The organism is Pseudomonas sp. KnCO4 (assembly GCF_045344305.1).
In the GTDB taxonomy this organism is placed as follows: Bacteria; Pseudomonadota; Gammaproteobacteria; order Pseudomonadales; family Pseudomonadaceae; genus Aquipseudomonas; species Aquipseudomonas anuradhapurensis.
In genome coordinates this window covers 395,003-502,500 of record NZ_CP174199.1, presented here as the reverse complement: position 1 = coordinate 502,500, position 107,498 = coordinate 395,003, and the positions used below count along the sequence as shown (strand labels likewise).

The window sequence follows — 107,498 nt, the reverse complement described above, 5'->3', positions numbered from 1 at the left end:
CCCCACTCAGCAGGTCCCGAGCCTGCGCCGAGTTCTTCACCAGGCCAGCCCGGTTCAGCACCGCAGCAATCGGCAGGCTTTCCGCCGCAGCTACTTCGACCTCCGGCAGGTCTTCTGGCAACTCGCCATCCTTCATGCGGTTACCTGCTGCACGGTGGGCATTGGCCGCAGCCTCTTCGCCATGGAAGCGCGCCACGATCTCTTCCGCCAGCTTGATCTTGATGTCGCGCGGGTTGGCACCATTGGCGACGTCGGCACGGAACTGCTCGATCTCCTCCATCGAGCGGAAGCTCAGCAGCTCGAAGTAACGCCACATCAAGGTATCCGGGATCGATACCAGCTTGCTGTACATCACCCCCGGTGCTTCCTGGATACCTACGTAGTTGCCCAGCGACTTGGACATCTTCTTCACACCGTCGAGCCCTTCGAGCAACGGCATGGTCACGATGTTCTGCGCTTCCTGGCCATAGGCACGCTGCAACTCGCGCCCCATCAGCAGGTTGAATTTCTGGTCGGTACCACCCAGCTCGACATCGGCCTTCAGCGCCACCGAGTCGTAGCCTTGCACCAGCGGGTACAGGAACTCGTGGATGGCGATCGGCTGGCTGGTGGTGTAGCGCTTGTGGAAGTCGTCACGCTCGAGCATGCGCGCCACGGTGTACTGCGAAGCCAGGCGAATGAAGTCAGCCGGGGTCAGCTTGTCCATCCAGGTGGAGTTGAACGCGACCTCGGTCTTGGCCGGGTCGAGGATCTTGAACACCTGCTGCTTGTAGGTCTCGGCGTTCTCCAGCACCTGCTCGCGCGTCAGCGGCGGGCGGGTGGCACTCTTGCCGCTCGGGTCGCCGATCATGCCGGTGAAGTCACCGATCAGGAAGATGACCTGGTGCCCGAGGTCCTGGAACTGACGCAGCTTGTTGATCAGCACCGTGTGCCCAAGGTGCAGGTCCGGCGCGGTCGGGTCGAAGCCGGCCTTGATGCGCAGAGGCTGGCCGCGCTTGAGCTTCTCCACCAGTTCCGACTCGACCAGTACTTCTTCCGCACCGCGCTTGATAAGCGCCAGCTGCTCTTCAACCGACTTCATAGACAAACCCGCAAGGCTCAGATTCAGGGGGAGCCAACCATACAAGATCGGCCGTCAATTACAAGTTTCGCAAAGGAATGTGACCCGGGCACAGGCTTGCGGCGTCTACGCGCCCTTGCGTGAAAATGGTTTTGGTTATATTTTATACAGTTATTTCATCTTCATCATGTCATTCATCTTTTCCATTTCACCTTTTTCAAAGTCACCGTGCCCATGACCAACGAACCGCCTAAAGCGCCCCCGCTTTATCCGAAAAGCCATCTGTTGGCCGCCAGCGGCATCGCCGCCCTGCTCAGCCTGGCCCTGCTGGTGTTTCCCTCCAGCGAAGTGGAAGCCAAGAAAACCACCCTCAACCTCGAGCTGGAGAGCCCTGCCGAGCAGTTGAAGGACGAATCCCGCGCTGCGCCCCTGGTACAGGCAGAAGGTGAGCAAGGCTCGCCATTCGCCCAGATCGAGGACGCCGCCCCCGAAACCCAGAACGCCAAGCAGGAAGACGCCCCTGCCGCAGAACCGGTCGCCGAAACTGCCAAGGAGCCCGGCCACCGCGAAGTCACTGTGGCCCGCGGCGACACGCTGTCCACCCTGTTCGCCAAGGTCGGCCTGCCGAGCAATGCAGTGCACGACCTGTTGGCCAGCAACAAGCAGGCCAAGCAGTTCAGCCAGCTCAAGCACGGCCAGGTGCTGCAGTTCGAACTCGACAAGGACGGCCAGCTGGCCAGCCTGCACAGCAAGGTCAGCAATCTTGAAACCATTCGCCTGACCAAGACCGACAAGGGCTATACCTTCAATCGCGAGATCAGCAAGCCGGTCGTGCGGACCGCCTATGCCCATGGCGTGATCAAAAGCTCACTGTCGGCTTCGGCACAGCGCGCCGGCCTGTCCCACAGCATGACCATGGACATGGCTCGGGTGCTCGGCTATGACATCGATTTCGCCCAGGACATTCGCCCGGGCGACGAATTCGACGTGGTCTACGAGCAGAAGGTGATGGACGGCAAAGTCGTCGGCACCGGCAATATCCTCTCTGCGCGGTTCACCAACCGCGGCAAGACCTACACCGCCGTGCGCTACACCAACAAGCAGGGCAACACCAGCTACTACACCGCCGACGGCAACAGCCTGCGCAAGGCGTTCATCCGTACCCCGGTGGACTTCGCCCGCATCAGCTCGCGTTTCTCCGCAGGCCGCAAGCACCCGATCCTGAACAAGATCCGCGCGCACAAGGGTGTCGACTACGCCGCCCCTCGCGGTACCCCGATCAAGGCAGCCGGTGATGGCCGCATCGAGCTGGCCGGGCGCCGTGGCGGTTACGGCAACACCGTGATCATCCAGCACGGCAACCGCTACAAGACGCTGTATGGCCACATGCAGGGCTTCGCCAAGGGCATCAAGACCGGCAGCATGGTCAAGCAAGGCCAGATCATCGGCTATATCGGTACCACCGGCCTGTCCACCGGCCCGCACCTGCACTACGAGTTCCAGGTCAACGGTGTGCACGTCGACCCGCTGAGCCAGAAAGTGCCAATGGCCGACCCGATCGCCCGCAACGAGCGCCAGCGCTTCCTGCAGCAGAGCCAGCCCCTGATTGCCCGCATGGATCAGGAAAAGGCCACCCTGCTCGCCGCGAACAAGCGCTGAGCCATGGCGCTCTACCTGGGGGTGATGTCCGGTACCAGCCTCGATGGCCTGGACATTGCCCTGATCGCACAAGGCGAGCAGCCTGAGCTGCTCGCCACCCACTACCTGCCCATGCCCGGCGACCTGCGCCAGGAGCTGCTTGCCTTGTGCAGCAGCGGCGCGGACGAGATCGCGCGCGCCGCCCTGGCGGAAAACCGCTGGGCCACGCTTGCCGGCGAAGGCATCCGCCAGCTGCTGGCCAACCAGGGGCTGCAGGCCGACGCCATCCGCGCCATTGGCAGCCATGGCCAGACCATCCGCCACGAGCCCGCGCGCGGCTTTACCGTACAGATCGGCAACCCGGCGCTGCTGGCCGAGCTTACCGGCATCAGTGTGGTCGCTGATTTCCGCCGCCGCGATGTGGCAGCCGGTGGCCAAGGTGCACCGCTGGTCCCGGCCTTCCACGAGACCCTGTTCAGCCATCTCGGGCAGCGCCTGGCCGTGCTCAACGTCGGCGGTTTCAGCAACCTCAGCCTGATCGAACATGACAAGCCGGTGCATGGCTTCGATTGTGGCCCAGGTAACGTATTGCTGGATGCCTGGATCGAGCGCAAGCGCGGCCAGGCCTATGATGCCGATGGTGCCTGGGCAGCTACCGGCAGGGTACAGGCGGACTTGCTCGACACCCTGCTGGCCGACCCGTTCTTCGCAGGCAGCGGCCCGAAGAGTACAGGCCGCGAAGTGTTCAACCTGGCCTGGCTGGATGGCCACCTCGCTCGCCTCCCCGCTTATCGCGACGAGGATGTGCAGGCGACGCTGCTGGAGCTGACCGCACGCAGCATCATCGACTCGCTGAGCAATGCCCAGCAAGGCACCGAAGCGCTGCTGGTGTGCGGTGGCGGCGCGCGCAACGGCGCCCTGATGACGCGCCTCGGCCAACTGCTACCCGCAGCCCGGGTCGCCAGTACCGGCATCCATGGTGTTGACCCAGACTGGGTCGAGGCCATGGCGTTCGCCTGGCTGGCCCATTGCTGCCTGGAAGGTATCGCCGCCAATCGCCCTAGCGTGACAGCGGCCAAGGGCCTGCGTGTACTGGGTGCGATCTACCCGGCCTGAACACTACGCCACAACGTAAAACGCCGCGCAATTGCGCGGCGTTTTCGTATGAGCAGGGCTCAGATCGAGAAGGACGAGCCGCAACCACAGGTGGTGGTGGCATTCGGGTTCTTGATCACGAAGCGCGAGCCTTCCAGGCCTTCCTGATAGTCCACTTCGGCGCCGACCAGGTACTGGAAGCTCATCGGGTCGACCACCAGGGACACCCCTTCGCGCTCGACGATGGTGTCATCTTCGGCCACGTCTTCATCGAAGGTGAAGCCATACTGGAAGCCCGAGCAACCGCCACCGGTGACGAACACGCGCAGCTTCAGACGATCGTTGCCTTCTTCGGACACCAGGTTCTTCACCTTCTGCGCAGCGCCGTGGGTGAATTCCAAAGCCGTGGGGGTGAAGGTTTCGACGCTCATGTTGATTCTCCCGGCGCGGTAGCCGCCATAAAACTCGATGACGCGCATTATCCGCTTTCCCGAGAAAATCGGTCAAGAATTGTGCGGCTTTAGTCGCGACAAACAAAAAGGCCCGCACGACGCGGGCCTTTCCACCGATGGCGGCTTACGGCAACAGGCCAGCATGGGACAGGCCCATGCGCTCGTCCAGGCCAAACAGGATGTTGAGGTTCTGCACCGCCTGGCCGGATGCGCCCTTGACCAGGTTGTCGATCACCGAAAGCACCACCACCAGGTCGCCGCCCTGTGGACGATGAACGGCAATGCGGCAGACGTTGGCGCCGCGCACACTGCGGGTTTCCGGGTGGCTGCCAGCCGGCATCACGTCGACGAACGGCTCGTCGGCATAGCGTTTCTCGAACAGCGCCTGCAAGTCGACCGAAGTGTCGGCAACGGTTGCGTACAGGGTAGCGTGGATGCCACGGATCATCGGCGTCAGGTGCGGCACGAAGGTCAGGCCGATGTCTTTGCCAGCCGCCAGGCGCAGGCCTTGGCTGATTTCCGGGAGGTGGCGATGGCCCTTGACCGCATAGGCCTTCATGCTCTCGCCGGCTTCGCAGAACAGCGAGCCCACCGCCGCACCACGGCCAGCACCGCTGACCCCGGACTTGCAGTCGGCGATCAGGCGCGACGGGTCGGCCAGGCCGGCCTCCAGCAGTGGCAGGAAGCCCAGCTGGGTGGCAGTCGGGTAGCAACCCGGCACGGCGATCAGGCGCGCCTGGCGGATCTTCTCACGGTTGACTTCAGGCAGGCCGTAAACCGCGTCCTTGAGCAGCTCCGGTGCGCCGTGCGGCTGGCCGTACCACTTGCCCCACTCGGCGGCGTCCTGCAAACGGAAGTCGGCCGACAGGTCGATCACCTTGGTACCGGCCGCCAGCAGTTCACCGGCCAGGGCATGGGCGACGCCGTGCGGTGTGGCGAAGAACACCACGTCACAGGCCGCCAGGGTCTTGCTGTCCGGCACGCTGAACGCCAGCCCGTCATAATGGCCGCGCAGGTTCGGGTACATGTCCGCCACCGCCACGCCCGCCTCGGAGCGCGAAGTGATGACCGCCACTTCGGCCTGTGGATGCTGTGCCAGCAGACGCAACAGTTCGACGCCGGTGTAACCCGTGCCGCCGACGATACCGACCTTGATCATAACGCTTGCCCCTTATCAACGAGCCGTCTGGAAAGCGCACGATAATAGGGGCGCAAGGCGCCTGTAACAACTCTTCGGATGACCCTTCGGGCGCTTGACCACTACTATCTGACGACCGTGAATACCTGAAGGAACTCCCCCATGCTTTACCTATGGATCAAAGCGCTGCACATCGTCAGCGTGGTCTGCTGGTTCGCCGGCCTGTTCTACCTGCCGCGGCTGTTCGTCTACCATGCCCAGAGCCAGGACAGCATCAGCCAGGAGCGCTTCGTGACCATGGAACGCAAGCTGTTCCGCGGCATCATGAACCCGGCGATGATCGCCACCTACGTGTTCGGCGGATGGATGCTGTACCTCACCCCGGGCTGGCTCAGCCAGGGCTGGCTGCATGCCAAGCTGACCCTGGTCATCCTGCTGACCGTCTACCATCACATGTGCGGCGCCCAGCGCAAACGCTTCGCCAGCGGCAGCAATACCCGCAGCCACGTCTACTATCGCTGGTTCAACGAAGTGCCCGTGCTGTTCCTGCTGGGCATCGTGATCCTGGTGGTGGTCAAGCCGTTCTGACACCGCCCGCCGCTCAAGGAGCTTCGCCATGGCGCTACCCGCCTCGCTCGAACAACGCCTGCGCCTGCCAGTGGTTGCCGCACCGATGTTCCTCATCTCCAACCCCAGGCTGGTGCTGGCGTGCTGCGCCGCTGGCATAGTCGGCAGCTTCCCGGCCCTGAACCAGCGCGACAGCGCCGGTTTCAAGGCCTGGCTGGAGGAGATCGAGAACGGCCTGGGGCAACTGCCGGCGCCAGCCCCGTATGCCGTGAACCTGATCGTTCATTCGACCAACCCGCGCTTGCAGGCCGACCTGGCGTTGTGCGTGAAACACCGCGTGCCGATCGTCATTACCAGCCTGGGCGCGGTGAAGGAAGTGGTCGATGCCGTGCACGGCTACGGCGGCCTGGTATTCCACGATGTCACCACCCGCCGCCATGCCGAAAAGGCCGCCGAGGCCGGAGTCGATGGGCTGATCGCGGTGGCCGCAGGCGCAGGCGGCCATGCCGGCACCTGGAGCCCGTTCGCCCTGGTCGCGGAAATTCGCCAGTTCTTCGACAAGACCTTGCTGCTGGCCGGCTGCCTCAACCATGGCCACGAGATCCTGGCGGCACAGATGCTCGGCGCTGACCTGGCCTACATGGGCACCCGCTTCATCGCCACGGCCGAAAGCCAGGCCCAGGATGCCTACAAGCAGATGCTGCTCGATGCCCATGCCGCCGACATCATCCACACTCCGGCAGTGTCCGGCGTGCCTGCCAGCTTTCTGCGCGCGAGCCTGGAGCAGGCTGGCTACGACCTGGACGCACTCAAGCGCGGCCACGAACACGGCAAGCTCAAGCCGCTACACGACGAAGCCAAGGCCTGGAAGACCGTGTGGTCGGCGGGCCAGGGTGTCGGCGGTATCGACGACCTGCCGGATGCCGGTGCACTGGTCGAACGGCTCTACAACGAATACCGGGATGCCGTGCAGCGCTGTCAGGCCCTGGGCCATCGCGGCTCGTAGCAAAAGGCAACACCTGGCCCGGCCAAGCTGTACACTAGGCGCCTCTTCAGCCCCCAGGAGCCTTGCATGACCCGTTACGCCATGATCACTGGTGCTTCCAGCGGCCTGGGCCTGGCCCTGGCGGAAGCGCTGGCACGGCGCGGGCGCAACCTGATCCTGGTGGCACGCCAGCGTGAAACGCTGGAACCAGTGGCCATCGAGCTTACCCAGCGCTTTGGCGTGGAAGTGCTGTTCCGCGCCTGCGACCTCAGCCAGCCTCTGCGCCTGTCGGGCTTTGTGCTGGAACTGGAAGAAGGCGAGCGACGTATCGACCTGCTGGTCAATTGTGCCGGCCTGCGAACCTACGGCCCATTCCTGGCTCATGAATGGGCCGACGAGCAGGACCTGCTGGAAGTCAACGTGTTGGCGCTGAGCCGCCTGTGCCACGCCATCGGCAACCTGATGGCGGTACAGGGCGGCGGGCAGATCCTCAACGTCGCCGGCCTGGCCGGCGTGGCGCCGGGCCCGTGGATGGCCGCCTATGCCGCCAGCAAGGCCTATGTATTGAGCTTCTCGCAGGCCCTGCGCGAAGAACTCAAGCGTACCGGTATCAAGGTGTCGGTGCTGTGCCCGGGCCCGGTGCGCTCTGCGCGTCGGCGCATCCCACGGCTCGATGGCAAGCCACGCTGCCTCAGCCCGGAGGAAGTGGCGCTGTACACCGTGCGCGCGCTCGATAAGAACCGCGCGTTGATCATGCCCGGCCGACGCAACCGCTGGCTGGCGTTCGCCCCGCGCCTGCTGCCCCGCTGGCTGGTGCGCAAGCTGGCCGGGGTGATCCATCGCCGCTACTGCCCGCTCGGCATGGAATAGCCACTGGGCGAGTGGCGCCCGGCTGAGTACACTCGGCCCGACCCTCACCATGGAGCAAGTGCTGTGGACGATTTATTCATCAAGATCATCAACCGGGAAATCCCGGCGAAGATCATCTACGAGGACGACCAGGTTCTGGCGTTCCACGATATCGCCCCTCAGGCGCCCGTGCATTTTCTGGTCATCCCGAAAAAGCACATCCGCACCCTCAATGACCTGACCGAAGAGGACAAGGGCCTGGCCGGCCACATCCTGTTCACCGCCCAGCGCCTGGCCAGGGAGCTTGGCTGCGAGGACGGCTTCCGCGTGGTCATGAACTGCAACGAGCAAGGCGGCCAGACCGTCTACCACATCCACATGCACGTGCTTGGCCAGCGCCAGATGCACTGGCCACCGGGCTGATCCACGGCAAGCCACCCTGCCACTATTGCGGTAAACTGTCGGGCACATTCTTGCGGAGGTGCCCGATGGCTACCGAACGTCACTACTCGCCGCTCGACCGCTTGTTGCTGCAGGCCGATACCGCCATGCGCACCTTGCTGCCCTTCAGCGGCCAACCCGCCCGCCCCTCGCCGGCTATCGTGCAGCCGGACATCGACCTGGACGAGCAGCAGGCCCGCCACGTTGCCGGGCTGATGCGCATCAACCACACCGGTGAAGTCTGTGCCCAGGCGCTGTATCAGGGCCAAGCCCTGACCGCCAAGCTGCCCGAAGTGCGCAAGGCCATGGAGCACGCCGCCGAGGAAGAAGTGGACCACCTGGCCTGGTGCGAACAGCGTATCCGCCAGCTGAACAGCCACCCCAGCGTGCTCAACCCACTGTTCTACGGCATGTCGTTCGGTATCGGCGCACTCGCCGGGCTGGTCAGCGACAAGGTCAGCCTGGGCTTCGTCGCTGCCACCGAGCACCAGGTGTGCAAGCACCTCGACGAACACCTGGAACAGCTCCCGCAGGAAGACGAAAAGTCCCGGGCCATCCTCGAACAGATGCGTATCGATGAGGAACAGCACGCCGACTCCGCACTGGCCGCCGGTGGCTATCGCTTCCCCGCCCCGGTCCGCTTTGGCATGAGCCTGTTGGCCAAGGTCATGACCAAGAGCACCTACCGTATCTGAAGGCATTACCATGACGGATCGTTTCGACGCCAAGGACCTGGCGCGCGCCGTGCACGCCGGCATTCTCCAGCCTGGCCAGGACCAGGCCCTCGTGGCCTTCCTGCGCCAGCAGTCGGCACCACGCGGCAGTTTCCAGCTGGCTCACGTCGCCTTCTACTTCGGCGCCATGCTGATCATGGCGGCCATGGGCTGGCTGCTCACCGAAGCCTGGATGAGCATTGGCGACTGGGCACTGCTGGCCATCGCCAGCCTTTATATCCTGTTGCTCACGTTGTTCGCCGTTAACCTGCAACATCGCGCCCAAGCGGTCGCTGCCGGGGTGCTGGCGGCGGTCGCGGTCAGCATCGTGCCGCTGGCGGTCTTCGCCGTCGAACGCCTGGCCGGCTGGTGGCCACTGGATGATGTGCAGGCCGACTATCACCAGTACTACACCTATGTGCAGGGCGGCTGGCTGGCAATGGAAGCGGCAACGGTAGTCGCCGGGCTGCTGATGCTGAGGCTGATCCCCTACCCGTTCATCGTCATGCCGGTTGCCGTGGCCCTGTGGTTCATGTCGATGGACCTGAGCGAATGGTTCTTCGGCTCGCCGTTCAGCTGGGAGCAACGCCGCGAAGTGTCGTTGTGGTTCGGGCTGGGCTTGCTGGCTGTATTCATCGTGGTCGACGGTCGCACACGCGAGGACTACGCGCATTGGGGCTATCTGGCCGGGCTGGCGGCGTTCTGGGGCGGGATGACGCTGATGGACAGCGGCAGCGAGCTGGGCAAGGCCATGTACTGCCTGGTCAATATCGCGCTCATGGGCATGGCGGTACTGCTGCGCCGGCCGGTGTTCATGGTATTTGGCGCATTAGGGGTAGCGGCTTACCTCGGCTACCTGTCGTATGAGGTGTTTGCCGAGTCACTCCTGTTCCCGGTGGTGGTCACCTTGATCGGGCTCGGGGTGATCGGGCTGGGCCTGGCTTACCAGAAACGGCGGGAGCAACTGAGCCAGGTGATGCGGGGTTGGCTGCCTGAATGGGTGCGGGCTGCATTGCCTGCGCTTCGCAGCTGATAGTGTTGGCGCCGCTTGGCGCCCCATCGCCGGCAAGCCAGCTCCCGCAGGTGCTGCGCGGGCCTTGAGCCTGCCGTATTTTTGCGAGCAGGCCTGTCGGCGATGGGCTGCGCAGCAGCCCCAGGAACCGTGGCTTCAACCCAGCTCTACGATTTCATAGCCGTGGCTGATCTCGACCCCGGCACGCTCCAGCATGATCGAAGCCGAGCAGTACTTCTCTGCCGACAGCTCCACCGCACGCTTGACCTGCGCCTCTTTCAGCCCGCGCCCTTTCACTACGAAGTTCATATGAATCTTGGTGAACACCTTCGGGTCTTCGCCTGCACGCTCGGCCTCGAGGAACGCCTCGCAGCTTTCCACCGCCTGCCGCGACTTTTTCAGAATGCTCACCACGTCGAAGCTGCTGCAGCCACCCAGGCCCAGCAACAGCATCTCCATCGGTCGCACACCCAGGTTGCGGCCGCCGGCCTCGGGCGGGCCGTCCATCACGACGACGTGGCCGCTCCCCGATTCGCCGAGGAACATTGCCTCACCGGCCCACTGGATACGTGCCTTCATCTACCCGGACTCCTGATTTTGGGAAAAGGGTGTCAGCTTAGACCTTGTATGGCTGTGGGAAAAGTACGTGTCCTGTCGGTTTATTACCGAAACATTCTGTAGTGTCTGATAAGCTGGCGCCAATTGACTGGCGCCTGTCGCCAGCTGCCCTTTGAAAAAGCCAATGCGTCGCATCGAACAGGATTTCGTGATGGTTGCCTCTGCCTTACCCGCCAAGATAAAGAACATCGACAGACTGCTGGTGCACTGCCAGCGCCGCCGCTATCCCGCCAAGAGCAACATCATCTGCGCCGGCGACCGCGCTGAAACACTGTCATTCATCATCAAAGGCTCGGTGACCATCCTCATCGAGGACGACGAAGGCCATGAAATGATCATCGCCTACCTGAATAGCGGCGATTTCTTTGGCGAACTGGGCCTGTTCGAACCCGCCAATAGCGAGCAGCACCGCAGTGCCTGGGTGCGCGCGAAAAGCGAATGCGAAGTGGCCGAAATCAGTTACGAGAAATTTCGCGAACTGGCACGCCAGGACCCGGAGATTCTCTACGCGCTGGGCAGCCAGATGGCCCAGCGCCTGCGCAACACCACCCGCAAGGTCGGCGACCTGGCGTTCTTCGACGTCACCGGGCGGGTTGCCCGTTGCCTGCTCGACCTGTGCAAGCAACCTGACGCCATGACCCACCCCGACGGCATGCAGATAAAGATCACCCGCCAGGAGATCGGCCGCATCGTCGGCTGCTCGCGGGAAATGGTCGGCCGCGTCCTCAAGGACCTGGAAGAACGCAGCCTGGTGCAGGTCAAAGGCAAGACCATGGTGGTCTACGGCACACGCTAATCGCTGGGCAGGTCCGCCAGCACCTTGGCATAGGCCTGCGACAGGCGCTCGAACCAGGGCGCCTCGGGCGCCACTTCATGCAACGCGATGTGTGCCTCGGCACGGCAGCGCTGATCCAGTTCGCAGCACTCGTTGAAGCGGTTCACCGCTGCCACCATCGACTCGCGCTCGTTGTCCAGCAGCAGCGCACCATGCACCAGCACCACCGGGCGCTTGCCGCCCAGGCCCTGGCGCCAGCGTTGTGCGGTGCCCACCAGTTTGCGGCCATTGAGGTTGACGTTGTAGCGGCCGTCGCAGAAGGCCCCGTCGATCTCCCCCACCGAGGCCACGCCGCCCCACTCGCGCAGCACGTCGCATAGCGGCAGGCACAGGCGCTCGTATGCGTTTTCGATACGGCCATGGTCACCTTCGCTGCGTGGGGCGACATAGACCAGTGCAACGTTTACCGTCGCATGCGACTGCGGCACGGGCTCGCCGCCGGTTTCGCGCAGCAGCACCGGCCAGCCGGCAATCGCCAGCTCCGCACAGGCGGCTTCGAAATTGTCCAGGCGGCTCATGCGCCGCGGCATGACCAGGGCGTGGTCGGTAGGGCGCCAGAACAGTACGCCACTGTCGCGCTCGCCGCGGCACACGGCGGCCAACAGCTCCTGTTCGGCGTGCAGGCCTTGTTCGACGGTCAGGGCCAGGGGTTGATCGGTCATTGATCCACCTTTGATGTTGTTTTCCAGGGCCTCTTCGGGGCGGCTCGACACGCCCGCGAAGAGCCCATTGCAGGCATACAAAAAAGCCGGCATTGACGCCGGCTTGGTTTCGATCAGTCCAGTTGCTGAACAGTCTTCTTCACTTGTTCCGGGAAGAACAACCGCTGCAGCTCCAGCCCAGGCTGTTCGGCACGCATGAACGCCTCACCGACCAGGAACGAATAGACCTCGTTGATTTCCATCAGCTCCACATCGGCGCGGTTCAGGATACCGCTCTCGGTAACAGCCAGGCGATCACGCGGAATGCGCGGCAGCAGGTCAAGGGTGGTTTCCAGGCTGACCTCAAAGGTGTGCAGGTTGCGGTTGTTGACCCCCACCAGCGGTGTATCCAGGGTTTTCAGCGCACGCTCCAGCTCATCGCCGTCGTGCACTTCCACCAACACATCAAGGCCGACATCTTTCGCCGTGGCCGCCAGCTCGGCCATCTTCACGTCATCCAGTGCCGCCACGATCAGCAGCACGCAGTCTGCGCCCAAGGCCCGGGCTTCGACGATCTGGTACGGGTCGACCATGAAATCCTTGCGGATCACCGGCAGCGAAACTGCCGCGCGGGCCTGCTGCAGATATTCATCGGCACCCTGGAAAAAATCCACATCGGTCAGCACCGACAGGCAGGTCGCCCCGCCTTTCTCGTAGCTGATGGCGATTTCCGCCGGCACGAAATGCTCGCGGATCACACCCTTGCTCGGCGAGGCCTTCTTGATTTCGGCAATCACAGCCGGCTGCTTGCGCCCGGCCTGCTCGATCAAGGCCTTGGCAAAGCCACGCGGGGCGTCGGCAACCTTGGCCAGCGCTTCCAGTTCGGCCAGACCGACGCGCGCACTGCGCTCGGCCACTTCCTGGAACTTGCGGGCAATGATCTTTTCCAGCACCGTCGGCACACTCATGCTTCGTTCTCCACCTTGAATACTGCAGTAAAGGCACCCAGTTCCTGCAGCTTCTCCCAGGCCAGCCCGGTGTGCAGTACGTCGTGGGCCAGTTCCACACCGGCTTTCAGGCTCATGGCATGGTCAGCGGCATACAGCGCTGCGCCAGCATTGAGCACGATCATCTCGGCGGCCTTCTGGCCGTTCTCGGTCTTGCGCCGCCCCAGCGCGTCACGGATCAACTCCAGCGACGCCTGCGGGTTCTCGACCGCCAGGCCATGCAGGCTCTGGCTCTTCATGCCAAGGTCTTCCGGCTCGACCCAGTACTCAGTGATCTCGCCATTTTTCAGTTCGGCAACGAAGGTGGGCGCGGCCAGGCTGAACTCGTCCAGGCCGTCCTTGGAGTGCACGACCAATACATGCTTGCTGCCCAGGCGCTGCAGCACCTCGGCCAATGGCCGGCACAGGGCCTGGGTGAACACCCCCACGACCTGGTGCTTCACTCCGGCCGGATTCGTAAGCGGGCCGAGCATGTTGAACAGGGTACGCAGCCCCAGGTCGCGACGCGGGCCAGCGGCATGCTTCATGGCACTGTGGTGGCTTTGTGCAAACATGAAGCCGATGCCCAGGCTGTCGATGCAGCGAGCCACCTGGATGGGTGTGAGGTTCAGATAGATGCCTGCCGCTTCCAGCAGGTCGGCACTGCCGCTCTTGCCCGATACCGCGCGGTTGCCATGCTTGGCCACGGTGCAACCCGCCGCCGCCAGAACGAACGACGAGGCAGTGGAGACGTTGAAGATGTTGGCGCCATCGCCGCCGGTGCCGACGATATCGACCACGCCATCGAGGCTTTGCAGCTCGACCTTGTCGGCCAGTTCACGCATCACCGATACCGCACCGACGATTTCGTCGATGCTTTCGCTTTTCATGCGCATGCCCATCAGGAAGGCACCGATCTGCGCTTCGCTGCACTGGCCAGTCATGATCTGGCGCATGACGTCGCGCATTTCTTCGGTGGAAAGGTCCAGGTGGCCGACGATACGGCTTAACGCGCTCTTGATATCCATGGTCGATCCTTAGCGGCGGCCGCCGGTCTGCTTGAGGAAGTTGGCGAACAGCTCGTGGCCCTGTTCGGTAAGGATCGATTCAGGGTGGAACTGCACCCCTTCGATATTCAAGGTCTTGTGGCGCAGGCCCATGATTTCGTCGACCGAACCATCAGCGTGGGCGGTCCAGGCCGTCACTTCGAGGCACTCGGGCAGGGTTTCGCGCTTGACCACCAGGGAGTGGTAGCGGGTCACGGTCAGCGGGTTGTTGAGGCCGGCGAACACGCCAAGGTCACGGTGGTGGACCGGGCTGGTCTTGCCATGCATCACCTGGCGCGCACGCACCACGTCACCGCCAAACGCCTGGCCGATCGACTGGTGGCCCAGGCATACCCCGAGAATCGGCAGCTTGCCGGCAAAGTGCAGGATGGCCTCGATCGACACACCCGCCTCGCTCGGCGTGCATGGCCCAGGGGAAACGACAATGCGTTCGGGGTTCAGGGCTTCGATCTGGGCGATGGTCATTTCGTCGTTGCGAATGACCTTGACCTCGGCACCCAGCTCGCCAAGGTATTGAACAACGTTGTAAGTGAATGAGTCGTAATTGTCGATCATCAGTAACATCGGGTTAAACCTCTTGAATCTACTGACTTCAGAATTCGAACCTTCCTGCGCCAGCCAACAGGCGCAGCTTTGCCACAAGGGGCGGTAGACGGGAAGGCAAACGGGGACGGGCCGGGCGGGCCGGCAGGAGATAAAGTCAGGCGCGCCAACGCCAACGGGCGTGGGCCTTGATTACGCGCATCAAGAGTTTGCTGACGATCAACACAGGATAGGTCTCGCTCATACGTCACGGCACAGTAGCCTACCGGGGCGACGGGCGCAATATGCCCGTAAACACGGGGAAACGAATGGACTTGGGAGGGATGCCCTGCGATTTGCTAAGGTCGATCGGGTTGTCCAGATAAAAACAAAGAAAAGGATGTTCTCTGATGCGAAAAGCTGCGTTCGTACGTTTTACCGTCGCCTCACTGGCATTGGCCTGCAGCCAGGCTTTCGCTGCACCTTCGCCCTACTCGTCCATGCTCGTGTTTGGCGACAGCCTGAGTGATTCCGGGCAGTTCGGTGGCATACGCTTCACCAACCGCGATGCCAACGGCAACTATGCGCCCGTTTCCCCCATGATCCTGGGTGGGCGCCTGGGCGTTAACCCGGCAGAGCTTGGCCCCTCCACTTCGCCGGTCAACCTGGTCTTCGGGCTGCCTGACGGCAACAACTGGGCGGTAGGCGGCTACACCACCCAACAGATCCTGGATTCGATCACCACCACGTCTGAGGTCATCATCCCGCCCGGGCGCCCCGGTGCCGGGCTGGTGCTGCGTGACAAACCGGGCTACCTGGCCAATGGCCTGCGCGCCGACCCCAACGCGCTGTACTACCTGACCGGCGGCGGCAATGACTTCCTGCAAGGGTTGATCAGCAGCCCCGCCGACGCGGTGGCCGCCGGTGCCCGCCTGGCCGCCAGCGCCCAGGCCCTGCAACAAGGTGGCGCCCGCTACATCATGGTCTGGCTGCTACCCGACCTCGGCCAGACCCCCAACTTCAGCGGTACGCCCGAGCAAAACCAGCTATCGCTGCTGTCTGGCGCGTTCAACCAGGCGTTGCTCGGCCAGCTGGGGCAGATCGATGCCGAAATCATTCCGCTCAACATTCCCGTGCTGCTGAGCGAAGCATTGGCTGATCCCAGCCAGTATGGCCTGGCCAGTGGCCAGGACCTGGTCGGCACCTGCTACAGCGGCGAAGGCTGCGTGGAGAACCCGGTGTATGGCATCAATGGCAGCGCGCCAGACCCTACCAAGCTGCTGTTCAACGACTCGGTGCACCCGACCATCGCCGGTCAGCAACTGATTGCCGACTACGCCTATTCGATCCTCGCAGCCCCCTGGGAGCTGACCCTGCTACCGGAAATGGCCCACGCCAGCCTGCGCGCCCACCAGGACGAACTGCGCAACCAGTGGCAGACGCCCTGGCAGGCGGTTGGCCAATGGCAGGCCTTCGTCTCCACCGGCGCCCAGGACCTGGACTTCGATGAGCAACGCAGCGCGGCCAGCGGTGACGGCCGCGGCTACAACCTGACCCTGGGCGGCAGCTATCGGCTGAACGACGCCTGGCGCCTGGGCCTGGCCGGCGGCGTGTATCGGCAGAAGCTGGAAGCCGGCGAACAGGACTCGGACTACCGGCTGGACAGCTACCTGGCCAGCGCCTTCGCCCAATACCGCCAGGACCGCTGGTGGGCCGATGCTGCGCTGACTGCCGGGCACCTGGACTACAGCGATCTGAAGCGTACCTTCGCCCTTGGCGTGAACGACCGCAGCGAAAAGGGTGATACCGACGGCGAGGCGTGGGCGATGTCGGCGCGGCTTGGCTATAACCTGGCGGCCGAAAGCAGTGGCTGGCAACTGGCGCCGTTCGTCAGCGCCGACTATGCGCGGGTAAAGGTGGATGGCTATGACGAGAAGAGCGGGCGCTCGACGGCGCTGGGCTTCGATGATCAGGAGCGCACGTCACGTCGGCTGGGCGTGGGGTTGCTGGGCAGCGTGCAGGTTGCATCAGGCACCCGGCTGTTCGCCGAGGTGGCACAGGAGCATGAGTTTGAAGATGACCAGCAGGATGTGACGATGCACCTGGCCAGTCTGCCGGCGAATGACTTCACCCTGACTGGGTATACGCCGCACAGCGACCTGACCCGGGCGAGCCTGGGGGTCAACCATGAAGTGGTGGCGGGGGTGCATTTGCGCGGTAACTACAACTGGCGCAAGAGTGATGAGCTGACGCAGCAGGGAGTGAGTTTGGGCGTCAGCGTCGACTTTTGAATTGATGGGGCCGCTTTGCGGCCCTTCGCGGGCTCGCCCGCTCCCACAGGTACTGCACAGGCCTTGCAGCATGTGATCACCCTGTGGGAGCGGGCATGCCCGCGAAGGGCTGCAAAGCAGCCCCGATCAACATTTATTTGGCCGAAGTCTGCTCAGCCAGCGCCACCGCGCGGAACATCGCCCGGCGCTTGTTGATGGTTTCTTCCCACTCCAGCGCCGGCACCGAGTCGGCAACGATGCCGCCACCAGCCTGCACATGCAGCTCGCCATCCTTGATCACAGCGGTACGGATGGCAATCGCGGTATCCATGTTGCCATTCCAGGCAAAGTAGCCGACCGCCCCACCGTACACCCCGCGCTTGACCGGCTCCAGTTCGTCGATGATCTCCATCGCGCGAATCTTCGGCGCCCCGGAAAGCGTACCGGCCGGCAGGATCGCCCGCAGTGCGTCCATCGCCGTCAGCCCTTCACGCAGCTGGCCGGTGACGTTGGACACGATGTGCATCACATTGGAATAGCGCTCGATCACCATCTTCTCGGTCAGGCGCACGCTACCGGTGGAAGACACCCGGCCGACATCGTTGCGGCCCAGGTCGATCAGCATCAGGTGCTCGGCGATCTCCTTGTCATCCGACAGCAGATCGTCTTCCAACGCGCGGTCGGCCTCTTCGGTGGCACCACGCGGGCGGGTACCGGCAATCGGGCGAACGGTGACCAGGTTGTCCTCTACCCGCACCAGCACTTCAGGCGAACTGCCGACCACGTGGAAGTCGCCAAAGTTGAAGAAGTACATATACGGCGTGGGGTTGAAGCAACGCAGTGCGCGATAGAGGTCGATGGGCGCAGCCTTGAAGTCGATCGACATGCGCTGCGATGGCACCACCTGCATGCAGTCGCCGGCCAGGATGTATTCCTTGATACGGCCAACGGCGTTCTCGTAGTCCTCGCGGGTATAGCTGGAGCGGAATGCCGGCTCGGCGGCCTGCGGGCCGCTCAGGTCCAGGCCACGGCGTGGCGTGATCGGCTGGCGCAGGGTTTCCAGCAGCCCTTGCAGCCGCGCCTGGCCGCGTTCGAATGCCTGCTCTTCAGCCGGGTCGACCAGCACGATGGCGTGCATCTTGCCCGCCAGGTTGTCGAACACCACCACCGCGTCCGACACCATCAACAGGATATCCGGCACACCCAACGGGTCTGGGTTGGGGCTGGCTCCCAGGCGTTTTTCCACATAGCGCACGCAGTCATAGCCGAAGTAACCGACCAGGCCGCCGTTGAAGCGCGGCAGGCCAGGGATGTCGGCGACCTTGTAACGGTCCTTGAAGGTTTCGACGAAGGCCAGCGGGTCTTCGACGTCGTGGCTTTCTACCTCCACGCCATCTTGCAGGATGCTGACGTGGTAACCGTGTACACGCAGCACCGTGCGCGACGGCAGGCCGATCATCGAGTAGCGGCCCCACTTCTCGCCGCCCTGCACCGATTCGAGCAGGTACGAGTTGGGCTGGTCGGCCAGTTTCAGGTAGATCGACAGCGGTGTGTCGAAGTCGGCCAGGGTTTCGCAGGCCAGGGGAATGCGGTTATAGCCGGCAGCGGCCAGGCGCAGGAATTCTTCGCGGGTCATGGGTAGCCTCGTGGCAAGCAGCAATAAGTCAGGCAAACGGACGGGCCGGCACGCGCCGGCAGGCAGAAGTCAGGCGCGCCAACGCCAACGGGCCAGAGCCTTGATGACTTTCATCCAGAACTTGCCAGTAACCGCCACGGTGGACTCTCTGTCTTGTGAGGCTTGAAGGTCCGCCAACGTTATCCCAGTGGCCAGGTCTGCGCAACCAGGCAGCAGTGCACGCAGGTCATCGATCACCAGGCTGGGGCATTCGTCGTGGATCGGCCGGCCATGGTTGTAGCCGTAGCTCAGGCCCACGCATTGCACACCAGCTGCCTTGGCGGCCAGCACATCACTGCGCGAGTCGCCGACGAACAGCGACTGCTGCGGGGTGACGCCGGCCATCTGCATGACGAACAGCAGCGCCGCCGGGTCCGGTTTTTTTTGTGGCAGGGTGTCGCCGCCGATGATCCAGCGGAAGTACTTGCCGATCTTCATCTGGTCCAGCAGCGGGCCGACGAAGCGCTCGGGCTTGTTGGTGATCAGGGCCATCTCCACGCCCCGCTTGTGCAGCCAGCGCAGGGTGTCCTGCACGCCGGGGTAGACCACGGTCAGTTCGTGGCTTTCGGCATAGGCGTCCATGAACAGCGCCAGCGCCTTTTCGGCCAACGCGTCGTCCACGGCGGCGTGTTCGATGTCGCCAGCCAGCGCCCGGCGCACCAGCACCTGGGCGCCGTTACCCACCCAGTGGCGCACCGCCGCAAGGCCAGCGGGCGGGCGCCCCAGTTCGAGCAGCATGCGGTCCACGGCGGCAGCCAGGTCTGGCACGGAGTCGATCAGGGTACCGTCCAGATCGAACATCACCAGCCTGGGCAGCGTCCCCGGGAACAGCTGCTCGAAGCCGCTCATGGGCGCGCCTGAGCCAGTTCGGCGCGCATCCTGGCGATGACTTCCTGGTAGTCCGGGGCGTTGAAGATCGCCGAACCGGCCACGAAGGTGTCGGCGCCAGCGGCAGCGATCTCGCGGATGTTGTTGACGTTGACGCCACCGTCGATTTCCAGGCGGATATCACGGCCACTGGCATCGATCAGCGCACGCGCCTCACGCAGCTTGTCGAGGGTGCCGGGGATGAACTTCTGCCCGCCAAAGCCCGGGTTGACGCTCATCAGCAGCACCATGTCGATCTTGTCCATCACGTACTTCAGGGCATCCAGGCTGGTGGCCGGGTTGAACACCAGGCCGGCCTTGCAGCCGCCGTCCTTGATCAGTTGCAAGGAGCGGTCGATGTGTTGCGAGGCTTCCGGATGGAAGGTGATGTAGGTGGCGCCAGCTTCGATGAAGTCGCCGATGATGCGGTCGACCGGGCTGACCATCAGGTGCACGTCGATCGGGGCGGTGACGCCATACTTGCGCAGGGCGCTGCAGACCATCGGACCAATGGTCAGGTTGGGGACGTAATGGTTGTCCATGACATCGAAATGGACGATGTCGGCACCCGCCGCCAATACCTTGTCGACGTCCTCGCCCAGGCGGGCGAAATCGGCGGAGAGAATGGAGGGGGCAATAGCGTAGGGCTGCATGGCGCACCTGTTGGCAGAATCACGGTGGCGCGCATTGTAACCCAGGCAAGCGGATGAGGGCTGATTAGCATCAACCTGTACCGGCCTCTTCGCGGCTAAAGCCGCTCCCACAGGGACCGCGCAGGCATCGAAAGCTGCACAAATCCTGTGGGAGCGGCTTTAGCCGCGAAGAGGCCAGCACAGGCAACATAACTTCAACCAGGCTGCTGGGTTCTCAGCTTCTCGCTACGCCCACGCAACCACTCAAGTGTCAGCAGCAACACTACCGAGAAGGCAATCAGCAAGGTCGCCGCGGCGGCAATGGTCGGGCTCAGGTTTTCGCGGATGCCGCTGAACATCTGCCGAGGCAGGGTCGCCTGTTCCGGGCCGGCGAGGAACAGCGTTACCACCACCTCGTCGAACGACGTGGCAAAGGCGAACAACGCCCCCGAGATGACCCCGGGCGCGATCAGCGGCAGGGTCACCCGGCGGAAGGTCAGCAGCGGCGAGGCGCCCAGGCTGGCCGCCGCGCGCACCAGGTTGTAATTGAAGCCTTGCAGGGTCGCCGACACGGTAATGATGACGAACGGTACACCCAGCACCGCGTGCACCAGGATCAGCGAAGTGAAGCTGTTGCCCATGCCAAGCGGGGCGAAGAACAGGTAGCTGGCCACACCGATGATCACCACCGGCACCACCATCGGCGAAATCACCAGCGCCATCACCAGCGACTTGCCCGGGAAATCGCCACGGGTGAGGCCGATCGCCGCCAAGGTACCGAACACCATGGCCAGCACCGTGGCCGCCGGGGCGACGATGATGCTGTTCTTCAAGGCGCGCATCCATTCGGCCGAGCCGAAGAAGTCCTGGTACCAGTGCAGCGAGAAGCCCTGCAACGGGTACACCAGGAAGCTGCCACTGTTGAACGACAGCGGCACGATCACCAGCACCGGCAGAATGAGGAACAGCAGGACCAGACCGCAAAGAATACGCAGGCTGTAGAACCACACCCGCTCCACGGGCGACATGTAAGGGCTCAGCATGACAAGGCTCCTCAGCTCAGGCGCAGGCGGCTGGCGCCGACCAGCCAGCTATAGATCAGGTACAACAGCACGGTCGCCAGCAGCAACAGCCCGCCCAGCGCAGTGGCCATGCCCCAGTTGATGCTGGTGTTGGTGTAGAAGGCGACGAAGTAGCTGACCATCTGGTCGTTCGGGCTGCCCAGCAAGGCCGGGGTGATGTAGTAGCCGATGGCCAGAATGAACACCAGCAGGCAACCCGCGCCTACACCGGCGTAGGTCTGCGGGAAGTACACCCGCCAGAAGCTGGCGAACGGGTGGCAGCCCAGCGAGATCGCCGCGCGCATGTAGCTGGGCGAAATGCCCTTCATCACGCTGTACAGCGGCAGGATCATGAACGGCAGTAGGATGTGCACCATCGAGATGTACACGCCGGTGCGGTTGAACACCAGTTCCAGTGGCTGGTCGATGATGCCCATGGCCATCAGCGCGCTGTTGATCAGGCCGCCTGATTGCAGCAGCACGATCCACGCGGCCACTCGCACCAGGATCGAAGTCCAGAACGGCAGCAGCACCAGGATCATCAGCAGGTTGCTCTGCCGGGTCGGCAGGTTGGCCAGCAGGTAGGCCAACGGGTAGGCCAGCACCAGGCAGATGGCAGTAATCACCAACCCCATCCACAGGGTGCGGGCGAAGATATCCAGGTAGATGGCCTGGTCAGGGGTCGCCTTGGCCAGTTCGCCAAGGTCGTCGATACGGTGGTCGAGCGAAGCCAGCAGGTAGAACGAGGTCACCGTGCTGGTGTTGCGGCGGATCGCCTGCCAGTAGGCCGGGTCACCCCAACGCTCGTCGAGCGCCTGCAAGGCATCTTTATAGGAAGCGGGTTCGCTCTTGAATGGCAGCGCCCGCGCGGTCTTGGCCAACAGGCTGCGATAGCCGGCCAGCTCCATGTTCAGGCGCTTGGACAGGTCGCCCAGGGTCTGGTTCTTGCGCGATTCGGCCAGGTCCTGGCTCAGCGCCTTGTACACGTCCTCGCCCGGCAGGCTCTTGCCGTCCCACTGGGTGATGACATCCACCGTACGCGGCAGGCCGCCAACCACTTCCGGGTTGCCGACGCTCTTGTACAGCAGTGCCGCGATCGGCACCAGGAACACCAGCAAGAGAAACAGCGCCAGCGGCGCGATCAACGCCTGCGCCTTCCAGCGGTTAACCCGCTCGGCGTGCTTGAGGCGCTGCTTGAGACTTGGACCTGCGCCTTCGTTGAGGGGCACTGCAATGGCCATGGCGAACTCCGCAATACAGGCTGAAATAGGGGCCGCCATGCGGCCCCACACACCGGGCTGTTACTTCTTCGCCGCCCAGGCGTTGAAGCGTTGCTCCAGTTGCTCGCTGTTGTCGGCCCAGAAGGCCACGTCGATCTGCACCTGGTTGGCAATGTTCTCAGGCGTGGTCGGCATGTCTTTCTTCACCTCGTCCGACAGCAGGCTCACGGCTTTCGAGTTGGCCGGGCCGTAGGCGATGTTCTCGGAATAGGTCTTCTGCTGCTCGGGCTGCACGCTGAAGGCGATGAATTTCTTCGCCTCGTCGGCATCCTTGGCGCCTTTCGGGATGGCCCAGGCGTCGAAGTCGTAGATGCCGCCGTTCCACACCACCTTGAGGTTGCTCTCTTTCTGTACTGCGGCGATGCGGCCGTTGTAGGCCGAGCTCATGACCACGTCACCCGAAGCCAGGTACTGCGGCGGCTGGGCACCGGCTTCCCACCACTGGATGCTTGGCTTGAGTTCGTCGAGCTTCTTGAACGCGCGGTCCACGCCCTCTTTGGTGCCCAGCACCTGGTACACGTCCTTCGGCGCCACACCGTCGGCCATCAGGGCGAATTCCAGGGTGTACTTGGCACCCTTGCGCAGGCCGCGCTTGCCCGGGAATTTCTTGGTGTCCCAGAAATCCGCCCAGCTGGTAGGTGCGGTCTTGAGCTTGTCGGCGTTGTAGGCCAGCACCGTCGACCACACGAAGAAGCCTACGCCGCAAGGCTGGATGGCACCTGGCACATAGTCGGCCTGGTTGCCGAACAGCGCCGGGTCGAGTTCTTCGAACATACCCTCGTCACAGCCACGGGCCAGCTCTGGCGACTCCACCTCCACCAGGTTCCACGACACGCTCTTGGTGTCGACCATGGCTTTGACCTTGGCCATTTCGCCGTTGTACTCGCCAGCGACGATCTTGCCCTTGCCGGCCTTCTCCCATGGCTCATAGAACGCCTTGACCTGGGCCGCCTTGTTGGCACCACCGAACGACACCACGGTCAGGTCTGCGGCCATGGCCTGGCCAGCGGCGAACAGCCCCAGGGCCAGGGCGGTCAGTTTCAACTGCTTGCGCATTATTATTCTCTCCACAGTACAGGGTTGGTGAAGCAATCCATCAATGGGCTTCGGCAATCGGATCGAGCGCGCGGGCGTGCTCCACCTCCCAGCCCAGGGGTACTACATCGCCCACGGCCAGGGCCGGGTCGAGCTCGGCAATGGGCTGCTTCACGAAGAAGTCGCCCTTGCCGCAAACTTCCAGGCGCACCCGGACGTGGTCGCCCAGGTAGATGAACTCGGCCACCCGCCCCGAGAAGCGGTTTACGCAGCGCTCGCTGTGGCCGTTGAGGCGCACACGCTCCGGGCGGATCGACAGGGTCACTGGCTCGCCGGCCTGGCCGACATTCACCGCCAGCGCCTCGACCCGCTCGCCACGCGCCAGCTGCACCTGGCAGCGTTTGCCATCGCTGGCCAGCAAGGTGCCGTTGATGCGGTTGTTCTCACCGATGAAGTTGGCGACGAAGGTGTTGCAGGGCTCTTCGTACAAGGTACGCGGGTCGGCAATCTGCTGGATCTCGCCCTGGTGGAACACCGCCACACGGTCAGACATGGTCAGCGCTTCGCCCTGGTCGTGGGTCACGTAGACCACGGTCACGCCCAGGCGCTGGTGGATGTGCTTGATCTCCATCTGCATGTGCTCACGCAACTGCTTGTCGAGGGCACCCAGCGGTTCGTCCATCAGCACCAGCTGGGGCTCGAACACCAGGGCCCGGGCCAGGGCTACGCGCTGCTGTTGGCCGCCGGACAGCTGGCCGGGGTAGCGCTTGGCGAAGGCGTCGAGCTGGACCATGTTCAGCACGCGCTTGACCCGCTCGCTGATGTCGGTCTTGCTCAGGTTGCGCACGGTCAGCGGGAACGCCAGGTTCTCGGCCACGGTCATGTGCGGGAACAGCGCGTAGTTCTGGAACACCATGCCGATGTCGCGCTTGTGCGGTGGCACGTTGTTGATCGAACGCCCGGCCAGCTGGATTTCACCGGCGGTTGGGGTCTCGAAGCCGGCCAGCATCATCAGGCTGGTGGTCTTGCCCGAGCCGGACGGGCCGAGCAGGGTGAGGAATTCGCCCTTGCGGATATCGAGGTTGAGGTCCTTGACGATCAGCGACTCGCCGTCGTAGCTCTTCTGCACACCACGGAAGCTGACCAGCGTTTCGCTGGTTGCAGCGTTCGACTTCGCCTCGCTCATGCCTGCACCTTCTTGTTGGATGACTGCGTAGGCAAAAGATTAGACAAGGCGCATGCGCCCGGAAATCGGGGGTGCTGAGAGAATGCCATCATCCGGTTGGAAGATTTGTTGTAGGGATTCCCCTACAAGGATGGCGGGTTTGGAATGCTCATCCGAGCCACCCGCCAAACCTGTGGGAGCGGGCAAGCCCGCGAAAGGGCAGGTTCAGCCATAGAGATCCGCAGGTCAGGCCCTTTCGCGGGCACGCCCGCTCCCACAGGGGCCTCGGCAAGTTCCGAGAACAGGCATGTCGCAATCAGACCAGCTTGTGCTCCATGGCGTACTTCACCAACTCTGCCAGCGAGTTCACCTTCAGCTTCTGCATCAAGCGCGCCTTGTGCGTGCTGATGGTCTTGCTCGACAGCGCCAGCTGCTGGGCGATGTCATTGACGTTGGCGCCCTGGGCCAGGCGCTCGAACACCGAAAACTCGCGCTCCGACAACAGTGTGTGCAACGGCCGTGACTCGGTCAGGCCCACTTCGAATACCATGCGGTCGGCCAGCGCCGGGTCGATATAGCGCCCGCCTGCAGCCACCCGGCGAATGGCGGTCAGCAACAACGCCGGGTCGCTGTCCTTGGTCGCATAGCCCGCCGCCCCGGCCTTCAGCGCGCGCGCCGCCATCTGCGCCTCATCGTGCATCGACAACATCAGGATCGCCGGCGCGTCATGCAGGGCACGGATCCGCGGGATCGCCTCCAGGCCATTCACGCCGGGCATCGAGATGTCCAGCAACACGACCTCGCACGGCGTATGGCGCAGGGTTTCCAGCAGTTGCTCGCCGTTAGCTGCCTCGCCCGCCACCTGCATGTCCTTGGCCAGGCCAATCAACTGCTTGATGCCTTCACGGACAATGGTGTGGTCTTCGGCCACCAGCACTCGAATCACGATCGCTCTCCTACTCCAACGGAATGGCCACGCTCAGGCTGGTGCCTTCGCCCGGTTCACTGTCCAGCGCCATGCTGCCGCCCAGCATCAGCACCCGTTCACGCACGCCTACCAGGCCAAACGACGCAGGCCGGGGCTGGTCGCGGCAAAACCCTTGCCCATCATCGCTGACGGTCATGCGCAATTGCCCGTGCTCATGCACCAGTTCGATCTCCACGCTGTGCGCCTGGGCGTGGCGCATCACGTTGGTCAGCGCCTCCTGCAGGATACGGAACAGCCCAGTGGCCTTGGCATCGCTCAATGCTGGCAGATTATCCGGTACTTGTACCAGGCAGGGGATTTGCGTGCGCGCCTCGAAGCGCCGCGCTTGCCACTCGATGGCCGAGGCAATGCCGGCATCGAGGATCGGTGGGCGCAAGGCGGTGGCCACGTCGCGCACCAGCTGGAACAGCTGGGCGATCAGGCGCTTCATGCTGTCCAGGCGCTCGTGCAGGCCCGGGTCCAGTTCGGCGAAGGCCAGTTCGCACATCGACACTTCCAGCTTGAGCACGGTCAGCATCTGCCCCAGCTCATCGTGCACTTCGCGGGCGATGCGGGCCTTTTCTTCCTCGCGCACGCTCTCCAGGTGGGCCGACAATTCGCGCAGTTGCTCCTGGGACTTGGCTAGCGCCAACTCGGCCCGCTTGCCCTGGGTGATGTCCCACACCACGCCATCCCAAACCACCCGGCCATCGGCCAGGCGCCGGGTACTGGCCTTGATGTCGGCCCAGCGCTGTTCGCCCTGACGGGTGAGGATACGCCCCTGCCAGGACCAGTCCTGGTCGCTGGCCAAGGCCAGGTCCTGCACCCGGTGGTAATCGGCACGGTCGTCGGGGTGCACCAGGTTGCGCAGGCCCATCTGCGGGTGCTGGATCTCGCTGGGCGCATAGCCCACCAGCGCCTCGCTGCCCTCGCTGATGTAGGGGAACTCCAGGTCACCCTCGGCCGGGTCGCGTTCGAGGCGGAACACCAGCCCCGGCACGTTGCCGGCAATCCCCTTGAGCCGCGCCTCGCTTTCGCGCAGCGCCGCCAGGGCGCGGTGGCGCTCGGTGACATCGGCGAGGTAGACCACCAGGTATTCGGAATCACGAAAGCGCAGGAAGCTCAGCGACAACTCCACCGGCAGCAGGCTCCGGTCGGCCCGCCGGCACTGCGTTTCAAACTGGCCGACACCCACCTCCCCGGCGCGCGCGCCCTTCCACAGCTCGAGCCAGCGATCCATGGTCAGGTTGGGCTCGAAGGTGCTCAGCGGCCGTTCCAGCAGCTCGCCTTCGCCATAGCCGAGCATGCGTTCGGCGGCATGGTTGGCATAGCGTACATGGCTGTCCCAGTTGACCCAGAGGATGCCCACGGTGCTCTGGTCAATGGCGAACTGGCTCAGGCGCAGCGCTTCTTCGCGGACTTGTCGCTCTGCCAGGGTTTCCCGCGTGGCCAGCAGGCTGCGCTCCAGCTGGCGCTGCTGTCGGCGCTGCCATACCAGGGTGGCCAGCGCGCACAGCAACAGCATGGCGGACAGCAAGGCCAGGTTCTGCCAGAAGCCGGTCGACTCGCTCAGGCGTGGGTACTTCGGTTGCAACCAACGCTGGTGCAGTTGCTCCAGCTCCTTGGCCGGCAGCGCCTGCAGGCCTCGCTCGAGCACATCGGCCAGCAGTGGCCAGTCGCGCCGCGAACCGATGCGCAGCAACTGCGGCAAACCGATGTCGCCAACCACTGCCAGCTCGCCGAACTCGCTCTCGCGGGACAGGCGGCTGAGCTGGGCTTCATCCAGCACCGCGAAACTGGCCTGGCCGCCCACCACCAGCTGCAACGCCTCGCGCTCGTTGGGCACCCCTTGCAGGTTGAGGTTGTTGTAGTTGGCGCGCAGGTAATCCGCCAGCTGGCTGGGCATGCGTACCGCCACACGCTGCTCGGCTTCGAGTTTTTCCAGCTCCACGGCCATCGCCCCGGTGCGTGGCCCGACCACCAGTTGCGGCACACGCATGTACGGGTCGCTGAACAGCCACAGGCGCAAGCTGGCCGGGGTCTGGGTCAGGCCCGGGGCAAAGTCGATCTCCCCCGCCTGCAGGGCGTGTTCAAGGCTGGCCTGGTCAGCGAAATTGCGCCAGGTCAGGTCCAGCTGCAGCGCTTGCGCCAGGCTGCTGACCAACTCGACATTGGCCCCATACAGTTGCTGCAGACGCCGGTCGAACTGCGCGTACGGTGCCTGCAGCACCAAGCCCACGCGCAGGCTGCGATGCGTGTCCAGCCATTGCTGCTGGGCAGGCTCCAGCACTACCGAGGGCAGCGCCTCAGGCCTGGCCAATGCAATCAAGGGCAGCCATAAACAGCCGATAACCAACAGGCGACGCACTCGCTTCATCTACACGCTCGTCTTGGCAAAGGCGGCCATGCAGCATGGCCGTCACGGGCAAATACTATTAGGCTGCCGGTATCATTCTGGCCTTGGGTTGACTCATGTCCACACTTTATCGCACGACGCTGGCAATGTGCTGCCTGGCCTCGCTCCTTCCACTCGGCGCCTTGGCCGCCGATGCCGAACAACCACCTGTCACCAACGAGGCCCCGGCTGCTCCAGCCCCGCGCCCGCCGTTGCTGGAGCGTAGCCAGGAGGACGCCCAGGCGCTCGAACGGCTGGTGCCCAAGGCCGAGCAACAGACGCTGCAAGGCGGTGCCGACAGCTTCCTGGCACTGTGGAAACCGGCCAACGACAGCGACCCGCAAGGGGCCGTGATCATCGTGCCCGGCGCCGGTGAAACAGCCGATTGGCCAAACGCGGTCGGTCCGCTGCGGCGCAAGTTCCCCGATGTCGGCTGGCACAGCCTGAGCATCAGCCTGCCCGACCTGCTGGCCGACAGCCCGCAGGCGCGGGTCGAAGCCAAGCCGGCGGCCCAGCCAGCGCCAGAACAGGGCGAAAGCGCCCCGGCCAAGGACTTGCCAGCCGATGCCAACGCCAATGTCGCCCAAGCCACTGCGGCCGATGCCGACACTGCAGAAAGCACTGATGCCGCACAGGCCAGCGAGCAAACCGACCCGGCCGATGCCGCGCGCATCTTCGCCCGCCTGGATGCTGCAGTGGCCTTTGCCCAGCAGCATAACGCCCGCAGCATCGTGTTGATTGGCCATGGCAGCGGCGCGTATTGGGCGGCCCGCTACCTGAGCGAACAGCAGCCACCGCAGGTGCAAAAGCTGGTGCTGGTGGCTGCGCAGACACCGGCGCGGGTGGAGCATGGCCTGGAAAGCCTGGTTCCCACCTTGAGAGTGCCCACTGCCGACATCTACTACGCCACCCGCAGCGCCGACCGCAGCGCGGCCGCGCAGCGCCTGCAGGCCAGCAAGCGGCAGAAGGACAGCCAATACCGGCAGTTGTCGCTGATTGCCATGCCGGGGAACAAGGCAGCGGAACAAGAGCAACTGTTCCGCCGGGTGCGGGGGTGGATGAGTCTGTAGGAGCGGCCTCGTGTCGCGAAAGGGCCGCAAAGCGGCCCCCCAGCGGTAGCTGTTGCGAAGCTGACCACTTGGGGCCGCTACGCGCCCCATCGCGACACAAGGCCGCTCCTACAAGTGCCGCGCAGGCTTTTACAGGCCGCGCCGCTTGCGGATCATGGCATAGGCCTGGTGCAACTCCCGCGTACGCTCGGTCGCCTCACGCAGCTGTGCCTCGCTCGCCCCCGTGCCCGCCAGCTTGTCCGGATGGTGGCGGCTGACCAGCCGCCGATAGGCCTGCTTGATCTTGTCGCCTTCGGTGTCCGCCTCGACCGCCAGCAGCCTCAGGGCAGCCGCGTAGGTCATGGGTACCTCGCGGGCACCAGCAGCCCTGCGCGGCTCGTATTCCAGCGACATGGCCTGGACCTGGCGCCGGCTCAGGCCCAGCTTGTGCCCCCATTCCAGCAGCAGTTCGCGCTCCTTGTTACCCATCTTGCCGTCGGCCCAGACCATGCGCCAACAGGCCCGCAGGGTGCCTTCCGCCGCATGTGGCTGCTGGCGGATACGCCGCAAGTGCCCACCCAGCCGGTCCTTGCCCGCCTTGCCGCGATTGAATGCGGCAATCGCACGCAGCCGGGCTTCTTCGGCCAGGTCCAGGCGCACCATTTCCTGACGCGCCTGCTGGATATGCTGCTCGGCCACCCGGCCATCGCACTTGGCCAGGCGACCGAGCATCACGAACAGCAATTCGTCATCCTGCAAGGCCGGGCGCCCGCCCAGGCGTTCGCGCAGGTCTTCCCAGCCCCGCAAACGCAGGCGGCGGTCAATCAACTGACCGAGCAATGCGCCGAGCAGGGCACCGGGGATGCTGGCAACGGCAAAGCCGGCACCGGCGCCAATCACCGTGCTTGGCCACCACATGTCAGGCACGCTCGCCGATCAGGCGCTCGGCTTCGGCCAGGCGCTCGAGGGTACCGACATCCACCCAGTGCCCGCGGTAGTGTTCGCCACTCACCTGCTCTGCTGCCATGGCCTGGCGCAGCAGCGGCGCGAGCTTGAAGGCCCCCGCTTGGCAACCCGCGAACAGCGCCGGGTGCAACACCGAGAGGCCGCTGAACGTCAGCGTGCCAGGGGCGTCATCACCATCCACCACCTGGCCGCCCACCAGGCGGAAATCGCCACGGCCATGGTGGCCCGGGTTGTCGACCAGCACCAGGTGAGCCAGGCCTTGCACGGGAGCCTGCAGGTGCTTGAAGTCATAGTCGGTCCAGACATCGCCGTTGACCAGCAGGAACGGCGCGTCGCCCAGCAGTGGCAAGGCCTTGAAGATGCCACCGCCGGTTTCCAGCGGCTCGCCCTCCGGCGAATAGCGGATGCGCAGGCCGAAGCGACTGCCATCACCGAGGTGGTCTTCGATCTGCTGGCCAAGCCAGGCATGGTTGATCACCACCTCGTTGACGCCCGCCGCCGCCAGGGCGCGCAAGTGATACTCGATCAGGGGCTGACCGGCGACCGGGACCAACGGTTTGGGGGTATGCAGGGTCAGCGGGCGCATGCGCTCGCCTTTCCCTGCCGCCAGGATCATTGCCTTCATGCACGCGCTCCGGCCTGCAACTCGGCAATCAGTTCGCCCAGCTCCGCCAATTCGGGCCGGCGACCGATTACTTCTTCTATATAGGCGAAGAAACGCGGCACGTCGCCCAGGTAGCGGGGTTTGCCGTCGCGGTGGCAGATACGGGCAAAGATGCCGATCACCTTCAGGTGGCGCTGCACACCCATCAGGTCGCTGGCGCGCTGGAATGCCTCGAAGTCAGCCTGCACTGGAATGCCGACAGCCCGTGCCTGCTGCCAGTAATCACGCAGCCAGCCCTCGACCCGCGCCTGCGGCCAGCTGATGAAGGCGTCCTTGAACAGGCAGGTGATGTCGTAGGTGACCGGGCCATACACCGCGTCCTGGAAGTCCAGCACGCCGGGGTTGGGCGTGCTCTGCATCAGGTTGCGCGGCATGTAGTCGCGGTGCACCAGCACCTTGGGCTGGGCCAGGGCACTGTCGATCAGCAGCTGGCTGACCCGCTGCCAGGTGGCTTGCTGGGCATCATTGAAGGCCAGGCCAAGCTCACGCCCCACGTACCATTCGGGGAACAGCTCCACTTCGCGGCGCAGCAAGGCGTCGTCGTAGCTGGGCAGCGGCGCGTCCATCGGCAGGCGCTGGAAGGCCAGCAAGGCGTCGATGGCGTCGGCGAACAGGCTGTCGGCGTTGTCGGCATCGATGATGTCGAGGTAGGTCTGGTGGCCCAGGTCGCCCAGCAGCAGGAAGCCGCGCTCCAGGTCCTGGGCGTGAATCAGCGGCACGTGCACGTCGGCGCTGGCCAGCAGGTGGTCAATGGCGACGAACGGTCGGCAATTCTCCTGCGGCGGGGGCGCATCCATGATCACGAAGCTGTGCCCAGCGCCCTGCCAGCGGAAATACCGACGGAAGCTGGCGTCGCTGCTGGCCGCGGTCAGGCTGCCTGCGGGCACTTCGCCCCAGGCGTTTCTGTGGAAAAGATCATTGAGCTGCTCAGCGAGCCAGACCGTCAGTTGTTGCAGGCGTACATCGTGTTCAGGCATTACAAGGGTCTCCGACGGCCCTAGCCGTCAAGCGGGTCATGCTTTATTATCCAGCATCTTTTTCAGACCATCGAGAGGCGTGCGGCCCCACACGCGGGCAGATGGCACGCAGGAAGCCCGGACTAATAAGATGGCATTGAAATCCCCCGCGTTTCGTAGAAAGTTTCCGTTGCTGGTAACCGGCGGTCTGCTGGCCCTGCAACCTCTGGCCACGTCGTACGTGGTGGCAGCCGAACAGTTCGACTGCCAAGTGTCCGCCTCCGGTGGTTGGGACTGCAAGCCCAAGACCCCAGTCAACAACCTGCCGCCGCGCCCGGTGCATGAGGGTGCTGCCGTCAGCGCCGGCACCGAAGCCGCGAACGAAGGCGAAACTGCGGACCGGCCGATGCTGGTCACCGAGGCCAAGGGCCGCGCCCTGAAGTCGCGCAGCGAAGACTACAGCCACCTGGACTGGGTACCGCGAGAAAAGCTCACTGCCGCGCAGCTGGCCGAAACCGGCCCGTACTGTGGTGGCGCGTACATCGAGCCAACCCGCCCGGGCATGGCCGACACCACGCCGAAGGACGAGTCGCCGACCTACATCAACGCCAAGGTATCCAAGTACCAGCAGGAGCAGCAGATCGCTACCCTCGCCGGTGACGTGGTGATGCGCCAGGGCAGCATGCAGGCCGAGGCCGACGAGGCCAACCTCTATCAGACCGAAAACCGTGGCGAGCTCAAGGGCAACGTCAAGATCCGTGACAACGGTTCGCTGGTAGTCGGTGACGAGGCGCAGATCCAGCTCGACACTGGCGAAGCCCAGGTCGACAACGCCGAATACGTGATGCACAAGTCGCACATCCGCGGCAGCGCCCTGTACGCCAAGCGTGGCGAAAACGCCATCATCCGCCTCAAGGACGGTACGTACACCACTTGCGAACCGGGCAGCAACGCCTGGCAGCTGAAGGGCAACAACATCACCCTTAACCCGGCCACCGGCTTCGGTACCGCGACCAACGTCACGCTGCGGGTCAAGGATTTCCCGGTGTTCTACACACCGTACATCTACTTCCCGATCGACGACCGTCGCCAGTCCGGCTTCCTGCCGCCATCGTTCAGCAGCACCAGCGACACCGGCTTCATGCTGGTCACGCCGTACTACTTCAACCTGGCGCCAAACTACGACGCCACGTTGTACCCGCGTTACATGACCAAGCGCGGCCTGCTGATGGAAGGCGAGTTCCGCTACCTGACGCCTTCCAGCGAAGGCCAGTTCGGTGGTGCGTACCTCAACGACAAGAACGATGACCGTAAAGACCAGACTGACTACAAAGAACAGCGCTGGATGGTCAACTGGCAGCACAAGGGCGGGCTGGACGAGCGCCTGATGACCGAGGTGGACTACACCGACATCAGCGATCCGTTCTACTTCCAGGACCTGGAGTCCGACCAGATTGGCGTAGAGTCCAAGGACCTGCTCAATCAGCGCGGTGCACTGACCTACCGTGGCGATAATTACCAGGCGCGCCTGAACGTGCACGCCTACGAAATGGCTACCATTTCGAAGATCACGCCGTACGATCGCCTGCCGCAGATAACTCTTAACGGCATGTTGCCGTATCACCCGGGCGGTTTCGATTTCAGCTACAAGACCGAAGCCGTGCGCTTCGATCGCGATCTGAAGACCGGCCCTGTGTTCAACGAAGACGGGCAGCTGGACACCACGGCCGGCGCCGACGGGCGACGTCTTGATGAAAACATCTTCGGCCTCGCCAGGGCCAACGGCACTCGCCTGAACCTCGCGCCGTCGATCAGCCTGCCGTTGGACGCCAGCTACGGCTACATCAAGCCGAAGCTGACCTACATGTACACCAAGTACGACCTGGATCTGGACAGCGAAGGTAAAGCCGACCTGGCTGGCGCCTCGCAAACCACCCGTGACCTTCGTGGTGACTTCTCGAGCACCCAGAACCGTGACATCCCGATCTTCAGCGTTGACAGCGGCTTGTACTTTGACCGCGACACCTCGCTGTTCGGCACCAACTATCGCAATACCCTTGAACCGCGCCTGTTCTACCTCTACGTCCCGTACAAGGACCAGGTGGACATCCCGCTGTTCGACAGCGGTGAATCGCTGTTCAGCTACGAGTCGCTGTTCCGTGAAAACCGCTTCAGCGGTACCGACCGCATCGGTGACGAGAACAAGCTGTCGCTGGGCGTGACCACCCGCTGGATCGAAGAGAACGGTTTCGAGCGCCAGAACTTCAGCATCGGCCAGGCGTATTATTTCAAGGATCGCAAAGTCCAGCTGCCGGGTATCGACTACCGCACCCGCGCCGACTCGCAGTCCGACGTGTCGCCTTACGCGCTGCTGTATAACTACTACTTCAACCGCGACTGGCGCTTCAATTCGACCTACAACTGGGACCCGGACACCCGCAGCCCACGCTCGGGTAGCGCGATGTTCCACTACCAGCCTGAAGACAACCCGAACAAGGTGGTCAACCTCGGTTATCGCTACCGTAACGACACCATCGCCTACGACTCCACGACCGGTACCTGGAAAGTGGGTGGTGGCGACTATGGCACCCCGGGCAGTGCTAACTACGTGAAGGACTACTACAAGATCCAGCAGCATGACTTCTCGGTCATCTGGCCGATCGTTCCGCAGTGGAGCGTCATCGCACGCTGGCAGCATGACTACAACCGCAACCGCACCCTGGAAGCCATGGGTGGTTTCGAGTACGACAACTGCTGCTGGAAGCTGCGCCTGATCAACCGTTACTGGATCGACTACGACGACTTCAGCCAGGCGCTTCCGCAGAACGAGAAAGGCGACCACGGCATCTTCCTTCAGATCGTCCTGAAGGGCCTCGGTGGTGTAGTCGGCAACAAGGTCGAGTCTTTCCTCGACGAAGGCATTCAAGGTTACCGTGAACGTGAAGACCAAGCTTATTGATCGACTGCGCCCAGCGTTGCTGGGCGTCGCATTGCTGAGTGGCGCGGTGCATGCCGCGGTACAACCTCTTGATCGCGTGGTGGCCATCGTCGACAACGACGTGGTCATGCAAAGCCAGCTCGACCAGCGCGTCCGCGAAGTTCAGCAAACCATCGCCAAGCGCGGTGGCGGCATGCCGCCTGCCGGCGCGCTGGACCAGCAGGTACTGGAGCGCCTGATCGTCGAGAACCTGCAATTGCAGATCGGCGAACGCTCCGGCATCCGCATCACCGACGAAGAGCTGAACCAGGCGATCGGCACCATTGCCCAGCGCAATGGCATGTCGCTGGACCAGTTCCGTGCCGCCCTGGCCCGCGACGGCCTGTCGTTCGACGACGCCCGCGAGCAGGTCAAGCGCGAGATGATCATCAGCCGCGTGCGCCAGCGTCGTGTGGCCGAACGCATCCAGGTGTCCGAGCAGGAAGTGAAGAACTTCCTCAACTCCGACCTGGGCAAGATGCAGATGTCGGAAGAGTACCGCCTGGCCAACATCCTGATCCCAACGCCGGAAGCGGCCAGCTCGGACGATATCCAGAAGGCTGCACGCAAGGTCGGTGACCTGTACCAGCAACTGCGCCAGGGCGCCGATTTCGGCCAGATGGCGATTGCCCACTCGGCCAGCGAAAACGCCCTGGAAGGCGGTGAGATGGGTTGGCGCAAAGCTGGCCAGCTGCCACCGGACTTCGCCAAGATGCTCAGCAGCATGCCGGTTGGTGAAATCACCCAGCCGATCCGCATCCCCAACGGCTTCATCATCCTCAAGCTCGAGGAGAAGCGCGGCGGCAGCGAGAACGTGCTGCGTGACGAAGTGCACGTACGCCATATCCTGATCAAGCCGAGCGAAATCCGCAGCGAAGCGGCCACCGAACAACTGGCCGAGCGCCTGTACGAGCGCATCAAGAACGGCGAGGACTTCGGCGAGCTGGCGAAGAGCTTCTCGGAAGACCCGGGTTCCGCGCTCAACGGTGGCGACCTCAACTGGGTCGACCCGAACAGCCTGGTACCGGAGTTCCGCGAGCAGATGGCCAACGCCACCCAAGGCGAAGTCACCCGTCCGTTCAAGACCCAGTACGGCTGGCATGTCCTCGAAGTGCTGGGCCGCCGCGCCACCGACAGCACCGAGCAGGCGCGGGAGCAGCAAGCCATGAACGTGCTGCGCAACCGCAAGTACGACGAAGAGCTGCAAACCTGGCTGCGCCAGATTCGCGACGAAGCCTACGTCGAAATCAAGCTGCCTGGCGCTGACCAGGCCGCCCCGTGAAGCCCCTGCGCTTCGCCGTCACCCCCGGCGAGCCAGCCGGCATAGGCCCCGACCTGTGCCTGCTGCTCGCTGCAGACGCCCAGCCCCACCCCCTGATCGCCATTACCAGCCGTGACCTGCTCGCCGAGCGGGCCACGCAGCTGGGGCTGGCCGTCAAGCTGTTGCCGGTAGCGCCGGGCCAATGGCCCGAGCAGCCGGCACCGGCGGGTAGCCTGTACGTATGGGACACGCCCCTGGCGGCCCCGGTAATCCCGGGCCAGCTCGACAAGGCCAATGCCGCGTTCGTGCTGCAAACCCTGACCCGCGCCGGGCAAGGCTGCCTGGACGGGCACTTCGCCGGGATGATCACCGCCCCGGTGCACAAGGGTGTCATCAACGAAAGCGGCATCGCCTTTTCCGGGCATACCGAGTTCCTCGCCGAACTGACCCAAACCGCACAAGTGGTGATGATGCTGGCCACCCACGGCCTGCGCGTCGCCCTGGTGACCACGCACCTGCCGCTGCGCGACATTGCCGACGCCATCACTGCCGAACGCGTCGAACGCGTGACCCGCATCCTGCATGCAGACATGCGTGACAAGTTCGGCATTGCCAACCCGCGCATCCTGGTGTGCGGCCTCAACCCGCATGCGGGTGAAGGTGGCCACCTGGGCCGCGAGGAAATCGACATCATCGAGCCGACCCTGGCCCGCCTGCGCACCGAGGGCATGGACCTGCGCGGGCCGCTGCCGGCCGATACTTTGTTTACCCCCAAATATCTGGAGCACTGCGACGCGGTGCTGGCGATGTATCACGACCAGGGCCTGCCGGTACTCAAGTACAAAGGCTTTGGCGCAGCCGTGAACGTTACCCTGGGCCTGCCGATCATCCGCACGTCGGTTGACCACGGCACCGCCCTGGACCTTGCCGGCACTGGCAAGGTCGACACCGGCAGCCTGCGCGTCGCGCTGGACACCGCCTACCAGATGGCCGAGAACCGACCATGAACGAGCAATACCAACACCGGGCGCGCAAGCGCTTCGGCCAGAACTTCCTGCACGACGCCGGCATCATCGACCGCATCCTGCGTGCCATCAACGCCAAGGCCGGTGAACACCTGCTGGAAATCGGCCCTGGCCAGGGCGCCCTGACCGAAGGCCTGCTGGGCAGCGGCGCCCAGCTGGACGTGGTGGAGCTGGACAAGGACCTGGTGCCGATCCTGCAACACAAGTTCGCCAACCGCAGCAACTTCCGCCTGCACCAGGGCGACGCCCTGAAGTTCGACTTCAACCAGCTGGGCGTGCCAGCGCGCAGCCTGAAGGTAGTAGGCAACCTGCCCTACAACATTTCCACCCCGCTGATCTTCCACCTGCTCAGCCACGCCGGGCTGATCCGCGACATGCATTTCATGTTGCAGAAGGAAGTGGTCGAGCGCATGGCCGCCGGCCCTGGCGGTGGCGACTGGGGGCGTTTGTCGATCATGGTGCAGTACCACTGCCGCGTCGAACACCTGTTCAACGTTGGCCCGGGCGCCTTCAACCCACCGCCGAAAGTGGACTCGGCCATCGTTCGCCTGGTGCCGCACGAGGTGTTGCCACATCCGGCCAAGGATGCACAACTGCTGGAGCGCGTGGTACGCGAGGCGTTCAACCAGCGCCGCAAGACCCTGCGCAATACCATGAAAGGCCTGCTCGACAGCGCAGCCATCGAGGCTGCGGGCGTGGACGGCAGCCTGCGCCCTGAACAGCTGGACCTGGCGGCCTTCGTGCGCCTGGCTGACCAACTGGCCGACCAGCAGGCCTGACAGCCTGGATCAGCCTTTTCGCGGGCATGCCCGCGAAGAGGCCGGTACCGACTATGGATATCCCCAAGCCGCCACACCGCTGGCCCTCCCCCCGCTCAATGGCCTAGACTGCATTACTGCGTCAGTTTTCCCAAGGCCCTTGCATGTCCGACCCCCGCTATCAGATCGACGTCAGCGTCGTGACCCGCTACCTCAAAGAACAATCCGACCCCGAAAACAGTCGTTTCGCTTTCGCCTACACCATCACCGTGCAGAACAACGGCTCGCTCAATGCCAAGCTGCTGTCGCGCCACTGGCTTATCACCAACGGTGACGGCGAGGTCGAGGAAGTACGCGGTGCCGGCGTTATCGGCCAGCAGCCCAACATCGCCCCCGGCCAGAGCCACACCTACAGCAGCGGCGCCGTCATCAGCACCCGCGTAGGCACCATGCAGGGCAGCTACCAGATGTTCGCCGAAGACGGCAAGCGCTTCGATGCCCAGATCGCCCCCTTCCGCCTGGCGGTGCCCGGGGCGCTGCACTGATGGCTACCTACGCTGTCGGAGATCTGCAGGGCTGCCTGCAGCCACTCAAGTGCCTGCTCGAACGCGTCAGTTTCGACCCCGCCGTCGACCGCCTGTGGCTGGTCGGCGACCTGGTCAACCGTGGCCCCGAGTCGCTGGAAACCCTGCGTTTCCTGTATTCGATCCGCCAGTCGCTGGTCTGCGTGCTGGGCAACCATGACCTGCACCTGTTGGCCGTCTGGCATAACGTCGAGCGCCTGAAGAAAAGCGACACCCTGCGCGAAATCATCGAAGCGCCCGACGCCGACCAGCTGTTCGACTGGCTGCGCCAGCAAAAGCTGCTGCACTACGACGAGCCCCGCGGTATTGCCCTGGTCCACGCCGGTATTCCACCGCAATGGACCTTGGGCAAGGCCTTGGCCTTGGCCGGCGAAGTCGAAGAGGTGCTGCGCGACGACAGCCGCCTGAAGCAGTACCTGGACGGCATGTACGGCAACGAGCCGAACAAGTGGAGCAAGAACCTCTGCGGCGTCGAACGCCTGCGGGTGATCACCAACTACCTCACGCGCATGCGCTTCTGCACTGCCGAGGGCAAGCTCGACCTCAAGAGCAAGGAAGGCCTGGACACCGCCCCCAAAGGCTACAAGCCCTGGTTTGCCCACAAGGAGCGCCGTTCACGCCATGTGAAGATCATCTTCGGCCACTGGGCGGCCCTGCTGGGCCAGGTTGACGAACCCGGCATCATTGCCCTGGACACCGGCTGCGTATGGGGTGGCGCCATGACCCTGTACAACGTCGACAGCGGCGAATACCACCGCTGTGACTGTGCCGACGACGGCACCCTGCGCCAACCGGCAACACCCACTACACTCAACGACCACACCTGAAGGAAGCAGTACCCATGAGCGAATTCAAGCGCATCCCCCCCGAGCAGGCCTTGGAGCTTCGCAAGCAACCAGGTGCGGTGGTGGTCGACATTCGCGACCCCCAGGCTTTTGCCGCCGGCCACATTACCGGTGCCAAGCATCTGGATAACCATTCGGTCGCCGAGTTCATTCGCAACGCCGACCTCGATGCCCCGACCCTGGTGGTGTGCTACCACGGCAACTCCAGCCAGAGCGCCGCAGCCTACCTGGTCAACCAAGGGTTTTCCGACGTTTACAGCGTCGATGGCGGCTTCGAACTGTGGCGCGCCACCTACCCGGCCGAGACCGCCCAAGGCGCTGCCGAATAATTTTTTCATCTACACTGCAGCCCGCGCCCTGTGCGGGCTCGCGCCTTATCTGACGAACGGTCGTTCGCAACTTCTCCATCCCTCGCCCTTGACCTTGCGGATAACCAACTATTCTTAAGCGCAGGCCATCCAGAAAAAGGGGAGAGCCGGTACACCGGCGTGCGGGTCATCGGTAGCGTTACAGGGTGTTTGGGGGGTATACAGCAATCGGCAACCCCGGTTGCGTGCCAGCATCAGCTGACTGATCCGGCGTCGTCTCAACGTATCGAGCGAGGTGACGTCATGAGTATTTTTAGCCACTTCCAACAACGTTTCGAGTCAACGCGTCAGGAAGAATTAACGCTGCAGGAGTACCTCGAGCTGTGCAAAGAGGATCGCAGTGCCTACGCATCGGCGGCCGAACGGCTGTTGCTGGCCATCGGTGAGCCAGAGCTGATCGACACCTCTACCAACTCCAGGCTGTCGCGTATCTTCTCCAACAAGGTCATCCGCCGCTATCCGGCGTTTGCCGACTTCCATGGCATGGAAGAGTGCATCGACCAGATCGTGTCGTACTTCCGCCATGCCGCCCAAGGCCTGGAAGAGAAGAAGCAGATCCTCTACCTGCTGGGCCCGGTGGGCGGCGGTAAATCGTCGCTGGCGGAAAAACTCAAGCAGCTGATGGAAAAGGTACCGTTCTACGCCATCAAGGGCTCGCCGGTGTTCGAGTCGCCCTTGGGGCTGTTCAATGCCAGCGAAGACGGGGCGATTCTCGAGGAGGAATTCGGCATCCCGCGGCGCTACCTGAACACCATCATGTCGCCCTGGGCCACCAAGCGCCTGCAGGAGTTCGGCGGTGACATCAGCAAGTTCAAGGTGGTCAAGCTGTACCCCTCGATCCTCAACCAGATCGCCATTGCCAAGACCGAACCGGGTGACGAGAACAACCAGGACATCTCGGCCCTGGTCGGCAAGGTGGATATCCGCAAGCTCGAGGAATTCCCGCAGAACGACGCCGACGCCTACAGCTATTCGGGCGCGCTGTGCCGGGCCAACCAGGGCCTGATGGAATTCGTGGAAATGTTCAAGGCACCGATCAAGGTCCTGCACCCGTTGCTCACTGCCACGCAGGAAGGCAACTACAACAGTACCGAAGGCCTCGGCGCCATCCCCTATTCCGGGATCCTCCTGGCCCACTCCAACGAATCGGAGTGGCACACCTTCCGCAACAACAAGAACAACGAGGCGTTCATCGACCGGATCTACATCGTCAAGGTGCCGTATTGCCTGCGCGTCAGCGATGAGATCAAGATCTACGACAAGTTGCTGGTCAACAGCTCGCTGGCCAAGGCCCACTGCGCCCCGGACACGCTGAAGATGCTGGCCCAGTTCACCGTGCTGTCGCGCCTGAAGGAACCGGAAAACTCCAACATCTACTCGAAGATGCGGGTGTACGACGGGGAAAACCTCAAGGACACCGATCCAAAGGCCAAGTCGATCCAGGAATACCGCGATGCCGCAGGCGTCGACGAGGGCATGAACGGCCTGTCGACCCGCTTCGCCTTCAAGATCCTGTCCAAGGTGTTCAACTTCGACCCGCATGAAGTGGCCGCCAACCCGGTACACCTGCTGTATGTGCTGGAGCAGCAGATCGAGCAGGAACAGTTCCCTGCCGAAGTGCGCGAACGCTACCTGCGCTACCTCAAGGAGTACCTGGCACCGCGCTACATCGAGTTCATCGGCAAGGAAATCCAGACTGCGTACCTGGAGTCCTACAGCGAATACGGGCAAAACATCTTCGACCGCTACGTGCTGTACGCCGACTTCTGGATCCAGGACCAGGAATACCGCGACCCGGAAACCGGCGAAATCCTCAACCGTATCGCCCTCAACGAAGAGCTGGAGAAGATCGAGAAGCCAGCCGGCATCAGCAACCCGAAAGATTTCCGCAACGAAATCGTCAACTTCGTGCTGCGTGCGCGGGCCAACAACAACGGCAAGAACCCGAGCTGGCTGAGCTATGAGAAGCTGCGGGTGGTGATCGAGAAGAAAATGTTCTCCAACACCGAGGACCTGCTGCCGGTCATCAGCTTCAACGCCAAGGCCAGCAAGGAGGACCAACAGAAACACAACGACTTCGTCACGCGCATGGTGGAGCGTGGCTACACCGACAAACAGGTTCGCCTGCTGTCGGAATGGTACCTGCGGGTCAGGAAATCGCAATAAAGCGGCAAGCTACAAGCCGCAAGCTCCAGGCTGCACGGCGCCGAGCGCAAGCCCGGCGCTGCAGCCTGCAGCAGCGGTGGCTGCTCTTTCCTGCAGCCTGAAGCTTGTGGCTTGCAGCTGCTCCAGCTACCGGAGGGACCATGAGCTACGTTATAGACCGACGCCTGAACGGCAAGAACAAGAGCACGGTCAACCGCCAGCGCTTTTTGCGGCGGTACCGCGAACATATCAAGAAAGCCGTCGAAGAGGCGGTGAGCCGCCGTTCCATCATGGACATGGAACATGGCGAGCAGATCAGCATACCGGGGCGCGACATCGACGAACCGGTGCTGCACCATGGCCGCGGCGGCAAGCAGACCATCGTGCACCCGGGCAACAAGGAATTCACCGCCGGCGAACACATCCCCAGGCCACAAGGAGGCGGGGGTGGTAGCGGGCGTGGCAAGGCCGGCAATTCCGGCGAGGGCATGGACGACTTCGTCTTCCAGATTACCCAGGAAGAGTTCCTCGAATTCATGTTCGAGGACCTCGAATTGCCCAACCTGGTCAAACGCCACCTGACCGGTGCCGACACCTTCAAGACCGTGCGCGCCGGTATCGCCAACGAAGGCAACCCGTCACGCATCAACATCGTGCGCACCCTGCGCTCGGCCCATGCCCGGCGCATCGCCCTGACCGGCAGCAGCCGTGCCCTGCTACGCGAAGCGCAGAAGGAACTGGCCCGCCTGAAGATCGAGGAGCCGGACAACTTCAGCGATATCCAGGAAGTCGAACAGGAAATCGAGCGCCTGAAGGCACGGATCAACCGCCTGCCCTTCCTCGACACCTTCGACCTCAAGTACAACCTGCTGGTCAAGCAGCCCAACCCCAGCTCCAAGGCGGTCATGTTCTGCCTGATGGACGTGTCCGGGTCGATGACCCAGGCCACCAAGGACATTGCCAAACGCTTCTTCATCCTCCTGTACCTGTTCCTCAAGCGCAACTACGACCGCATCGAAGTGGTATTCATCCGCCACCACACCAGCGCCCGTGAAGTCGACGAAGAAGAATTCTTCTATTCGCGGGAAACCGGCGGCACCATCGTTTCCAGCGCGCTCAAGCTGATGCAGGAAATCATGGCCGAGCGCTACCCGGCCAGCGACTGGAACATCTACGCCGCCCAGGCCTCGGACGGCGACAACTGGAACGACGACTCGCCGATCTGCCGCGACATCCTGTCCAAGCAGATCATGCCGCATGTGCAGTACTACACTTACGTCGAAATCACCCCACGTGAGCACCAGGCGCTGTGGTACGAATACGAGCGCATCGGCGAAGCCTTCCCCGACACGTTCGCCCAGCAGCAGTTGGTATCGGCCGGCGACATCTACCCGGTCTTCCGTGAACTCTTCCAGCGCAGGTTAGCCACATGACCGCCAGAGCACAGAGACGCCAACCCATTTCCACCGGGTCCGAGTGGACGTTCGAACTGATCCAGACCTACGACCGGGAAATCAGCCGCCTGGCCGAGCGTTACGCTCTGGACACCTACCCCAACCAGATCGAGGTGATTACTGCCGAGCAGATGATGGACGCCTACGCCTCGGTAGGCATGCCGCTGGGCTATCACCACTGGTCCTATGGCAAACAGTTCCTCAGCACGGAAAAGTCCTACAGCCGGGGCCAGATGGGCCTGGCCTACGAAATCGTGATCAACTCCGACCCGTGCATCGCCTACCTGATGGAAGAGAACACCATGTGCATGCAGGCACTGGTGATCGCCCATGCCTGCTACGGCCATAACAGTTTCTTCAAGGGCAACTACCTGTTCCGCACCTGGACCGACGCCAGCTCGATCATCGACTACCTGGTGTTCGCCAAGCAGTACATCGCCCAGTGCGAGGAACGCCACGGCATTGATGCCGTGGAGGACCTGATCGACTCCTGCCATGCGCTGATGAACTATGGCGTCGACCGCTACAAGCGCCCTTACCCGATTTCCGCCGAAGAGGAACGGCGCCGGCAGAAAGAACGCGAAGAGCACCTGCAACGGCAGATCAACGACCTGTGGCGGACCATCCCGAAAAGCGCTGACAAGGGCAACGAGCGCGATGACGCGCGCTTCCCCGCCGAACCGCAGGAGAACATCCTGTATTTCATCGAGAAGAACGCCCCGCTACTGGAGCCCTGGCAGCGTGAAGTGGTGCGCATCGTGCGCAAGATTGCCCAGTACTTCTACCCGCAGCGCCAGACTCAGGTGATGAACGAAGGCTGGGCGACGTTCTGGCATTACACCTTGATGAACGACCTGTACGACGAGGGCCTGATCACCGAAGGCTTCATGATGGAGTTCCTGCAGTCGCACACCAGCGTGGTGTTCCAGCCTGGCTTCGACAGCCCGTACTACAACGGCATCAACCCGTACGCACTGGGCTTTGCGATGTATACCGACATCCGCCGCATGTGCGAAAACCCGACCGAAGAAGATCGCCGCTGGTTCCCCGACATTGCCGGCAGTGACTGGCTTTCTACCATCAAGTTCGCCATGAGCAGCTTCAAGGACGAGAGCTTCATCCTGCAGTACCTGTCACCCAAGGTGATGCGTGACCTCAAGCTGTTCAGCATTCTCGATGATGACCAGCGCGACGACCTGCTGGTGCCCGCCATTCATGACGAGGCCGGCTACCGAATCATTCGCGAGCAACTGGCGGCGCAGTACAACCTGGGCAACCGCGAACCGAACGTGCAGATCTGGAGCGTCGATCGCCGCGGCGACCGCTCGCTGACCCTGCGCCACCAACAACACAACCGTAAACCGCTGGGCGATTCCACCGATGAAGTGCTCAAGCACCTGCATCGCCTGTGGGGCTTCGACATCCACCTGGAGACCGTGCAGGGCGACCAGGTGATGAAGACCCACCACATGCCACCGCGCGGCGAGCACGGCGAAAACGCCGACTACGGGCGCATGGACCTGGCCGTCATCCACCACCTCTGATGCAACGCCATGGCTGTCGACAGGTTATCCTGTCGGCAGTTATGGAGAGTTGCACATGCACATCTACAAAGTCGGCGGCGCCGTGCGCGACCGCCTGCTCGGCCGCCCGGTCAGCGATATCGACTGGCTGGTGGTCGGCGCCACGGTCGAGGAAATGCACGCCAAGGGCTACCGCCCGGTCGGCGCCGACTTCCCGGTGTTCCTGCACCCGACCACCGGCGAGGAATACGCCCTCGCACGCACCGAGCGCAAGAGCGGGCGTGGCTACGGTGGCTTCACCTTCTACGCCAGCCCCGAAGTGACGCTGGAAGAAGACCTTATACGCCGCGACCTGACCATCAATGCGATGGCCGAGGACGAAGCGGGCGTCTTGTACGACCCTTATCACGGCAAGAACGATCTCGATCAGCGCCTGTTACGTCACGTTTCCCCGGCATTTGCCGAAGATCCTTTGCGCGTGCTGCGCGTCGCGCGCTTCGCTGCCCGTTATGCACCGCTGGGTTTTCGGGTGGCCGAAGAAACCTTGGAGCTGATGCGCCAGATCAGTGCTTCCGGCGAGCTGCAGGCGCTGACGGCCGAACGCAGCTGGAAGGAAATCGAGCGGGCACTGATGGAAGCGCAGCCGCAGGTGTTCTTCCAGGTCCTGCAGGCCTGTGGCGCCCTGGCGGAGCTGCTGCCCGAGCTGGAAGAGCATACCCAGGCATTGAAGGCGCTGGAGCAGGCTGCACTGCATGAGCACCCCCTGCACGTACGCTGGGCCTGCCTGCTGCACAGGCTGGCCCCCGCCTCGATCAAAGCCGTCAACCAGCGCCTCAAGGCGCCACGGGAATGCCAGGAGCTGGCTTTGCTGACCGGGGAGTGCCTGGCGCAAGGCAACCAGGCGCTGGCGTTGCCAGCGACGGCGTTGCTGGAGCTGTTACAGAAGTTCGATGTGTACCGGCGGCCGCAGCGGTTCGAGGACTTCCTGATCGCTTGCCAGATGATCGCACTGGGCGAGAGCAAAGTAGGTTATCCACAGGCCGATTATCTGCGGGGGGCAGCGGCCGCAGCGCGGGCGGTGGATGTGAAACCGCTGGTGCAGGCTGGGCTGACTGGGCAGGCACTGGGCGAAGCGCTCAAAGGTGAGCGGCTGAAAGCGCTTGAGACTTACCAGCTCGGTTGATCTCACCGGCCTCATCGCGGGCACGCCCGCTCCCACAGAACAGTGCTTTACCTGTGGGAGCGGGCGTGCCCGCGATGAGGCCGGTACAGGCTCAAGCCGGCGTCAGCTGCAACCCACGCCATTCAAAGGCAACCGGCGCCAGCACCTGGTCAATCCGCGCTTCCTGCCATAACTGCGCCATGCGCTTGCCCACCCCCGGATGCACCAGGTCGGGCGCCAGCAGCGCCAGCGGCCACAGCACGAAGGCATTCTTCAGGATCTCGGCACGGGGCAGCACCAGCCCATCGAACGTGCCCAGCAAGTCGTCATACATCAGCACATCGATATCCAGCGGCAGCCCCTTGCGGTCCGGTGCATAGCGGCCGTTGTCGGCCTCGATGAACTTCAGCCGGCGGTCCAGCTCGATCAGCGGCAGCGCCGTCTGCCCAGTCACCACGAAGTTGATGAACGGCCCGCTCTTGATACCCACCGCCTGGCTTTCGAACGCCGGCGAACAACGCATGCCGGTCAGGATGCCAGCCAGTGCATCGAGCCCGGCACACAGGTGCGCCTCGCGGTCGATGTTGCTGCCAAGGCCCAGGTACACCGTGCTCAGAGACATCCGCGCTCGATCTCCACGCCAACACCACCACGGGCCGCAGGCACCGCACCCGGCTTGGTGAGCTTCAACCGCACCCATGGGATGTGGAACTCCGCCATCAGCGTTGCCACCAGGCGCTCGGCAAAGGTTTCCACCAGTTCGAAACGGGCCTGCTCGGCAAACGCCTGGATACGCGCCGACACACTGGCGTAATCCAGCGCCAGGCCCAGGTCGTCACCGGCCGCAGCCGGGCGGTTGTCCCAGGCGAAGCTCAGGTCCAGGCGCAAGCACTGGCGAATATCCCGCTCCCAGTCATAGGCACCGATGACGGTATCGACTTCCAGGCCTTCGATGAACACTCTGTCCAAGCACTTCTCTCCACAGCACGACAAGGGCGACTGGCGCCGTTAGAATCAGGGCGTCCTCGCCCGGAATAGTTAGCATGTTTTGGTTACTGGCGCTGCTCGCCTACCTGCTCGGCTCGCTGTCCTTCGCCATCGTCCTAAGCCGCCTTGCGGGCAGCCCGGACCCGCGTTCCAGCGGTTCAGGCAATGCCGGCGCCACCAACATGCTACGCCTGGCAGGCCGCAAGCTGGCGATCCTGACCTTGCTTGGCGACCTGTGCAAGGGCCTGTTGCCGGTATGGCTCGCCCGCCTTGCCGGGCTGGACCTGCACGCGCAGGCCTGGGTTGGCGTGTGCGCGGTGCTGGGCCATCTGTTTCCGCTGTACTTCCGCTTCCGTGGCGGCAAGGGCGTGGCGACTGCCGCCGGCATGCTCATGGCCCTGTACTTCCCGGCCGCACTGCTGGCCATCGGCGCCTGGCTGCTGACCTTCTACCTTACCCGCACCAGTTCGCTGGCGGCGCTGATCGCCACGCCGCTGACCTTGCCCCTGCTCGCCTGGCGCGAACCAGAGGCGCTGCTGCCGATCAGCGTGCTCACGCTGATGATCGTCTGGCGCCACCGCAACAACCTGCGCGACCTGTTCGCCGGGCGGGAACGGCATTTCTAGCCATCAGACCGGCGGCAACTGCTCCATCGGCCAGCGTGCCTGCACGCTGATGGCCAGGTCCTGCTGCTGCCCGGCCAACAACCGCTGGCAGCCAGCGTAGGCGATCATCGCGCCGTTGTCGGTGCAGAACTGCGGGCGCGCGTAGTACACGTTGCCCTTGATGCTGGCGAGCATGTCTTCGAGGGACGCACGCAAGGCCTTGTTGGCGCTGACGCCACCGGCGATGACCAGGCGCTTGAGGCCGGTCTGCTTCAGCGCCCGCTTGCACTTGATGGTCAGAGTCTCCACCACCGCCTGCTGGAACGCCAGGGACAGGTCGCAACGGGTTTGTTCGTTGTCGTCACCAGCATCGCGGCACTGCTGCCAGGTGTTCAGGGCGAAGGTTTTCAGGCCGCTGAAGCTGAACTCCAGGCCCGGGCGGTCGGTCATTGGCCGCGGGAAGACGAAGCGCCCCGGCACACCGCGCTCGGCCAGGCGAGCGATTTCCGGGCCACCGGGGTAGTTCAGGCCGATCAGCTTGGCGGTCTTGTCGAACGCTTCGCCAGCGGCGTCGTCCAGGCTCTCGCCCAACAGCTCGTAGTGGCCGATGCCATCGACGCGCACCAGCTGGGTGTGGCCACCCGAAACCAACAAGGCGACGAACGGAAACTCCGGCGGGTTCTGCTCCAGCATCGGTGCCAGCAGGTGGCCTTCCATATGGTGCACGCCAATCGCCGGGATATCCCAGGCAAAGGCCAGCGCCTGCGCACAGGACGCGCCCACCAGCAAGGCACCGACCAGGCCGGGGCCGGCGGTGTAGGCGATGGCGTCGATCTCGGTGGCGACGCAGCCGGCCTCGTCCAGCACCTGGCGGATGAGCGGCAGCATGCGCTTGACGTGGTCACGCGAGGCAAGCTCTGGCACCACACCGCCAAACACGCGGTGCAGGTCGATCTGGCTGAACAGTGCGTCGGCCAACAAACCACGCTCGCTGTCATATAATGCGACGCCAGTTTCGTCGCAGGATGTTTCCAATCCCAGTACTAGCATGGGCTCGTCCCTTGTGGGGGCTGAATTCGAAGCCGCGCATGATAGTCCTCGTGTCGGATGCCGACCAGCGGTTTTCGATCAGAGGCTTTGCATTCCGGCTTGCTAAGGGTTAACATCCGCAACCCTTGAAAACCGACGTTCTCCAGCACACCTTTGTTTTGCCAGGAGCACGTCTACCCCGGTAATGAATTAAGGTAGCCCTGGATGCCAGCCGTCAAAGTTAAAGAGAACGAACCCTTCGACGTAGCTCTGCGTCGTTTCAAGCGCTCCTGCGAAAAAGCCGGTGTACTGGCTGAAGTTCGTAGCCGCGAGTTTTACGAGAAGCCGACCGCCGAGCGTAAGCGCAAAGCAGCTGCTGCTGTTAAGCGTCACGCCAAGAAAGTTCAGCGCGAACAGCGCCGCGCCGTTCGCCTGTACTAATACAGGCGTTCTACGCAAAGCTTCTGCCCTGCCCGGCTAACCGCCGGGCGATGGCAGTGGTCGCTTCAAACTTGAGCAGCTAGCTCAAGGCCCTGCACAAGCTTCTTGCGAACTGCACATGGGCAACCTGCCTGAAACGTCAGAGCTGGTCCTCCTTGTTGTATGACCAGACGTGCACGTCCGACTGACGGGCCCCACCGGGCTGGCGACGAGCACATTTTCCCTCGTACTTCTCCAAGCGGCACCCGCCCCATTCGGCGTGTGAGCGATTAGACTTGCCAGTTGCCAGATGACGAGACTGCCATGGCCGGGCTGATTCCCCAGAGTTTCATTGACGACCTGATCAACCGCCTCGACATCGTCGACGTGGTGAGTTCGCGCGTCCAGCTGAAAAAGACCGGCAAGAACTACTCCGCCTGCTGCCCGTTTCACAAGGAAAAGACCCCTTCCTTCACGGTCAGCCCCGACAAGCAGTTCTACTACTGCTTCGGCTGCGGTGCCGGTGGCAACGCGCTGGGCTTCGTCATGGACCACGACAACCTGGACTTCCCCCAGGCGGTCGAGGAACTGGCCCGCGCCGCTGGCATGGAAGTACCCCGCGAGCAAGGCCGCCGCGACCACAAACCGCGCCAGCCCACCGATTCGCCGCTGTACCCGTTGCTGGACGCCGCTTCGGAGTTCTACCGCCAGGCCCTGCGCAGCCACCCGACCCGCAAGGCGGCGGTGGATTACCTCAAGGGCCGCGGCCTGTCCGGGGAAATCGCCCGCGACTTCGGCCTGGGCTTCGCCCCGCCAGGCTGGGACAACCTGCTCAAGCACCTGGGTGCCGACAGCCTGCAGCAGAAGGTGATGATCGACGCCGGACTGCTGATCGAGAACGCCGAAAGCGGCAAACGCTACGACCGCTTCCGCGACCGGGTGATGTTCCCGATCCGTGACAGCCGTGGGCGCATCATCGCCTTCGGTGGCCGGGTGCTCGGCGACGACAAGCCAAAGTACCTGAACTCCCCGGAAACCCCGGTGTTTCACAAGGGCCAGGAACTGTACGGCCTGTACGAGGCACGCAAGCACAACCGCAACCTCGACGAGATCATCGTCGTCGAGGGCTACATGGACGTCATCGCCCTGGCCCAGCAGGGCTTGCGCAACGCCGTGGCCACCCTTGGCACCGCCACCAGCGAAGAGCACCTCAAGCGCCTGTTCCGCGTGGTGCCCAGCGTGCTGTTCTGCTTCGACGGCGACCAGGCCGGGCGCAAGGCCGCCTGGCGCGCCCTGGAGTCGACCCTGCCGAACCTGCAGGACGGCCGCCGTGCGCGCTTCCTGTTCCTGCCCGAAGGCGAGGACCCGGACAGCCTGGTGCGCGCCGAAGGCACCGATGCCTTCATGGCCCGCATCAACCAGCACGCCCAGCCGCTGGCCGACTACTTCTTCGAGCAACTGGGCGTGGAAGCCGACCCGCGCTCGCTGGAAGGCAAGGCGCATATGGCGACCCTGGCAGCACCGCTGATCGAAAAGATCCCCGGCGCCAACCTGCGCCAGCTGATGCGCAACCGCCTGCGCGAAATTACCGGCCTCGACCCGCAGCAGGTCGAGCAACTGGCGCAACACGCCCCGGCCCCCGGCAACGTGCCGGACTACGACCCTGGCTACGATTACGACGCCATGGCCAGCTACACCCCCGACTACGGCGACATGCCGCAGCACGACTACGCCCCTGCCCAGCAGGAACAGGCGTGGAAGCCGAACAAGGGCGCCGGCAAGAAGCAATGGGGCGACAAGCCCTGGGACAAGAACCGCAAGGGCGGCAAACCCTGGCAACAACGTGACGAAGCGCCACCGCGCGTGCCGGCCCCGGTCGAGCCGCCAACCCTGGCCGCCCTGCGCACGCTGCTGCACCACCCGCTGCTGGCCGGCAAGGTGGAAGATGCCAGCCATTTTGCCGACGAAGAGCACCTGTACAGCCAGCTGCTGGTGGCCCTGATCGAAGCCGCGCAGAAAAATCCTGGGCTAAGCTCAATGCAGTTGATCGCACGTTGGCACGGCACCGAACAGGGCCGCCTGCTACGGGCGCTGGCGGAAAAGGAATGGCTGATCGTGGCCGACAACCTTGAACAACAGTTTTTCGACACTATAACTAGCTTGTCCGCCCGCCAACGCGAGCGCAGCCTGGAACAACTGCTCAGGAAATCACGTCAAAGCGAATTGACCAGCGAGGAGAAATCCCAGCTCCTCGCCCTGCTGAGCCGGAATGTTCCCGCACAAACGCCGACCTCATCTGGCGCGTGAGGCCCATGCTCGGGTATAATCCTCGGCTTGTTTTTTGCCCGCCAAGACCTTCAGTGGATAGGGTGTTATGTCCGGAAAAGCGCAACAGCAGTCTCGTATCAAAGAGTTGATCACCCGCGGTCGTGAGCAGGGCTACCTGACTTACGCGGAGGTCAACGACCACCTGCCTGAGGATATTTCAGATCCGGAACAGGTGGAAGACATCATCCGCATGATCAACGACATGGGGATCAACGTATTCGAGAGTGCTCCGGATGCGGATGCCCTTCTGTTGGCGGAAGCCGACACCGACGAAGCTGCGGCCGAAGAAGCCGCTGCTGCGTTGGCGGCAGTTGAAACCGATATCGGCCGCACGACCGACCCGGTGCGCATGTACATGCGCGAAATGGGTACCGTCGAGCTGCTGACCCGCGAAGGCGAGATCGAAATCGCCAAGCGTATCGAGGAAGGCATCCGTGAAGTCATGGGCGCCATCGCCCACTTCCCGGGCACTGTCGACTACATTCTCGGCGAATATGACCGGGTCACCAGCGAAGGTGGCCGGCTGTCCGACGTTCTCAGCGGTTACATCGACCCTGACGACAACATCGCTGCACCGACCGAAGAAGTGCCGATCCCGGGCGCCAAGGCCGCGACCGCGAAGGAAGAGTCCGACGACGACGAGGAAGAATCCGAAAGCGGTGACGACGAGGAAGAGGCCGAGAGCGGCCCGGACCCGGAAGTCGCCCGCCAGCGTTTCGGTGCCGTCGCCGATCAGCTGCAGGCCACCAACAAGGTCCTGAAGAAAAACGGTCGCGCCCACAAGGAAAGCATCGAGGCCCTGCAGGCCCTGGCCGACCTGTTCATGCCGATCAAGCTGGTACCCAAGCAGTTCGAGGTACTGGTAGAGCGTGTCCGTGACGCCCTGAACCGTCTGCGCCAGCAAGAACGCGCCATCATGCAGCTGTGCGTACGTGATGCGCGCATGCCGCGCGCCGACTTCCTGCGCATGTTCCCGGGCAACGAAACCGACCAGACCTGGAGCGGTGACCTGGCCAAGCGCAACACCAAGTGGGCTGCCGCCCTGGGTGAAAAGGACGCTGCCATTGTCGCTTGCCAGCAGAAGCTGATCGACCTTGAGAACGAAAGCGGCCTGACCGTTGCCGAGATCAAGGAAATCAACCGTCGCATGTCGATCGGTGAAGCCAAGGCCCGCCGCGCCAAGAAAGAAATGGTCGAGGCGAACCTGCGTCTGGTGATCTCCATCGCCAAGAAGTACACCAACCGTGGCCTGCAGTTCCTCGACCTGATCCAGGAAGGCAACATCGGCTTGATGAAAGCGGTGGACAAGTTCGAATACCGTCGCGGCTACAAGTTCTCGACCTACGCCACCTGGTGGATCCGTCAGGCGATTACCCGTTCGATCGCCGACCAGGCACGCACCATCCGTATTCCGGTGCACATGATCGAGACGATCAACAAGCTCAACCGTATTTCCCGCCAGATGCTGCAGGAAATGGGTCGCGAACCGACCCCGGAAGAACTTGGCGAGCGCATGGAAATGCCTGAGGACAAGATCCGCAAGGTACTGAAGATCGCCAAAGAGCCGATCTCCATGGAAACCCCGATCGGTGACGACGAAGATTCGCACCTGGGCGACTTCATCGAGGACTCGACCATGCAGTCCCCGATCGATGTGGCCACGGTCGAAAGCCTCAAGGAAGCCACCCGCGACGTGCTCTCCGGCCTCACCGCGCGTGAAGCCAAGGTACTGCGCATGCGCTTCGGTATCGACATGAACACCGACCATACCCTTGAAGAGGTAGGCAAGCAGTTCGACGTGACCCGTGAGCGGATCCGTCAGATCGAAGCGAAGGCGTTGCGCAAACTGCGCCACCCGACTCGCAGCGAGCACCTGCGCTCCTTCCTCGACGAGTGATGACAAACCCCGGCCCAGGCCGGGGTTTTTCTTTCCGCCCTGTGCAACCTGCCACTCCCGCATGGATCGGGCAGGCCTGTACGAAAGACTCCACCTTCCACCCAACACCAGCAGCAATGCCCGTCTACACTCGACTTCAGTCCCCCTGAAAGCGAGGCCGCTATGTCTTTGTTGCCGGCCATCCTGTTGATGTTCCTGCTTTTGTGGAACACAGCGGCCGGCGCCCTGACCCTGACAGATGAGGAAAAAGCCTGGTTGGCTGCCCATCCGCAGTTGAGCCTGGGTGTAGACGCCTCTTGGCCACCGTTCGAGTTTCGCGACCAGGAGGGCCGGTACCAGGGATTGGCCGCCGATTACATCGCCACCATCCAGCAACGCCTGGAGGTGACGCTCAAACCGGTCGAACCGCGTAGTTGGACCGAAGTGTTGGCGATGGCGCGGGAAAACCGCATCGACCTGCTGCCCGGCATCATGTCCACCCCCGAACGCCAAGGCTACCTGGCCTTCACCCGCCCGTACCTCGATTTCCCCATCGTCATTCTCGCCCATAAAGGCGCTGCACAGCCGCGCAACCTCGACGAGCTGTACGGCCTGAAGGTTGCCGTGGTGGAGAACTACGCCCCGCACGAATTGCTGCGCACGCACCACCCAGACCTCAACCTGGTGGCCCTGCCCAATGTCAGCTCGACGTTGCAGGCCCTGGCCACCGACCAGGTGGACGCCGTGGTCGGTGACCTTGCCTCGAGTATCTGGAGCCTGCGCCAGCTGAAGCTCGATGGCCTCTACGTCAGTGGCGAAACTCCCTACCGCTACCAGCTGGCCATGGCCGTGCCCCGTGACAAGCAGGTACTGGTCGGCATTCTGGACAAGGTGATCGCCGACATGAGCAGCGGCGAAGTCAGCCAGATCCAGCAACGCTGGGTGGGCAATGTGGTCGACCAACGGATGTTCTGGTCTGACATGCTGATGTATGGCCTGCCGGCAGTTCTGGTATTGATGGCGGTACTGGCGGTGGTCATCCGCATCAACCGCCGCCTGAGCTCGGAAATTTCCCGGCGCATCGCCCTCGAACAGGAGCTGCGCAGCAGCGAATACCGCTACCGCAGCCTGGTCGAGAGCCTGTCCGCCATTGCCTGGGAGGCCGACGCCAACGACTTCATCTACAGCTACGTTTCGCCGCACGCCGAGGACCTGCTGGGCTATCCCCTCAGCGAATGGCTCAAGCCCGGCTTCTGGCGCAGCATCCTGCACCCGGATGACGCCCTCTGGGCGCAGGCCTATTGCGACAGCGAAACGGCGGCTGGGCGTGACCACAGCCTGGATTATCGGGTGATCCGCGCCGATGGCCAGCCGCTGTGGGTGCGCAACATCGTCAGCATGATCGAGCACGGCCACAAACCGGTGATGCGCGGGCTGATGATCGACATCAGCGAGACCAAGCGCACCGAAAACGCCCTGCGCCTGTCGGAACAGAAGTTCGCCTCGGTGTTCCAGCAGTGCCCGGACATCCTGCTGATCGCCCGCCACAGCGACGGCTGCCTGCTGGAGGTGAACGAAGCCTTCGCAGAGCAGATCGGCCTGGCCCCGGACCAGGTCATTGGCCGTACGGCCACCGACCTGAACCTGTGGGGCGTCGAAGGTACCGGCCCGCGCCTGCTCGAACGCCTGCACCAGGGCGGTATCCGCAACCTGGAGATGAGCTTCCGGCGCAGTAATGGCCAACTGTTCACCGGCCTGACCTCGGCGGAAACCTTCGAGCTCGACGGCACCCCGGCGCTGGTGGTGGCGGTGCGCGACATCAGCCAGCTCAAGGAAACCCAGGAGCAGCTGCAAACCTCGGAAGAAAAATTCGCCAAGGCCTTCCACGCCTCCCCCGACGGCCTGCTGCTGTCGCGCCAGACCGACGGTTTGCTGCTGGAAGTGAACGAGGGCTTCTGCCGCCTCACCGGCTACGACCTCCACCCGACCCTCGACCAGACCTCGCTGGACCTGGGCATCTGGGTCGACCTCAACGAACGCAAGCGCCTGGTCGAGCAGCTCAACCGCGACGGTTTCGTGCGTGACTTCACCTGCCACATTCGCCGCAGCGACGGGCAGATCCGCCTTTGCGAACTGTCCGCCCGGCCTCTGCCGATTGCCGGCGTAGACTGCATGCTGACCATCGCCCGCGATATCACCGAGCGCCACCTGATGCAGGAAAAGCTGCAACTGGCTGCCACCGTGTTCGAGAACACTGCCGAAGGGGTGCTGATCACCGACATCGACCAGCGCATCAGTGCGGTCAACCGCGCCTTCACCGAAATCACCGGTTACAGCGAGAGCGAGGCGCTTGGCCAGACCCCGCGCCTGCTCGCCTCCGGCCAGCACGACAGCGCCTTCTATGCCGCCATGTGGCACCAGCTGACCGACGAAGGCCACTGGCAAGGCGAGATTTACAACAAGCGCAAGAACGGCGAGCTGTACCCCGGCTGGCTGACCATCAGCGCCGTGCGCAACAGCGAACACGAGATCACCCACTTCGTCGCGGTGTTCGCCGACATCTCCAGCCTCAAGCACGCCCAGGCCAAGCTGGACTACCAGGCCCACCACGACCCGCTCACCGGGCTGCCAAACCGCACCCTGTTCGAAAGCCGCCTGCAGGCCGTGCTCACCAGTGAACAGGAGTCCAACCGCCAGGGCGCGGTATTGTTCCTCGACCTCGACCGCTTCAAGCACATCAACGACAGCCTCGGTCACCCGGTCGGCGACCTGCTGCTCAAGGGCATCGCCCAACGCCTGAAGGAGCAGGTACGCGACGTCGACACCGTGGCCCGCCTGGGCGGTGACGAATTCATCATCCTGCTGCCGGGCCTGCACAAACCCAGCGACGCCAGCACCATCGCCAACAAGCTGCTGGCCTGCTTCAACGCGCCGTTCCAGGCCGGCGAGCATGAGTTCTTCACCAGCGCCAGCATCGGCATCAGCCTTTATCCACAGGACGGCACCGACGTTTCCACATTGATTCGCAACGCCGACGCGGCGATGTACCGTTCCAAGGCCAAAGGCCGCAACCGCGTCGAAGCCTATACCCTCGACCTTACTGCCCAAGCCAGTGAACGCATTGCCCTGGAGCACGAGCTGCGCCGCGCCATCGAGCGTAACGAAATGAGCCTGTGCTTCCAGCCCAAGCTCAGCCTCAGGACCCAGAGCCTGGTGGGTGCCGAAGCATTGATCCGCTGGAGCCACCCGACCTTTGGTGAAGTGCCGCCGGAACATTTCATCCACCTGGCGGAAGAAAACGGCACCATTCTGCAGCTTGGCGACTGGGTACTGGAGCAGGCCTGCCGCCAGATACAGGCCTGGAAACAGCACTACGAGCCCTTCGGCCCGCTGTCGATCAACCTCGCTGGCGCGCAGCTGCGCCACCCGCACCTGGCCCGGCGTATCGAACAGTTGCTCAGGCAATACCAGCTGCAGGCTGGCGACCTGCAGTTGGAAATCACCGAGAACTTCATCATGAGCCAGGCAGAAGAAGCCCTGGCCGTGCTGTACCAGTTGAAGAAACTGGGCGTGCAACTGGCCATTGACGACTTTGGCACCGGGTATTCCTCACTGAGCTATCTCAAGCGCCTGCCGCTGGACATTCTCAAGATCGACAAGTCGTTCATCCGCGGCCTGCCCGATGACCCGCACGATGCAGCCATAGCCCGGGCAATCATCGCCCTGGGCCGCAGCATGCAGCTGACCATCATTGCCGAAGGCGTGGAAAACCAAGCCCAGCAGCGTTTTCTGGCAGCTGAAGGGTGCGAGCAGATCCAGGGCTACATCGTCAGCCTGCCGCTGCCACCGGAGGAGTTCGCGGCGGGGTTCCTTCGCATAGCACTATCGGATCTTTCAGATGGCACAGGTGTGAAACCCTCGTTATAATCCGGCCACTTACTGAGGGCCTATAGCTCAGTCGGTTAGAGCAGAGGACTCATAATCCTTTGGTCCACGGTTCGAGTCCGTGTGGGCCCACCAACCTTGAAGCCGCGTATTACGCGGCTTTCGGCTTTTTGGGTTTGTGGCAGCCGGATCAGTCCTATGGTCCGAAGGTACAAATTAGGTACAGTGCGGCTTCGCTTGCACGCCTTTGGAGTCCTTCAGATGGCCACAATCGTCAAAACCCCTGCCGGCACCTGGAAGGCCGTTATCCGCAAGACCGGATGGCCGACCAACGCCAAAACCTTCCGCACCAAACGCGACGCCGAGGATTGGTCGCGGCGCACCGAAGATGAAATGGTGCGGGGTGTCTATATCCAGCGCAGCGGGTCCGAGCGACTGACACTCGAAAATGCGCTGCAGCGATATCTGCGCGAAGTCAGCCCTACCAAAAAGCCCACCACGCAGAAGGCCGAGGCGACCAAGGCTCAGCAGTTGATAAAGCACCTGGGCAAATACTCGCTGGCGGCTCTGTCATCCGAGGTTATTGCCAACTATCGCGATACACGCCTGGGCTCCCTGACCAACCGCGGCCAACCCACCAGCAATAACACCGTGCGGCTAGAGCTTGCCCTCCTCAGCCACCTATTCACTGTCGCAATTCAGGAATGGGGCCTCGGACTCACATACAACCCTGTGCTCAACATTCGGAAACCGAGCCCAGGTGAAGGTCGAAATCGTCGGCTTACAGCAGACGAGGAACGTCGCTTGCTGAAAGAGGTAAACAAGCACAGCAACCCTATGCTGGGATGGATCGTCAGGATCGCCTTGGAAACGGGTATGCGGTCGTCTGAAATCACAGGGTTACGTCGGCATCAGGTCGATGTCAAAAAGCGCGTAGTACGCCTTCTGGTAACGAAGAACGACAGCGCCCGGACTGTGCCACTTAGCAAGCTCGCTGCAGCAACATTCCAAGCAGCGCTTCAAAACCCTGTGCGTCCCATCGATTGCGATTTGATCTTTTTTGGTGAACCTGGAAAGGACGGAAAGCGGCGCCCTTATGCCTTCACGAAAATCTGGGGATTGCTCAAATCTAAGCTGGGCATGCCAGATTTCCGCTTCCACGACCTCCGCCATGAGGCAGTCAGCCGATTAGTTGAAGGTGGGCTTTCAGACCAAGAGGTTTCTACCATCAGCGGCCACAAGTCAATGCAGATGTTGAAACGATATACGCATCTTCGCGCGGAGGACCTGGTGGTGAGGCTCGACAGCTTGAAAGCTAAAAAATAATTCTATTAAAGATTCTCCGATAATAGATTTCAGGAAAACCCCTATACACATTAGCCTTTCCACACCTGCCAACTAACCAAAACTATATGTTTTGGCAATCACAGACTAACAAAACCTTTAATCCAAACTAATACGCCTTGGTTGAAAACCGAGGCGTAGCCATTTGACGATTGCGCATCATTACCCAAAGATACGCCTAACTATTAGCAACTATGGTTGATTGACAATGACGACCGAACAATATTTGCTTGAGCGCTTTGGCCCACTAATGAGCATCGTAGACATTGCCGCGATATTAGACCGATCTCCAGAAGGCGTTAGAGTGGCCCTTTACTCAAACACCGAAATTTCTAAAAGACTCAAACCTACGATGCTCAAGATCGGCCGGCGAGTTTATTTCCGCACCCTCCAAGTCAAGGAGGTATTGTCGCTCGACGGAGAGCGTGGAAGTGCAATCCCATGAGCACGGATCAAACCTTCAAAGTCAAAAGGCCGCCCTACTGCATTGTTCCAGCAAGCGTCCTAACCGAGAGCAGGCTGAGCTGGCGCGCGCGCGTGGTCTTGTCCTGGATGCTGGGTCAGAACGAAGGCTGGGAGCTTAGAGTCGGCCACATACGTGGAAAATTTGGCCTCAGCGAGCAGCAATGGAGCGCTACAAGCAAGGAGCTACGGGCGCTAGGCTACTTCAAGCAGGAGCGATTCCAGAATGAATCAGGGAAGATCATCTGGGAGAATTTTGTCACGTATACCCCCAGTGAACCATCCCCCCAAAAACCAGGGGATGGTCGATCATGCCATGGTGACCCACTGCCCGGGAAACCATCCCCTGGCCCCAAGGGGGATATACCAATAAAAAGAGAAAACAATACAAACCATACCAATATAAAAGAAACTAGAACAAAACCTAACACCAGCGAGATTTCACCGAAGCATACGCTCACATGGCCAACACTGGCCGCCACAGAGCGGAGCCTCATTGAGCCATTATTGATAGATGTGGACCAACAAGCCGCTCAGATGCTTCTTGATGAGCTAGCAGGCAACCTGGAAGCAGGTAGAGTTAAGGCACCTAACAGATGGTTTAAAGCAGTTCTCAAACGCTACAGGGAAGGTAAGTTCTCACCCACGATTGCACGCGCCATGGCAAATAAGCAGAGTTCGTCATTGCCGGACCAGCCCCCCAAAACGAAGCGGGTAATTAAGACGAGATCGGTTGCGGATGCAAACATCTCCGGCATGCCAAAGCACATAGCCGCAGTTCTGAATAGAAAATATCAGCAGCCACAAGCGTAGGAGCGGAGCGCTGTGAAACCTCGCCTTCATTCGCCGTTCATCTCCGCGCTTCGCTTGGGCAACCCCTTCGGTTGCATCCCGCGTCCTATCCTTGCCGGACGGGCGGCAGGGGCAGGTCCGGCGGCTTCGCCTTGTTCCTCCCCCTGTCGCTAGGCTTGGTCGCTTACAGCCGCATCAAGGGTACGGCTACGCCCATCATCCTCACCCGTTCGGTGCTCGCCCTCCGGGCTGCGCTCCGCTGCGGCTTGCGGTGATGCCCTTGACCCAGCTTCCAGCTATTCATGGATGCTGGCTGAAACAAATTCGGTCAAGGTGAGCTTCCCGTCCACAAAAGCTTGAGCGCGTCGCTTTTCTTCAGCGCTCAATACAAAGCCCTCGAGCCCGATTGACACGCAAGCATACTCGACAGCCTTCCGACGCCGCTCCCTCTCAGCATTCGTGATGATGCTCTCCGAAGTATTCACGGGCTTTCCCCTCGTGTCGGTGACTAAAACAAGACAATTTCAGCGCTGAACAGATAAACGAGGGTCAAGGGCGTCACCGGAGGCCGCAGCCCGTGAAACGGGACCGGGCGAGGATGACGGCGAAGCGAACCCTTGACGCTGTGCACCTCCAATCCTATATGCGGGGGCTGCTGGATGCCTTTCCCAGCGGCCCCTGCTACCGGCGAGGTCGGGAAGTCCAGAGGGGCAGAGCCCCTTTGGGCAAGCCCGCCAGGGCGCGCAGCAGGGTCCACAATACTGATAACCGGCCGCTAACTACCGACCTTCCCTCCTCTCGCCCTACCCCAGTTCTTGCCTAGGTTCTGCATGACATGCTGCCGGTAGGCTGGGTTCCAAACGCTGTTTCCTGCGATCACATGATTCAAACCTCTTGCAGTGGTCATCATGCCCGACTGCAGGTCTCGGCGCGTTGACATCGGGTTAACGGTGTTGAAGACCGCCTTGGCTGGGTTTAACGCAGCCTGAGTCATCTGCCGCAATGTGATCGCACTGGACGACAGACCACCTGCAAGCTGACCTCCCAATGAGTAAGCCTGATAAACCATGTAGAGCACGATCCCACTCAACGCGAGGATCTCCAGCATGTCGGTCGTTGGACCGTTTCCAGCAGTGGGCTGCACATCAGCCAGCATTGTCGAGAAGAACTTCATCCCCAGCGTAAGCACTGAAGTGATCGCGGCGCACTGAATGATGTAGGTCATCACTTGGGCGAACCATTGATCGAACAATTTGCTGGTCATTTGACCGAACAGCAGTAGTGCGATGAATAGCGGGCCGCACCCCAGCAAAAATGCCAACAGCACCTTGGCTGTGATGATCATCGCTCCAGCGGGTAGCGTAATCAGGAATGTTGCGATGAGCATCGTTCCAGCGATAAGCCAGTCATAAAGAATCATGCCTATCTCGGTCATGCCACGACGTCCTGCGCGAGCAATCAGATCGGAAGCGATATCAAATCCATCGGTCATGGCTCTATCAATCACCTGATACACCGACGTTGCAGCTACACCTTTGCCGTTTGGCGAGAACGCATCTGCCAAGCCAACCTCCAGGCCGCGAATCGCTTCCACGACCCAACCAAGGTACGTATCGGCATTGAGTGCCAAGGCGCCGATGAATACCCATTTCAACATGAGCTTGAAGACATGCGGGAGAGGATGCTCGATGAAGCCACCGACTGACAAAAGGCCCAGGATCATGAAGAAAAGGCCGCCGCCAGCAACGAACAAGCCCGAGGAATTATCAATGACACCATGTGCCATGAGTTGCACGTAGCCGTTTAATACCGAGTCGATTGAGCCACCTACCCATTCGTAAAAATTGGACTGCATGGTCATTGCCCCTCCAGATTCAGCATTTCACGCTTTCGATAGCCGCGCTGATCAAGCTGCTGCTCATTCCTGGCTTGCTTGGCATTAACGCAGTTCGGCGTAAGAGCCAGAGTCCCGGCATGTCGCTCGCACTCCGATATATGGATATCCCTTTCCGAGCTGTGGGCTTTGTACCAATCGACAGAATGGACCGGTTCATCCGCCCCGCAGCCCGTGAGCAGAAACAAAACGACAATTGAGAAACGAGAGGCTGTCATTTCCGGCCCTCCCGATTCTGATCCGCCCCATTCACATCACAAGGCAGCACATGCTCCGCCTCCGAGCGAAATTCCCCAGCAAATTTCAGCGAATAGGCCAGCTCAGCAGCGTTGATAATCTGAAGTGCTGCAAGCGTTCTCAACGCGCTTTCCCTTGTCCCTGCCCAACTACCCGCGATGCGATATTCGGACCTCGAAATCAATAGCGACGAACCCAGTGCACATGCGAACGAGATCAAAACGGCGAGCGCTGGGGAGATTGGCCCAGCTGCTCGGGGTGGCACTACCTGCAGCCAATCGGCAAGCGCCAATACAAAAGGCATGATCGCGGCCGATGCCGCCAGGAGATCGCTCTGGATCAACTCAGGTGCACGTCGTGACACCTCTTTCAAAGCCCCGAACCGGCCAATGCAAATCCAGAATCGCCGTAAGGAAGTGAGGATGAAGAAGCACACGACCAAGGGGAGGATATGAGCGTACGAGATCATTTCAGTTGCTCCCCAGGTTCAGCAATTCGCGATTCTTGTAGCCTCTCTTGTCGAGCACCTGGGCATTCAGTTCCCGTTGCCGCTGCTCCTGAATCTTGCCCTCGGCCTCAGCGACCATTTGGAACATCTGCAATTTGGTCTGCTCGTTCTGGATCATCGCTTGCTCAGCAGCGATGCGACCCTGCAGCTCTGCGATCCCTTTGGGATCTTGCGTTTGATTGATCTGCCCCATGAGTTGGTCAATCTGGCGCAGTCGGGCTTCGGCCTGGTCATAGGCCTCCAGAGCAAACGCTTTATCTTGCGATGGCTTCACCGCCTGTGCCCGGCAAGCATCGCGCTGCTGATCCTGAACCAGGCTTTCGCAGGCATCGAAGACCTTGTTATCCGCATAGATCGAACCAGCACGACCATTCAGGCCTGAATAGCCGCCATGCTTCACTGCGTCATACACCGCCTGCCAGTCTTGAGGCAGATACTCTCGCAGCTGCGGATCATCAAATACTCGACCGAGCCCACGGGCCCCCGTGAGCGCACCGTACTGCTGTTTCATCTGGTCAATCTGGGACGCCATCTGCTGAACCTGTTGGGCCCAGCGAGTCGTGTTAGACGCGAACTCGGCAACAGTCATAGGAGAATCCGTAACTTGAGTAGTAACGGTTACGGGAATTTGCGCGAAACTCTGCTGTGAACACATCAGTGACGCAAATATTGTCGCGAAACCAAATGGTCGGACACCTTTCCATGCTGGACGCATAAACAGATCCATAGTCATCTCTCCATTGAACAATGGTGAACACTGGGCCGTCTGTCCGGCCTGTCGATCTGCTTAGGAATCGCACCCGGCACGGTTATACCGTTCTTGGGGTGACTATGCGCCAGTCTTACCCGGTGTAGGCCCCGTCTTTTAAGGGCCGCGCCGATAATGCGTTAAGCATCAGCGAGGTGGTTACAGTGTTCATCTAACAAACCAAAACACTACATTTTGGCGAAATGCATTATCTCATTTTGACTCCTTATCTAGAAGTGCCATACATCCCATTTCTTCGTCATGACTAAATCCTCATTGCAACGAATGACTACTGCAGGATAGGCTAATCGCCGGTAAAGTGTCATACATTCTGTATGCCACTTGGCCCATCGGACCTAAATAGGATTCGCGTTATGGGTAGTGAGAAGAAGTCACCGATTCTTAGTGTCAGGCTAGGGCCTGACCTTAAAGAGCGTTGGGATACCTATTGCAAAGGCTTAGGGCGTGCCCCCAGCTCGGCCATCAAAGAGGCTATCGAGCAACAGCTGAAAGCCGCCGAGGCCCTCCCGACTCCCAAGACCTACCGTCAAACGGAAACTGCCAAGGAGCCGAAAGCGCGTTTCGAAATCCTTCTAACCGTCTCCGAAAAAGCTGCCGTCAAAGAGCGGGCGCACGTTGAGCGCTGTTCAATGCGCCGCTGGATTGTCGATGCGATCCGAATAGGGCTTACTCATGAACCGCAGTTCGGCATGTCAGAAATCGACGCGTTGGGTGAATCCAACTATCAGTTGCTTGCTTTGGGCAGAAACCTCAATCAAATTGCCCGGCGCTTGAACGAAGGCCATTACGAGCCGATCACCGTAGAGCGAATAGAGGCACTAAGTCGTTTGATCGACAAGCACACGGATGTGGTTTCAGCGGCTATTGGCGCAAGCCTTGAGCGTTGGAGCATCACTCGCTAGACTGAACATCTAACATGAGTAGCAGCGAATACCTACGCTCAGATATGCAGGAGAACAGGCACATACTGTTGGTCAATTTTACTGCCCCAACCACACGCTTGTTAAACTAAACACCATATCGCAGCACCAATCCAAAGCATCAACCTGAGTCAAATACGTGCTTGCACTTATACGTTAATATAGGATTAAAAACGAAGCAATCAGAAGTATTAAGATTTGACCGCTTCAGCTCCCTAGACATAAGCACTACATACTCTCAGCTCAGAGTTGATCTCAGACTAATATACAAGCCAATTAAAGAGTTCCAACCCACATGCCGCACCAGCTCAGCAGCAGGAAAAAGACATCACGCTGGCCTTTGCGCACTAGGAGCTGACCGCAGCGACGATGTAGCCAGGCATAACCATTGTTGATTATAAATTTCCCTATGGCGTCACAAACAGTAATTGCTGGCGAGCCATCATTACGCTACTATTCAGTGGCGTTAATGCTTCATGCATCTTAACTTCGCCGACAACCCGAAATAGGGATATTATGCAAGCTAATTTGAGCATCAAGGGAATTACTGTTCAAAACATATATACGCAGTATGTTTCCGGCTACTATCTAATCAATCGCAGATACCAAAGAAAACTGGTTTGGAGCGTCGACGAGAAAGCAAAATTTATTGACTCTATACTAAACGGCTATCCAATCCCGATGATTCTAGGCGCAAATTACAAAAAGTCTGATGGAAGTAACGCCATAGAAGTTCTGGACGGCATGCAGCGATTGAATGCCATCGTATCCTTTATCGAGGGTGAGTTCCCGGTATCTGAAAAGTACTTTGACCTAGAAGTTATTGCGCTTACAAAGTCGCAAAAAGATTCCGGTAAGCTAGTGCAGAAGACGTCATTAATGGCGACTGAAGAGTGCGCAAAAATACTCGACTACCCAGTTCCATTTTCAATATTTGATGAGAGCGAGGCCTCTAAACTCGACGAAAGCTTTAGACGTATAAATACAGGGGGTCGCACTTTATCCAAACAAGACGTTCGTCAAGCCGGAGCTCTAGGCCTCATACCTGAGACCATTAACTCCGCAGCAATGTATATTCGCAAGGATAGCTCACACTCGAATTTTGTCGATTTGCAAAACATGAGCAATATCAGCCTAAGCAACCGAGGCCTAAACTACGGCATAAATTTGCACGAAGTTTTTTGGGCCAAGCATGGCGTGATAACTTATGAAAATCTTCGAATGTCTCGTGACGAAGAACTAATCGCCCATTTGATTTCGTGCATGGCAAGCCCTGACCTCGCCCAGACCACTGCACACTACCTGGACAAAATATACACTCCAGACACTCCAGAATCGGAGAACCTAGGAGCTCAAATAAACAAATATAATAAAGACACATTGGTAAAACAATTTTGCTTTGTATTTGACGAATTACAACGAACAATTGAATGCAATGGCACAAAATTCAAGGACCTTGTATTCAGAAACAAGCCCAACAAAGTAACACGTGTCTACCAAGTAATCTTCCTAGCAATATACGAAGCGCTAATCCTTAGAAACTTAAAGATTTCAAACTATCAAAACCTGAACAAATCATTAGAAGGAGTCTTTGACGCTCATCTTACTGCTTTGAACTCAGACGAGAAGTGGAGCACTGCGGACCGGCGAGATCTTTCAAGATCGATTTATGGCGTGATCAGCAAAAACTTCACACCTAAAGTTGGTAGCGACCCACATCTCGGAGGGTGGGTCACAAGTCTAGAAAACATATTGAATGAATCTAAAACAGAACAGGTTTGTTATGATTTCAAATTAGGGTTCGCTCAAATATCGGGTGTCGGCGGATCAATTTTGCAACGAATGGTTAGTAAAATTATAAAAACGCTTACTGCCATGACAAACTCGAAGCCTGGTGACTGCTATGTCGTTGTCGGTGTCGCTGATAGTGAATCGGATGCTAAGGCTCACGATGTCCACTACGGTTCACAATGCATCAAATATCGTGACTTCTACATTACAGGTATAGATGAAGAGGCTACCAAATACCACAACTCCGTTGCTGACCTTGAACAGAAAATTGTCCAACAGCTAGAAAAAGAGCCCGTAGAACATGAAATCAAGCAGAAGATAAAGTCTTCTATTGTTTCCTTTAGCTATCACAACAAACAGATAATGCTATTCAAACTCACTCGCAGCGAAAAGCCAGCGCTATACGACGGTTCCTTCTACAAGAGAACCTTGTCGCATATAGAAAAAATCGAACGCCAGGAAGAGTTCACGTTTTTCAAACACTTTGAGCGGGATTCTGAGCTAGCACAAAAGCAGCAGCCCTAAATATCTTACTCAATATATATTCACCATTTGAATTAGCGCCTCTTCGAGAGGCGCTTTTTCAGGTTACGCCCAACAAACCCCTCAGAAAACCCATAACCATTTCAGAAATTTACCACGAAAATTGTACGCCATCAGCCTTGACGCCCGATATCGAAAATTGGCTAATCCAGAGGCTTACTGTAGAACTGCAGCGTAATTGAGACCCGCGATATTAGGAACGCTCACCACGAGCCTTTGAATGCTGAGCGCTTTTAATAATTTAGCAATACTAATGCTGACTACTCGACCGTTGCTGTTGTAGAATCAGCCATCGGCGTATGGCGCTAGTGCTAGCCTCGATCAATTATTTACTTGTGGGAAAAATGAAAGAAATTGATATAAAACGAACTCTGTCCCATTACCTTCTGAAGCAAGGCACTACAGACGTTGTTTTTTTTGAATACCCATTCCACTTCGGCCGTCGCCGTGCAGATATTATTTCATCTGATCACGGGATGATAACCGGGTACGAGATAAAATCTGTTAACGACCGCATCGACAGATTGAGCGAACAATTAGACTCGTACACTTTGCTTTTCGACTATGTATATGTAGTCTGCGACAGCAAGCATCTTTCAGCCATCCGAAAAATTATCCCAAACAGAGTTGGAATTTACTTATGTGCCGACTCAGGTCTCAGCAAAATTCGTAAGGCGAAGCAGATAAAAAATTTTGACAGCGTTGTAACTTTGGATGCCATGCCTATCGAAGCTCTCCGAAAAGAATTCAAATCTACCGGAAAGTCAAAATTGGAAATCTGCAAAAGTATTGCTCAGGGTTATAAGCGAGAACACATCAAGGAAACATACAGGAAATTCATATTCCATAAATACGGAGCCCAGACCGCTCACTTAAAGAATGAAACTAGCGATCTCCTAACCCTGGATGATGTATATTCTTTAAGCTTAGCGCCTAACAGACTAGACTCTTAGCTCCTTTACTCGACGAATCATATAATTACAGGCGCGAACAGAGATCCAGAAGGATGGATTTATTCCGGAAGGTATGCCCGCGGCGGCACTGATAATTTCACCATCGCCCCAGCTACTATTTGATACATAATTCGGATCAGCTAAAACTTTCCCAGCACACCAAACATAAGATCCCGCATCACGTCTTTTTCGGTAGTAATAAAACTTAGCAGACGAACAAAAATCCACCCTAGGGACAAAGGTGCCCCCACGCATTTCAATCTGTTTTACATTAATGGACGCATAATCACCGAACTGTAAGCCAGGGCGATTATGTCTTAAAGACATATAAAGCGAATGTTCATATATGGGGAATTCGCCAACATCATCTTTCCCTTCAGCAGATACGAGATAGGGAAAAGACCCGGATATACAGATCACTCGCTCTAACCAATCGCTAGCATTCGGCAAGGCAGAAATAATATCAAAAGCTTGCTGATAAAGGCCAGTAATTGGAGCCAATCCAGAAACTTTCACCCTATCGCGAATACACCCTTCGTCTAACAATACGTACAACCGCGTATCGTCAAGCTGCGAAGTGATAGCTCCCACTATTTCTTCATACTCTTCACGCTCTAAGTCTGCTGGCAAACGCAAAGCCATTTTCTTGTATTTATGAGTTACGGCAGCTACAAAAGCCTTAGATTCAGAAAGATCCTCATCCAACTCAAAGTTCACGTGAATCATGGGCACAATTTGATGATTACAGTTCAAATCCAACCAATGATTCCAGCACTCGTACCCATTTACAGGTGACAATAAGCTCTCTATCTGAGAGTTCTTCTGCTTCAAGTCAGTAGTGACATCCAAAATATAAGGGAGATCACCTTGGATAGCTTTGATCTGGTTGAGCCGTTTCAGAATATCGCCGAGCGAGTCATTTTTCGTAATTCGAGACTTAGTGATCTCATAAATAGGAAGCATGAATTCTCTGTAAGACACATCAATAGCGGAAATCGCCCTAAGCTCCGCATCTTTGGTTTTGAGAACGGGGAAATAAATAAAGCTAGTCCAATCCATGTCCTTTCATTCCTAAATTCTTTGCACGGACTCGCACCGCCAAAGTTGAAACTTTGAAAAAGCTTGCGATATCCTCAATGCTACCAGAAAGCGCCCTTACTTTATCCCTAAAAATCGACTCCGGCATCAAAAGCTCACTTGCAAACCGGTTAGCTTCTATCTCCATTTGATTACTCTCACCATTCCTAAAAAAGTTAAGATCCTCAAACTTAGCCTGCAAAAACCTATGCCTACAAAAATGTGCTATTTCATGCGCGATTGTGAAACGCTGCCTATTGGGATGGTGTAGCGCATTAACCTTTACAACCCAGTCCTTACCGTTATCCGATAGAGATAGCATCCCGGAAACATCATCTTCCATTGGGATACTTATCAAACTAATACCCAGTACGCCAAGCAAAGCCTTAACATCTAAAGGGGAGGTTTGAACCCCACCTTGCTTTGCAATATCTAGAACCTGGGCAACGTTAAACCGTCCGTCTCCCGAGACAGCTTGGCCCTGCTCGAAACGCTCAGGGATTTTTGGTTTAACGCTTTTCCGGATAAAAGCCATATATGAACCTATTCAGAAATCTTAGCGCCACCTTCAACACAGCTTTCAGTTTTATCAAGTTCTGCAAGGCGGTTACTCACCTGCATTATAGCATCTTCGGACCGCTTTATTCTACCTTCATGATCTGAAACTATATTAGACTGAGCTGAAAGCCCATCAAACATATCTCCATAGGTCGCATCTAATTTCTGTATTTCTTTTTTGGCTTTCCTCTCAATTATTCGAGTGAACTCGCCAGCTTTGGAAAACTCTTCAAAATGAATCTTCGACTCTCTTACCACTTCAGCCTTTGACGAGCTTCTGATAACAACGAAGGCCCCACCAACAATAGCCGCGTTTAGTGCGATAAGCACGCTAATCATGGTCTGATAGAATGAAACCTGCATAGACCACAGCGAGTCCACTGTTATTAGAGATTTCTCTCTAATCATCCGCTCAATTACAATTTGCTCATAGGAGTCTAGCTCCGAGATATTTCGAACAGGTACGTATTTGAAATGGCTGATCAGAATATCGGTAATCGGTGCGAAGTGCAGAAGCGCCAGCACAAACACTAAGGCGATGCAAGTAGAAAGCAGGGTGCAAGCAAGGAGGTCCTTCGTTCGCAATTCCGTTCATCCTGAGTGGATGGTCCTATAAGACCGCAGCGTTGAGCGATGGCATACCAATTCACGAATCTGTGGGCGCCAGATGGCAATTTGATGCTACCTCCGAGCGCAACCACGTGTCCACCGTTCAGGTGGCACGTACCCTGTCATCCGACCTCAGCACAGCGAGCCTGAGGAAGCCACACTCGAGCATACGCCTATAGCCAGAAAAAGGTACAATCTGAGTACACACTTCATATTTTCCAAATTACGCGCAATTACGCTTAACACCACGGTTGATGGGGCCTTCAGCTATGCCAGGTTACGTTCAGTTTCGGACGTCTTCTACAGTCATACCTGCACGCCCAGCAACTCATAATCCTTTGGTCCACGGTTCGAGTCCGTGTGGGCCCACCAGCTACGACGAAGCCGCGCAATTGCGCGGCTTTCGTGTTTCTGGCCCCTGTAAAAGCGCACGGTGACTTTGATGTCGTCCACAACACACCATGACCAAACCACCTACCTCGAAAATAGACAGTGAGCCGAATAGCCGGCATTATCGGCTCATTATGTGAGCCGAATAGGCTCGTTAATCGGCTCAGCGAACCTTATGAACGACCCGCTCTGGATCTGGCAGCAGCCTGATTGGCCACACTTCAGCTGGCAAGCCGAAGCGCTTGCACCGCTGCTGCGCGCTTGCGGTCAGGCCGAGGGACGTTTGTTGGGCATGCTCGGCGCGGTGGGGAAGGACACCGAAGTGCAGAGCAGCCTGGACGCCATGCTGCAGAACATCATCACTTCTTCAGCCATCGAGGGTGAGCAGCTGAATGTCGGTTCGGTACGCTCATCACTGGCACGGCGCTTGGGGCTGAACGAAGAAGGTCGCACCACCTCACGCTCCGAAGGCCTGGCAGAACTCCTGCTCGATGCCACCCGTGCCCACCAACAACCGCTGGACGAACAGCGACTGTTCACCTGGCACCGTTGGCTATTCCCCAGCGCTGAACAACTGCTGGCGCGACCGTTACACATCGGCGCACTGCGTGGCGATGAGCCGATGCAGGTCGTATCAGGCCGGATCGACCGCCCTACCGTACATTTCGAAGCTCCTCCTCGCGAAAGGCTGGAAGCGCAACTGGCAGAATTTCTCGCCTGGTTCGAGCGCAGCCGCAGCGAGGCTAGCCTTGACCCCTTTGTACGCGCCGGCATCGCTCATTTCTGGTTCGTTACCCTGCACCCTTTCGATGACGGCAACGGTCGCCTCACACGCGCCATCACCGACCTGGTATTGGCTCAAGGCGAGCAGCAGGCCATCCGCTTTTACGCCATGTCCGCAAGCATCCTCGATGACCGCACCGGTTACTACCGCATCCTCGAGGCCAGCCAGAAAGGCTCCCTGGACATCACCGCCTGGCTGCAATGGTTCCTCGCGACGTTGTTCAAAAGCCTGGAACAGGCCCTTGCCCGTATCGATCGCGTGCTGGCCAAGGCACGCTTCTGGCAGGCGCATCGCAGCCAGACGCTGTCGGTGGAGCAGGTCAACGTGCTCAATCGCCTGCTGGACGGTGGAGAGCGTGGTTTTGAAGATGTCATCAGCGCTGCTCAGTACCAAGCGGTGGTCAAGGTATCCAAAGCCACCGCGACCCGTCACCTGAGCGATTTGCTGGAAAAGGGTTGTATCGAACGATTGCCCGGTGGCGGGCGCAGCACACGCTATCAAATAGCACGCTGAGCAGATAAATCGCCCTCACCTGTCGCGCTGCTTCATCGTCGTAGGCCAATGGCTACGCCCGCACCAAAAGAACGCGGAGGCGAACTTGACCCTCACGCTACGGGAGGCTTGACCATGCGTATGGTCAACCAAACGTGATGGGATGTAACGGCAATGATGAAACAGCAAGCCCTTCTCGAGGGTATTCCGCGCCGCCGGTCAGCGCTTACCATGGCCTTAGCGCGTGCGGCCCACCATCTTCTCGATGAACCTAGGCTATTGCAGGACAGGCACGCGTTCGACGTACTGGGCGGCAACCTGGCACGGCAAACAGTCATCGACCCCTATGCCTACAATGCGCCAATGCTGCGTACGCTGCGCGCGGCAGTGGTCGCACGCAGCAAACTGGTGGAAGAGCGAGTGGCTCTTGCCATAAGCGCTGGGCTGCGTCAGGTCGTGATCCTCGGAGCAGGCCTGGACACGCTGTCCCTTCGCCTTCCCGAGAGCGTCAGATGCGTTGAGCTGGATCAGGCAGAGACCCAGCAATGGAAACTGGAGCGTTTGCAGGAGAGCGATGTCACGATCCCTTCCAACGTCGCCTTCGTTGCCGCAGACCTTGCGGAAGTTTCTTTGCCAGCAGTGCTCGATAAACATGGAATCGACCCGGAACGCCCGACCTTTTTCAGCTGCCTGGGCGTACTTCCCTACCTGGAAATCCCTGTCGCTTCGGCGGTGCTCCGCCAGGTTTCGCTTTATCCGCCCCAGAGCGAGATTGTGTTCGATGCGCGTGTTGCACGCGGCTTGCTGTCACCGGTCGAGCAGTGGATGGACGATATGGCTGCACGCTCATTCGCAGCCGCAGGCGAGCCTTGGCTAAGCGCGTTTGACCCCGCCGAACTGAAAGCGATGCTCCTTTGCAGCGGGTTCTGCGAGGTGGAATGCCTGGATGCTGAAGCTATCAACGCACGCTATTTCATGCGTCGGCGAGATGGCCTGCAGACTGTAGATGGCGGCTTGCGCCTGTACCGGGCTACCGTAGGTTAACGAGCATTCGATACAGGTTGGGTGAGGAGACATTGTTGTGCGGCTAAAAGTCGGCGAACTTTCCAAGCGGTCAGGGCTTTCGGTACGCACGTTGCACCACTATGACAGCCTCGGGCTACTTAAACCGTCCGTTCGCTCCGATGCTGGCTATCGGCTTTATGGAGCGGCAGATATCCAAAGGCTCAGCAAAATACTGGCGCTTCGCGAGCTGGGCATTGCTCTTGACGAAATCCGCCAGCTCCTCGATGGAGGATTGCTTTCAACCCCAGCTGTTCTGTCTGCCCAGCTGGCCCGTGTCGACGCTGAAATATCACGTCAACAGAAACTTCGTGCCGGCCTGGAACGTCTTCAACGAGCGTTACTTGAAGAAGATCCGTCTGAGGCGGCTTGCCTCAGTACGCTGGAAGCCATGGCGTTCTATCGTCAACATCTCAGAGAGGATGACTTAAGTTTGCCTTTGCTGGGAAGCAACGGAAAGTTTGCGGCTGCTTGGCAGGAGCATGTGGACGGTCTCAGGGCATTGTTTGAAAAGGGAGTGCCACCACGCGCGTCGGCGGCTCGCCATGCGGCACGCGACTGGATAGCACTGTTGGAAAAAGACACGCGATCAAACGCCGGGACGTTCGTACGCGTGGACAATCTGCTTACTTCCCAGGGCCAGAACCTGCCGAATACGGGTTTTACTCCTCAACTTGGCGAGTACATCTTGAAAGCGTTCTGTGAGCACCGCCTGCTGATTTATCGCAGGCATCTCGCCCCCAATGCCTATAAGCACCTGCGACGCACCTACATCGATGTAATGCGGGAGTGGCCGCACCTGCTCGATAGGTTGGACGTCCTGCGCAACGCTCGTTGTCCAGCCAAGAACGCCGAGGTGCAGCGCGTGGCCAAATTGTGGATTGATATGCGACGCAGACTCGCGCTGGATGACGCTGCGCTTCAAGCCATGCGTCACGCCGAGGCGTCCGAAGAGGAACTGCGGGTTGGCAGCTGGCTCCATCCTCGTTTGTTGACGTTTCTAGAGAAAGCCGTCGCCTCGGTCTCTGCAAGTGCGAATAGCCAAGCGCCCGACACATGACTCTTCATGGCGCTGATTTACTTGATGCCATGATCGAAGCAGGCAGTCGCGCTCGGATAAGCCGCTTGCAAGCCACAAAACACCAGCCTTGGTTTATCCCCCACTCGGCCGCATCTCAACCTGTCGCGGATTGTAGAACGTCATTCCGCCCGGAATATCCCGCGTAACCAGCGACATTGCCCCGATGACCACGTCGTCCCCGATGTCGATGTGGTCAGCAACGATACAGCTGTTGGCCCCCATGCTCACGTTGTCGCCAATGCGCAGCGCGTATTCCTGCAAGCCCAGGGTCTTGATGCCGATCGAGCAGTTCTGCCGAATGAAAAAATTCCGCCCGATGCTAACGTGCCGGGTGATGACCACGCCGGGCAGGTGCCCGATGCGCAGGCCGGGGGCGATCTGCGCGCCGATGTCGATGTCCACGGCGTACTTGAGATTGAGCCGTTGCTGCATGCGCCGCGCGTGACGCCGGAACACGCCGCCACGGGCACTGAAATACTGGGCCAGGCGGAAGGCGAAGAGAAACCGTAGTTTGTTGTCCTTGCGTGCGCGACGCAGCACGTTGAACAGTAGACTGATGCGGCGTCCGGCCTTTTTCTTGTTGGAGACTTCCTGTCGCCAGCATTCGAGTAGATGGTCGAGGTTCACAATCAGATTCCTGTTGGGTTTGTGCTGCTTCTCCCGAAGGCACAGCCGCTGGGCCAGCGTGGCCGTGTCGGCACGCTCGCCACGGCCACGCTTGCTCTGCTCGGCACGGGCTGGCTAGGCTAGCGGGCCAACCGTAGAGACTTGCCATGTCGGATTCCCGTTCCATCACGCTGGATGAAATCGATCGCCAGCTGATCGCCCTGCTGCAGATCAACGCCCGCGAAAGCGTCGCCACCCTCGCCCGCCAGCTGGGTATCGCCCGCACTACCGTCAACTCGCGCCTGGAGCGGCTGGAGAAGAACAAGGTCATCTCCGGCTATGGCGTACGCCTGGGCCAGCGGGTCTTGGGCGGCGGCCTGCAAGCGTATGTGGGGATCAAGGTGCAACCGCGCTCGGGCAAGGAGGTGGTGCGGCGCTTGAGTGCCATGGGGCAGGTGCAGCAGTTGTGTGCGGTAAGCGGCGAGTTCGACTATGTGGCCTGGTTGCGTACCGACTCGCCCGAACAGCTGGACCAGTTGCTCGACCAGATCGGCAGTCTCGACGGGGTGGAGAAGACCACCACATCGATCATCCTCAGCAGCAAGGTGGACCGCGGGCAGCCGCTCTGAGCGGGCCGGCACTCAGGCCTCCTGGGCGTCGAGCAGGCTGTCGAGGATCGCCGAAAGGCTTTCGGCGCAATGCTGCATCGCCCAGACCAGGTCGCGGCTGCGCTCGGGCGCATGGTGCTGGCGTAGTCGGTGACGATCTGATCGAGGCCACGGGCCAGAAGGCAGGCGTGCACCAGAGCGTCTGCGGCGTCGATGCCGGGGCGGATGGCGAACAGCGGCGGGTGGCTGGATTCGCAGTTGCAGAAGGTTTTTTCGGCGGTGGGTTGCAGTTTTTCGGGTTGGCCTGAATCAGATTTCTTCACGATGCAATTTCCAAATTGAGCCTTGAGGAAACTGCCGGCCAACTCCTTCTCACGGGATATGGGCGGCAGCCATGCACGGGGTGAGAAACCGGCCAACTTGGAAATCCGGCCAGGCCGAAGCCTGCCCGCGCACAGCTGCCATGACACAAGCCTTGGTGCGAAGTTGGAGGATGGGTTCTCACACCCGCTCGCCCGAACAGCGGCGACCCAGTGAAGTTAACGATGAGGCGTTTCCCACGCAGCCAGACCGAGGCTATAGCTGGCGTAGGGTAATTCTTTGAATCTAAGGATGGGTGTAGGAATTGGCTGATCAGCGCCTTTCAAAACGCGCCACTAGGGGCTGGCCTTGCGATTTGCAGGGCCAGTGCGATCGAGCGCCGCGCGGGCGGCGCTCGATCGCACTGGCACTACAAACCTTAAGACGAAAACCCGTCAAAAAGAACAATCAGATAATCATTTCGACGAAAAAACCTACATTCAGACAACACAATAAGCCTTAATAACGAACACCCCACTCCCTAAAATGACCCCAGGCATCTCCTATACTCAGGCTCCGCTCCCCGCGCAGCCCTCTGGCAAGGTCACTCCATGAACAAGAAAAACCGCCACCCCGCCGACGGCAAAAAGCCCATCACCATTTTCGGCCCGGACTTCCCCTTCGCCTTCGACGACTGGCTGGAACACCCCGCAGGCCTGGGCAGCATCCCGGCCGAGCGCCATGGTGAGGAAGTGGCCATCGTCGGGGCCGGCATCGCCGGGCTGGTGGCGGCCTACGAGCTGATGAAGCTGGGCCTGAAACCGGTGGTGTACGAGGCCTCCAAACTGGGTGGCCGGCTGCGCTCGCAAGCCTTCAACGGTACCGACGGGGTCATCGCCGAACTGGGCGGCATGCGTTTCCCGGTGTCGTCCACCGCCTTCTACCACTATGTGGACAAGCTGGGCCTGGAAACCAAGCCCTTCCCCAACCCGCTGACCCCGGCCTCGGGCAGCACCGTGATCGACCTGGAAGGCCAGACCTACTACGCCGAAAAACCCAGCGACCTGCCCCAGCTGTTCCAGGAAGTGGCCGACGCCTGGGCCGACGCGCTGGAAAGCGGCGCCCAGTTCGCCGACATTCAGCAGGCCATCCGCGACCGTGACGTGCCGCGCCTGAAAGAGCTGTGGAACAAGCTGGTACCGCTGTGGGACGACCGCACCTTCTACGACTTCGTGGCCACCTCACGCTCGTTCGCCAAGCTGAGCTTCCAGCACCGTGAAGTGTTCGGCCAGGTCGGCTTCGGCACCGGCGGCTGGGACTCGGACTTCCCCAACTCGATGCTGGAAATCTTCCGCGTGGTCATGACCAATTGCGACGACCACCAGCATCTGGTGGTCGGCGGGGTGGAGCAGGTGCCGCAAGGCATCTGGCGCCATGTGCCGGAGCGTTGCGTGCACTGGCCCGAAGGCACCAGCCTGAGCACGCTGCATGGCGGCGCGCCACGGACCGGGGTCAAGCGCATCGCCCGCGCTGCCGACGGCCGTCTGGCGGTCACCGACAATTGGGGCGACACGCGGCACTACAGCGCCGTGCTCGCCACCTGCCAGACCTGGCTGCTGACCACCCAGATCGACTGCGAGGAATCGCTGTTCTCGCAAAAGATGTGGATGGCCCTGGACCGCACTCGCTACATGCAATCGTCGAAGACCTTCGTCATGGTCGACCGGCCATTCTGGAAGGACAAGGACCCGGAAACCGGCCGCGACCTGATGAGCATGACCCTCACCGACCGCCTCACCCGCGGCACCTACCTGTTCGACAACGGCGACGACAAGCCGGGGGTGATCTGCCTGTCCTACGCCTGGATGAGCGACGCCCTGAAAATGCTCCCGCACCCGGTGGAAAAACGCGTGCAACTGGCCCTGGACGCGCTGAAGAAGATCTACCCGAAGACCGACATCGCCGGGCATATCATCGGCGACCCGATCACCGTTTCCTGGGAAGCCGACCCGTACTTCCTCGGCGCCTTCAAGGGCGCGCTGCCTGGCCACTACCGCTACAACCAGCGCATGTATGCCCATTTCATGCAGCAAGACATGCCTGCCGAGCAGCGTGGCATCTTCATCGCCGGTGACGACGTGTCCTGGACCCCCGCCTGGGTCGAAGGCGCTGTGCAGACCTCGCTGAATGCGGTGTGGGGTATCATGAACCACTTCGGTGGTCGCACCCACCCGGAAAACCCTGGCCCAGGCGACGTGTTCAACGAAATCGGCCCGATCGCCCTGGCGGACTGAGACAAGGAGGCAGCATGCGCATCGCTCTGTTCCAGGGCGCGCCCAAGCCACTGGACGTGCCCGGCAACCTGCAACGCTTGCGCCACCAGGCGCAACTGGCGGCCGAACGCGGCGCCCGGTTGCTGGTATGCCCGGAAATGTTCCTGACCGGCTACAACATCGGCCTGGCCCAGGTCGAGCGCCTGGCCGAGGCCGACGATGGCCCGGCAGCCATGGCGGTGGTGGAGATCGCCCAGGCGCACCGCATCGCCATCGTCTATGGCTACCCGGAGCGCGGCGATGACGGCGCGATCTACAACAGCGTGCAGTTGATCGATGCGCAGGGTCGCAGCCTGGGCAACTATCGCAAGACCCACCTGTTCGGCGAACTGGACCGCTCGATGTTCAGCGCAGGCCCCGACCACTTCCCCGTGGTGGAGCTGGAGGGCTGGAAGGTCGGCCTGCTGATCTGTTACGACATCGAGTTCCCGGAGAATGCCCGCCGCCTGGCGCTGGACGGTGCCGAGCTGATCCTGGTGCCGACGGCGAACATGGCGCCGTACGACTTTGTCTGCCAGGTGACCGTGCGGGCGCGGGCACAGGAAAACCAGTGCTACCTGGTGTATGCCAACTACTGCGGTGCGGAAGGCGAGATCCAGTATTGCGGGCAGAGCAGCATCATCGGCCCCGATGGCAGCCTGCTGGCGATGGCCGGGCATGACGAGTGCCAGTTGCTGGCCGAACTCGAGCATGAGCGGGTGATGCAGGGACGGGCGGCATTCCCCTACCTGACCGATCTGCGTCAGGAGTTGCACCTGCGTAAAGGCTGATGGCCTTTTCGCGGGTGATCCCGCGAAGAGGCCGAGCCTGCCAGCAAATGGGTTAGCATGGCATGCAACAACCGGAGCCCCCATGCCTGACGCCACCCGCCACCTGAGCCTCGCCAACGGCCTGCAGCTGACCCTGCGCCACGCCCCGCGCCTGAAGCGGTCGGCCGCGGCCCTGCGGGTGCACGCGGGCAGCCACGATGCCCCGGGCAAATGGCCCGGGCTTGCGCACTTTCTGGAACACCTGTTCTTTCTCGGCACCCCACGCTTCCCGCTTGAAGACGGCCTGATGCGCTACGTGCAGGCACTGGGCGGCCAGGTCAACGCCAGCACCCGGGAACGCACCACCGACTTTTTCTTCGAGGTGCCGCCCAGTGCCCTGGCAGGCGGGCTCGAGCGCTTGTGCCAGATGCTCGCCGAACCGGACCTGGGCATCGAGCGCCAACGTCGCGAACGTGAAGTGATCCATGCCGAGTTCATTGCCTGGTCACGCAACCCACAAGCCCAGCAGCAGTTTGCCTTGCTGCAGGCGGTGGCCCCCGAGCATCCACTGGGTGCCTTTCAGGCCGGCAACCGCTACACCCTGGCCTTGCACGACCCGGCCTTCCAGCAAGCGCTGCAGGGCTTTCATCGACGCTTTTACCAGGGCGGCCAGATTACCTTGAGCCTGTGCGGCCCGCAGCCGCTGGATGAACTGGAAAGGCTCGGCCGGCAGCATGCTGCGCAGTTCACAGCGGGGGAACGGGTACTTCAGGCCCTGCCACCGCCGCTGGCCGCGGCGACCATGCCGCGAGTATTCAGCCACACACAACTGCCGGCGGGCGCCGAGCAAGCCCTGGAACTGCTGATCAGCTGCCTGGGCGACAGCCGCCCGGGCACCTGGCTGGCTGCGCTTCGCCAACGCGGCTGGCTGCAAGGTTTCAAGGCCGAGGCGTTGTATGCATACGCCGGGCAATTATTGTGGCATATCGATCTGCAGCTTACCGAGGACGCCTGCCGGGAAGAGGTCGATGCCCTGTTGCAGGGTTGGTTCGGCTTCCTCCGCCAGGCCGCAGCAGAGCCATTGAATGCCGAGTTCGAGTTGCTGCAGCAGAGCCGCGAACGCAGTGCCAGCGCCATTGAGCTGGCCCGTCGGGACAGTGCCGGCCAAGCGTTCGCCGGTTTGCCTGGGCAAGCCCTGCAGGCCTTCCGTGCCCTGCTGGCAGGCCTGCCGAGTCGCGTGCATGGGCACTGGCAGTTACCCGCTGGCGAGCCCTTGCTCCAGGCCGAACTGCCTGCTGCCAGGCCGCAACCGCTGCCAGCGGCACTGCAGGTCAGCGACCAGCTCCCCGGTGCCCGCCAATACGCGGCGCTGTACCTGCGCTGGCAGGTCCCCTCAGCCGCACGCCAACAGTTGTATCCGGTCCTCGAACGCACCTTGCAGCCGCTGCAGGAGCGCTGCGCCCGTGTGGCAGTGCAGCTGCAGTTCAGTGCCGCTGGCGAATACTGGCAACTGCGCTGCGCCGGGTTGCCGGCAGCGGTACTACGCACCGTGCAGCAGGCCTTGACGCTGCTGGTATCGCCACCGGCCGACAGCTGGCAGTCGTCCGCGCCGCCGCCTGCGGCGCTGATCCCGCTCAGGGCCCTGCTCAAGCAACTACCCGACGCGGTGCTGGGGGTGGTGCCGGCGCCGGGTGCGCCCGGCGCGCTGGCACAAGCCCAGCTCGACAGCCTGTGGCAGCAGGCGTGCTGGCATGGCCTGGCGGTCGGCTTCGACAAAACCGCCCTGAATGCGTTGGCGACGGCGCTGCTGCATTGCCCCGGCCAAGGTTCGGCACCGGGTCCACTACCGGCCTGGGCCAACCACCGCTGGCAACAGGTCGACGCCCCCGGCAGTGAACATGCCCTGCTGCTGTTCTGCCCCTTGCCGGCGGCGATGGAAGCCGCTGGCCGCTTGCTCGCCCAAGCGCTGCAGGGGCCGGTCTATCAACGGCTGCGGGTAGAACTGCAGCTCGGCTATGCGGTATTCAGTGCCTTTCGTCAGGTCGAAGGGGTCGGCGGCCTGCTGTTCGGCGTGCAGTCGCCGCATACCAGCCAGGCGCAGATACTCGAACATCTGCTCACCTTGCTACGCCAGGGCGTTACCTTCGATCCGGCCGCTCGCCAGGCACTGGCCGGGCAATTCGCGGAACCTGCCATGGCCAACGAGGAAGTTGCCGAATGGGCATGGCAGACATGCCTGGCCACGCAAGCTGGGGGGCTGGATGCGCTGCGCAGGGCGATTATGGGCACCCAGCAGGCGGATCTGGATGGCCTGCTGGCCTACCTGCTCGGCAGCAACAGCAGGTGGCTGTGCCTGGCCAACGCCGCCGCGCCAGATGGCGCCTGGTTGACCGCGACCGCGTGATTATTACGCCAGCTGCAAGGACACTTTGCTAATAATTAACCTTTCGGTACACGTATTTCTTGTAAGATAGCGCAATCTCGATCCAAGGGAACCTCCAGCCCATGGCGGTACCCTAGTATTAGCTGACAAACCCAACCCTCATCCGGAAGGAGTAATTCCATGTGGACCAAACCTGCTTACACTGATCTTCGCATCGGCTTCGAAGTCACCATGTACTTCGCCAACCGCTAAGCCTGGCTTACGGTTCAACGCCTCGGCCTGCCGGGGCGTTTTCGTTTATTCGCTACGGTTTTCTGCATAGAGAGTGGCCATGTATATCCAGGTTCTCGGTTCCGCCGCCGGTGGCGGGTTCCCTCAGTGGAACTGCAACTGCGTCAATTGCAAGGGCTACCGTGACGGCACCTTGCGGGCCACGGCGCGCACCCAGTCGTCCATTGCCCTGTCGGACGACGGCGTGCACTGGGTACTGTGCAATGCCTCGCCCGATATCCGCGCCCAGCTCCAGGCCTTTGCGCCGATGCAACCGGCCCGCGCCCTGCGTGACACCGGCATCAACGCCATCGTGCTGCTGGACAGCCAGATCGACCATACCACCGGCCTGCTCAGCCTGCGCGAAGGCTGCCCGCACCAGGTATGGTGCACCGACATGGTCCACCAGGACCTGACCACCGGTTTTCCGCTGTTCAACATGCTCAGCCACTGGAACGGCGGCCTGCAATGGAAGCGCATCGAACTGCAAGGCAGCTTCGTGATCGACGCCTGCCCCAACCTGCGCTTCACCCCGTTCCCCCTGCGCAGCGCCGCACCGCCCTACTCGCCACACCGCTTCGACCCGCACCCGGGAGACAACCTTGGCTTGCTGGTCGAGGACACCCGCACCGGCGGCAAGCTGTTCTATGCCCCCGGCCTGGGCCAGGTGGACGACACGCTGCTGAAGATGATGGACGGCGCCGACTGCCTGCTGGTCGACGGCACCCTGTGGGAAGATGACGAAATGCAGCGCCGTGGCGTAGGCACCCGTACCGGGCGTGAAATGGGCCACCTGGCGCAGAATGGCCCTGGCGGCATGCTGGAGGTGCTCGAGGCCTTCCCGCGCCAGCGCAAGGTACTTATCCACATCAACAACACCAACCCGATCCTCGACGAAGACTCGCCCGAGCGTGCCGAAGTGCTGCGCCGGGGTGTGGAAGTGGCCTTCGACGGCATGAGTATCGAGTTGTAAGCACAGCCCTTGAGGTGACACAAACCCTGTGGGAGCGGGCATGCCCGCGAAAAATCCGACACGGTGTATGGCACCGGCTTCGCCGGTGTTCGCGGGCATGCCCGCTCCCACAGGGGGCGAGGTGAGCCGAGACTCAGCTATACAGGAGCCAGCCGAATGAGCGACGCACTGCCAATGTCCCCTGCCGAATTCGAGCAGGCCCTGCGCGCCAAGGGCGCCTACTACCACATCCATCACCCGTACCACGTGGCGATGTACCAGGGCCGCGCCAGCCGCGAACAGATCCAGGGCTGGGTGGCCAACCGCTTCTACTACCAGGTCAACATCCCGATGAAGGACGCCGCGATCCTGGCCAACTGCCCGGACCGCGAAGTACGCCGCGAGTGGATCCAGCGCCTGCTCGACCATGATGGCGCACCCGGCGAAGACGGCGGTATCGAAGCCTGGCTGCGCCTGGGCCAGGCCGTGGGCCTGGACCCGGACCAACTGCGCTCGCAGGAGCTGGTGCTGCCCGGCGTACGTTTTGCCGTGGACGCCTACGTCAACTTTGCCCGGCGAGCCAGCTGGCAGGAAGCGGCCAGCAGCTCGCTGACCGAGCTGTTCGCCCCGCAAATCCACCAGTCGCGCCTGGACAGCTGGCCGCAGCACTACCCGTGGATCGACCCGGCCGGCTACGAATACTTCCGCACCCGCCTGGGCCAGGCGCGGCGTGACGTGGAGCACGGCTTGGCGATTACCCTGCAGCACTACACCACCCGCGCAGGCCAGGAGCGTATGCTGGAGATCCTGCAGTTCAAGCTGGACATCCTCTGGAGCATGCTCGACGCCATGAGCATGGCCTACGAGCTGAACCGCCCGCCCTATCACTCCGTCACCCAGGACCGGGTGTGGCACAAAGGGATCACCCTATGAGTTTCGATCGTAATCAAGTGCCGAACTGGCGCCCCGGCTACCGCTTCCAGTACGAACCGGCGCAAAAGGGCCATGTGTTGCTTTACCCCGAGGGCATGATCAAGCTCAACGACAGCGCAGCCCTGATCGGAGACCTGATCGACGGCCAGCGCGACGTCGCCGCGATCATTGCCGAACTCGAACAACAGTTCCCCGGTGTCCCGCAAGTGGCCGACGACATCGAGCAGTTCATGGAGGTGGCCCGTGCCGAACACTGGATCGTCCTCGCCTGAGTTACCACCCACGCCCGCAGTCGGCCTGCCGCTGTGGCTGTTGGCCGAGCTGACCTACCGCTGCCCGCTGCAATGCCCGTACTGCTCCAACCCGCTGGACTTCGCCGCCCAGGGCCAGGAGCTGAGCACCGCGCAGTGGTTCAAGGTGATGGCCGAAGCGCGGGAAATGGGCGCCGCGCAAATCGGCTTTTCCGGCGGCGAGCCGCTGGTGCGCCAGGACCTCGCCGAGCTGATCGGCGAGGCGCGCCGGCTGGGTTACTACACCAACCTGATCACCTCGGGCATCGGCTTGACCGAGGCGCGCATCGCCGACTTCAAGAAGGCTGGCCTGGACCACATCCAGATCAGCTTCCAGGCCAGTGACGAGCAGGTGAACAACCTGTTGGCCGGCTCGAAGAAAGCCTTTGCGCAGAAGCTGGAAATGGCCCGTGCGGTGAAGGCCCACGGCTACCCGATGGTGCTCAACTTCGTCACCCACCGGCACAATATCGACAAGATCGACCGCATCATCGAGCTGTGCATCGCCCTGGAAGCGGACTTCGTCGAACTCGCCACCTGCCAGTTCTACGGCTGGGCCCACCTCAACCGCCTGGGCCTGCTGCCGACCCGTGCGCAGCTCGAACGGGCCGAACGCATCACCAACGAGTACCGCGACAAGCTCAAGGCCGAAGGCAACCCGTGCAAGCTGATCTTCGTCACCCCGGACTACTACGAAGAACGCCCCAAGGCCTGCATGAACGGCTGGGGTAGCCTGTTCCTTACCATCACCCCGGACGGCACCGCGCTGCCGTGCCACGGCGCGCGCCAGTTGCCGGTGCAGTTCCCCAACGTGCGCGACCACGACCTGCGCCATATCTGGTACGACTCGTTCGGTTTCAACCGCTTCCGTGGCTATGAATGGATGCGCGAACCCTGCCGTTCCTGCGACGAGAAGGAAAAGGACTTCGGCGGCTGCCGCTGCCAGGCCTTCATGCTCACCGGCGATGCCAGCAACGCCGACCCGGTGTGCGCCAAGTCGGCCGACCACGGCGTCATCCTCAAGGCCCGCGAGGAGGCGGAAAGCGCCCAGCTCACGATTGAACAGATGACCTTCCGCAATGAGCGAAACTCCCGTGTCATCGCCCGCGGCTGAATTCAGTGCGGCCCAGGCAGTCGCGGCCGGCACCGACTTCGCCGAACTCAAGGTCAGCGCTGCCGGGCTGTTCTGGAACGAGTTCCGCCCCGCCGATGGCGCGTGCCGCATCTGGCATTGGCAGCACCAGCAGGCCCGCTGCGTGACACCTGATGGTTTCAGCGTGCGCAGCCGGGTCTATGAGTACGGTGGGGGGAGTTTCTGCCTGGGCGGTGACGGGTTGCTGTTCGTCAACGAAAAGGACCAGCAGGTCTACACCCAAGGCCTGGCAGCAGCAGCGCCACGGGCCCTGAGCCACGATGTGAATTGCCGCTACGGCGACCTGCAGTGGCACGCCGGCCTGGTGCTGGCGGTCGAAGAGCGGCATGGCGAACGGGTCGAGCATCGACTGGTTGCCCTGGCAGAACGAAGCCGGCAGGTGCTTGCGGAAGGCGCCGACTTCTACGCCTCGCCCACCGTGAGTGCCGATGGCCAGCGCCTGGCGTGGATCGAATGGGACCGCCCGGCGCAGCCCTGGACGGTCACCCGGCTGATGTGCCGCACGCGTGACAACAGCGGCCACTGGGGGCCCGCGCAGTGTGTGGCCGGTGCCGACGAGTCGCTGCAGCAACCACGCTTCGATGCCCAAGGCCGGCTTTACTGCCTGTCCGACCGTAACGGCTTCTGGCAGCCTTGGGGTGAGCTTGATGGTGGTTGGCAGGCGCTGCCTGCCGAGCCGGCAGACCATGCTGCCGCCCCCTGGCAATTGGGTGCGAGCACCTGGTTGCCATTGGGGCAGCAGAGTTACCTGGCCAGCTGGTTCGAAGACGGCTTTGGGCAACTGGGGCTACGCACCGCCGATGGCCTGGAGCGATTCGCCAGTGCCTATACGCGCTTTCGCAGCCTGGCCATGGACGCCGACCACCTGTACGCCATCGCTGCTTCGCCGATAAGTCCGCCGGCCGTCATCAGCATCGACCGCAGCAACCACCAAGTCAGCGTTCTGGCCGGTGGTGCACAAGTGCTTGCGGCCACGCATATCAGCCTGCCACAGCCGATCCACTATGGCGGTGACGGCCACCAGGCGCACGTTTTTTTCTATCCGGCAGCCCGCTCGCAAGGGGCCACGCCACTGGTGGTGTTCATCCATGGCGGGCCGACCTCGGCGTGTTATCCGGTGCTCGACCCGCGCGTGCAGTACTGGACCCAGCGTGGCTTCGCCGTGGCCGACCTCAACTACCGGGGCAGCTCCGGCTACGGTCGGGAATACCGCCAGGCCTTGCACCTGCGCTGGGGAGAAAGCGATGTGGCCGATGCCTGTGCGGCCGTCGAGCACCTGGCGGCACGGGGCTTTATCGACCGCAGCAAGGCGTTCATCCGCGGCGGCAGCGCCGGTGGCTATACCACGCTGTGCGCCTTGGCGTTTCATGATGTATTCCGCGCCGGCGCCAGCCTGTACGGGGTCAGCGACCCGCTGGCGCTTGGCCGCGCCACGCACAAGTTCGAGGGCGACTACCTGGACTGGCTGATCGGTGACCCGCAACAAGACGCCGAGCGTTATCGCCAGCGCACGCCGCTGCTGCATGCCGGGCAGATCCGGGTGCCGGTGATTTTCTTCCAGGGCGAACTGGATGCGGTGGTGGTGCCGGAGCAGACGCGCTCGATGCTGGCGGCGTTACAAGCCAACGGGATCGAGGCCGAAGGGCACTTCTATGCTGGCGAGCGGCATGGCTTCCGCAAGGCCGAGAACCTGGCGCACGCGCTGGAAGAAGAGTGGAAGTTCTATTGTCGGGTGTTGGGGGGTTGAGATTCGGGGGCCGCTTTGCGGCCCATCGCGACACAAGGCCGCTCCTACAGGGATCGCGTAAATCCAAATATGGCACTGCACCTGTAGGAGCGGCCTTGCGTCGCGATGGGCTGCAAAGCAGCCCCAGAAGGCCTCAGCGCTTGGCGATGATATACACCGCATGCACGATCCCCGGAATGTAACCCAGCAGGGTCAGCAGAATGTTCAGCCAGAACGCCCCGCCGAACCCCACCTGCAGGAACACCCCCAGCGGCGGCAGGATGATGGCGATGATGATGCGTATGAAATCCATGCGAGTCTCTCCTGAAGGGGTTACCTCACAGACTAGCCACCCGCCACAGAGGTTCCACGCGCAAAAAAAACGCCCCGGGCCGAATGAAACAGGCCAGGGGCGATGCGCAGGAACGCCAGACGGTTCGTAGAATTCTCGGTTTCGCCAACCCGCTATGCAGGCATTTCCCGACGCGCCTGCTGGCGGGCGTGCAGGCGGGCAAAGGCGCGAGCCAGGCGTAGCAACATTTCGTCGATGTTGCCCTTGCTCACGGTCAGGGCCGGCGAGAAGCGCACCACATCCGCCTGTGGCGCGCTGAGCAGCAGGCCTTCGTGCAGGGCCGCACTCACCAGCTCCTGGGCCAGGCTCTCTTTCAGCTGCAGTGCCCACAGCAGGCCCTGCCCGCGCACTTCCCCTTGGCCGTAACGCCCGGCCAGGCGGCTCAGGCCTTCGCGCAGGTGACGGCCGTTGTCCTGCACCTGGGCAAAGAAGCCAGGCTCCAGCACTGCATTCAGCACGGCCAGGCCTGCCGCGCACACCAGCGCATTGCCATGGTGGCTGCCCTGCAGTTCGCCAGGTTCGGCGCAGCACGCCGTGCCCCGGGCCAGCAACGCTGCCAGGGGCACACCACCCCCCAGGCCTTTGCCCAAGGTGACGATGTCGGCACGCACGCCGTAGGTTTCTTCGGCCAGCAGCGCACCACAGCGGCCGATGCCGGTCTGCACTTCGTCGAGGATCAGCAGGATGCCCAGCTCGCGGCACAGGGTTTCCACCCCCTTGAGGTATTCCTGCGTCGCCGGGATGACACCCGCCTCGCCCTGGATCGGCTCCAGCATGATCGCCACGGTGCGTGAGTTGACCTCGGCGTGCAGCGCCGCCAGGTCGTTGAACGGCACCTTGCTGAAGCCGGGGAGGCCGGGCTCGCAACGATTGCACGGCAGTGGGTCGGATGCCGACAGCGCACCCAGGCTACGGCCGTGGCACGCCTGGCTGGCGGTGATGATGTGATAGGCGCCGTTGCGGTGCCGCTGGCCCCACTTGCGCGCCAGCTTGATCGCGCCCTCGCACGCTTCAGCACCACTGTTGAGCAGGTAGGCCTGGTCGCTGCCGGTGCTCTGGCACAGGCGGTCGGCCAACTCCAGCAAGCCACGGCTGTAGAAACCCGAACCCGGGTTGATCAGCGCCTGGGCCTGGTTGCCCAGCGCCTTGACCAGCACGCTGGGGCTGTGCCCCAAGCTGTTGACCGCGCCGCCCTGGGTGAAGTCCAGGTAGGCATGCCCATCGTTGTCCCACAGCCAGGAACCCTGGCCACGTACGAAAACCTGCGCTGCGCGTTCGCTGCCAGGCATCAGCCGTTCATGCGACAGCTGCGCCGCTTCCGCTACGCTCACCGGCGCACGCTTGGGCTCGGCGACGGCGGAAAGGGCCGGGCGGCGCAGCTTGAACAGGTTCATCAGGGCTCCAACCAGTCACGGAAGAAGGCGTTGTCGGTGCGGCCTGGATGCCGTCACTCGATATTTTGCCTTTCCTATCAAAAGTGTTTTTCATCCAGGGTAACAATCGATTCATTCATCGCTGTAACCCTTTGGAATACAGCGATAGACTAGGCCTCGCAGGGGGTTTCGGCCATTTCGTTTTTTCAGCATTTTCGATAAGTATCACTTATGGATTTCCGCCAACTGCGTTATTTCGTCGCGGTGTATGAAGAGGGTCACGTGGGCCGCGCCGCCGAGCGCCTGTCACTGTCCCAGCCGGCGCTGTCGCAACAGATCCGCCAGCTGGAGCACAGCCTCGACCTGAGCCTGTTCGAGCGCAGCAACAAGCGCCTGCTGCCGACCCTGGCTGCGCATACCCTGTACAACCATGCCCTGCCGCTGCTCGACGGCCTGCAGCGCGCCCACGAGGCCATGCGCAACTTCAAGGGCCAGTCGTTGCGCACCCTGGCCATCGGCGTGCTGCAGACCGTGCGCCCCAGCCTCGTACCACAACTGCTCGAACGCCTGCGCAGGGCACAGCCGCACCTTGTGGTGCAGATCTACGAATTGTCGGGGCTGGAAATCGAGCGGCGCCTGCTCAACGGCAGCCTGGACATCGGCATCAGTTACCTGCCGCCACGCCAGCCGGGGCTGCATGGCCTGTTGCTGTATGAAGATGAGCTGCAGTTGGTCATCCCCGCGACGCACCCGCTGAAGGACTTCAAGAAGGTATCCATCCGCCAGGCCGCCGAGCTGCCCATGCTGATGCTGGGCGAAGAATTCCAGATCCGCCAGATCTGGCAGGCGCAGCTGGCCAGCCAGGGGCGTCGGCCGCAGGTACAGGCGGAAATGAACAACATGGCCGGGATACTCGACAGCCTGGCGCACACGGCGTTGGCGACCATCCTGCCGGGCCGGGCCAAGGAGGCCGCCGAGGATGACCAGGCGTTGTTGTGGAAGCCTTTGAGCGAGCCGCGCGTGCCGCTGAAGGTGGGCTTGGTGTTTCGCGATGCCCAGCGCCAGCAGGCCTCAGTGGAACTGCTGCGCACGCTGCTGGAGGAAGAAACCGACGCCCGCCTGTTGGGGACATCGCCACTGGATGTGCTCGCCTGAAAAAACGCGCGCACAAAGAAAACCCCGCCTAAGCGGGGTTTTCCAGACTGTTTCCCTGTGACATCCGTATCGCCCCGCCATCCTGGCAGGTGTTCCTTCGTTGTCTTCCGTGATCTGTACTTTGCGCTTCCTGCGCAACGTCCATGTGGGAAAGATTAACCGTGGATCCAATGTGAGAACAGTGGTGAAAAGTCACCACGTCATGTAGGAAAAGGCTTACACAAGCAGTTTTTTCGCATGCTGGTTGGGAATTGAGGCCGCTGCGCGGCCCCATGACCTGTCAGAACTGCTCGGCATCCAGCAGGTACAGCGATTCACTGCCCGCCTTCACCGCAGCCACCAGCGAATCCACCCGTGGCAACAACCGCGCAAAGTAGAACCGCGCCGTACCCAGCTTACCGGCGTAGAACGCCTCATCCCCGTCCCCGGCCTGCGCCGCCCGCGCCATCAACGCCCACATGTAGGCGTAGGCCACGTAGCCAAAGGCGTGCAGGTACTCGACCGAAGCCGCGCCGATTTCATTCGGGTTGCCCTTGGCCTGTTCCAGTACCCATTCGGTCAGCCCGTCGAGCTGGTCGAGGCTGGCTGCCAACGGCTTGGCGAATTCCTCCAGCTGGTTACCTGCACTGGCAATGAACTGGCGAATCTCGTCGGAGAACAGGCGGTAGTACGCCCCACCACTGGCCACCACCTTGCGCCCCATCAGGTCCAGGGCCTGGATGCCATTGGTGCCTTCGTAGATCTGCGTGATACGCACATCGCGCACCAACTGCTCCTGCCCCCATTCGCGAATGTAGCCATGCCCGCCGAACACCTGCTGGCCGTGCACCGCGCACTCCAGGCCAAGGTCGGTAAGGAAGGCCTTGGCTACCGGCGTCAGCAATGCCACCAGTTCCTCGCTGCGCTTGCGCACGCCGGCGTCCTCGCTGTACTTGGCACTGTCCAGCTGCATGGCCACGTAGGTGGAGAAGGCTCGGCCACCTTCGATCAGTGCCTTCATGGTCAGCAACATGCGGCGCACATCGGGGTGGACGATGATCGGGTCGGCGGCCTTGTCCTTGGCTTGCGGCCCGGTCGGGGCGCGGCTCTGCAGGCGCTCGCGGGCGTATTCCACGGCGTTCTGGTAGGAGCGTTCGGCCGAGGCCAGGCCCTGGATACCCACGCCCAGGCGCTCGTAGTTCATCATGGTGAACATCGCCGCCAGGCCCTTGTTCGGCTCGCCGACCAGGTAACCGACGGCTTCGTCGAAGTTCATCACGCAGGTGGCAGAAGCCTGGATGCCCATCTTGTGCTCGATGGAGCCGCAGGTGGCTGGGTTGCGCGCGCCGAGGCTGCCGTCTTCATTGACCAGGAACTTCGGCACCAGGAACAGCGAAATGCCTTTCGGCCCCGCCGGTGCATCTGGCAGCTTGGCCAGTACCAGGTGGATGATGTTCTCGGTCAGGTCGTGCTCGCCACCGGTGATGAAGATCTTGGTGCCGCTGACTTTATAGCTGCCGTCGGCCTGTGGCTCGGCCTTGGTGCGGATGATGCCCAGGTCGGTACCGGCGTGCGGCTCGGTCAGGCACATGGAGCCCGCCCACACACCGGCGTACATGTTCGGCAGGTACTTTTCCTTCAGTGCTTCACTGGCGTGGGCATTGATCGACAGGCAGGCACCAGCGGTCAGCATCGGGTAAAGGCCGAACGCCAGGCTGGAGGCGTTGACCATTTCTTCGACCTGGGCCGAAATGGCCTTGGGCATGCCCATGCCGCCGAACAACGGGTCGCCGCCCACGCCCACCCAGCCACCTTCGGCGTAGGTGTTGTAGGCGTCGATGAAACCGGCCGGGGTGCGTACGGCACCATTGTCCCAGTGGCAGCCCTCTTCATCGGCGGCGCGGCTGAGCGGCGCGATGGACCTGGCGGTGACCTTGCCGGCTTCTTCGAGCACCGCCATGGCGGTGTCGGCATCGACAACCTCGGCCAACCCGGGCAACTGCGCCCACTGCTCGGCCACGTTGAAGACTTCATTCAGTACGAAGCGCATGTCGCGCACGGGCGCTTTATATTCAGCCATGACAACCTCTCGCTAGTCGGTCGGGGCGGTCTCGGGGAACCGCGACACTGGGTAACGAGCAGTGTAACCGAACAACTTTTACGACACATAGGGTCATCACTAGACCACATAGTCAGTTTCGGTCACGCCATGCGCACCGCGCCACGCTGCGATTGCTGCCCGTGCACCATGACACAATTGCGCCCTGCGCTCTTTGCGCTATACAGCGCCTGGTCGGCAGATTTCAGCACAGCCTCGGGGTTGCGATGCTCGGCCTGGCGCTCGGCGACGCCGATGCTGATGGTGACCGACACCGTCCCACCGCTGCTGCCTGCACGCCGTTGGCGCCCGGCGGTATCGTCCTGCGGGCGGCTATGCTGGTCGCGCAGGTGCATCACGTAATTGGCGATCACCTCGCGCACCGCCTCAACGTGCGGCACGCATTCTTCGGCGGTCTTGCCAGCGAACACCAGGGCGAACTCCTCGCCACCATAACGGTAGGCCCGGCCACCACCGGTCACCTTGGACAGGCGGCTGGCGACCAGGCGCAGCACCTGGTCGCCGACATCGTGACCGTGGGTGTCGTTGAACTTCTTGAAGTGGTCCACATCGGTCATGGCGATCACGTAGTTGCGCCCCAGGCGTTGCATGCGCTCGTTCAGCGCGCGGCGCCCCGGCAGCCCGGTCAGCTCGTCGCGGAAGGCCATCTGGTAGGCCTCGTGGGCCACCGCCGCGGCGATCATCAGCATCACCTGGCTGCACATGATGTTCAGGGTGAACGGCAGGATGAAGGTTTGCGGCAGCATCCAGAAAATACCCAGCAGGCCCGAGATCAACGCGGCGTGCAGCGGTCGCGGAGCGCGCAGGTACTGCACCACCAGCAGGATCAACACGCAAAGGAACAGTGGGTAGACCATCTGGATCAGGCTCATCCACTGGCCATGCAGGGATGGCCAACGGATTTCCGCCAACCAGGTCAGCAGCGCTTCGGGGTAGCTTTGCTCAAGGGCCAGGGCCACGCTGCCCACGGCAAACAGCACGGCGCCACGGGCGACCAGGTCCTGCAGCAGGTGGGTGCGCTCCTGCCAGGCGCCATACAGCCCGAACAGGGCAGGCAACAACAGGCACACCAGGTGGAAGACCAACGCCGCATCCTCGCGTACGCGGCCATGGTCACGGTAGAAGTCGGTCTGGGTGTCGAGCAGGAAGTAGGCGATATAGACCGTGAGCATCAGGAACAGCTCGCGTTGACGACGGTATACCGCGCAATAGGCGCCGCCCAGCAGCAGGACCAAGGTGGGCAGGACATTGAACAGCGATGTGAAAAAGACACTGAGGTCTCTCACATAAGCCGCGGCGAGGCCAGCCAGCAACAGAATCAGCGAAGGCAGGAAGTGGCTCGCGCGAACAGCATTAAGACGAAGCAAGGGTAATCTCCAACCCGGCAGATCAATGGTGGCATTGTGCCCATACTTCATCGGCAGTGCACATGAACAGTTGAATTTCAAATCGGATACCGCCCTTGCAGGAGCGGCCGTGTGTCGCGATCGGGGCGCGAAGCGGCCCCACGATTCCCGCCAAGCAACGATCAGCGGGGCTGCCTTGCCACTCGACCGCGACACCAGGCCGCTCCTGCAAAGGCACCGCGCCGGGGCCTGAGATACAAAAAAACCCGCCTGCCGGTGAGGGCAGGCGGGTTTCAGTTACAACCGCCGGATCAGTAGGACAGGCCGAAGCTTTCTTCGTCCATCGCCATCAGGTTGTCGGCACCCGACAGCATCGCTGCCACATGGGTGCGGGTACGCGGCAGGATACGCTGGAAGTAGAAGCGCGCGGTCTGCAGCTTGGCGGTGTAGAACGCCTCTTCGCTGGTGCCGGCAGCCAGCTTCTCGGCGGCCAGGCGGGCGATGTCAGCCCAGAAGTAGGCCAGGCAGGCATAACCGGAATACATCAGGTAGTCGACCGAGGCCGCGCCCACCTCTTCACGGTCCTTCATGGCGGCCATGCCCACTTTCATGGTCAGCTCGCCCCATTCCTTGTTCAGCGCCGCCAGCGGTTCGACGAACTCCTTCACCGCATCGTTGCCTTCCTGCGCCTGGCAGAACTTGTGCACGATCTTGGTGAAGCCCTTCAGCGCTTCGCCCTGGGTCATCAGCACCTTGCGCCCAAGCAGGTCCAGGGCCTGGATGCCGGTGGTGCCTTCGTACAGCATGGAGATACGGCTGTCGCGCACGTTCTGCTCCATGCCCCACTCGGCGATGAAACCGTGGCCGCCGTAGATTTGCACGCCGTGGTTGGCGGCCTCGAAGCCGACTTCGGTCATGAACGCCTTGGCGATCGGGGTGAGGAAGGCCAGCAGGGCGTCGGCCTTCTTGCGCTCCTCTTCATCCTGGCTGTACTTGACGATATCCACTTGCTTGGCGGTGAAGTACACCATTGCACGGTTGCCTTCGGCGAAGGCCTTCATGGTCAGCAGCATGCGCCGCACGTCGGGGTGGACGATGATCGGGTCAGCCGCCTTGTCCGGTGCTTTCGGGCCAGTCAGCGAACGCATCTGCAGGCGCTCACGGGCGTACTTCAGGCCGCCCTGGAAGGCCACTTCGGCATGCGCCAGGCCTTGCAGTGCGGTACCCAGCCGGGCGGTGTTCATGAAGGTGAACATGCAGTTCAGGCCTTTGTTGGCCGGGCCGATCAGGAAGCCGGTGGCGCCGTCGAAGTTCATCACGCAGGTAGCGTTGCCGTGGATGCCCATCTTGTGCTCGATCGAGCCGCAGCTGACGCCGTTGCGCTCACCCACGCCGCCTTCGGCGTCAGGCAGGAACTTCGGCACGATGAACAGCGAGATACCCTTGGTGCCGGCCGGTGCATCCGGCAGGCGGGCCAGGACGATATGGACGATGTTGTCGGCCATGTCGTGCTCACCGGCGGAGATGAAGATCTTGGTACCCGACACCTTGTAGCTGCCGTCGGCCTGGGGCTCGGCCTTGGTGCGCAGCATGCCCAGGTCGGTACCGCAGTGCGGTTCGGTCAGGCACATGGTGCCGGTCCACTCGCCGGAGACCAGCTTGGTCAGGTAGGTGTGCTGCTGCTCAGGGGTACCGTGCGCGGAAATGGTGTTCATCGCGCCATGGGACAGGCCAGGATACATGCCCCACGACCAGTTCGCGCCACCGACCATTTCGCTCAGGGCCAGGCCCAGCGACTCCGGCAGGCCCTGGCCGCCATGCTCGACATCATGCGCCAGGCTCGGCCAGCCGCCTTCGACGAACTGCTGGTAGGCCTCTTTGAAGCCAGTCGGGGTTTTCACGCCCGATTCGCTCCAGGTGCAGCCTTCCTGGTCACCCACACGGTTCAGCGGCGACAGCACCTGCTCACAGAACTTCGCGCCTTCTTCAAGGATCGCGTCGACCATGTCGGGCGTGGCGTCCTGGCAACCCGGCAGGCTCTGATAGTGCGCCTCATAGCCGAGCAGTTCGTCGCGAACGAAGCGGATATCACGCAAGGGGGCTTTGTAGTCAGGCATTGCGATGAACCTCTAGGTGAGTTCTGTGGGGTGACGCGCGCCAACCGGCGTCGATCAAACAGTTGTTTGAAACTTACGTTTAGCTCCGTCGTATGTCAAGAATGGACTATGGTGCCATTTACGCCACGAAAAATGGCAAATACGCCATCGCATGCCATGACTCCTGCAGGAATGGGCTTACCCGCGAAAAAGCCGGCCTAGAAAACAGATGTCTGGGCTGAAGCAAACGCGGGCAAACCCGCTCCCACCGGGATGCAGGCGTTGATTCGGGGGTGGGTGGCGGCGATCAGGCGTAGGTATCGATGAACCGGCCGAGCATTTCGTCGGATGCCTTGGCGATCTTCACGCCAAGCTCGACCTCATGTTTGCCCACGGCCAATTGCACGGTGCTGGTGGCGAGGTCCATCTGCTGGCTGCGGTCGACCGCGCGCAAGCGTTCAGCCTGGAAGTCGCTGGACTGGCTGGTGGCAGAACGTTCGGCGGTGGTATTGGCAATCTGGCTGGCGGCCTGATCGACGCGGTTCTGGCCGGTCTGGATTGCGCTCAGGCCCGCGTAGAAGGCGGAGCTACCGGTGATTTCCATGTCAGGACTCCATTGACGCTGGATGAAGAACAGGCCCAATTAAAGCAGGCCGGGCACAAAAAGGCCCGTTTAAATCCCTAATGGCCTGGTGCCATTCGATAGGCCTTGGGTATATCTGGTAGCCCAATTACCTGAACCCAGCGCAGTACCTGCCGGAGCGGGCGTGCCCGCGAAGGGGCCTGGCCTGAAACCGCCTAATCCAGCAGATCCAGCTGCAGATGCTCGGCCACCATATCAGCGCTGGCCTGCTTGAGCTTGGGCACCCGCCCCAGGCAAGGCGCCGGCAAACGCTCAGCCAGGCTGGCCAGGTTCTCTTCCAGCCGCGAAGTACGGGGTTCGATGATGTTCGCCACCCATCCCACCAGTTGTAGCCCGTCGCGGGCGATCGCCTCGGCGCTGAGCAGGGCATGGCTGATGCACCCCAGCCGCACCCCCACTACGAGGATCACCGGCAGCTTGAGGGCAATGGCCAGGTCGGACAGGTTGGCCTGCCCCGACAACGGCACGCGCCAGCCACCGGCCCCTTCGATCAGGGTGAAATCGGCATTCTGTTGCAGCACATTGCGCATCGCCGCGAGCAGCTCCGGTACCGCAAGGGTTACCCGCGCCTCACGCGCTGCCACATGGGGTGCGATAGCCGGTTCGAAGGCAAACGGGTTGACCTGCTCGTAGGGCAGCTTGATCGAGCTTTCGTCGATCAGCGCCTGGGCATCGCTGTTGCGCAGCCCTTTCGCCGTCATCGTGCAACCCGACGCCACCGGTTTGGCCCCCAGCGTACTCAAGCCTTGCAGGCGCGCCGCATGCAACAGCCCGGCAGCGATGGTGGTCTTGCCAACGTCGGTATCGGTACCGGCTATGAAATAGGCCTGGCTCATCTCGCTCCCCTCACGCCTGTGTCTTGCGCAACACACCATAGACCACTTGATAAGTGGCTGGCAGCCCTTGAGGCTGGCGAAACGCCTCGTAGGCCTGCAGCAAGCCCTGCATGCGCGCCCGGCCCGTCAACCCGGACGGCCGCCCCGGGTTCAGGTTGTGCGCACCCAGGGCCTTCAGTTCGTGGGTCAGGCTGCGCACATCAGGGTAGTGCAGCACATGTGGGCAACGCTGCAGTTCAAGTTGCTCGAGGCCGCTGGCCGCACACAGCCGCTGGTAGTCTTCGAAGCGACGGAAGCGGTTCACATGCACCAGGCCATCCACCGCCTGCCAACTGGCGCGCAGTTCATCCAGGGTACCCACGCACAGGCTACTGAAGGCCAGCACACCGCCCGGTCGCAATACCCGCCGCGCTTCTGCCAGCACGCTGGCAAACTGGTCGCACCATTGCACCGCCAGGCTGGAAAACACCAGGTCGACGCTGGCATCCCGCAACGGCAAGCGCTCGGCATCGCCAGCGACGTGATAGTGCGCCCCACCTTGCTCATTGCGCGCATGGCGCAGCATGCCTTCGGCGATATCCACCGCCACGCCGCTGGCGGCGGCGAAACGCTCGGCCAGCGCCCGGCTGAAGTGACCGGTGCCGCTGCCCAGGTCCAGCCAGCGCGACGGCTGCAGGCCTTGCGGCAACTGCGCCAGCAGGTTCAGGCCCACGGCACGCTGCAGCGCCGCCACGCTGTCATAGCTGGCCGCCGCGCGGGAGAACGAAGCCGCCACCTGGCGCTTGTCGGGCAGTGCGCCAGGCAGGGTCGGACGGGAAAGGTCAGTCATCGCCACTCTCATGCAGGAAACTCTTGATGCCCGCCGCCAGCTCCTGCGGGTACTCCAGCAGGAACGCGTGGGAACTGTCTTCGACCAGGCCCACTTCCACATCAGGCAACAGCTCACTCAGGGCTTTAGCCGCTTCTGCCGGCACCAGTGCGTCGCTGCCGGCGAACAGGTGCAGCTGCGGGCCGGCGTAGGCCTGCAGGGCTTCGCGGGTATCCAGCTTGGCCAGCACTTCCAGGCCAGTGGCCAGGTACAACGGGTCGGTGTCCGGCACGCCGATACCCAACTGGCGCAGCAGGGTACGGGGTTGCTGGGCACCGTCGCTGCATAGCGTACGGAACCGCTTGAGGGTGACCTGGGGATGGCTACGGCAGCCGTCGAGGAAGGTGCCGAAGGTATCTTCGGCCATGCCGTGGGGCCAGCCCGGGCGCACGACGAAACTAGGGTTGCTGGCCAGGGTCAGCAGGCCACAGCAGTGGTCGCCGCGCTTGTGCGCCAGGGCGCTGGCCAGCATCCCGCCGAACGACCAGCCGCCCAGCCAGACATCGTTCGGCAGCTTGCGATCGAGGTGCTCGATCCAAGCCTGGACATCGCTGTGAGGCAGCTCCGGCAGGGGCATCAGCTCTACCTGCAGGCGGGCGTCCTGGCCGCGCAGGCTGGCGGCCAGCGGCTCCAGGGAGGCAGTGCCCAGGCCCCAGCCGGGCAACAGAACAAGGCGATTACGCATCAGCGTTCTCCAACTGTGGATAACACTCGGCCAATGCATTCAACAATAGCTGCACCTGCGCCTCACTGTGGGCGGCGCTCAAGGTCACCCGCAGGCGTGCGCTACCCGCCGGTACAGTAGGCGGGCGGATGGCCGTCACCAGCAGGCCGCGCTCGCGCAGCATGCGCGACAGGCGCAGGGCCTGCGCGCTGTCGCCGATGACGATCGGCTGAATCGGCGTCGGGCTGTCCATCAATTGCAGCCCGATCTGCCGTACGCCTTCGCGGAACTGGCGAATCAACGCCGCCAGGTGCTCGCGGCGCCAGGTTTCGCGGCGCAGCAGTTCCAGGCTTTTCAGCGTGGCGCAGGCCAGCGCCGGTGGCTGGCTGGTGGTGTAGATGTAGGGGCGGGCGAATTGCACCAGCGCCTCGATCAGTTCTTCGCTGCCAGCGACAAAGGCACCGGCGGTACCGCACGCCTTGCCCAGCGTGCCAATCAACACCGGAACCTCATCCACGCCCAGGCCGAAGTGCTCGACGATACCGCCGCCCTGGTTGCCGAGGGTGCCCAGGCCATGGGCATCGTCGACCATCAGCCACGCGCCGCGCGCCTTGGCGACAGCGGCCAGTGCCGGCAGGTCGGCCAGGTCACCGTCCATGCTGAACACGCCATCGGTCACCACCAGGGTGTTGCCGACCGCCTTGTCCAGGCGGCTGGCCAGGCTGGCCGGGTCGTTGTGCAGGTAGCGGCTGAAACGGGCCCCGCTGAGCAGCCCGCCATCCAGCAGCGAAGCGTGGTTCAAACGGTCCTGCAGTACCGTGTCACCCTGCCCCACCAGCGCAGTGATGGCGCCCAGGTTGGCCATGTAGCCGGTGGAGAACAGCAGCGCGCGCGGGCGCTCGGTGAGTTCGGCCAAGGCCTCTTCCACCTGGTGATGCGGGGTGCTGTGGCCGACCACCAGGTGCGAGGCGCCACCACCGACACCCCAGCGCTCGGCGCCGGCCTGCCAGGCGGCAATCACCTGCGGGTGGTTGGCCAGGCCCAGGTAATCATTGCTGCAGAAGGCCAGCAAAGGCTGGCCGTCGACCACCACTTCCGGCCCTTGCGGGCTGTGCAGCAGTGGCCGCTGCCGATACAGGTCTGCGGCGCGCCGTTCGGCCAGGCGCGCGGCCAGGTCGAAGGCCATCTCAGGCAGACGCGGCGTTGTAGAACATCTCGCTGCTGCGCTGCTCGACCAGCGCCTGCTCGATGGCTGCCTGGTGCACTTCGTCGGCATGTTCCTCACGTGCTTCGGGCTGGATGCCCAGGCGTGCGAACAGTTGCATGTCCTTGTCGGCCTGCGGGTTGGCAGTGGTCAGCAGTTTTTCACCGTAGAAGATCGAGTTGGCGCCGGCCATGAAGGCCAGGGCCTGCATCTGTTCGTTCATCTGCTCACGGCCGGCGGACAGGCGCACGTGCGACTTGGGCATGAGGATACGCGCCACCGCCAGCATGCGGATGAAGTCGAACGGGTCGACGTCCTCTTCCTCGGCCAACGGCGTGCCGGCGACCTTGACCAGCATGTTGATCGGTACCGACTCCGGGTGCTCGGGCAGGTTGGCCAGCTGGATCAGCAGGCCGGCGCGGTCGTCCAGCGACTCGCCCATGCCGAGGATGCCGCCGGAACAGATCTTCATCCCGGCATCACGTACGTAGGCCAGGGTCTGCAGGCGCTCGCTGTAGGTGCGGGTGGTGATGATGCTGCCGTAGAACTCCGGCGAGGTATCGAGGTTGTGGTTGTAGTAATCCAGGCCGGCCTGGGCCAGGGCCTTGGTCTGCTCCTGGTCGAGCTTGCCGAGGGTCATGCAGGTTTCCAGGCCCATGGCCTTCACGCCTTTGACCATTTCCAGCACGTAGGGCATGTCTTTGGCCGACGGGTGCTTCCAGGCCGCGCCCATGCAGAAGCGGGTGGAGCCGATGGCCTTGGCGCGTGCGGCTTCTTCCAGCACCTTCTGCACTTCCATCAGCTTCTGTTTTTCCAGCCCGGTGTTGTAGTGGCCGGACTGCGGACAATATTTGCAATCTTCCGGGCAGGCGCCGGTCTTGATCGACAGCAAGGTGGAAACCTGCACACGGTTCGGGTCGAAGTGCGCGCGGTGCACGGTCTGTGCCTGGAACAGCAAGTCATTGAACGGTTGCTGGAACAGCGCCTTGACCTCGGCCAGGGACCAGTCGTGACGTGTTGTTGCAGTTGTGCTGGCGCTCATCGGTGTTTCCTTGTTTAGGCTGTAGCTGGCGCCGGGACAGGAAAGCCCGCCAGCGCATCACGGATAGCTCGCATAGTCATGGAAGGCCTATGAACTGTCAACCGCAGTGGAAAACGCTGGTTTACAAGTGGTTAATTATTAGCCAAACGTGTTTATTGTGCGACGAACGTGCCGAGCAGGCCTACCCGTTGTGCGTCGCCTGCGAACAGGAGCTGCCCTGGCTGGTTGATCAATGCCTGCGTTGCGCCCTGCCCATGCCAATGGCTGGCCTGACTTGCGCGCAATGCAGCCGCCGTGCGCCGGCTTTCGAGCGGGTGGTTGCGCTGTGGCATTTCGGCTTTCCGGTGGACACGCTGGTCAGCCGCTTCAAGCACAAGCGCCAGTGGCCTCTGGGGCGGCTGATGGCGCAAATGCTCGGGCATGGCTTGCTGCATCGCTTCGCCGAAGGGCTGGCCCGGCCCGACCTGCTGTTGCCGGTGCCCCTGGCCAGGCGTCGACTGCGCGCGCGCGGCTTCAACCAGGCAGGCATGTTGGCGCACTGGTTGTCAGCACAACTCGGCATACGTTGCGACGAACGGTTGCTGGCACGCACCCGCGACACGCCTGCACAACAGCAACTGGATGCGTCGGCAAGGCGGCGCAATTTGCGCCAGGCGTTCGCCGTGGCAGGCGAGTTGACGGGCAGGCATGTCGCCATCGTCGATGACGTGCTGACCACCGGCGCCACCGCGCAGGCGGTTGCCGAAGTGCTACGCAAGGCCGGGGCGCGGCAGGTCGATGTGTATTGCCTGGCACGCACGCCCAAGCCGGGCCATGTGTGATCTCAGGGGCCCCATCGCTGGCAAGCCGGCCCCCACAGGGAGAGCGTTACCCTGGAGGTCAACGTTGCCCCTGCGGGAACTCGCTTGTCGGCGATTGGGCGCGAAACGGCCCCGGCTCACTTGACTGGCTCGAACAGGAGAGGCACCGTCCCTTCATCCGTTGACGACTTCATTACCTATGTCCCTGCCCGCCCTCCTCACCCAGCATATCGCCCGCCGCCCCCAGCGCATCGCCCTGCTGCATCACATTGCCGAGCAAGGCTCTATCACCCGCGCCGCCAAGGCAGCGGGGATCAGCTACAAGGCCGCCTGGGACGCCATCGACGAACTCAACAACCTGGCCAGCCAGCCGCTGGTCGAGCGCAGCACCGGCGGGCGTGGCGGCGGTGGTGCCCGCTTGTCGCTGGAAGGCGAGCGGGTACTGCGCCTGTATCAGCGCCTGCAGGCCCTGCAGGCGCAAATCCTCGAAGCGGCCGAACAATCCAGTGACCTCGACCTGCTTGGTCGCCTGATGCTGCGCACCAGCGCGCGCAACCAGTTGCAGGGGCAGGTCAGCGGCCTTCGCCGTGAGGGACGGCATGATCGCGTCAGCCTGGCCTTGGGCGGCGGGCTGGAGATCGAGGCGCTGATCACGCATGACAGCACTGCGCGGCTGGAGCTGACTCCGGGAACAATGGTGGTGGCGCTGCTCAAGGCCGGGTGGGTGCGGTTGCTGGCGCCAGTGGAAGAGGCCGAAACGGGTAGCAATTGCCTGAAGGCGACGGTGGAGCAAGTGCTGGCGGAGCCTGATGGGCCGAGCGAGGTGCGGCTGGCGCTGGGCAACGGGCAGACGCTGTGTGCGTTTGCCGAGGCGCACTGGCTGGCTGAGCACCGGGTGGCGGATGGCAGTACGGTACGGGCGCAGTTTCATCCTTCTTATGTGTTGATCGGGGTTCCCGCCTAGGCTGGTTGCGCGGTGCGCGGGTGTGCCCGTGAAGAGGCCGAGACAGGCAGAACGCGGTACCATGGCCCCCATGCCGCCCACCCCCGGAGCCCTCATGTCCCACCCCTTCGACACCCTCACCCCCGACCTGGTCCTGGACGCCGTGGAAAGCCTGGGCTTTCTCAGCGATGCCCGGGTGCTGGCGCTGAACAGCTACGAGAACCGCGTCTACCAGGTGGGTATCGAGGGCGCGCAGCCGCTGGTGGCCAAGTTCTACCGCCCAGGCCGCTGGAGCGATGCGGCCATCCTCGAAGAGCATAGCTTCACCGCCGAACTGGCCGACTGCGAAGTGCCGGTGGTTGCCCCCCTGCAGCACCATGGCCGCAGCTTGTTCGAACACCAGGGTTTCCGCTTCGCGCTGTTTCCCCGCCGTGGCGGCCACGCCCCGGAGCCGGGCAACCTCGACCAGCTCTACCGCCTTGGCCAGTTGCTTGGCCGCCTGCATGCCGTGGGCGCCAGCAAACCGTTCGAGCACCGCGAGGCGCTGGCTGTGGACAACTTCGGCCACGCCTCGCTGAACACCCTGCTGGAAGGTGGCTTTGTGCCCCCAGACCTGCTACCGGCCTTCGAGTCGGTGGCCCGAGACCTGCTCAAGCGTGTGGAAGCCATCTACGCCCGCACGCCGCACCGGCTCATCCGCCTGCACGGCGACCTGCACCCCGGCAACCTGATGCATCGCGACGAGGTCTATCACGTGGTCGACCTTGACGACTGTCGCATGGGCCCGGCCGTGCAAGACCTGTGGATGATGCTGGCTGGCAGCCGTGAGGAGCGCCTGGGGCAACTCGCCGAGCTGATCGATGGCTACAACGAGTTTCACGATTTCGACCCGCGCGAACTGGCTTTGATCGAACCGCTGCGCGCCCTGCGCCAATTGCACTACAGCGCCTGGCTGGCGCGGCGCTGGGACGACCCGGCCTTCCCGCCCAGCTTCCCCTGGTTCGGCCAGCCACGCTATTGGGGCGACCAGATCCTGGCATTACGCGAGCAGTTGGCGGCTCTGGATGAAGCACCATTGAAATTGTTCTAGAAGCGAGCCCGTCTCTGTCTACAATAGGCGTCGCGTTATTTAGCTACCTAAGCAAGGATTCTGCATGCACGCCGCAAACCCGCGTCGCGGGTACCTACTGGGCCTGAGCGCCTACATCATCTGGGGGCTGTTTCCCCTGTACTTCAAAGCGATCCAGAGCGTCCCGGCGGTAGAGATCATCGTCCACCGGGTGTTGTGGTCGGCACTCTTCGGCTCGCTGCTGCTGTTGGTGTGGAAACACCCCGGCTGGTGGCGTGAATTGCGTGACAACCCGCGCCGGCTGGGCATCCTGGCCCTGAGCGGGGCGCTGATCGCCGGCAACTGGCTGACCTACGTGTGGTCGGTGAACAACGGCCGCATGCTCGAGGCCAGCCTGGGCTACTACATCAACCCGCTGATCAATGTGCTGCTGGGGATGCTGATTCTTGGCGAGCGCCTGCGCCGCCTGCAATGGCTGGCAGTGGCCATGGCTGCCGTGGGCGTGGCCCAGCAGGTATGGCAGGTGGGTAGCCTGCCATGGGTATCGCTGGCGCTGGCACTGAGCTTCGGTTTTTACGGGTTGATCCGCAAACAGGCGCCGGTAGCGGCGCTGCCAGGCCTGGTGGTGGAAACCTGGATGCTGGTACCCCTGGCGCTTGGCTGGTTGCTGCTGCACCCGGCGGCAATGAGTGCCCAGGGCGCGTTCTACACCAGCAGCGAGGCGTTATGGCTGATGGCCGCAGGGCCGGTGACGCTGATACCTCTGGTGTGCTTCAACGCTGCCGCGCGGCACCTGCCATACACCACGTTGGGCTTCCTGCAGTACCTGGCGCCAACCTTGGTGCTGCTGCAGGCAGTGTTGCTGTTCGATGAGCATCTGTCGCCGAGCACGCTGGTGGCGTTCATGTTCATCTGGGCGGGGCTGGCGGTGTATAGCGTCGATGCGTGGTTGAGCTTGCGCAAGCGTAGCTGATCAAAAAACAACCATAATGCTGCAGGCCCCGCAGCTCGGGGCCTGCAGCGACATCTCCAAAGGTTATCCACACCCTCGTCCCCGCGCTTTGTGCACAAGCCGCTGATTTTTGGATGTTTTTTGAGCAAAGCTGTGCAGCGCGCGGATCTTGTGGGCTGGAGAGGTGCACCCCCAGGTTATCCACAGGGCCTTCCCCGTGATATCGGGATAACCGCAGGGGGCTGCCTTGCAGCCCTTCGCGACACGAGGCCGCTCCTACCTGGGCCCGCGAAAGCTGTGGGTAAACCGGTTTGCTGCAGGAGCGGCCTTGTGTCGCGAAAGGCCGCAAAGCGGCCCCGGCATCCTCTGGTCATTCCTGCGGCCGCAGTTTCAACTCCACCATCAAGTCATCCGCCAGGCTCTCCAGCTTCTGTTGCAACTCATCCAGCGACAACGTCAACGGCATGGCCAGCAAGGCATCGGCATGAAACAGCGGCTCGCTGCTCATCGGCGCCGGAGTCACTTCAGTGGTGAAGCGTTCGAGGTTCACGCCCAGGTCCGCCAGCAAGCGGGTAATGTCACGCACGATCCCTGGCCGGTCGTTACCCACCAGCTCCATGGCAATCGGTTTCCACGTGCATGACGGCTCGATGCCGCTCTCGGCGATCAACACGCGAATGTCATACCGCGCCAGCCCCTGTAACGACGCCACCAGTTCGGCGTAGTTTTCTGCCGGCACCGCCACCCGCAGGATCCCGGCAAACTGCCCGGCCATGCGCGACATGCGGCTTTCCAGCCAGTTGCCACTGTGGTCGGCAATGCACTGGGCGATGCGTTCGACCTGCCCGGCCTTGTCCGGGGCAATCACAGTCAGTACAAGATGATCCACAAGCCGTTCCTCGTGTCGGACCGCGCCGGGCGGCAGGAAATCAGGGGATCGACTCAGTATAGGCAAGGCGCGGCAACCTGCCGCAGGGCAATTTGCATAACGAATCGTGTACTGTTTCAAGATTTATCTGGAACAATCCACCTGTTTTTTGCGAACATACTCACTCCCAGCGTGACCATACGCGACCAACGGGTCGCATAACGGCGCTTTTAGTCTGATTTTGCCCCGCCTACTGCTTCATGTAGTATCCCGTGGCGCGGACTACAAAACGCTGTTTGGATGTCTGCCAAGGCGCCTGTGAAAATACGCACACTGTCTGCCAGCCAGTCTGGCAGGCCGCACCCAGCCGCGCTCGGGCTTTGCCCGGGTGCATGCACTGGTGCCGTGTTTAGAGAAGCGCTACAGGCTTAATACAGAAGAGCGAAATAGCTGAGCAGAGTGAGGCAAGCAATGACTGGATACGTTCAAGTCGGTGGCCTTCAGGTCGCCAAGGTCCTGTACGACTTCGTGAACAACGAAGCCATCCCCGGGACCGGCATCGTCGCCGAGCAGTTCTGGGCCGGTGCAGAGAAGATCATCAATGACCTCGCTCCAAAGAACAAAGCCCTGCTCGCCAAGCGCGACGAGCTGCAAGCCAAGATCGACGCCTGGCACCAGGCACGCAAAGGCCAGGCCCACGACGCCGCAGCCTACAAAGCATTCCTCCAGGAAATCGGCTACCTGCTGCCACAAGCTGACGATTTCCAGGCCACCACCCAGAACGTGGACGAAGAAATCGCCCACATGGCCGGCCCACAGCTGGTCGTACCGGTGATGAACGCCCGTTTCGCCCTGAACGCTGCCAACGCCCGCTGGGGCTCGCTGTATGACGCGCTGTACGGCACCGATGCCATCAGCGACGAAGGCGGCGCCGAAAAAGGCCAGGGCTACAACAAGGTGCGTGGCGACAAGGTGATTGCCTTCGCCCGCGCTTTCCTCGATGAAGCCGCGCCATTGGCGGCTGGCTCGCATGTCGATTCCACCGGCTACCGCATCGAAGGCGGCAAGCTGATCGTTGCCCTGAAGGGCGGCAGCAACAGCGGCCTGCGTGACGACGCCCAGCTGATCGGCTTCCACGGCGATGCCGGCGCACCGACTGCCGTGCTGCTCAAGCACAACGGCCTGCACTTCGAAATCCAGATCGATGCCAGCACCCCGGTCGGCAGCACCGACGCCGCCGGCGTGAAGGACATCCTGATGGAATCGGCGCTGACCACCATCATGGACTGCGAAGACTCGGTTGCCGCCGTCGACGCCGACGACAAGGTGGTCGTCTACCGCAATTGGCTGGGCCTGATGAAAGGCGACCTGGCCGAAAGCGTGACCAAGGGTGGCAAGACCTTCACCCGCACCATGAACCCGGACCGCGAGTACGCCGCACCCAACGGTGGCAGCGTGACCCTGCACGGTCGCTCGCTGTTGTTCGTGCGCAACGTTGGCCACCTGATGACCAACCCGGCGATCCTCGACGCCCAGGGCAACGAAATTCCCGAGGGCATCCAGGACGGCCTGTTCACCAACCTGATCGCGCTGCACAACCTCAACGGCAACACCAGCCGCAAGAACACCCGCAGCGGCAGCGTGTACATCGTCAAGCCGAAGATGCACGGGCCGGAAGAAGTCGCCTTCGCCGCCGAGATCTTCAGCCGCGTCGAAGACCTGCTCGGTATGAAACGCAACACCGTCAAGGTCGGCATCATGGACGAGGAACGCCGTACCACGGTCAACCTCAAGTCCTGTATCAAGGCGGCCGCCGAGCGCGTGGTGTTCATCAACACCGGTTTCCTCGACCGCACCGGCGACGAAATCCACACCTCGATGGAAGCCGGCGCCGTGGTGCGCAAGGGCGCCATGAAGAACGAGAAGTGGATCGGCGCCTACGAGAACAACAACGTCGACGTTGGCCTGGCCACCGGCCTGCAAGGCCGCGCCCAGATCGGCAAAGGCATGTGGGCCATGCCGGACCTGATGGCGGCCATGCTCGAACAGAAGATCGCCCACCCGTTGGCCGGGGCCAACACCGCCTGGGTGCCGTCACCGACCGCCGCCACCTTGCATGCCCTGCACTACCACAAGGTTGACGTGCAGGCGCGCCAGCGTGAGCTGGCCTCGCGCGCCCCGGCATCGGTGGACGACATCCTGACCATCCCGCTGGCGGCCGACACCAACTGGTCGGCCGAAGAGATCCGCAACGAGCTGGACAACAATGCCCAGGGCATCCTTGGCTACGTGGTGCGCTGGATCGACCAGGGCGTGGGTTGCTCGAAAGTGCCGGACATCAACAACGTCGGCCTGATGGAAGACCGCGCTACCCTGCGCATCTCGGCCCAGCTGCTGGCCAACTGGCTGCGCCACGGCGTGGTCAGCCAGGAGCAGGTGCTGGAAAGCCTCAAGCGCATGGCCGTGGTGGTCGATCAGCAGAACGCGGGCGACGCCCTGTACCGGCCGATGGCGCCGAACTTCGACGACAACATCGCATTCCAGGCAGCTGTGGAGCTGGTGCTGGAAGGTGGCAAGCAGCCGAACGGCTACACCGAGCCGGTACTGCACCGCCGTCGCCGTGAGTTCAAGGCGCGTAACGGGCTGTAAGTAGCATCCGCCAAAGGGGCTGCCTTGCGGCCCTGTCGCAGCTCAAGGCCGCTGCTACGGGAACAACGCACGCACCGAATGTGCGGCGTTCCCGAAGCAGCGGCCTTGTGTCGCGAGTGGGCTGCAAAGCAGCCCCTGACCTGCGTCACAAAATCTGCAACTCTTTCCTCACCAGCTGCAGCAGCCTGTGCAGGTCTACCGGCTTCAACAGGAAATCCACCACCCCCAGGTGCATCACGTCCACCGCCTCTTCGACATCGGTGTCACCCGACACGACGATGATCGACAACGCCGCCCGCTCCGATTCGCGAACCTGCCGGATCAGCGTCAGGCCGTCCTCGGGCTGCATTCGCAAATCGGTGATCATCAAGCCTATCCGCGGCTGGTAATGCAGGTACAGCCTGGCTTCCTCGGCGCCGTCCGCCCCTACGCAGTCGATGCCCCGGCTTTTCAGGTAGTAGATCAGTGCATAGCGGTTCGCCGCATTGTCATCCACCACCAGCACCAGTGGCTTGGCGGCCACCGGCGCATTGGTCAGGGCCAATGCCTCGCGCTCGGCGTCGCTCAGGATGTCGTGTGGCTCAACCATGGTCATCTCGTCAAAAAAAACTCCGCTTCAGCATTAGGACCACAGAACTTGCCTAACCCGGTTCGCCTTTCGTCGGGTCTTTGACGGGGCGGCTCATAGACTTACGTCCAATGGGCACCACCCCGCTGCAAGCCGACCATGGAGGCAGAGAACAACATGGCCGGCACCTATATATAGATATATATAGATCGGCATAGCGATACGGTCAGTTTCATGAGTAAAAAGGACGCCTACAGCCAGGCGGGCAGGACAGCGGTGCTGCAGAACATCCAGGGCACCCTGCAGTTCCTGCAGCGCTTTCCGCCGTTCAACCAGATGGAACACAGCCACCTGGCCTACCTGGTCGAACAGTGCCAGCTGCGCTTCTATGCCAGCGGCGAAAGCATCGTCAAACCGGCCGACGGGCCGGTGGAGCACTTCTACATCGTCAAGCAGGGCCGGGTGGTTGGCGAGCGCCAGCACCTGGTCAAGCCCGGCGTCGAGACCACATTCGAGATCACCAGCGGCGAGTGCTTCCCGCTGGCGGCATTGCTCGGCGAGCGGGCGACC

The 107,498-nt window shown here is 61.8% G+C and carries 98 protein-coding genes and 1 tRNA gene (2 of these 99 running past the window's edge); 54 read left to right on the top strand and 45 right to left on the bottom strand.

Annotated elements, in window-relative coordinates; translation table 11 throughout:
* Positions 1–1,081: the 5' portion of a tyrosine--tRNA ligase gene (gene tyrS, locus ACJA3S_RS02235; RefSeq protein ID WP_170027982.1), read on the bottom strand. It extends 119 nt beyond the left edge of the window; the window shows 1,081 of its 1,200 coding nt (coding positions 1–1,081); its start codon is at positions 1,079–1,081; its stop codon lies off the left edge, out of view.
* Positions 1,082–1,294: 213 nt separating this feature from the next.
* Here tyrS and ACJA3S_RS02230 point away from each other — a divergent pair, with 213 nt between their 5' ends.
* Together ACJA3S_RS02230 and ACJA3S_RS02225 are read left to right on the top strand one after the other, a co-directional pair.
* A complete protein-coding gene (locus tag ACJA3S_RS02230; RefSeq protein ID WP_186690112.1) occupies positions 1,295–2,719 on the top strand; it encodes a peptidoglycan DD-metalloendopeptidase family protein in 1,425 nt (474 codons plus the stop codon).
* A 3-nt stretch (positions 2,720–2,722) separates the two neighbouring features.
* Complete coding sequence (locus tag ACJA3S_RS02225) at positions 2,723–3,814, top strand: anhydro-N-acetylmuramic acid kinase (RefSeq protein WP_406820723.1); 1,092 nt, start codon at positions 2,723–2,725, stop codon at positions 3,812–3,814.
* A gap of 59 nt (positions 3,815–3,873) precedes the next feature.
* On the opposite strand, the gene erpA is transcribed toward ACJA3S_RS02225, so the two are convergent.
* Together erpA and argC are read right to left on the bottom strand one after the other, a co-directional pair.
* Entirely contained in the window at positions 3,874–4,224 is a 351-nt protein-coding gene (erpA, locus tag ACJA3S_RS02220) for an iron-sulfur cluster insertion protein ErpA (RefSeq protein WP_406820722.1), read from the bottom strand.
* A gap of 145 nt (positions 4,225–4,369) precedes the next feature.
* Positions 4,370–5,404, bottom strand: coding sequence for an N-acetyl-gamma-glutamyl-phosphate reductase (argC, locus tag ACJA3S_RS02215; RefSeq protein WP_025337480.1), 1,035 nt, complete (start codon positions 5,402–5,404; stop codon positions 4,370–4,372).
* A 141-nt stretch (positions 5,405–5,545) separates the two neighbouring features.
* Between argC and hemJ the strand changes: the two genes are divergently transcribed.
* The 6 genes from hemJ to ACJA3S_RS02185 all read left to right on the top strand — a co-directional run bounded on the left by hemJ (position 5,546) and on the right by ACJA3S_RS02185 (position 9,971).
* Positions 5,546–5,971: a protoporphyrinogen oxidase HemJ gene (gene hemJ, locus ACJA3S_RS02210; protein ID WP_186690116.1), complete on the top strand. Its 426-nt coding sequence runs from the start codon at positions 5,546–5,548 to the stop codon at positions 5,969–5,971.
* Positions 5,972–5,999: 28 nt separating this feature from the next.
* Positions 6,000–6,956, top strand: a complete 957-nt coding sequence (locus ACJA3S_RS02205; RefSeq protein ID WP_406820721.1) for an NAD(P)H-dependent flavin oxidoreductase — start codon at positions 6,000–6,002, stop codon at positions 6,954–6,956.
* A gap of 66 nt (positions 6,957–7,022) precedes the next feature.
* Positions 7,023–7,805 carry an SDR family oxidoreductase gene (locus ACJA3S_RS02200; protein WP_170027976.1) on the top strand — a complete coding sequence of 261 codons (783 nt, stop codon included), beginning with the start codon at positions 7,023–7,025 and terminating at the stop codon, positions 7,803–7,805.
* A gap of 63 nt (positions 7,806–7,868) precedes the next feature.
* Positions 7,869–8,207, top strand: a complete 339-nt coding sequence (locus tag ACJA3S_RS02195; protein ID WP_225780157.1) for a histidine triad nucleotide-binding protein — start codon at positions 7,869–7,871, stop codon at positions 8,205–8,207.
* A gap of 65 nt (positions 8,208–8,272) precedes the next feature.
* On the top strand, positions 8,273–8,920 hold the full coding sequence (coq7, locus tag ACJA3S_RS02190) for a 2-polyprenyl-3-methyl-6-methoxy-1,4-benzoquinone monooxygenase (RefSeq protein ID WP_406820720.1): 648 nt from the start codon (positions 8,273–8,275) through the stop codon (positions 8,918–8,920).
* 10 nt (positions 8,921–8,930) lie between these two features.
* Positions 8,931–9,971 (top strand): DUF2157 domain-containing protein, encoded by a 1,041-nt coding sequence (locus ACJA3S_RS02185; protein ID WP_406820719.1) that lies wholly within the window; start codon positions 8,931–8,933, stop codon positions 9,969–9,971.
* Between the two features lie 135 nt (positions 9,972–10,106).
* On the opposite strand, the gene ACJA3S_RS02180 is transcribed toward ACJA3S_RS02185, so the two are convergent.
* Positions 10,107–10,529 carry an OsmC family protein gene (locus ACJA3S_RS02180; RefSeq protein ID WP_170027973.1) on the bottom strand — a complete coding sequence of 141 codons (423 nt, stop codon included), beginning with the start codon at positions 10,527–10,529 and terminating at the stop codon, positions 10,107–10,109.
* Between the two features lie 190 nt (positions 10,530–10,719).
* On the opposite strand from ACJA3S_RS02180, the gene crp reads away from it, so the two are divergent.
* Positions 10,720–11,364 (top strand): cAMP-activated global transcriptional regulator CRP, encoded by a 645-nt coding sequence (crp, locus tag ACJA3S_RS02175; protein ID WP_170027972.1) that lies wholly within the window; start codon positions 10,720–10,722, stop codon positions 11,362–11,364.
* On the opposite strand, the gene ACJA3S_RS02170 is transcribed toward crp, so the two are convergent.
* The 4 genes from ACJA3S_RS02170 to ACJA3S_RS02155 all read right to left on the bottom strand — a co-directional run bounded on the left by ACJA3S_RS02170 (position 11,361) and on the right by ACJA3S_RS02155 (position 14,661).
* On the bottom strand, positions 11,361–12,065 hold the full coding sequence (locus ACJA3S_RS02170; protein WP_406820718.1) for a biotin/lipoate A/B protein ligase family protein: 705 nt from the start codon (positions 12,063–12,065) through the stop codon (positions 11,361–11,363). The two genes, crp and ACJA3S_RS02170, sit on opposite strands and share 4 nt — an antisense overlap.
* 113 nt (positions 12,066–12,178) lie before the next feature.
* Positions 12,179–13,012: an indole-3-glycerol phosphate synthase TrpC gene (gene trpC / locus ACJA3S_RS02165; RefSeq protein WP_406820717.1), complete on the bottom strand. Its 834-nt coding sequence runs from the start codon at positions 13,010–13,012 to the stop codon at positions 12,179–12,181.
* Positions 13,009–14,058 (bottom strand): anthranilate phosphoribosyltransferase, encoded by a 1,050-nt coding sequence (gene trpD / locus ACJA3S_RS02160; protein ID WP_406820716.1) that lies wholly within the window; start codon positions 14,056–14,058, stop codon positions 13,009–13,011. The genes trpC and trpD overlap by 4 nt, the downstream gene beginning before the upstream one ends.
* Before the next feature lie 9 nt (positions 14,059–14,067).
* Complete coding sequence (locus tag ACJA3S_RS02155) at positions 14,068–14,661, bottom strand: aminodeoxychorismate/anthranilate synthase component II (RefSeq protein WP_003259809.1); 594 nt, start codon at positions 14,659–14,661, stop codon at positions 14,068–14,070.
* A gap of 368 nt (positions 14,662–15,029) precedes the next feature.
* Between ACJA3S_RS02155 and estP the strand changes: the two genes are divergently transcribed.
* Complete coding sequence (gene estP, locus ACJA3S_RS02150) at positions 15,030–16,910, top strand: esterase EstP (RefSeq protein ID WP_406820715.1); 1,881 nt, start codon at positions 15,030–15,032, stop codon at positions 16,908–16,910.
* A gap of 133 nt (positions 16,911–17,043) precedes the next feature.
* Here estP and trpE read toward each other — a convergent pair whose 3' ends face one another.
* The 9 genes from trpE to ACJA3S_RS02105 form a co-directional block, all read right to left on the bottom strand.
* A complete protein-coding gene (gene trpE, locus ACJA3S_RS02145; protein ID WP_406820714.1) occupies positions 17,044–18,525 on the bottom strand; it encodes an anthranilate synthase component I in 1,482 nt (493 codons plus the stop codon).
* Between the two features lie 69 nt (positions 18,526–18,594).
* Positions 18,595–19,413, bottom strand: coding sequence for a phosphoglycolate phosphatase (locus ACJA3S_RS02140; RefSeq protein ID WP_186690125.1), 819 nt, complete (start codon positions 19,411–19,413; stop codon positions 18,595–18,597).
* On the bottom strand, positions 19,410–20,084 hold the full coding sequence (gene rpe, locus ACJA3S_RS02135; RefSeq protein ID WP_170027965.1) for a ribulose-phosphate 3-epimerase: 675 nt from the start codon (positions 20,082–20,084) through the stop codon (positions 19,410–19,412). The genes ACJA3S_RS02140 and rpe overlap by 4 nt, the downstream gene beginning before the upstream one ends.
* 194 nt (positions 20,085–20,278) lie before the next feature.
* Positions 20,279–21,106, bottom strand: a complete 828-nt coding sequence (locus tag ACJA3S_RS02130; RefSeq protein ID WP_406820713.1) for an ABC transporter permease — start codon at positions 21,104–21,106, stop codon at positions 20,279–20,281.
* Positions 21,107–21,117: 11 nt separating this feature from the next.
* Positions 21,118–22,365 carry an ABC transporter permease gene (locus tag ACJA3S_RS02125; RefSeq protein WP_406820712.1) on the bottom strand — a complete coding sequence of 416 codons (1,248 nt, stop codon included), beginning with the start codon at positions 22,363–22,365 and terminating at the stop codon, positions 21,118–21,120.
* Positions 22,366–22,425: 60 nt separating this feature from the next.
* Positions 22,426–23,460: an ABC transporter substrate-binding protein gene (locus tag ACJA3S_RS02120; RefSeq protein ID WP_406820711.1), complete on the bottom strand. Its 1,035-nt coding sequence runs from the start codon at positions 23,458–23,460 to the stop codon at positions 22,426–22,428.
* A 40-nt stretch (positions 23,461–23,500) separates the two neighbouring features.
* Positions 23,501–24,625, bottom strand: coding sequence for an ABC transporter ATP-binding protein (locus tag ACJA3S_RS02115; RefSeq protein ID WP_170027961.1), 1,125 nt, complete (start codon positions 24,623–24,625; stop codon positions 23,501–23,503).
* Between the two features lie 295 nt (positions 24,626–24,920).
* Positions 24,921–25,553, bottom strand: a complete 633-nt coding sequence (locus ACJA3S_RS02110) for a response regulator transcription factor (protein ID WP_170034010.1) — start codon at positions 25,551–25,553, stop codon at positions 24,921–24,923.
* 7 nt (positions 25,554–25,560) lie between these two features.
* The gene (locus ACJA3S_RS02105) at positions 25,561–27,948 is read right to left on the bottom strand and encodes a PAS domain S-box protein (RefSeq protein ID WP_406820710.1); all 2,388 of its coding nucleotides are present in this window, start codon (positions 27,946–27,948) and stop codon (positions 25,561–25,563) included.
* 95 nt (positions 27,949–28,043) lie between these two features.
* On the opposite strand from ACJA3S_RS02105, the gene ACJA3S_RS02100 reads away from it, so the two are divergent.
* The gene (locus ACJA3S_RS02100; RefSeq protein ID WP_406820709.1) at positions 28,044–29,036 is read left to right on the top strand and encodes an alpha/beta hydrolase family protein; all 993 of its coding nucleotides are present in this window, start codon (positions 28,044–28,046) and stop codon (positions 29,034–29,036) included.
* 129 nt (positions 29,037–29,165) lie between these two features.
* Here ACJA3S_RS02100 and ACJA3S_RS02095 read toward each other — a convergent pair whose 3' ends face one another.
* From ACJA3S_RS02095 to ACJA3S_RS02085, 3 genes are read right to left on the bottom strand one after another with little or no spacing between them, the layout of a single operon-like run.
* Positions 29,166–29,933, bottom strand: coding sequence for a TerB family tellurite resistance protein (locus tag ACJA3S_RS02095; protein WP_406820708.1), 768 nt, complete (start codon positions 29,931–29,933; stop codon positions 29,166–29,168).
* A gap of 1 nt (position 29,934) precedes the next feature.
* Positions 29,935–30,606: an N-acetylmuramate alpha-1-phosphate uridylyltransferase MurU gene (murU, locus tag ACJA3S_RS02090; protein WP_406820707.1), complete on the bottom strand. Its 672-nt coding sequence runs from the start codon at positions 30,604–30,606 to the stop codon at positions 29,935–29,937.
* The gene (locus tag ACJA3S_RS02085) at positions 30,603–31,622 is read right to left on the bottom strand and encodes an aminoglycoside phosphotransferase family protein (protein WP_406820706.1); all 1,020 of its coding nucleotides are present in this window, start codon (positions 31,620–31,622) and stop codon (positions 30,603–30,605) included. The genes murU and ACJA3S_RS02085 overlap by 4 nt, the downstream gene beginning before the upstream one ends.
* Before the next feature lie 130 nt (positions 31,623–31,752).
* On the opposite strand from ACJA3S_RS02085, the gene ACJA3S_RS02080 reads away from it, so the two are divergent.
* The 11 genes from ACJA3S_RS02080 (at position 31,753) to ACJA3S_RS02030 (ending at position 45,724) form a co-directional block, all read left to right on the top strand.
* On the top strand, positions 31,753–34,560 hold the full coding sequence (locus tag ACJA3S_RS02080) for an LPS-assembly protein LptD (RefSeq protein ID WP_406820705.1): 2,808 nt from the start codon (positions 31,753–31,755) through the stop codon (positions 34,558–34,560).
* Entirely contained in the window at positions 34,541–35,860 is a 1,320-nt protein-coding gene (gene surA, locus ACJA3S_RS02075) for a peptidylprolyl isomerase SurA (protein ID WP_170027954.1), read from the top strand. Before ACJA3S_RS02080 ends, surA begins: the two co-directional genes overlap by 20 nt.
* On the top strand, positions 35,857–36,846 hold the full coding sequence (pdxA, locus tag ACJA3S_RS02070; protein WP_406820704.1) for a 4-hydroxythreonine-4-phosphate dehydrogenase PdxA: 990 nt from the start codon (positions 35,857–35,859) through the stop codon (positions 36,844–36,846). The genes surA and pdxA overlap by 4 nt, the downstream gene beginning before the upstream one ends.
* Complete coding sequence (gene rsmA / locus ACJA3S_RS02065) at positions 36,843–37,643, top strand: 16S rRNA (adenine(1518)-N(6)/adenine(1519)-N(6))-dimethyltransferase RsmA (RefSeq protein WP_406820703.1); 801 nt, start codon at positions 36,843–36,845, stop codon at positions 37,641–37,643. The genes pdxA and rsmA overlap by 4 nt, the downstream gene beginning before the upstream one ends.
* Before the next feature lie 143 nt (positions 37,644–37,786).
* A complete protein-coding gene (gene apaG, locus ACJA3S_RS02060) occupies positions 37,787–38,167 on the top strand; it encodes a Co2+/Mg2+ efflux protein ApaG (protein WP_170027951.1) in 381 nt (126 codons plus the stop codon).
* Positions 38,167–39,033: a symmetrical bis(5'-nucleosyl)-tetraphosphatase gene (locus ACJA3S_RS02055; RefSeq protein ID WP_406820702.1), complete on the top strand. Its 867-nt coding sequence runs from the start codon at positions 38,167–38,169 to the stop codon at positions 39,031–39,033. Before apaG ends, ACJA3S_RS02055 begins: the two co-directional genes overlap by 1 nt.
* A gap of 14 nt (positions 39,034–39,047) precedes the next feature.
* A complete protein-coding gene (gene glpE / locus ACJA3S_RS02050) occupies positions 39,048–39,380 on the top strand; it encodes a thiosulfate sulfurtransferase GlpE (protein ID WP_170027949.1) in 333 nt (110 codons plus the stop codon).
* Between the two features lie 282 nt (positions 39,381–39,662).
* Entirely contained in the window at positions 39,663–41,585 is a 1,923-nt protein-coding gene (locus ACJA3S_RS02045) for a PrkA family serine protein kinase (RefSeq protein ID WP_170027948.1), read from the top strand.
* A gap of 140 nt (positions 41,586–41,725) precedes the next feature.
* Entirely contained in the window at positions 41,726–42,997 is a 1,272-nt protein-coding gene (locus ACJA3S_RS02040; RefSeq protein WP_170027947.1) for a YeaH/YhbH family protein, read from the top strand.
* Positions 42,994–44,562 carry a SpoVR family protein gene (locus tag ACJA3S_RS02035; RefSeq protein WP_170027946.1) on the top strand — a complete coding sequence of 523 codons (1,569 nt, stop codon included), beginning with the start codon at positions 42,994–42,996 and terminating at the stop codon, positions 44,560–44,562. The genes ACJA3S_RS02040 and ACJA3S_RS02035 overlap by 4 nt, the downstream gene beginning before the upstream one ends.
* Positions 44,563–44,617: 55 nt before the next feature.
* Positions 44,618–45,724 (top strand): multifunctional CCA addition/repair protein, encoded by a 1,107-nt coding sequence (locus ACJA3S_RS02030; protein ID WP_406820701.1) that lies wholly within the window; start codon positions 44,618–44,620, stop codon positions 45,722–45,724.
* A 91-nt stretch (positions 45,725–45,815) separates the two neighbouring features.
* Here the strand turns inward: ACJA3S_RS02030 and folK are convergent, their stop codons facing one another.
* Positions 45,816–46,325 (bottom strand): 2-amino-4-hydroxy-6-hydroxymethyldihydropteridine diphosphokinase, encoded by a 510-nt coding sequence (folK, locus tag ACJA3S_RS02025; protein WP_406820700.1) that lies wholly within the window; start codon positions 46,323–46,325, stop codon positions 45,816–45,818.
* Positions 46,316–46,672, bottom strand: coding sequence for a dihydroneopterin aldolase (gene folB, locus ACJA3S_RS02020; protein WP_406820699.1), 357 nt, complete (start codon positions 46,670–46,672; stop codon positions 46,316–46,318). Before folB ends, folK begins: the two co-directional genes overlap by 10 nt.
* A gap of 74 nt (positions 46,673–46,746) precedes the next feature.
* Here folB and plsY point away from each other — a divergent pair, with 74 nt between their 5' ends.
* Complete coding sequence (plsY, locus tag ACJA3S_RS02015) at positions 46,747–47,316, top strand: glycerol-3-phosphate 1-O-acyltransferase PlsY (RefSeq protein WP_170027943.1); 570 nt, start codon at positions 46,747–46,749, stop codon at positions 47,314–47,316.
* 3 nt (positions 47,317–47,319) lie between these two features.
* Here the strand turns inward: plsY and tsaD are convergent, their stop codons facing one another.
* Positions 47,320–48,345, bottom strand: coding sequence for a tRNA (adenosine(37)-N6)-threonylcarbamoyltransferase complex transferase subunit TsaD (gene tsaD, locus ACJA3S_RS02010; RefSeq protein ID WP_289131776.1), 1,026 nt, complete (start codon positions 48,343–48,345; stop codon positions 47,320–47,322).
* A gap of 204 nt (positions 48,346–48,549) precedes the next feature.
* Between tsaD and rpsU the strand changes: the two genes are divergently transcribed.
* From rpsU to ACJA3S_RS01970, 8 genes are all read left to right on the top strand, one after another.
* Positions 48,550–48,765, top strand: coding sequence for a 30S ribosomal protein S21 (gene rpsU / locus ACJA3S_RS02005; protein ID WP_003255575.1), 216 nt, complete (start codon positions 48,550–48,552; stop codon positions 48,763–48,765).
* Positions 48,766–49,068: 303 nt separating this feature from the next.
* The gene (dnaG, locus tag ACJA3S_RS02000) at positions 49,069–51,051 is read left to right on the top strand and encodes a DNA primase (protein ID WP_170027941.1); all 1,983 of its coding nucleotides are present in this window, start codon (positions 49,069–49,071) and stop codon (positions 51,049–51,051) included.
* A gap of 67 nt (positions 51,052–51,118) precedes the next feature.
* Positions 51,119–52,969, top strand: coding sequence for an RNA polymerase sigma factor RpoD (gene rpoD / locus ACJA3S_RS01995; protein WP_170027940.1), 1,851 nt, complete (start codon positions 51,119–51,121; stop codon positions 52,967–52,969).
* Between the two features lie 162 nt (positions 52,970–53,131).
* Positions 53,132–56,875 carry an EAL domain-containing protein gene (locus tag ACJA3S_RS01990; protein WP_406820698.1) on the top strand — a complete coding sequence of 1,248 codons (3,744 nt, stop codon included), beginning with the start codon at positions 53,132–53,134 and terminating at the stop codon, positions 56,873–56,875.
* A 16-nt stretch (positions 56,876–56,891) separates the two neighbouring features.
* Positions 56,892–56,968, top strand: a tRNA-Ile gene (locus tag ACJA3S_RS01985).
* A 126-nt stretch (positions 56,969–57,094) separates the two neighbouring features.
* Complete coding sequence (locus ACJA3S_RS01980) at positions 57,095–58,159, top strand: site-specific integrase (protein WP_119368655.1); 1,065 nt, start codon at positions 57,095–57,097, stop codon at positions 58,157–58,159.
* A 226-nt stretch (positions 58,160–58,385) separates the two neighbouring features.
* Positions 58,386–58,622 carry a plasmid-related protein gene (locus ACJA3S_RS01975; protein ID WP_119368617.1) on the top strand — a complete coding sequence of 79 codons (237 nt, stop codon included), beginning with the start codon at positions 58,386–58,388 and terminating at the stop codon, positions 58,620–58,622.
* Positions 58,619–59,452 (top strand): hypothetical protein, encoded by an 834-nt coding sequence (locus ACJA3S_RS01970; protein WP_147406332.1) that lies wholly within the window; start codon positions 58,619–58,621, stop codon positions 59,450–59,452. The genes ACJA3S_RS01975 and ACJA3S_RS01970 overlap by 4 nt, the downstream gene beginning before the upstream one ends.
* Before the next feature lie 275 nt (positions 59,453–59,727).
* Here the strand turns inward: ACJA3S_RS01970 and ACJA3S_RS01965 are convergent, their stop codons facing one another.
* The 5 genes from ACJA3S_RS01965 to virB5 all read right to left on the bottom strand — a co-directional run bounded on the left by ACJA3S_RS01965 (position 59,728) and on the right by virB5 (position 62,725).
* Positions 59,728–59,916 (bottom strand): antitoxin VbhA family protein, encoded by a 189-nt coding sequence (locus tag ACJA3S_RS01965; protein WP_119368616.1) that lies wholly within the window; start codon positions 59,914–59,916, stop codon positions 59,728–59,730.
* A gap of 290 nt (positions 59,917–60,206) precedes the next feature.
* On the bottom strand, positions 60,207–61,292 hold the full coding sequence (locus ACJA3S_RS01960; RefSeq protein WP_406820697.1) for a type IV secretion system protein: 1,086 nt from the start codon (positions 61,290–61,292) through the stop codon (positions 60,207–60,209).
* Positions 61,289–61,543 carry an EexN family lipoprotein gene (locus tag ACJA3S_RS01955; protein WP_119368615.1) on the bottom strand — a complete coding sequence of 85 codons (255 nt, stop codon included), beginning with the start codon at positions 61,541–61,543 and terminating at the stop codon, positions 61,289–61,291. The genes ACJA3S_RS01960 and ACJA3S_RS01955 overlap by 4 nt, the downstream gene beginning before the upstream one ends.
* The gene (locus tag ACJA3S_RS01950) at positions 61,540–62,031 is read right to left on the bottom strand and encodes a hypothetical protein (RefSeq protein WP_119368614.1); all 492 of its coding nucleotides are present in this window, start codon (positions 62,029–62,031) and stop codon (positions 61,540–61,542) included. The genes ACJA3S_RS01955 and ACJA3S_RS01950 overlap by 4 nt, the downstream gene beginning before the upstream one ends.
* 1 nt (position 62,032) lies before the next feature.
* Positions 62,033–62,725, bottom strand: coding sequence for a P-type DNA transfer protein VirB5 (gene virB5 / locus ACJA3S_RS01945; protein ID WP_406822189.1), 693 nt, complete (start codon positions 62,723–62,725; stop codon positions 62,033–62,035).
* Between the two features lie 467 nt (positions 62,726–63,192).
* Between virB5 and mobC the strand changes: the two genes are divergently transcribed.
* The 3 genes from mobC to ACJA3S_RS01930 all read left to right on the top strand — a co-directional run bounded on the left by mobC (position 63,193) and on the right by ACJA3S_RS01930 (position 67,046).
* Entirely contained in the window at positions 63,193–63,741 is a 549-nt protein-coding gene (gene mobC / locus ACJA3S_RS01940) for a plasmid mobilization relaxosome protein MobC (protein WP_406820696.1), read from the top strand.
* A 534-nt stretch (positions 63,742–64,275) separates the two neighbouring features.
* On the top strand, positions 64,276–66,075 hold the full coding sequence (locus tag ACJA3S_RS01935; RefSeq protein WP_406820695.1) for a DUF262 domain-containing protein: 1,800 nt from the start codon (positions 64,276–64,278) through the stop codon (positions 66,073–66,075).
* 362 nt (positions 66,076–66,437) lie between these two features.
* Positions 66,438–67,046, top strand: a complete 609-nt coding sequence (locus ACJA3S_RS01930) for a sce7726 family protein (RefSeq protein ID WP_406820694.1) — start codon at positions 66,438–66,440, stop codon at positions 67,044–67,046.
* On the opposite strand, the gene ACJA3S_RS01925 is transcribed toward ACJA3S_RS01930, so the two are convergent.
* From ACJA3S_RS01925 to ACJA3S_RS01915, 3 genes are read right to left on the bottom strand one after another with little or no spacing between them, the layout of a single operon-like run.
* A complete protein-coding gene (locus ACJA3S_RS01925) occupies positions 67,035–68,105 on the bottom strand; it encodes a beta family protein (protein WP_406820693.1) in 1,071 nt (356 codons plus the stop codon). The two genes, ACJA3S_RS01930 and ACJA3S_RS01925, sit on opposite strands and share 12 nt — an antisense overlap.
* Positions 68,092–68,658 (bottom strand): ImmA/IrrE family metallo-endopeptidase, encoded by a 567-nt coding sequence (locus ACJA3S_RS01920; protein WP_406820692.1) that lies wholly within the window; start codon positions 68,656–68,658, stop codon positions 68,092–68,094. Before ACJA3S_RS01920 ends, ACJA3S_RS01925 begins: the two co-directional genes overlap by 14 nt.
* 8 nt (positions 68,659–68,666) lie before the next feature.
* Positions 68,667–69,266, bottom strand: coding sequence for a hypothetical protein (locus ACJA3S_RS01915; RefSeq protein ID WP_406820691.1), 600 nt, complete (start codon positions 69,264–69,266; stop codon positions 68,667–68,669).
* A 589-nt stretch (positions 69,267–69,855) separates the two neighbouring features.
* On the opposite strand from ACJA3S_RS01915, the gene ACJA3S_RS01910 reads away from it, so the two are divergent.
* From ACJA3S_RS01910 to ACJA3S_RS01900, 3 genes are all read left to right on the top strand, one after another.
* On the top strand, positions 69,856–70,977 hold the full coding sequence (locus tag ACJA3S_RS01910; RefSeq protein WP_406820690.1) for a Fic family protein: 1,122 nt from the start codon (positions 69,856–69,858) through the stop codon (positions 70,975–70,977).
* A 153-nt stretch (positions 70,978–71,130) separates the two neighbouring features.
* Positions 71,131–72,000: a class I SAM-dependent methyltransferase gene (locus tag ACJA3S_RS01905; RefSeq protein WP_406820689.1), complete on the top strand. Its 870-nt coding sequence runs from the start codon at positions 71,131–71,133 to the stop codon at positions 71,998–72,000.
* Between the two features lie 37 nt (positions 72,001–72,037).
* Positions 72,038–73,078, top strand: coding sequence for a MerR family transcriptional regulator (locus tag ACJA3S_RS01900; protein ID WP_406820688.1), 1,041 nt, complete (start codon positions 72,038–72,040; stop codon positions 73,076–73,078).
* Positions 73,079–73,171: 93 nt separating this feature from the next.
* Here ACJA3S_RS01900 and ACJA3S_RS01895 read toward each other — a convergent pair whose 3' ends face one another.
* Positions 73,172–73,726, bottom strand: a complete 555-nt coding sequence (locus tag ACJA3S_RS01895) for a serine acetyltransferase (protein ID WP_406820687.1) — start codon at positions 73,724–73,726, stop codon at positions 73,172–73,174.
* A 146-nt stretch (positions 73,727–73,872) separates the two neighbouring features.
* Between ACJA3S_RS01895 and ACJA3S_RS01890 the strand changes: the two genes are divergently transcribed.
* From ACJA3S_RS01890 to ACJA3S_RS01845, 10 genes are all read left to right on the top strand, one after another.
* Positions 73,873–74,334, top strand: coding sequence for an Lrp/AsnC family transcriptional regulator (locus ACJA3S_RS01890; protein ID WP_289131763.1), 462 nt, complete (start codon positions 73,873–73,875; stop codon positions 74,332–74,334).
* 890 nt (positions 74,335–75,224) lie between these two features.
* Positions 75,225–76,907 carry a flavin monoamine oxidase family protein gene (locus ACJA3S_RS01885; RefSeq protein ID WP_406820686.1) on the top strand — a complete coding sequence of 561 codons (1,683 nt, stop codon included), beginning with the start codon at positions 75,225–75,227 and terminating at the stop codon, positions 76,905–76,907.
* A gap of 14 nt (positions 76,908–76,921) precedes the next feature.
* Positions 76,922–77,716: a carbon-nitrogen hydrolase family protein gene (locus ACJA3S_RS01880; protein ID WP_406820685.1), complete on the top strand. Its 795-nt coding sequence runs from the start codon at positions 76,922–76,924 to the stop codon at positions 77,714–77,716.
* 82 nt (positions 77,717–77,798) lie between these two features.
* Positions 77,799–80,099: a pyrroloquinoline quinone biosynthesis protein PqqF gene (gene pqqF, locus ACJA3S_RS01875; RefSeq protein ID WP_406820684.1), complete on the top strand. Its 2,301-nt coding sequence runs from the start codon at positions 77,799–77,801 to the stop codon at positions 80,097–80,099.
* 159 nt (positions 80,100–80,258) lie between these two features.
* A complete protein-coding gene (gene pqqA, locus ACJA3S_RS01870; protein WP_003243383.1) occupies positions 80,259–80,330 on the top strand; it encodes a pyrroloquinoline quinone precursor peptide PqqA in 72 nt (23 codons plus the stop codon).
* Positions 80,331–80,409: 79 nt separating this feature from the next.
* Positions 80,410–81,321, top strand: a complete 912-nt coding sequence (gene pqqB / locus ACJA3S_RS01865) for a pyrroloquinoline quinone biosynthesis protein PqqB (protein WP_406820683.1) — start codon at positions 80,410–80,412, stop codon at positions 81,319–81,321.
* Positions 81,322–81,477: 156 nt separating this feature from the next.
* Positions 81,478–82,233, top strand: coding sequence for a pyrroloquinoline-quinone synthase PqqC (gene pqqC / locus ACJA3S_RS01860; RefSeq protein WP_095116665.1), 756 nt, complete (start codon positions 81,478–81,480; stop codon positions 82,231–82,233).
* On the top strand, positions 82,230–82,505 hold the full coding sequence (gene pqqD, locus ACJA3S_RS01855; RefSeq protein ID WP_406820682.1) for a pyrroloquinoline quinone biosynthesis peptide chaperone PqqD: 276 nt from the start codon (positions 82,230–82,232) through the stop codon (positions 82,503–82,505). Before pqqC ends, pqqD begins: the two co-directional genes overlap by 4 nt.
* Positions 82,477–83,637 (top strand): pyrroloquinoline quinone biosynthesis protein PqqE, encoded by a 1,161-nt coding sequence (pqqE, locus tag ACJA3S_RS01850; protein ID WP_406820681.1) that lies wholly within the window; start codon positions 82,477–82,479, stop codon positions 83,635–83,637. The genes pqqD and pqqE overlap by 29 nt, the downstream gene beginning before the upstream one ends.
* Complete coding sequence (locus ACJA3S_RS01845) at positions 83,603–85,423, top strand: alpha/beta hydrolase family protein (RefSeq protein WP_406820680.1); 1,821 nt, start codon at positions 83,603–83,605, stop codon at positions 85,421–85,423. The genes pqqE and ACJA3S_RS01845 overlap by 35 nt, the downstream gene beginning before the upstream one ends.
* Before the next feature lie 133 nt (positions 85,424–85,556).
* Here ACJA3S_RS01845 and ACJA3S_RS01840 read toward each other — a convergent pair whose 3' ends face one another.
* Together ACJA3S_RS01840 and ACJA3S_RS01835 are read right to left on the bottom strand one after the other, a co-directional pair.
* Positions 85,557–85,715, bottom strand: coding sequence for a YqaE/Pmp3 family membrane protein (locus ACJA3S_RS01840; RefSeq protein WP_009681539.1), 159 nt, complete (start codon positions 85,713–85,715; stop codon positions 85,557–85,559).
* Positions 85,716–85,867: 152 nt separating this feature from the next.
* Entirely contained in the window at positions 85,868–87,148 is a 1,281-nt protein-coding gene (locus tag ACJA3S_RS01835) for an aspartate aminotransferase family protein (protein ID WP_406820679.1), read from the bottom strand.
* Positions 87,149–87,358: 210 nt separating this feature from the next.
* Between ACJA3S_RS01835 and ACJA3S_RS01830 the strand changes: the two genes are divergently transcribed.
* The gene (locus tag ACJA3S_RS01830) at positions 87,359–88,282 is read left to right on the top strand and encodes a LysR family transcriptional regulator (protein ID WP_170027924.1); all 924 of its coding nucleotides are present in this window, start codon (positions 87,359–87,361) and stop codon (positions 88,280–88,282) included.
* Positions 88,283–88,562: 280 nt separating this feature from the next.
* Here ACJA3S_RS01830 and ACJA3S_RS01825 read toward each other — a convergent pair whose 3' ends face one another.
* From ACJA3S_RS01825 to bioB, 9 genes are all read right to left on the bottom strand, one after another.
* On the bottom strand, positions 88,563–90,341 hold the full coding sequence (locus ACJA3S_RS01825) for an acyl-CoA dehydrogenase C-terminal domain-containing protein (RefSeq protein ID WP_406820678.1): 1,779 nt from the start codon (positions 90,339–90,341) through the stop codon (positions 88,563–88,565).
* Positions 90,342–90,463: 122 nt separating this feature from the next.
* A complete protein-coding gene (locus tag ACJA3S_RS01820; RefSeq protein WP_170027922.1) occupies positions 90,464–91,747 on the bottom strand; it encodes a diguanylate cyclase in 1,284 nt (427 codons plus the stop codon).
* Positions 91,748–92,037: 290 nt separating this feature from the next.
* Positions 92,038–93,843 carry a phenylacyl-CoA dehydrogenase gene (locus ACJA3S_RS01815; protein WP_170027921.1) on the bottom strand — a complete coding sequence of 602 codons (1,806 nt, stop codon included), beginning with the start codon at positions 93,841–93,843 and terminating at the stop codon, positions 92,038–92,040.
* Between the two features lie 286 nt (positions 93,844–94,129).
* Positions 94,130–94,426, bottom strand: coding sequence for a pyrroloquinoline quinone biosynthesis protein PqqE (locus ACJA3S_RS01810; RefSeq protein ID WP_406820677.1), 297 nt, complete (start codon positions 94,424–94,426; stop codon positions 94,130–94,132).
* 194 nt (positions 94,427–94,620) lie between these two features.
* The gene (gene bioD, locus ACJA3S_RS01805) at positions 94,621–95,301 is read right to left on the bottom strand and encodes a dethiobiotin synthase (protein WP_406820676.1); all 681 of its coding nucleotides are present in this window, start codon (positions 95,299–95,301) and stop codon (positions 94,621–94,623) included.
* Between the two features lie 10 nt (positions 95,302–95,311).
* Entirely contained in the window at positions 95,312–96,130 is an 819-nt protein-coding gene (bioC, locus tag ACJA3S_RS01800) for a malonyl-ACP O-methyltransferase BioC (protein ID WP_406820675.1), read from the bottom strand.
* A complete protein-coding gene (locus ACJA3S_RS01795) occupies positions 96,123–96,854 on the bottom strand; it encodes an alpha/beta fold hydrolase (protein WP_406820674.1) in 732 nt (243 codons plus the stop codon). The genes bioC and ACJA3S_RS01795 overlap by 8 nt, the downstream gene beginning before the upstream one ends.
* Positions 96,847–98,019, bottom strand: a complete 1,173-nt coding sequence (bioF, locus tag ACJA3S_RS01790) for an 8-amino-7-oxononanoate synthase (protein WP_406820673.1) — start codon at positions 98,017–98,019, stop codon at positions 96,847–96,849. The genes ACJA3S_RS01795 and bioF overlap by 8 nt, the downstream gene beginning before the upstream one ends.
* Position 98,020: 1 nt before the next feature.
* A complete protein-coding gene (bioB, locus tag ACJA3S_RS01785) occupies positions 98,021–99,079 on the bottom strand; it encodes a biotin synthase BioB (RefSeq protein ID WP_170027915.1) in 1,059 nt (352 codons plus the stop codon).
* Between the two features lie 89 nt (positions 99,080–99,168).
* On the opposite strand from bioB, the gene ACJA3S_RS01780 reads away from it, so the two are divergent.
* From ACJA3S_RS01780 to rarD, 4 genes are all read left to right on the top strand, one after another.
* A complete protein-coding gene (locus ACJA3S_RS01780) occupies positions 99,169–99,900 on the top strand; it encodes a phosphoribosyltransferase family protein (protein ID WP_406820672.1) in 732 nt (243 codons plus the stop codon).
* A gap of 178 nt (positions 99,901–100,078) precedes the next feature.
* Positions 100,079–100,843, top strand: a complete 765-nt coding sequence (locus ACJA3S_RS01775; RefSeq protein WP_406820671.1) for a TOBE domain-containing protein — start codon at positions 100,079–100,081, stop codon at positions 100,841–100,843.
* Between the two features lie 94 nt (positions 100,844–100,937).
* On the top strand, positions 100,938–101,912 hold the full coding sequence (locus ACJA3S_RS01770) for a serine/threonine protein kinase (RefSeq protein ID WP_406820670.1): 975 nt from the start codon (positions 100,938–100,940) through the stop codon (positions 101,910–101,912).
* Between the two features lie 64 nt (positions 101,913–101,976).
* Entirely contained in the window at positions 101,977–102,864 is an 888-nt protein-coding gene (gene rarD / locus ACJA3S_RS01765) for an EamA family transporter RarD (protein ID WP_170027911.1), read from the top strand.
* A 349-nt stretch (positions 102,865–103,213) separates the two neighbouring features.
* Here the strand turns inward: rarD and ACJA3S_RS01760 are convergent, their stop codons facing one another.
* Positions 103,214–103,732 carry a glycine cleavage system protein R gene (locus tag ACJA3S_RS01760; RefSeq protein WP_406820669.1) on the bottom strand — a complete coding sequence of 173 codons (519 nt, stop codon included), beginning with the start codon at positions 103,730–103,732 and terminating at the stop codon, positions 103,214–103,216.
* 450 nt (positions 103,733–104,182) lie between these two features.
* Here ACJA3S_RS01760 and ACJA3S_RS01755 point away from each other — a divergent pair, with 450 nt between their 5' ends.
* A complete protein-coding gene (locus tag ACJA3S_RS01755) occupies positions 104,183–106,360 on the top strand; it encodes a malate synthase G (RefSeq protein ID WP_406820668.1) in 2,178 nt (725 codons plus the stop codon).
* 145 nt (positions 106,361–106,505) lie between these two features.
* On the opposite strand, the gene ACJA3S_RS01750 is transcribed toward ACJA3S_RS01755, so the two are convergent.
* Complete coding sequence (locus ACJA3S_RS01750; RefSeq protein WP_406820667.1) at positions 106,506–106,949, bottom strand: response regulator; 444 nt, start codon at positions 106,947–106,949, stop codon at positions 106,506–106,508.
* A gap of 213 nt (positions 106,950–107,162) precedes the next feature.
* On the opposite strand from ACJA3S_RS01750, the gene ACJA3S_RS01745 reads away from it, so the two are divergent.
* Positions 107,163–107,498, top strand: partial view of a DUF294 nucleotidyltransferase-like domain-containing protein gene (locus ACJA3S_RS01745; RefSeq protein ID WP_406820666.1) — the start only. It continues 1,602 nt past the right edge of the window; the window shows 336 of its 1,938 coding nt (coding positions 1–336); it begins with the start codon at positions 107,163–107,165; its stop codon lies off the right edge, out of view.

Bases quoted from the DNA above. Each gene is read 5' to 3' on its own strand.
- plsY (WP_170027943.1), top strand. From the start codon at position 46,747: ATGTTTTGGTTACTGGCGCTGCTCGCCTACCTGCTCGGCTCGCTGTCC.
- ACJA3S_RS02155 (WP_003259809.1), bottom strand. From the start codon at position 14,661: ATGTTACTGATGATCGACAATTACGACTCATTCACTTACAACGTTGTT.
- ACJA3S_RS01920 (WP_406820692.1), bottom strand. From the start codon at position 68,658: ATGGCTTTTATCCGGAAAAGCGTTAAACCAAAAATCCCTGAGCGTTTC.
- ACJA3S_RS01755 (WP_406820668.1), top strand. From the start codon at position 104,183: ATGACTGGATACGTTCAAGTCGGTGGCCTTCAGGTCGCCAAGGTCCTG.
- ACJA3S_RS02085 (WP_406820706.1), bottom strand. From the start codon at position 31,622: ATGCCTGAACACGATGTACGCCTGCAACAACTGACGGTCTGGCTCGCT.
- rpe (WP_170027965.1), bottom strand. From the start codon at position 20,084: ATGCAGCCCTACGCTATTGCCCCCTCCATTCTCTCCGCCGATTTCGCC.
- ACJA3S_RS01970 (WP_147406332.1), top strand. From the start codon at position 58,619: ATGAGCACGGATCAAACCTTCAAAGTCAAAAGGCCGCCCTACTGCATT.
- ACJA3S_RS01880 (WP_406820685.1), top strand. From the start codon at position 76,922: ATGCGCATCGCTCTGTTCCAGGGCGCGCCCAAGCCACTGGACGTGCCC.
- ACJA3S_RS01980 (WP_119368655.1), top strand. From the start codon at position 57,095: ATGGCCACAATCGTCAAAACCCCTGCCGGCACCTGGAAGGCCGTTATC.
- ACJA3S_RS02035 (WP_170027946.1), top strand. From the start codon at position 42,994: ATGACCGCCAGAGCACAGAGACGCCAACCCATTTCCACCGGGTCCGAG.
- ACJA3S_RS02045 (WP_170027948.1), top strand. From the start codon at position 39,663: ATGAGTATTTTTAGCCACTTCCAACAACGTTTCGAGTCAACGCGTCAG.
- ACJA3S_RS01890 (WP_289131763.1), top strand. From the start codon at position 73,873: ATGTCGGATTCCCGTTCCATCACGCTGGATGAAATCGATCGCCAGCTG.
- ACJA3S_RS01770 (WP_406820670.1), top strand. From the start codon at position 100,938: ATGTCCCACCCCTTCGACACCCTCACCCCCGACCTGGTCCTGGACGCC.
- dnaG (WP_170027941.1), top strand. From the start codon at position 49,069: ATGGCCGGGCTGATTCCCCAGAGTTTCATTGACGACCTGATCAACCGC.
- trpD (WP_406820716.1), bottom strand. From the start codon at position 14,058: ATGGATATCAAGAGCGCGTTAAGCCGTATCGTCGGCCACCTGGACCTT.
- rpoD (WP_170027940.1), top strand. From the start codon at position 51,119: ATGTCCGGAAAAGCGCAACAGCAGTCTCGTATCAAAGAGTTGATCACC.
- ACJA3S_RS02105 (WP_406820710.1), bottom strand. From the start codon at position 27,948: ATGAAGCGAGTGCGTCGCCTGTTGGTTATCGGCTGTTTATGGCTGCCC.
- ACJA3S_RS01835 (WP_406820679.1), bottom strand. From the start codon at position 87,148: ATGAACCTGTTCAAGCTGCGCCGCCCGGCCCTTTCCGCCGTCGCCGAG.
- ACJA3S_RS02185 (WP_406820719.1), top strand. From the start codon at position 8,931: ATGACGGATCGTTTCGACGCCAAGGACCTGGCGCGCGCCGTGCACGCC.
- ACJA3S_RS02030 (WP_406820701.1), top strand. From the start codon at position 44,618: ATGCACATCTACAAAGTCGGCGGCGCCGTGCGCGACCGCCTGCTCGGC.
- mobC (WP_406820696.1), top strand. From the start codon at position 63,193: ATGGGTAGTGAGAAGAAGTCACCGATTCTTAGTGTCAGGCTAGGGCCT.
- trpC (WP_406820717.1), bottom strand. From the start codon at position 13,012: ATGAGTGTGCCGACGGTGCTGGAAAAGATCATTGCCCGCAAGTTCCAG.
- ACJA3S_RS02205 (WP_406820721.1), top strand. From the start codon at position 6,000: ATGGCGCTACCCGCCTCGCTCGAACAACGCCTGCGCCTGCCAGTGGTT.
- bioB (WP_170027915.1), bottom strand. From the start codon at position 99,079: ATGAGCGCCAGCACAACTGCAACAACACGTCACGACTGGTCCCTGGCC.
- ACJA3S_RS01960 (WP_406820697.1), bottom strand. From the start codon at position 61,292: ATGACCATGCAGTCCAATTTTTACGAATGGGTAGGTGGCTCAATCGAC.
- ACJA3S_RS01990 (WP_406820698.1), top strand. From the start codon at position 53,132: ATGTCTTTGTTGCCGGCCATCCTGTTGATGTTCCTGCTTTTGTGGAAC.
- ACJA3S_RS02115 (WP_170027961.1), bottom strand. From the start codon at position 24,625: ATGAGCGAGGCGAAGTCGAACGCTGCAACCAGCGAAACGCTGGTCAGC.
- ACJA3S_RS02140 (WP_186690125.1), bottom strand. From the start codon at position 19,413: ATGAGCGGCTTCGAGCAGCTGTTCCCGGGGACGCTGCCCAGGCTGGTG.
- murU (WP_406820707.1), bottom strand. From the start codon at position 30,606: ATGAAGGCAATGATCCTGGCGGCAGGGAAAGGCGAGCGCATGCGCCCG.
- virB5 (WP_406822189.1), bottom strand. From the start codon at position 62,725: ATGTGTTCACAGCAGAGTTTCGCGCAAATTCCCGTAACCGTTACTACT.
- ACJA3S_RS02055 (WP_406820702.1), top strand. From the start codon at position 38,167: ATGGCTACCTACGCTGTCGGAGATCTGCAGGGCTGCCTGCAGCCACTC.
- pqqC (WP_095116665.1), top strand. From the start codon at position 81,478: ATGAGCGACGCACTGCCAATGTCCCCTGCCGAATTCGAGCAGGCCCTG.
- ACJA3S_RS01780 (WP_406820672.1), top strand. From the start codon at position 99,169: ATGAACTGTCAACCGCAGTGGAAAACGCTGGTTTACAAGTGGTTAATT.
- argC (WP_025337480.1), bottom strand. From the start codon at position 5,404: ATGATCAAGGTCGGTATCGTCGGCGGCACGGGTTACACCGGCGTCGAA.
- tsaD (WP_289131776.1), bottom strand. From the start codon at position 48,345: ATGCTAGTACTGGGATTGGAAACATCCTGCGACGAAACTGGCGTCGCA.
- glpE (WP_170027949.1), top strand. From the start codon at position 39,048: ATGAGCGAATTCAAGCGCATCCCCCCCGAGCAGGCCTTGGAGCTTCGC.
- ACJA3S_RS02080 (WP_406820705.1), top strand. From the start codon at position 31,753: ATGGCATTGAAATCCCCCGCGTTTCGTAGAAAGTTTCCGTTGCTGGTA.
- ACJA3S_RS01810 (WP_406820677.1), bottom strand. From the start codon at position 94,426: ATGGAAATCACCGGTAGCTCCGCCTTCTACGCGGGCCTGAGCGCAATC.
- ACJA3S_RS01905 (WP_406820689.1), top strand. From the start codon at position 71,131: ATGATGAAACAGCAAGCCCTTCTCGAGGGTATTCCGCGCCGCCGGTCA.
- ACJA3S_RS02130 (WP_406820713.1), bottom strand. From the start codon at position 21,106: ATGCTGAGCCCTTACATGTCGCCCGTGGAGCGGGTGTGGTTCTACAGC.
- ACJA3S_RS01815 (WP_170027921.1), bottom strand. From the start codon at position 93,843: ATGCCTGACTACAAAGCCCCCTTGCGTGATATCCGCTTCGTTCGCGAC.
- bioF (WP_406820673.1), bottom strand. From the start codon at position 98,019: ATGGCCTTCGACCTGGCCGCGCGCCTGGCCGAACGGCGCGCCGCAGAC.
- pqqD (WP_406820682.1), top strand. From the start codon at position 82,230: ATGAGTTTCGATCGTAATCAAGTGCCGAACTGGCGCCCCGGCTACCGC.
- erpA (WP_406820722.1), bottom strand. From the start codon at position 4,224: ATGAGCGTCGAAACCTTCACCCCCACGGCTTTGGAATTCACCCACGGC.
- ACJA3S_RS01795 (WP_406820674.1), bottom strand. From the start codon at position 96,854: ATGCGTAATCGCCTTGTTCTGTTGCCCGGCTGGGGCCTGGGCACTGCC.
- crp (WP_170027972.1), top strand. From the start codon at position 10,720: ATGGTTGCCTCTGCCTTACCCGCCAAGATAAAGAACATCGACAGACTG.
- pqqF (WP_406820684.1), top strand. From the start codon at position 77,799: ATGCCTGACGCCACCCGCCACCTGAGCCTCGCCAACGGCCTGCAGCTG.
- ACJA3S_RS01950 (WP_119368614.1), bottom strand. From the start codon at position 62,031: ATGATCTCGTACGCTCATATCCTCCCCTTGGTCGTGTGCTTCTTCATC.
- ACJA3S_RS02100 (WP_406820709.1), top strand. From the start codon at position 28,044: ATGTCCACACTTTATCGCACGACGCTGGCAATGTGCTGCCTGGCCTCG.
- ACJA3S_RS01925 (WP_406820693.1), bottom strand. From the start codon at position 68,105: ATGGATTGGACTAGCTTTATTTATTTCCCCGTTCTCAAAACCAAAGAT.
- hemJ (WP_186690116.1), top strand. From the start codon at position 5,546: ATGCTTTACCTATGGATCAAAGCGCTGCACATCGTCAGCGTGGTCTGC.
- ACJA3S_RS02120 (WP_406820711.1), bottom strand. From the start codon at position 23,460: ATGCGCAAGCAGTTGAAACTGACCGCCCTGGCCCTGGGGCTGTTCGCC.
- ACJA3S_RS01935 (WP_406820695.1), top strand. From the start codon at position 64,276: ATGCAAGCTAATTTGAGCATCAAGGGAATTACTGTTCAAAACATATAT.
- ACJA3S_RS01955 (WP_119368615.1), bottom strand. From the start codon at position 61,543: ATGACAGCCTCTCGTTTCTCAATTGTCGTTTTGTTTCTGCTCACGGGC.
- ACJA3S_RS01775 (WP_406820671.1), top strand. From the start codon at position 100,079: ATGTCCCTGCCCGCCCTCCTCACCCAGCATATCGCCCGCCGCCCCCAG.
- estP (WP_406820715.1), top strand. From the start codon at position 15,030: ATGCGAAAAGCTGCGTTCGTACGTTTTACCGTCGCCTCACTGGCATTG.
- folK (WP_406820700.1), bottom strand. From the start codon at position 46,325: ATGTCTCTGAGCACGGTGTACCTGGGCCTTGGCAGCAACATCGACCGC.
- ACJA3S_RS01750 (WP_406820667.1), bottom strand. From the start codon at position 106,949: ATGGTTGAGCCACACGACATCCTGAGCGACGCCGAGCGCGAGGCATTG.
- rarD (WP_170027911.1), top strand. From the start codon at position 101,977: ATGCACGCCGCAAACCCGCGTCGCGGGTACCTACTGGGCCTGAGCGCC.
- ACJA3S_RS01830 (WP_170027924.1), top strand. From the start codon at position 87,359: ATGGATTTCCGCCAACTGCGTTATTTCGTCGCGGTGTATGAAGAGGGT.
- ACJA3S_RS02180 (WP_170027973.1), bottom strand. From the start codon at position 10,529: ATGAAGGCACGTATCCAGTGGGCCGGTGAGGCAATGTTCCTCGGCGAA.
- ACJA3S_RS02095 (WP_406820708.1), bottom strand. From the start codon at position 29,933: ATGTGGTGGCCAAGCACGGTGATTGGCGCCGGTGCCGGCTTTGCCGTT.
- bioC (WP_406820675.1), bottom strand. From the start codon at position 96,130: ATGACTGACCTTTCCCGTCCGACCCTGCCTGGCGCACTGCCCGACAAG.
- apaG (WP_170027951.1), top strand. From the start codon at position 37,787: ATGTCCGACCCCCGCTATCAGATCGACGTCAGCGTCGTGACCCGCTAC.
- ACJA3S_RS01840 (WP_009681539.1), bottom strand. From the start codon at position 85,715: ATGGATTTCATACGCATCATCATCGCCATCATCCTGCCGCCGCTGGGG.
- ACJA3S_RS01910 (WP_406820690.1), top strand. From the start codon at position 69,856: ATGAACGACCCGCTCTGGATCTGGCAGCAGCCTGATTGGCCACACTTC.
- trpE (WP_406820714.1), bottom strand. From the start codon at position 18,525: ATGACCCGCGAAGAATTCCTGCGCCTGGCCGCTGCCGGCTATAACCGC.
- ACJA3S_RS02040 (WP_170027947.1), top strand. From the start codon at position 41,726: ATGAGCTACGTTATAGACCGACGCCTGAACGGCAAGAACAAGAGCACG.
- rsmA (WP_406820703.1), top strand. From the start codon at position 36,843: ATGAACGAGCAATACCAACACCGGGCGCGCAAGCGCTTCGGCCAGAAC.
- ACJA3S_RS01885 (WP_406820686.1), top strand. From the start codon at position 75,225: ATGAACAAGAAAAACCGCCACCCCGCCGACGGCAAAAAGCCCATCACC.
- ACJA3S_RS01930 (WP_406820694.1), top strand. From the start codon at position 66,438: ATGAAAGAAATTGATATAAAACGAACTCTGTCCCATTACCTTCTGAAG.
- rpsU (WP_003255575.1), top strand. From the start codon at position 48,550: ATGCCAGCCGTCAAAGTTAAAGAGAACGAACCCTTCGACGTAGCTCTG.
- pqqB (WP_406820683.1), top strand. From the start codon at position 80,410: ATGTATATCCAGGTTCTCGGTTCCGCCGCCGGTGGCGGGTTCCCTCAG.
- ACJA3S_RS01845 (WP_406820680.1), top strand. From the start codon at position 83,603: ATGAGCGAAACTCCCGTGTCATCGCCCGCGGCTGAATTCAGTGCGGCC.
- ACJA3S_RS01825 (WP_406820678.1), bottom strand. From the start codon at position 90,341: ATGGCTGAATATAAAGCGCCCGTGCGCGACATGCGCTTCGTACTGAAT.
- ACJA3S_RS02125 (WP_406820712.1), bottom strand. From the start codon at position 22,365: ATGGCCATTGCAGTGCCCCTCAACGAAGGCGCAGGTCCAAGTCTCAAG.
- ACJA3S_RS02170 (WP_406820718.1), bottom strand. From the start codon at position 12,065: ATGACCGATCAACCCCTGGCCCTGACCGTCGAACAAGGCCTGCACGCC.
- ACJA3S_RS02230 (WP_186690112.1), top strand. From the start codon at position 1,295: ATGACCAACGAACCGCCTAAAGCGCCCCCGCTTTATCCGAAAAGCCAT.
- ACJA3S_RS02200 (WP_170027976.1), top strand. From the start codon at position 7,023: ATGACCCGTTACGCCATGATCACTGGTGCTTCCAGCGGCCTGGGCCTG.
- ACJA3S_RS01975 (WP_119368617.1), top strand. From the start codon at position 58,386: ATGACGACCGAACAATATTTGCTTGAGCGCTTTGGCCCACTAATGAGC.
- ACJA3S_RS02225 (WP_406820723.1), top strand. From the start codon at position 2,723: ATGGCGCTCTACCTGGGGGTGATGTCCGGTACCAGCCTCGATGGCCTG.
- coq7 (WP_406820720.1), top strand. From the start codon at position 8,273: ATGGCTACCGAACGTCACTACTCGCCGCTCGACCGCTTGTTGCTGCAG.
- bioD (WP_406820676.1), bottom strand. From the start codon at position 95,301: ATGAGCCAGGCCTATTTCATAGCCGGTACCGATACCGACGTTGGCAAG.